Source organism: Pseudomonas putida (assembly GCF_028682395.1).
Taxonomy (GTDB): Bacteria; Pseudomonadota; Gammaproteobacteria; order Pseudomonadales; family Pseudomonadaceae; genus Aquipseudomonas; species Aquipseudomonas putida_AB.
The window spans coordinates 115343-226655 of record NZ_JANHLC010000003.1 but is presented as its reverse complement, the minus strand read 5'-3'; the positions used below and the strand labels follow the sequence as shown (position 1 = coordinate 226655).

General features: G+C 61.8%; 109 protein-coding genes, 1 tRNA gene, 2 pseudogenes and 1 riboswitch (2 of these 113 cut by a window edge). Of the genes and pseudogenes, 48 read left to right on the top strand and 64 right to left on the bottom strand.

Annotated features, from left to right (window positions below; translation table 11 throughout):
- From NPS46_RS09290 to NPS46_RS09245, 11 genes and pseudogenes are all read right to left on the bottom strand, one after another.
- Positions 1 to 362: the 5' portion of an ABC transporter substrate-binding protein gene (locus NPS46_RS09290; protein ID WP_274106430.1), read on the bottom strand. Its footprint begins 394 nt before the window's first position; the window shows 362 of its 756 coding nt (coding positions 1-362); the start codon lies at positions 360 to 362; the stop codon falls past the left edge of the window.
- Positions 363 to 375: 13 nt separating this feature from the next.
- Positions 376 to 1149, bottom strand: coding sequence for an ABC transporter ATP-binding protein (locus NPS46_RS09285; protein ID WP_274106429.1), 774 nt, complete (start codon positions 1147 to 1149; stop codon positions 376 to 378).
- Positions 1150 to 1442: 293 nt separating this feature from the next.
- Positions 1443 to 1844 carry a hypothetical protein gene (locus NPS46_RS09280; RefSeq protein ID WP_274106428.1) on the bottom strand — a complete coding sequence of 134 codons (402 nt, stop codon included), beginning with the start codon at positions 1842 to 1844 and terminating at the stop codon, positions 1443 to 1445.
- Positions 1845 to 1938: 94 nt separating this feature from the next.
- Positions 1939 to 2121 (bottom strand): hypothetical protein, encoded by a 183-nt coding sequence (locus NPS46_RS09275; protein ID WP_274106427.1) that lies wholly within the window; start codon positions 2119 to 2121, stop codon positions 1939 to 1941.
- Positions 2122 to 2375: 254 nt separating this feature from the next.
- The gene (locus NPS46_RS25320) at positions 2376 to 3080 is read right to left on the bottom strand and encodes a methyl-accepting chemotaxis protein (protein ID WP_425312725.1); all 705 of its coding nucleotides are present in this window, start codon (positions 3078 to 3080) and stop codon (positions 2376 to 2378) included.
- Positions 3081 to 3308: 228 nt separating this feature from the next.
- A pseudogene (locus NPS46_RS25315) lies at positions 3309 to 3518 on the bottom strand (methyl-accepting chemotaxis protein); the annotation flags it as partial.
- An 883-nt stretch (positions 3519 to 4401) separates the two neighbouring features.
- Positions 4402 to 4477, bottom strand: a tRNA-Phe gene (locus NPS46_RS09265).
- 102 nt (positions 4478 to 4579) lie between these two features.
- A complete protein-coding gene (locus NPS46_RS09260) occupies positions 4580 to 4852 on the bottom strand; it encodes an oxidative damage protection protein (protein WP_274106425.1) in 273 nt (90 codons plus the stop codon).
- On the bottom strand, positions 4849 to 5916 hold the full coding sequence (gene mutY / locus NPS46_RS09255; protein WP_274106424.1) for an A/G-specific adenine glycosylase: 1068 nt from the start codon (positions 5914 to 5916) through the stop codon (positions 4849 to 4851). Before mutY ends, NPS46_RS09260 begins: the two co-directional genes overlap by 4 nt.
- Positions 5913 to 8135: an AsmA family protein gene (locus NPS46_RS09250; protein ID WP_274106423.1), complete on the bottom strand. Its 2223-nt coding sequence runs from the start codon at positions 8133 to 8135 to the stop codon at positions 5913 to 5915. The genes mutY and NPS46_RS09250 overlap by 4 nt, the downstream gene beginning before the upstream one ends.
- Before the next feature lie 83 nt (positions 8136 to 8218).
- Positions 8219 to 8617: an acetyl-CoA sensor PanZ family protein gene (locus tag NPS46_RS09245; protein WP_274106421.1), complete on the bottom strand. Its 399-nt coding sequence runs from the start codon at positions 8615 to 8617 to the stop codon at positions 8219 to 8221.
- Between the two features lie 252 nt (positions 8618 to 8869).
- Here NPS46_RS09245 and NPS46_RS09240 point away from each other — a divergent pair, with 252 nt between their 5' ends.
- The 7 genes from NPS46_RS09240 (at position 8870) to NPS46_RS09210 (ending at position 14777) form a co-directional block, all read left to right on the top strand.
- Positions 8870 to 10531, top strand: coding sequence for an OFA family MFS transporter (locus tag NPS46_RS09240; RefSeq protein ID WP_274106419.1), 1662 nt, complete (start codon positions 8870 to 8872; stop codon positions 10529 to 10531).
- Positions 10532 to 10776: 245 nt separating this feature from the next.
- Complete coding sequence (gene hisB / locus NPS46_RS09235; RefSeq protein ID WP_274106417.1) at positions 10777 to 11370, top strand: imidazoleglycerol-phosphate dehydratase HisB; 594 nt, start codon at positions 10777 to 10779, stop codon at positions 11368 to 11370.
- A complete protein-coding gene (gene hisH / locus NPS46_RS09230; RefSeq protein WP_274106415.1) occupies positions 11370 to 12008 on the top strand; it encodes an imidazole glycerol phosphate synthase subunit HisH in 639 nt (212 codons plus the stop codon). Before hisB ends, hisH begins: the two co-directional genes overlap by 1 nt.
- Complete coding sequence (locus tag NPS46_RS09225; protein ID WP_274106413.1) at positions 12008 to 12262, top strand: DUF2164 domain-containing protein; 255 nt, start codon at positions 12008 to 12010, stop codon at positions 12260 to 12262. The genes hisH and NPS46_RS09225 overlap by 1 nt, the downstream gene beginning before the upstream one ends.
- A 97-nt stretch (positions 12263 to 12359) precedes the next feature.
- Positions 12360 to 13097, top strand: a complete 738-nt coding sequence (hisA, locus tag NPS46_RS09220; protein ID WP_274106411.1) for a 1-(5-phosphoribosyl)-5-[(5-phosphoribosylamino)methylideneamino]imidazole-4-carboxamide isomerase — start codon at positions 12360 to 12362, stop codon at positions 13095 to 13097.
- Between the two features lie 80 nt (positions 13098 to 13177).
- Positions 13178 to 13948 carry an imidazole glycerol phosphate synthase subunit HisF gene (gene hisF / locus NPS46_RS09215; protein ID WP_274106409.1) on the top strand — a complete coding sequence of 257 codons (771 nt, stop codon included), beginning with the start codon at positions 13178 to 13180 and terminating at the stop codon, positions 13946 to 13948.
- Between the two features lie 73 nt (positions 13949 to 14021).
- Positions 14022 to 14777: a substrate-binding periplasmic protein gene (locus NPS46_RS09210; protein WP_274106407.1), complete on the top strand. Its 756-nt coding sequence runs from the start codon at positions 14022 to 14024 to the stop codon at positions 14775 to 14777.
- A 44-nt stretch (positions 14778 to 14821) separates the two neighbouring features.
- Here NPS46_RS09210 and NPS46_RS09205 read toward each other — a convergent pair whose 3' ends face one another.
- The 4 genes from NPS46_RS09205 to gpmI all read right to left on the bottom strand — a co-directional run bounded on the left by NPS46_RS09205 (position 14822) and on the right by gpmI (position 20019).
- Positions 14822 to 15583: a divergent polysaccharide deacetylase family protein gene (locus NPS46_RS09205; protein WP_274107106.1), complete on the bottom strand. Its 762-nt coding sequence runs from the start codon at positions 15581 to 15583 to the stop codon at positions 14822 to 14824.
- A gap of 133 nt (positions 15584 to 15716) precedes the next feature.
- Positions 15717 to 17024 carry a S41 family peptidase gene (locus NPS46_RS09200; protein ID WP_274106406.1) on the bottom strand — a complete coding sequence of 436 codons (1308 nt, stop codon included), beginning with the start codon at positions 17022 to 17024 and terminating at the stop codon, positions 15717 to 15719.
- Positions 17025 to 17056: 32 nt separating this feature from the next.
- A complete protein-coding gene (locus tag NPS46_RS09195) occupies positions 17057 to 18343 on the bottom strand; it encodes a murein hydrolase activator EnvC family protein (RefSeq protein WP_274106404.1) in 1287 nt (428 codons plus the stop codon).
- Positions 18344 to 18483: 140 nt separating this feature from the next.
- Complete coding sequence (gene gpmI / locus NPS46_RS09190; protein WP_274106402.1) at positions 18484 to 20019, bottom strand: 2,3-bisphosphoglycerate-independent phosphoglycerate mutase; 1536 nt, start codon at positions 20017 to 20019, stop codon at positions 18484 to 18486.
- Between the two features lie 146 nt (positions 20020 to 20165).
- Here gpmI and NPS46_RS09185 point away from each other — a divergent pair, with 146 nt between their 5' ends.
- From NPS46_RS09185 to secB, 3 genes are read left to right on the top strand one after another with little or no spacing between them, the layout of a single operon-like run.
- The gene (locus tag NPS46_RS09185; protein ID WP_274106400.1) at positions 20166 to 20579 is read left to right on the top strand and encodes a rhodanese-like domain-containing protein; all 414 of its coding nucleotides are present in this window, start codon (positions 20166 to 20168) and stop codon (positions 20577 to 20579) included.
- Position 20580: 1 nt separating this feature from the next.
- Entirely contained in the window at positions 20581 to 20835 is a 255-nt protein-coding gene (gene grxC, locus NPS46_RS09180) for a glutaredoxin 3 (RefSeq protein WP_274106398.1), read from the top strand.
- Between the two features lie 42 nt (positions 20836 to 20877).
- Positions 20878 to 21363: a protein-export chaperone SecB gene (gene secB / locus NPS46_RS09175; protein ID WP_274106396.1), complete on the top strand. Its 486-nt coding sequence runs from the start codon at positions 20878 to 20880 to the stop codon at positions 21361 to 21363.
- An 88-nt stretch (positions 21364 to 21451) separates the two neighbouring features.
- On the opposite strand, the gene NPS46_RS09170 is transcribed toward secB, so the two are convergent.
- Positions 21452 to 21907, bottom strand: coding sequence for a tRNA (cytidine(34)-2'-O)-methyltransferase (locus tag NPS46_RS09170; RefSeq protein ID WP_274106394.1), 456 nt, complete (start codon positions 21905 to 21907; stop codon positions 21452 to 21454).
- Here NPS46_RS09170 and NPS46_RS09165 point away from each other — a divergent pair.
- A complete protein-coding gene (locus NPS46_RS09165) occupies positions 21906 to 22346 on the top strand; it encodes a hypothetical protein (RefSeq protein WP_274106392.1) in 441 nt (146 codons plus the stop codon). The genes NPS46_RS09170 and NPS46_RS09165 overlap by 2 nt on opposite strands.
- A gap of 625 nt (positions 22347 to 22971) precedes the next feature.
- Here NPS46_RS09165 and ntrC read toward each other — a convergent pair.
- From ntrC to glnA, 5 genes are all read right to left on the bottom strand, one after another.
- Positions 22972 to 24408: a nitrogen regulation protein NR(I) gene (gene ntrC / locus NPS46_RS09160; RefSeq protein WP_274106389.1), complete on the bottom strand. Its 1437-nt coding sequence runs from the start codon at positions 24406 to 24408 to the stop codon at positions 22972 to 22974.
- Positions 24405 to 25490: a nitrogen regulation protein NR(II) gene (gene glnL, locus NPS46_RS09155; RefSeq protein WP_274106387.1), complete on the bottom strand. Its 1086-nt coding sequence runs from the start codon at positions 25488 to 25490 to the stop codon at positions 24405 to 24407. The genes ntrC and glnL overlap by 4 nt, the downstream gene beginning before the upstream one ends.
- Positions 25491 to 25784: 294 nt before the next feature.
- Positions 25785 to 26417, bottom strand: a complete 633-nt coding sequence (locus NPS46_RS09150) for a DUF4124 domain-containing protein (RefSeq protein WP_425312718.1) — start codon at positions 26415 to 26417, stop codon at positions 25785 to 25787.
- A complete protein-coding gene (locus tag NPS46_RS09145) occupies positions 26414 to 26935 on the bottom strand; it encodes a DUF4124 domain-containing protein (protein ID WP_274106386.1) in 522 nt (173 codons plus the stop codon). Before NPS46_RS09145 ends, NPS46_RS09150 begins: the two co-directional genes overlap by 4 nt.
- A gap of 142 nt (positions 26936 to 27077) precedes the next feature.
- Positions 27078 to 28484 carry a glutamate--ammonia ligase gene (gene glnA, locus NPS46_RS09140; RefSeq protein WP_274106385.1) on the bottom strand — a complete coding sequence of 469 codons (1407 nt, stop codon included), beginning with the start codon at positions 28482 to 28484 and terminating at the stop codon, positions 27078 to 27080.
- Between the two features lie 334 nt (positions 28485 to 28818).
- On the opposite strand from glnA, the gene thiI reads away from it, so the two are divergent.
- Both thiI and typA read left to right on the top strand, forming a co-directional pair.
- Complete coding sequence (thiI, locus tag NPS46_RS09135) at positions 28819 to 30273, top strand: tRNA uracil 4-sulfurtransferase ThiI (protein WP_274106383.1); 1455 nt, start codon at positions 28819 to 28821, stop codon at positions 30271 to 30273.
- Positions 30274 to 30412: 139 nt separating this feature from the next.
- Complete coding sequence (gene typA, locus NPS46_RS09130) at positions 30413 to 32233, top strand: translational GTPase TypA (RefSeq protein ID WP_274106381.1); 1821 nt, start codon at positions 30413 to 30415, stop codon at positions 32231 to 32233.
- A 100-nt stretch (positions 32234 to 32333) separates the two neighbouring features.
- Here the strand turns inward: typA and NPS46_RS09125 are convergent, their stop codons facing one another.
- The 7 genes from NPS46_RS09125 to NPS46_RS09095 all read right to left on the bottom strand — a co-directional run bounded on the left by NPS46_RS09125 (position 32334) and on the right by NPS46_RS09095 (position 38786).
- Positions 32334 to 32663: an AzlD domain-containing protein gene (locus NPS46_RS09125; RefSeq protein ID WP_274106379.1), complete on the bottom strand. Its 330-nt coding sequence runs from the start codon at positions 32661 to 32663 to the stop codon at positions 32334 to 32336.
- On the bottom strand, positions 32660 to 33364 hold the full coding sequence (locus NPS46_RS09120; RefSeq protein ID WP_274106378.1) for an AzlC family ABC transporter permease: 705 nt from the start codon (positions 33362 to 33364) through the stop codon (positions 32660 to 32662). The genes NPS46_RS09125 and NPS46_RS09120 overlap by 4 nt, the downstream gene beginning before the upstream one ends.
- A gap of 25 nt (positions 33365 to 33389) precedes the next feature.
- Complete coding sequence (locus NPS46_RS09115; RefSeq protein ID WP_274106376.1) at positions 33390 to 34250, bottom strand: AraC family transcriptional regulator; 861 nt, start codon at positions 34248 to 34250, stop codon at positions 33390 to 33392.
- On the bottom strand, positions 34243 to 35253 hold the full coding sequence (locus NPS46_RS09110; protein ID WP_274106374.1) for a hydrolase: 1011 nt from the start codon (positions 35251 to 35253) through the stop codon (positions 34243 to 34245). The genes NPS46_RS09115 and NPS46_RS09110 overlap by 8 nt, the downstream gene beginning before the upstream one ends.
- 89 nt (positions 35254 to 35342) lie before the next feature.
- Positions 35343 to 35948 (bottom strand): 16S rRNA (guanine(966)-N(2))-methyltransferase RsmD, encoded by a 606-nt coding sequence (gene rsmD, locus NPS46_RS09105; RefSeq protein WP_274106372.1) that lies wholly within the window; start codon positions 35946 to 35948, stop codon positions 35343 to 35345.
- Positions 35948 to 37438 (bottom strand): M16 family metallopeptidase, encoded by a 1491-nt coding sequence (locus tag NPS46_RS09100; protein WP_274106370.1) that lies wholly within the window; start codon positions 37436 to 37438, stop codon positions 35948 to 35950. The genes rsmD and NPS46_RS09100 overlap by 1 nt, the downstream gene beginning before the upstream one ends.
- Positions 37431 to 38786, bottom strand: coding sequence for a M16 family metallopeptidase (locus NPS46_RS09095; RefSeq protein WP_274106368.1), 1356 nt, complete (start codon positions 38784 to 38786; stop codon positions 37431 to 37433). Before NPS46_RS09095 ends, NPS46_RS09100 begins: the two co-directional genes overlap by 8 nt.
- Before the next feature lie 365 nt (positions 38787 to 39151).
- On the opposite strand from NPS46_RS09095, the gene ftsY reads away from it, so the two are divergent.
- The 4 genes from ftsY to rpoH all read left to right on the top strand — a co-directional run bounded on the left by ftsY (position 39152) and on the right by rpoH (position 43297).
- Entirely contained in the window at positions 39152 to 40642 is a 1491-nt protein-coding gene (gene ftsY / locus NPS46_RS09090) for a signal recognition particle-docking protein FtsY (protein WP_274106366.1), read from the top strand.
- Positions 40639 to 41310: a cell division ATP-binding protein FtsE gene (gene ftsE, locus NPS46_RS09085; protein WP_274106364.1), complete on the top strand. Its 672-nt coding sequence runs from the start codon at positions 40639 to 40641 to the stop codon at positions 41308 to 41310. The genes ftsY and ftsE overlap by 4 nt, the downstream gene beginning before the upstream one ends.
- Entirely contained in the window at positions 41307 to 42329 is a 1023-nt protein-coding gene (gene ftsX, locus NPS46_RS09080; protein ID WP_274106362.1) for a permease-like cell division protein FtsX, read from the top strand. Before ftsE ends, ftsX begins: the two co-directional genes overlap by 4 nt.
- A gap of 113 nt (positions 42330 to 42442) precedes the next feature.
- Positions 42443 to 43297: an RNA polymerase sigma factor RpoH gene (gene rpoH, locus NPS46_RS09075; protein WP_274106360.1), complete on the top strand. Its 855-nt coding sequence runs from the start codon at positions 42443 to 42445 to the stop codon at positions 43295 to 43297.
- A 73-nt stretch (positions 43298 to 43370) separates the two neighbouring features.
- Here the strand turns inward: rpoH and mtgA are convergent.
- Positions 43371 to 44128: pseudogene (gene mtgA / locus NPS46_RS09070) on the bottom strand (monofunctional biosynthetic peptidoglycan transglycosylase).
- A 44-nt stretch (positions 44129 to 44172) separates the two neighbouring features.
- On the opposite strand from mtgA, the gene NPS46_RS09065 reads away from it, so the two are divergent.
- From NPS46_RS09065 to trmB, 4 genes are all read left to right on the top strand, one after another.
- Complete coding sequence (locus tag NPS46_RS09065; RefSeq protein ID WP_274106358.1) at positions 44173 to 44544, top strand: DUF423 domain-containing protein; 372 nt, start codon at positions 44173 to 44175, stop codon at positions 44542 to 44544.
- 90 nt (positions 44545 to 44634) lie between these two features.
- Positions 44635 to 44835 (top strand): sulfur carrier protein ThiS, encoded by a 201-nt coding sequence (gene thiS, locus NPS46_RS09060; protein WP_274106356.1) that lies wholly within the window; start codon positions 44635 to 44637, stop codon positions 44833 to 44835.
- Positions 44836 to 44895: 60 nt separating this feature from the next.
- Positions 44896 to 45690, top strand: coding sequence for a thiazole synthase (locus NPS46_RS09055; RefSeq protein WP_274106354.1), 795 nt, complete (start codon positions 44896 to 44898; stop codon positions 45688 to 45690).
- A 99-nt stretch (positions 45691 to 45789) separates the two neighbouring features.
- Positions 45790 to 46437, top strand: coding sequence for a tRNA (guanosine(46)-N7)-methyltransferase TrmB (gene trmB, locus NPS46_RS09050; protein WP_274107102.1), 648 nt, complete (start codon positions 45790 to 45792; stop codon positions 46435 to 46437).
- Between the two features lie 55 nt (positions 46438 to 46492).
- Here the strand turns inward: trmB and NPS46_RS09045 are convergent, their stop codons facing one another.
- The 10 genes from NPS46_RS09045 to NPS46_RS09000 form a co-directional block, all read right to left on the bottom strand.
- Positions 46493 to 46816 carry a DUF3392 domain-containing protein gene (locus NPS46_RS09045; RefSeq protein WP_274106351.1) on the bottom strand — a complete coding sequence of 108 codons (324 nt, stop codon included), beginning with the start codon at positions 46814 to 46816 and terminating at the stop codon, positions 46493 to 46495.
- Positions 46817 to 46825: 9 nt separating this feature from the next.
- Positions 46826 to 48055 (bottom strand): radical SAM family heme chaperone HemW, encoded by a 1230-nt coding sequence (gene hemW / locus NPS46_RS09040; RefSeq protein WP_274106349.1) that lies wholly within the window; start codon positions 48053 to 48055, stop codon positions 46826 to 46828.
- Entirely contained in the window at positions 48052 to 48648 is a 597-nt protein-coding gene (gene rdgB / locus NPS46_RS09035) for an RdgB/HAM1 family non-canonical purine NTP pyrophosphatase (RefSeq protein ID WP_274106347.1), read from the bottom strand. The genes hemW and rdgB overlap by 4 nt, the downstream gene beginning before the upstream one ends.
- Positions 48645 to 49079: a DUF4426 domain-containing protein gene (locus NPS46_RS09030; RefSeq protein WP_274106345.1), complete on the bottom strand. Its 435-nt coding sequence runs from the start codon at positions 49077 to 49079 to the stop codon at positions 48645 to 48647. The genes rdgB and NPS46_RS09030 overlap by 4 nt, the downstream gene beginning before the upstream one ends.
- 26 nt (positions 49080 to 49105) lie before the next feature.
- Complete coding sequence (gene metW, locus NPS46_RS09025) at positions 49106 to 49726, bottom strand: methionine biosynthesis protein MetW (RefSeq protein ID WP_274106343.1); 621 nt, start codon at positions 49724 to 49726, stop codon at positions 49106 to 49108.
- A 7-nt stretch (positions 49727 to 49733) separates the two neighbouring features.
- Positions 49734 to 50873 carry a homoserine O-succinyltransferase MetX gene (gene metX / locus NPS46_RS09020; protein ID WP_274106341.1) on the bottom strand — a complete coding sequence of 380 codons (1140 nt, stop codon included), beginning with the start codon at positions 50871 to 50873 and terminating at the stop codon, positions 49734 to 49736.
- 71 nt (positions 50874 to 50944) lie between these two features.
- Positions 50945 to 51250, bottom strand: coding sequence for a DUF167 domain-containing protein (locus NPS46_RS09015; RefSeq protein ID WP_274106339.1), 306 nt, complete (start codon positions 51248 to 51250; stop codon positions 50945 to 50947).
- The gene (locus NPS46_RS09010) at positions 51250 to 51837 is read right to left on the bottom strand and encodes a YggT family protein (protein ID WP_274106337.1); all 588 of its coding nucleotides are present in this window, start codon (positions 51835 to 51837) and stop codon (positions 51250 to 51252) included. The genes NPS46_RS09015 and NPS46_RS09010 overlap by 1 nt, the downstream gene beginning before the upstream one ends.
- A 24-nt stretch (positions 51838 to 51861) precedes the next feature.
- Positions 51862 to 52680 carry a pyrroline-5-carboxylate reductase gene (gene proC / locus NPS46_RS09005; RefSeq protein ID WP_274106335.1) on the bottom strand — a complete coding sequence of 273 codons (819 nt, stop codon included), beginning with the start codon at positions 52678 to 52680 and terminating at the stop codon, positions 51862 to 51864.
- Between the two features lie 35 nt (positions 52681 to 52715).
- Positions 52716 to 53402 carry a YggS family pyridoxal phosphate-dependent enzyme gene (locus NPS46_RS09000; protein WP_274106334.1) on the bottom strand — a complete coding sequence of 229 codons (687 nt, stop codon included), beginning with the start codon at positions 53400 to 53402 and terminating at the stop codon, positions 52716 to 52718.
- A 57-nt stretch (positions 53403 to 53459) separates the two neighbouring features.
- Between NPS46_RS09000 and NPS46_RS08995 the strand changes: the two genes are divergently transcribed.
- Together NPS46_RS08995 and NPS46_RS08990 are read left to right on the top strand one after the other, a co-directional pair.
- Positions 53460 to 54494, top strand: a complete 1035-nt coding sequence (locus tag NPS46_RS08995; RefSeq protein WP_274106333.1) for a type IV pilus twitching motility protein PilT — start codon at positions 53460 to 53462, stop codon at positions 54492 to 54494.
- 93 nt (positions 54495 to 54587) lie between these two features.
- The gene (locus NPS46_RS08990; RefSeq protein ID WP_274106331.1) at positions 54588 to 55691 is read left to right on the top strand and encodes a PilT/PilU family type 4a pilus ATPase; all 1104 of its coding nucleotides are present in this window, start codon (positions 54588 to 54590) and stop codon (positions 55689 to 55691) included.
- Here NPS46_RS08990 and NPS46_RS08985 read toward each other — a convergent pair.
- Positions 55688 to 56329: a C40 family peptidase gene (locus tag NPS46_RS08985; RefSeq protein WP_274106329.1), complete on the bottom strand. Its 642-nt coding sequence runs from the start codon at positions 56327 to 56329 to the stop codon at positions 55688 to 55690. The genes NPS46_RS08990 and NPS46_RS08985 overlap by 4 nt on opposite strands.
- 250 nt (positions 56330 to 56579) lie before the next feature.
- Here NPS46_RS08985 and NPS46_RS08980 point away from each other — a divergent pair, with 250 nt between their 5' ends.
- The gene (locus NPS46_RS08980; RefSeq protein ID WP_274106327.1) at positions 56580 to 56999 is read left to right on the top strand and encodes an NINE protein; all 420 of its coding nucleotides are present in this window, start codon (positions 56580 to 56582) and stop codon (positions 56997 to 56999) included.
- 65 nt (positions 57000 to 57064) lie between these two features.
- Here the strand turns inward: NPS46_RS08980 and NPS46_RS08975 are convergent, their stop codons facing one another.
- From NPS46_RS08975 to gshB, 7 genes are all read right to left on the bottom strand, one after another.
- Positions 57065 to 58336: a dihydroorotase gene (locus NPS46_RS08975; protein WP_274106325.1), complete on the bottom strand. Its 1272-nt coding sequence runs from the start codon at positions 58334 to 58336 to the stop codon at positions 57065 to 57067.
- Positions 58333 to 59337: an aspartate carbamoyltransferase catalytic subunit gene (locus NPS46_RS08970; protein WP_274106323.1), complete on the bottom strand. Its 1005-nt coding sequence runs from the start codon at positions 59335 to 59337 to the stop codon at positions 58333 to 58335. The genes NPS46_RS08975 and NPS46_RS08970 overlap by 4 nt, the downstream gene beginning before the upstream one ends.
- A gap of 27 nt (positions 59338 to 59364) precedes the next feature.
- Positions 59365 to 59871 (bottom strand): bifunctional pyr operon transcriptional regulator/uracil phosphoribosyltransferase PyrR, encoded by a 507-nt coding sequence (gene pyrR, locus NPS46_RS08965; RefSeq protein ID WP_274106321.1) that lies wholly within the window; start codon positions 59869 to 59871, stop codon positions 59365 to 59367.
- 79 nt (positions 59872 to 59950) lie between these two features.
- Complete coding sequence (ruvX, locus tag NPS46_RS08960) at positions 59951 to 60391, bottom strand: Holliday junction resolvase RuvX (RefSeq protein ID WP_274106319.1); 441 nt, start codon at positions 60389 to 60391, stop codon at positions 59951 to 59953.
- The gene (locus tag NPS46_RS08955) at positions 60391 to 60960 is read right to left on the bottom strand and encodes a YqgE/AlgH family protein (protein ID WP_274106317.1); all 570 of its coding nucleotides are present in this window, start codon (positions 60958 to 60960) and stop codon (positions 60391 to 60393) included. Before NPS46_RS08955 ends, ruvX begins: the two co-directional genes overlap by 1 nt.
- 119 nt (positions 60961 to 61079) lie before the next feature.
- The gene (locus NPS46_RS08950) at positions 61080 to 61979 is read right to left on the bottom strand and encodes an energy transducer TonB (protein WP_274106315.1); all 900 of its coding nucleotides are present in this window, start codon (positions 61977 to 61979) and stop codon (positions 61080 to 61082) included.
- Positions 61980 to 62057: 78 nt separating this feature from the next.
- Positions 62058 to 63011 carry a glutathione synthase gene (gene gshB / locus NPS46_RS08945; RefSeq protein ID WP_274106313.1) on the bottom strand — a complete coding sequence of 318 codons (954 nt, stop codon included), beginning with the start codon at positions 63009 to 63011 and terminating at the stop codon, positions 62058 to 62060.
- 241 nt (positions 63012 to 63252) lie between these two features.
- Here gshB and pilG point away from each other — a divergent pair, with 241 nt between their 5' ends.
- The 7 genes from pilG (at position 63253) to trhA (ending at position 73842) form a co-directional block, all read left to right on the top strand.
- Positions 63253 to 63660 (top strand): twitching motility response regulator PilG, encoded by a 408-nt coding sequence (gene pilG, locus NPS46_RS08940; protein WP_274106311.1) that lies wholly within the window; start codon positions 63253 to 63255, stop codon positions 63658 to 63660.
- Between the two features lie 43 nt (positions 63661 to 63703).
- Positions 63704 to 64069, top strand: a complete 366-nt coding sequence (pilH, locus tag NPS46_RS08935; RefSeq protein WP_274106309.1) for a twitching motility response regulator PilH — start codon at positions 63704 to 63706, stop codon at positions 64067 to 64069.
- A 12-nt stretch (positions 64070 to 64081) separates the two neighbouring features.
- Entirely contained in the window at positions 64082 to 64621 is a 540-nt protein-coding gene (locus NPS46_RS08930) for a chemotaxis protein CheW (RefSeq protein ID WP_274106307.1), read from the top strand.
- Positions 64622 to 64733: 112 nt separating this feature from the next.
- The gene (locus NPS46_RS08925; RefSeq protein ID WP_274106305.1) at positions 64734 to 66788 is read left to right on the top strand and encodes a methyl-accepting chemotaxis protein; all 2055 of its coding nucleotides are present in this window, start codon (positions 64734 to 64736) and stop codon (positions 66786 to 66788) included.
- 28 nt (positions 66789 to 66816) lie between these two features.
- Positions 66817 to 72732 (top strand): Hpt domain-containing protein, encoded by a 5916-nt coding sequence (locus NPS46_RS08920; protein WP_274106303.1) that lies wholly within the window; start codon positions 66817 to 66819, stop codon positions 72730 to 72732.
- Complete coding sequence (locus NPS46_RS08915; RefSeq protein ID WP_274106301.1) at positions 72725 to 73180, top strand: chemotaxis protein CheW; 456 nt, start codon at positions 72725 to 72727, stop codon at positions 73178 to 73180. Before NPS46_RS08920 ends, NPS46_RS08915 begins: the two co-directional genes overlap by 8 nt.
- A 44-nt stretch (positions 73181 to 73224) precedes the next feature.
- Complete coding sequence (gene trhA / locus NPS46_RS08910; RefSeq protein ID WP_274106299.1) at positions 73225 to 73842, top strand: PAQR family membrane homeostasis protein TrhA; 618 nt, start codon at positions 73225 to 73227, stop codon at positions 73840 to 73842.
- Positions 73843 to 73850: 8 nt separating this feature from the next.
- Here the strand turns inward: trhA and NPS46_RS08905 are convergent, their stop codons facing one another.
- Both NPS46_RS08905 and NPS46_RS08900 read right to left on the bottom strand, forming a co-directional pair.
- The gene (locus tag NPS46_RS08905) at positions 73851 to 74570 is read right to left on the bottom strand and encodes a 16S rRNA (uracil(1498)-N(3))-methyltransferase (RefSeq protein WP_274106297.1); all 720 of its coding nucleotides are present in this window, start codon (positions 74568 to 74570) and stop codon (positions 73851 to 73853) included.
- Between the two features lie 129 nt (positions 74571 to 74699).
- Positions 74700 to 76106, bottom strand: coding sequence for an adenosylmethionine--8-amino-7-oxononanoate transaminase (locus tag NPS46_RS08900; protein ID WP_274106295.1), 1407 nt, complete (start codon positions 76104 to 76106; stop codon positions 74700 to 74702).
- 221 nt (positions 76107 to 76327) lie between these two features.
- Here NPS46_RS08900 and NPS46_RS08895 point away from each other — a divergent pair, with 221 nt between their 5' ends.
- The 3 genes from NPS46_RS08895 to NPS46_RS08885 all read left to right on the top strand — a co-directional run bounded on the left by NPS46_RS08895 (position 76328) and on the right by NPS46_RS08885 (position 79527).
- Positions 76328 to 78091, top strand: coding sequence for a flavin monoamine oxidase family protein (locus NPS46_RS08895; RefSeq protein WP_274106293.1), 1764 nt, complete (start codon positions 76328 to 76330; stop codon positions 78089 to 78091).
- A 273-nt stretch (positions 78092 to 78364) separates the two neighbouring features.
- Entirely contained in the window at positions 78365 to 78916 is a 552-nt protein-coding gene (locus NPS46_RS08890) for a cytochrome b (protein ID WP_274106292.1), read from the top strand.
- A gap of 32 nt (positions 78917 to 78948) precedes the next feature.
- On the top strand, positions 78949 to 79527 hold the full coding sequence (locus NPS46_RS08885) for a YceI family protein (protein ID WP_274106291.1): 579 nt from the start codon (positions 78949 to 78951) through the stop codon (positions 79525 to 79527).
- Positions 79528 to 79618: 91 nt separating this feature from the next.
- Here NPS46_RS08885 and NPS46_RS08880 read toward each other — a convergent pair whose 3' ends face one another.
- The 4 genes from NPS46_RS08880 to ahcY form a co-directional block, all read right to left on the bottom strand.
- Complete coding sequence (locus NPS46_RS08880) at positions 79619 to 81481, bottom strand: DEAD/DEAH box helicase (RefSeq protein ID WP_274106290.1); 1863 nt, start codon at positions 81479 to 81481, stop codon at positions 79619 to 79621.
- Positions 81482 to 81702: 221 nt separating this feature from the next.
- The gene (locus NPS46_RS08875; RefSeq protein WP_274106288.1) at positions 81703 to 82494 is read right to left on the bottom strand and encodes a substrate-binding periplasmic protein; all 792 of its coding nucleotides are present in this window, start codon (positions 82492 to 82494) and stop codon (positions 81703 to 81705) included.
- Between the two features lie 107 nt (positions 82495 to 82601).
- Entirely contained in the window at positions 82602 to 83447 is an 846-nt protein-coding gene (gene metF, locus NPS46_RS08870) for a methylenetetrahydrofolate reductase [NAD(P)H] (protein WP_274106286.1), read from the bottom strand.
- Positions 83448 to 83632: 185 nt separating this feature from the next.
- A complete protein-coding gene (ahcY, locus tag NPS46_RS08865; protein WP_274106284.1) occupies positions 83633 to 85042 on the bottom strand; it encodes an adenosylhomocysteinase in 1410 nt (469 codons plus the stop codon).
- Between the two features lie 21 nt (positions 85043 to 85063).
- A riboswitch (S-adenosyl-L-homocysteine riboswitch) is annotated at positions 85064 to 85170 on the bottom strand.
- A gap of 198 nt (positions 85171 to 85368) precedes the next feature.
- Here ahcY and NPS46_RS08860 point away from each other — a divergent pair.
- From NPS46_RS08860 to NPS46_RS08850, 3 genes are all read left to right on the top strand, one after another.
- Complete coding sequence (locus NPS46_RS08860; RefSeq protein ID WP_274106282.1) at positions 85369 to 85767, top strand: acyl-CoA thioesterase; 399 nt, start codon at positions 85369 to 85371, stop codon at positions 85765 to 85767.
- Between the two features lie 184 nt (positions 85768 to 85951).
- Positions 85952 to 86785 (top strand): DMT family transporter, encoded by an 834-nt coding sequence (locus NPS46_RS08855; RefSeq protein ID WP_274106260.1) that lies wholly within the window; start codon positions 85952 to 85954, stop codon positions 86783 to 86785.
- Between the two features lie 19 nt (positions 86786 to 86804).
- A complete protein-coding gene (locus NPS46_RS08850) occupies positions 86805 to 87191 on the top strand; it encodes an MAPEG family protein (RefSeq protein ID WP_274106258.1) in 387 nt (128 codons plus the stop codon).
- A 60-nt stretch (positions 87192 to 87251) separates the two neighbouring features.
- On the opposite strand, the gene mltA is transcribed toward NPS46_RS08850, so the two are convergent.
- Positions 87252 to 88418 carry a murein transglycosylase A gene (gene mltA / locus NPS46_RS08845; protein ID WP_274106256.1) on the bottom strand — a complete coding sequence of 389 codons (1167 nt, stop codon included), beginning with the start codon at positions 88416 to 88418 and terminating at the stop codon, positions 87252 to 87254.
- Positions 88419 to 88545: 127 nt separating this feature from the next.
- On the opposite strand from mltA, the gene NPS46_RS08840 reads away from it, so the two are divergent.
- Positions 88546 to 88995 (top strand): c-type cytochrome, encoded by a 450-nt coding sequence (locus NPS46_RS08840; protein WP_274106254.1) that lies wholly within the window; start codon positions 88546 to 88548, stop codon positions 88993 to 88995.
- A gap of 35 nt (positions 88996 to 89030) precedes the next feature.
- Here NPS46_RS08840 and NPS46_RS08835 read toward each other — a convergent pair whose 3' ends face one another.
- The 5 genes from NPS46_RS08835 to NPS46_RS08815 all read right to left on the bottom strand — a co-directional run bounded on the left by NPS46_RS08835 (position 89031) and on the right by NPS46_RS08815 (position 94029).
- Positions 89031 to 89426, bottom strand: coding sequence for a DUF1090 domain-containing protein (locus tag NPS46_RS08835; protein ID WP_274106252.1), 396 nt, complete (start codon positions 89424 to 89426; stop codon positions 89031 to 89033).
- 81 nt (positions 89427 to 89507) lie between these two features.
- Positions 89508 to 91184: an NAD-dependent DNA ligase LigB gene (gene ligB / locus NPS46_RS08830; protein WP_274106250.1), complete on the bottom strand. Its 1677-nt coding sequence runs from the start codon at positions 91182 to 91184 to the stop codon at positions 89508 to 89510.
- 88 nt (positions 91185 to 91272) lie between these two features.
- A complete protein-coding gene (locus NPS46_RS08825; RefSeq protein WP_274106248.1) occupies positions 91273 to 91626 on the bottom strand; it encodes a hypothetical protein in 354 nt (117 codons plus the stop codon).
- A gap of 198 nt (positions 91627 to 91824) precedes the next feature.
- Positions 91825 to 93015, bottom strand: a complete 1191-nt coding sequence (gene metK, locus NPS46_RS08820; protein WP_274106246.1) for a methionine adenosyltransferase — start codon at positions 93013 to 93015, stop codon at positions 91825 to 91827.
- A gap of 18 nt (positions 93016 to 93033) precedes the next feature.
- The gene (locus tag NPS46_RS08815; RefSeq protein WP_274106244.1) at positions 93034 to 94029 is read right to left on the bottom strand and encodes an ArsR/SmtB family transcription factor; all 996 of its coding nucleotides are present in this window, start codon (positions 94027 to 94029) and stop codon (positions 93034 to 93036) included.
- Positions 94030 to 94288: 259 nt separating this feature from the next.
- On the opposite strand from NPS46_RS08815, the gene tkt reads away from it, so the two are divergent.
- From tkt to NPS46_RS08770, 9 genes are all read left to right on the top strand, one after another.
- Positions 94289 to 96286, top strand: a complete 1998-nt coding sequence (gene tkt, locus NPS46_RS08810) for a transketolase (protein WP_274106242.1) — start codon at positions 94289 to 94291, stop codon at positions 96284 to 96286.
- A 138-nt stretch (positions 96287 to 96424) separates the two neighbouring features.
- Positions 96425 to 97474: an erythrose-4-phosphate dehydrogenase gene (gene epd / locus NPS46_RS08805; protein WP_274106240.1), complete on the top strand. Its 1050-nt coding sequence runs from the start codon at positions 96425 to 96427 to the stop codon at positions 97472 to 97474.
- A gap of 17 nt (positions 97475 to 97491) precedes the next feature.
- Positions 97492 to 98655: a phosphoglycerate kinase gene (locus NPS46_RS08800; protein WP_274106238.1), complete on the top strand. Its 1164-nt coding sequence runs from the start codon at positions 97492 to 97494 to the stop codon at positions 98653 to 98655.
- A gap of 20 nt (positions 98656 to 98675) precedes the next feature.
- Positions 98676 to 98900 (top strand): hypothetical protein, encoded by a 225-nt coding sequence (locus NPS46_RS08795; protein WP_274106236.1) that lies wholly within the window; start codon positions 98676 to 98678, stop codon positions 98898 to 98900.
- A 60-nt stretch (positions 98901 to 98960) separates the two neighbouring features.
- The gene (locus tag NPS46_RS08790) at positions 98961 to 99296 is read left to right on the top strand and encodes an MliC family protein (protein ID WP_274106234.1); all 336 of its coding nucleotides are present in this window, start codon (positions 98961 to 98963) and stop codon (positions 99294 to 99296) included.
- Between the two features lie 139 nt (positions 99297 to 99435).
- Entirely contained in the window at positions 99436 to 100500 is a 1065-nt protein-coding gene (gene fba / locus NPS46_RS08785) for a class II fructose-bisphosphate aldolase (RefSeq protein WP_274106232.1), read from the top strand.
- 381 nt (positions 100501 to 100881) lie between these two features.
- On the top strand, positions 100882 to 103005 hold the full coding sequence (locus NPS46_RS08780) for a putative bifunctional diguanylate cyclase/phosphodiesterase (protein ID WP_274106230.1): 2124 nt from the start codon (positions 100882 to 100884) through the stop codon (positions 103003 to 103005).
- Positions 103006 to 103050: 45 nt separating this feature from the next.
- Positions 103051 to 103554 carry a M48 family metallopeptidase gene (locus NPS46_RS08775; protein WP_274106229.1) on the top strand — a complete coding sequence of 168 codons (504 nt, stop codon included), beginning with the start codon at positions 103051 to 103053 and terminating at the stop codon, positions 103552 to 103554.
- A 21-nt stretch (positions 103555 to 103575) separates the two neighbouring features.
- Positions 103576 to 103872: a winged helix-turn-helix domain-containing protein gene (locus tag NPS46_RS08770; RefSeq protein ID WP_274106227.1), complete on the top strand. Its 297-nt coding sequence runs from the start codon at positions 103576 to 103578 to the stop codon at positions 103870 to 103872.
- A 6-nt stretch (positions 103873 to 103878) separates the two neighbouring features.
- Here the strand turns inward: NPS46_RS08770 and NPS46_RS08765 are convergent, their stop codons facing one another.
- Positions 103879 to 104331, bottom strand: a complete 453-nt coding sequence (locus NPS46_RS08765) for a GNAT family N-acetyltransferase (RefSeq protein WP_274106225.1) — start codon at positions 104329 to 104331, stop codon at positions 103879 to 103881.
- A 287-nt stretch (positions 104332 to 104618) separates the two neighbouring features.
- On the opposite strand from NPS46_RS08765, the gene NPS46_RS08760 reads away from it, so the two are divergent.
- Complete coding sequence (locus NPS46_RS08760) at positions 104619 to 105356, top strand: substrate-binding periplasmic protein (RefSeq protein WP_274106223.1); 738 nt, start codon at positions 104619 to 104621, stop codon at positions 105354 to 105356.
- A 51-nt stretch (positions 105357 to 105407) separates the two neighbouring features.
- Here NPS46_RS08760 and yccS read toward each other — a convergent pair whose 3' ends face one another.
- The 4 genes from yccS to mdtD form a co-directional block, all read right to left on the bottom strand.
- Complete coding sequence (yccS, locus tag NPS46_RS08755; RefSeq protein ID WP_274106221.1) at positions 105408 to 107603, bottom strand: YccS family putative transporter; 2196 nt, start codon at positions 107601 to 107603, stop codon at positions 105408 to 105410.
- Between the two features lie 115 nt (positions 107604 to 107718).
- Entirely contained in the window at positions 107719 to 108897 is a 1179-nt protein-coding gene (locus tag NPS46_RS08750; protein ID WP_274106219.1) for an NAD(P)/FAD-dependent oxidoreductase, read from the bottom strand.
- Between the two features lie 73 nt (positions 108898 to 108970).
- The gene (dbpA, locus tag NPS46_RS08745; RefSeq protein WP_274107101.1) at positions 108971 to 110308 is read right to left on the bottom strand and encodes an ATP-dependent RNA helicase DbpA; all 1338 of its coding nucleotides are present in this window, start codon (positions 110306 to 110308) and stop codon (positions 108971 to 108973) included.
- 138 nt (positions 110309 to 110446) lie between these two features.
- Positions 110447 to 111313 carry the 3' portion of a multidrug transporter subunit MdtD gene (gene mdtD, locus NPS46_RS08740; RefSeq protein WP_274106217.1) on the bottom strand. Its footprint extends 561 nt past the window's final position, so the window shows 867 of its 1428 coding nt (coding positions 562-1428); its start codon lies off the right edge, out of view; the stop codon is at positions 110447 to 110449.

The window sequence follows — 111313 nt, the reverse complement described above, 5'->3', positions numbered from 1 at the left end:
TCTTTCTTGGCGGCGATGAACTGCAGCTTGTTGGAGTAGTAGGGGTCGGTGAAGTCGACGGCCTGCTTGCGTTCGTCGGTGATCGACATCGAGGAGATCAGGAAGTCGAATTTCTTCGCGTTCAGGGCGGGGATAATGCCGTCCCAGTCGGAGGTGACGATTTCGCACTCGGTCTTCATCTTGGCGCACAGGGCGTTGCCGATATCGACGTCGAAACCAACGACCTGGCCGCTGGCATCCTTGTTGTTGAACGGCGGGTAGGCCGCTTCGATGCCCATTTTCAGCTTCTCGGCAGCCATGGCACCGGCGCTGAAGGCCAGGGTGACGGCAGCGGCCAGGAGAATTCTCTTGTAGTTCTGCATGCGTGTTGCTCCGTTAGCGGTTGCTGGACATGAATTGTTTGCAGCGAGCCGAAAGCGGGTTTTCGAAGACCTGCTCTGGCGTTCCTTGCTCTTCGACCAGGCCTTGGTGAAGGAAGACCACTTCACTGGAAACCTGACGGGCGAAGCCCATTTCATGGGTGACCAGCAGCATGGTACGGCCTTCTTCGGCCAGACCGCGGATCACACTGAGTACTTCCTGAACCATCTCCGGGTCAAGTGCTGATGTGGGTTCATCGAACAGGATGACCTTCGGTTGCATGGCCAGGGTGCGGGCGATGGCCGCGCGTTGTTGCTGACCGCCGGACAGTTGGGCGGGGTAGGCGTGGCGCTTGTCACTGATGCCGACCTTGGCCAGCAGGGCCTCGGCGACCTCGATGGCCTCGGCCTTGCTCTGACCCAGTACGCGGCGCGGTGCCTCGATGATGTTGTCGAGGATGCTCATGTGCGGCCAGAGGTTGAAGTTCTGGAACACAAAGCCGATTTCGCTGCGCAGGCGGTTGATCTGCTTGCCGTCGGCGGCAACCAGTTCGCCGTTCTTCGCGGCCTTGAGCTTGAGTTCTTCACCGGCGACCAAGATCTGGCCCTGGTGCGGGTTTTCCAGCAGGTTGATGCAGCGCAGGAAGGTGGACTTGCCGGAACCCGAGGAGCCGAGGATGGAGATCACATCGCCGTCGCGTGCGGTCAGCGAGACGCCCTTGAGCACCTCGAGCGTGCCGTAGCGTTTGTGCAGGTTGCGGATTTCAAGCGCGGGCGTGGCCTCAGCCATGTGCGGTCCTCATAGGGTTCTGTTGCGCTCCTGCTGTTGGCGCGCCTTCCTGGCGTGGCGCCAAGCTAGCATAGGGTTCGAAGATCAGCCAACCGGGCCGCCGGGCTAATCGCTCCGGTATGCGGCAGGTTGTCGCATCGCTACAGGAGACTGTCGCGCCGTCAACAACCGGACAACGTTTTACGGCAGTGTCCGGGCAGGTGTCGCGTAAAAAAGGGCGCGATGTTGCCAGCTTTGCCCGGGTGTTGGAAGGATAAATCGCTGATTGAGCCAACCGGCTGCCGTTATCGGGCTCAGGATTGTTGCACGGCCTGGGAGGCCGCCACGTAGTCGGCTTGGAACTGCGCCGACTCGATCCAGGCCAGCGCCCCGGCTTCATCGGTTTCGGCGGACCACTGACGGTACTCGATCAGGGCCGACAGGATAAAGTCGGTCGCGAACTCTTCGCCCTCCTGCTCCAGCACCAGTTCGAGCAATGGGTCTTCGAGAAAGGCCGTGCACATGGCCTGTTGGCTGGTTTTTTCGGCGCGGCGCATTTTGTCGAACAGCTCCGAGAGGTCGACTTCGCTGAAGTCCAGGCGGTCATCGTCGGCTGGCAACGTATCGACCGGCTTTGCTGCGCGTTGACTGCGGTTCTGCTTGGCCTTGGTTTTTGCCCGTTGGGCGCGCTTGTGCTGCTTGTTCTGGGACGGCATGGGCTTGGGTGCTTATGGTCGGCAGGAAAGCAGCAATTATCAGCATGGCGGACGGTTTGCCAAGGGCCTATTTTTCAGGGCGACAAAGGGGCGGCTATTTCTTTTTGCTGGCGGCTCGGTTGGCGGCCTTGATCTTGTTCAGAGTGCGCTGCTTTTTGAAGTCGTCCTGGGCATTGGCCATGGCGCCGGCGGCGGATATCCAGTCCGAAGCGGTGCAGCCTGAAGCCAGTGCCAGTACGCAGCCGATGATTGCGGCTTTTGAAAACATCCCGAACATAAGGTCACTCTCCTGCGGACTCGGCTGTGTGGGCTGGCGGGCCGTTGCCGGGCGCCAGCGCTCGGAAATGGCGATTCTCCCCAACAGCGCTTATGGCTTTGTGTGAGGAGGGTCGGGATGTTGTTGAAATTCGTGCAGGTATGTCTCGGGATGTTTCTCTGACAATTAACAACCCGCATCAGGTGGGTTCTTGTTTGTTTCAGGGTGATGCCTGGCCCCGTCGAGCACCGAGGTGCCGGCAGGGCTCACGCCGCCTAGGCGCTCAGACGCGCCGTGACTTCATTCAATTGCCCCGACAGGCCATGCAGGTGGTGACTGGCTGTTTCGGTGCGCTGCACGTTGTTCAGGTTGGTGCTGGCGATGCTGGTGATCTCGGTCAGGTTGCGCGAGATATCTTCGGCGACGCAGGTTTGTTCTTCCGCGGCAGTGGCGATCTGGCGGTTCATATCGCGAATGGCTTCCACTGCCAGGGTGATGCGCTCCAGCATGGCGCCGGCCTGGGTGACTTGCTCGACACTCTGCTCGCTGCGTGACTGGCCGTTCTCGATTGCCTGGACGGCGTCCACGGCACTGCTTTGCACGGTTTGAATGATCTGGTTGATTTCGATGATCGAGGCGGCCGTGCGTTGGGCCAGGCTGCGTACTTCATCGGCTACCACGGCAAAGCCGCGGCCTTGCTCGCCGGCCCGGGCCGCTTCAATGGCAGCGTTCAGTGCCAGCAGGTTGGTTTGCTCGGCGATGTCGCGGATGACCTCCAGCACCTTGCCGATGCGACCGCTGTCGGCTTCCAGGCGGCGGATGACCGTGGCGGTGCTGGTGATTTCACCACGCATCTGGGTGATGGTCTGGATGGTGCCTTGCATAACCTTTTCGCCCTGCTGGGCCGCTTGGTCCGCATCGTCGGCCGCTTTCGCGGCGTCGACCGCATGGCGGGCCACTTCCTGGGCGGTGGCAGACATTTCGGTCATCGCCGTGGCGACCTGGTCGGTGCGGCTGAATTGCTCGTTAGTGCCGCTGGCCATCAGCCTGGCGATGGCATTCAGCTCGCCGCTGGCGCTTTCCAGGTCCTTGGCGCTGCCTTGGAGGCGGGTGAAGGTGTCGGCCAGAAAGTCGCGCAGGGTGTTGGCTGCGACGGCCAGCTTGCCCAGTTCATCTTCGCGGTTGCTGGCGACGCGCTCGGCAAATCTGCCCTGGCTGAGCTGGGCGACGTAGTCGATCAGGGCGCGAATCGGCTCGATCAGGTTGCGGTTGACCAACCATAGGCTCGATAGGCCTATCAGCAGCCCGGAGGCCAGTAGCACGATGATCCCCAACAGTACCGTGCGCTCGGCGCTGGCACGGATCAGCGTCGACTGCTCGGCGCCATCCTTGCGCAACTCGGCCACCAGGGCGCTCATCTGCTCGCTGGTGGCGCGGTCCACGCCCTTGACCGCTTTGTCGCCTGCGCTGGGGTCGGCGCCAGCGGCAATAAAGGCATCGCGGCCTTTTTGATAGGCGGCGCCCAACTGGTGGTGCTCATCACGCAGGCGTTCGATGCGGCGCTTGAGTGGGGCGTCGAGGCCTTGCTGTCCTGCCAGTTCGCCCAGGATGCGCTGCACATCGCGCTGGCGCTCTTCGAACTGCTCCCAGTATTTGTCCCGCTCGGCGGGTTGTTTGCCGCGTACCAGAACGTTTTTCCACTCCTGAACCTGCACCTTGAATTGCAGGTTGGCTTCATCGATCAATTGCGAGGTGTGCAGTGGGCCGGCGATCAGGTTGGCGTAGTTTTGTATGCCGCCTGACAGGAAGTGGAAGCAGGCCAGGGCAATCAATAACACGGCCAGCAGGCTGCCGGTCAGCAGGGCGAGAATTTGCGCTCTTAGAGACTTTTGCAAAGACATCAGGACTTACTCAGGGCTGGGATGAGGTGCGCTCCGTGAAGGGGCGCGAATTGTCCGGGCATCCCTGTCCGTGACCTTGGCCAGCAGGCCGAAGGCGCGCAAATTAACCCAAGGCAGGGCGGCTTGCCAGAGCGCCTTCTCGCTGAATCCGATCGCCGGTCGTGTGTCGATTGAATCGCTGCCTATTTCTGGAGTGCGCAGGCTGATGCCGCTCAATCGGTGGTTCAAAGCGGGTGGAGTGTTTTGCCTTGAGGCAGCGAGCGGATTCCAGGTCGTATCGGATGGCCAGGCGTGGCTGGGTTTGCGGGAAGGGGGTGATAAACCCTAGGCAACAAAAAACCCGCACTAGGCGGGTTTATTGTTTGCTTTCACGTGATTTGCACCACCTGAAAGCTGAAGGTGGTGCCCAGAGACGGAATCGAACCGCCGACACGGGGATTTTCAATCCCCTGCTCTACCGACTGAGCTATCTGGGCAACGGGGCGCATTAAAAGCGTTTTTCGAGGGGTCGTCAAGCACGATCTGAAAAAATATTTAATTATTACCGTCGCTTACGTCCGAAACCGGTTGCCAGCGGGTTACTCCGCAGGCGGTACGTAGCCGTCGGCCTTGGCGTAATCCTCGCCGCTGAAGAACTTGTCCATCTCGCCCTGGATATATTTGCGGTCTTCGGCGTTCATCATGTTCAGGCGTTTTTCATTGATCAGCAGGGTCTGGTGCTTCAACCAGTCGCCCCAGGCTTTCTGCGAGATGTGATCGAAAATCTCCTGGCCCTTGGCACCCGGGTACGGGGGGCGTTCCAGCCCTGGCAGTTCTTCCTGGTACTTGCGGCACATTACGGTACGGGTCATGACGACTCTCCTGTATTCAATACATCGGCGGCGCGCTTGAGCAGCTTTTTCACCGGGGCGGCAAGCCCCAGGCGCGGCGGGGTGGCGAGGTTATACCAGAGCCAGTCGGCCTCGGCCACGTGGTGGGCGCTCGTGTCGACGCGTACCAGCCAGGGCTCGATGGCCAGCTGGAAATGGCTGAATGTGTGGATCAGATTGGGCAAGGCCTGCTGCTGGCCCAGTTCGAGCGAGTGTTGGCTGGCCAGGTGCTCCAGATCGCTCAGTTCATCCAATTCGGGCAGGCTCCAGAGCCCGCCCCAGAGCCCGCTGGAAGGCCGCCGGTAAAGCAGGATGGCGCCTTCGCGATTGGCCAGCAGCGGCATCAGGGTGCGCTTTTGCGGTACGCTCTTGCGTGGTTTGGGAATCGGGTAGCGCGTCTCCAGGCCGAGCATATGGGCTTCGCAGGCGCTCTCAAGTGGGCAGAGCAGGCAACTGGGCTTGCTACGCGTACAGAGCGTGGCGCCCAGGTCCATCATTGCCTGGGTGTAGTGGTTGACCCGGGTGGCCGGGGTAAAGCGCTCGGCGGTGGCCCATAGCTGCTTGGCCACCTTGGGTTCGCCGGGGTAGCCCTCCTGGGCGGTAAAGCGCGCCAGGACCCGTTTGACGTTGCCGTCGAGGATTGGCGCGCGCAGGCCCATGCTGATGCTGGCGATGGCGCCAGCGGTCGACAGGCCGATGCCCGGCAGCTCGGTGAGTTTTTCCACATCCCGGGGAAATTCGCCGGCATAGTCGGCGACCACGATCTTCGCGGTTTTTTGCAAGTTGCGGGCGCGGGTGTAGTAGCCCAGCCCGGTCCACAGGTGCAGCACTTCGTCTTCCGGCGCGGCGGCGAGGGCCTCGACCGTCGGCAGCGAAGCCATGAATCGGTCGAAGTAGTTCAGCACAGTGCTGACTTGGGTCTGCTGCAGCATGATCTCCGAGACCCACACCCGGTAAGGCGTGATGCCCTGTTGCCAAGGCAGGTCATGGCGACCGTGATGGTCGTACCAGTCCAGCACCGCTGCTGAAAATTGCTCGGCTCTCATCGCTTGAACAGCCCCTTGAGTGCGTTTTTCAGTTCCGGGCTGACCTTGTTGCCGAGCTTCTCTTCCAGCTTTTCGCTGAGTTTGTCACCGGCCAGGCGGGCCGCGACCTTGCCCAGGCCATCCTTGTCCAGGCGGCAGGCTTTGGCACCCAGTTCCAGCGGGCCGCGGCAACGCAATGGCCATTCGATCCCGGCGTAGCGCGGGTTGACCTGGCAGGCCGGGTCCGGCATGTCGCTCTTGTCGCCTTCGATAATGATGCCGACGCGGTAGTCCATGCCCAGCACGCGCAGGTCGATATCACCGTTGCCGTTGACGGTCAGGCCGGGAATACGGACTTTCATGTCCGGGTTGCTGGCCACGCCGTTACGGATGTTCAGGCTGCCCTTGAGCTCCTGGAACGGCGTGTCCTTGCCCCGCGGCGCAGTGCTCAAGGCTTTGCGGTTGAGGGTGGCGATACCGGTGCACAGTTGCTGCTCCAGATTGGCGTCCAGCAGTACGCCATCGTAGAGCGCGAAGCTGGCGCTGCCATTGAGGCTGTCGATCAGTGTTTTCTGGCTGTTGCCGGTGCCGCTCAGGTCGCTGGTGAGGGTCAGCGCGCCTTTGACCGGCGGCTTCTGGCCCTGGCTTTGAAGGATGCGCTCGACTGGCACTTTGTTCAGCCGGGTTTGCAGGCTGAGCGTGGGTACGGCGGGGCGCACATCCAGGCTGCCCTTGGTTTCGAAGCTGCCGTTGTAGAGCTCGCCGCGCAGATTTTCCAGCTTCAGCAGGCCGCCCAGGCCATTGGCCTTGAGGGCGGCATTGTGGATCGGCAGCTTGCTCAGGGTCAGTTGGCCAAAGTTCAGGTCGGCATCCACGTCCAAGGCGCGCAGGCGTTCGACGGGCAACAGTTTCTCGGTGCTCCAGGCGCCCTTGGTCGGGGCGTCCGGCAAGGGGGTGGTGCCGGCCGCGCCTGCGGCTTCGGCGCTTTGCACTTCGGCCTGACGCGCCTGCGCGGCGCTGTTGGCATCGGCGGATTTAGGCGGCAGGTAGCGGTCGGCGTCGAAGGTGTCGCCCTTGAGCTGCACGCGCAATGATTGCTTGGCGAAGTCTTCGACCGCGATACGGCCACTAAACGTGCTGTCGTCGAGCTTCAGGTTGATGTTCTCGAACGCCAGGCTGGTGGGGCTGGCCTTGAGACGGCTGACCAGCTCGACCTTGCTCAGGCTGCCCTCGGCCATGGCTGGCAGGGGCTGGCCGATGCTGTCGAGGAATTTGGCCAGGTCGAACTGGGCTACCGACAGGCCGCCGCTGATCTGTGCATCTTTGTCCAGGTCGTTGGCCTTGAGCTCGCCAATCGCGCGCAGTTGGTTGGCGGACAGCTTCAGGCCGTTCCATTCGGCGACGTTCGCCGCGAGATCGACCAACAGTTGGCCCTGGGCGACAAAGGTCAGGCTTTTGCCCTGCAGCGGTTCGCCAGAGGCTTCGCCGGACAGGCGCATATCCTCGAACTGATAGCGCTTGAGCGCGCGGTCGAAGCGCAGGTTGCCGTTGAGCTCGGTGCGCGCGCGCAGCGCGGGCTGACTGGCGCCGAAGAAGGCGGTCAGCTTGACCGGGATAGTGCTGCCTTCATGGACCGCGCCGGTGCTGAGCTGAATACTCTCGGCGCTGAACTGCTGGCCGCTGCGCTCGTCGTTGAACTCGATGCGGGCATTGTTGACGGTCAGGCTGTCGATATCGAGCTTGATCGGCTGGGCTGGCTTGTCGCTGCCGCTTGCAGGTTCGCCCACGCTGCTCTGCTCTGTTGGGGTGGACGCTGGCGCAGGTGCGGCGGCGACGGCCGGCTTGCCGATGTCTTCCCAGTTGCCGTGGCCGTCCTTGTCGCGGTTCAGGCGCAGGTTCAGGCCTTCGACGCGTACATCGCTCATCTGCACTTCACGGCGCAGCAGTGGCAGCACGCGCACCGAGAGGCCGAGCATCTGCAGGTCGGCAAACGGCTGGTCGGGTTTGCTCAGGGTCGCCACGCTGGCTTCATGCAGCTCCAGGCCGAGCCAGGGGAACAGGCTCCAACCGATATCACCGTTGAGGGTCAGCTCGATATGAGCCTTGTCGCGGGCAATCTGGCGGATCTCGTCTTTGTAGTCGTTGGGATCGAACAGGTGGGTCAGGGCGAAGCCCAGGGCCACAATGATCAGCAACAGCCCGAGAATCACCAGACCCAGGATTTTGCCGAATGCTTTCATGGGCGAGTCCTTGCAGTCAGAGGAATGGAAAATTTAGCCCGCGAGTATAGCGCCCTGAATCCGGCGGCAGGCGATGCGGCGTTTCAGTCGTGATTCAGTGGCAGGTCCAATTTGGCGGCTAGCGCCCGGGCCTCAAGGTGTCCAGCGGGCGCCAGCAGGCGTAGTTCGGCCCCTGCCTGTCTGGCCAGGCGATGCGCTTCGCAGAGCAGGCGTTCGGCGACTCCGCGCCGGCGCGTGAGCTTGCGCACGCACAAGTGCGACAGCTGCCAGACACCGGCCTGACGATCCAAGCGTGCGGCGCCGAGCAAGCGGCCGTTGAAACGTCCGGCAACCAATTGGCCGTTGGCCAGGGCGTTGGCGATGAATGTCGAGGCACCGCCTTGGTCGGCGAGCAACCCGTCGGGGGCATCGAGATAGATTTTATGCAGGTCCTGACGGTCTTGCTCGGTGGCCAGGGTCAAGGGTTCAAATACGACGGGCATGGGCTCTCCTTTGTGGGGCGTGGACGGCAACACGCCAGTGTTTCGGCTGGGGAGCCGGTGCAGTTGGCGGATAAAACAGCCGATCAGTCAGGTTCCCCATAGTGGCAAATGCTACCCTTGGGCCGTTCGTCAGTTCTTGTGCGGCGCGTTGTCGCGCTGTGCGACTTCACTCGATAAAACGGCCATGCCTGTGTGCACCAAGGCCGGACGTGAAGCGTGGCTGGTGTTCCACATAAAAATGGGGGAAACACAATGAGCTCTAGCACTACGTCGGGCGGTCACGCCCGTGCGCCTGCGTTCCTGTCCAAGGAACGGATCATCGCCAAGCCTGGCTTCAATCGCTGGTTGGTGCCACCGGCCGCCCTGGCTATCCACTTGTGCATCGGCATGGCTTACGGCTTCTCGGTGTTCTGGCTGCCGCTGTCCAAAGCCTTGGGCGTGAATGCGCCTGTGGCCTGCGCACCGGATATGAGCTTTATCGCTCAGGTCTTTTCGTCCAGTTGCGACTGGCCGATCTCCATGTTGGGCTGGATCTATACGCTGTTCTTTATCTTTCTCGGTTGCTCGGCGGCCATCTGGGGCGGCTGGCTGGAACACGCCGGGCCGCGCAAGGCCGGTGTGGTTTCGGCGCTGTGCTGGTGCGGCGGCCTGCTGATTTCCGCGTTGGGCATCTATACCCACCAGATCTGGCTGATGTGGCTGGGGTCCGGGGTGATTGGCGGTATCGGGCTAGGACTGGGTTATATCTCGCCGGTGTCGACCCTGATCAAATGGTTCCCGGATAAACGCGGGATGGCCACCGGTATGGCGATCATGGGCTTTGGCGGCGGCGCGATGGTCGGTGCGCCCCTGGCGGCGGCATTGATGAACCACTTCGCTTCGCCTGAGGGGGTTGGCGTCTGGCAGAGCTTCCTGGTGATGGCGGCGATCTATTTTATCTTCATGATCGGCGGCGCCCTGGCTTACCGTGTGCCACCGACCGGCTGGAAGCCCGAAGGCTGGACCGCGCCGGCGAAGAAAGCCTCCAATGCGATGATTACCCATCGCCATGTCCATGTGAACGTCGCCTGGAAGACCCCGCAGTTCCGCCTGGTCTGGCTGGTGCTGTGCCTGAACGTTTCCGCCGGTATTGGCATCCTCGGCATGGCTTCGCCACTGCTGCAGGAAGTCTTCGGCGGCAAGCTGTTGGGCAACGAGCTGAGCTTTGGTCAACTGGATGCCGCACAACTCGGCCAGATTGCCGCGATTGCCGCCGGTTTCACCGGTTTGCTGAGTCTGTTCAATATTGGCGGGCGGTTTTTCTGGGCGTCGTTCTCGGACTACTTGGGCCGTAAAAACACCTATTTCGTGTTCTTCGCCCTGGGTTTTGCCCTGTACGCGCTGATCCCGAACATGGGCCATCTGGGCAATGTCTCGCTGTTCGTCGCGGCGTTCTGCATCATCCTCTCGATGTACGGCGGCGGTTTCGCCACGGTGCCGGCTTATCTGGCGGACCTGTTCGGTACGCAGATGGTCGGCGCGATCCACGGCCGGCTGCTGACCGCCTGGGCCGCTGCCGGGGTGCTGGGCCCGGTACTGGTGAACTACCTGCGTGAGTATCAGTTGAGTATCGGGGTCGAGCGGGCCGCGGCCTATGACATCACGCTGTATATCCTCGCCGGCCTGCTGGTGCTGGGCTTTATCTGCAACCTGCTGGTCCGCCCGGTGGACGACAAGTACTTCATGACCGAAGCCGAACTGGCCGCCGAACAGGCGCTGGGGCATGACAAAGGCACCGACAGCAGTACGGTGCTGGAGTGGAAGTCCTCGCCGGCCAGCCTGCCATGGGTGATTGCCGCCTGGCTGGCAGTGGGTGTGCCATTAGCCTGGGGCGTGTGGGTGACACTGCAGAAAACCGCGGTGTTGTTCCACTAAAACCCTCGCTGATTCGCGGGCGGCGTGTCTGTTACGCCGCTTTGCGGGCAGGCCGGGGAGTGATGTGGGGCGTCGGTGCAAGGCCGGTCGGGTGCTCCGTGCCGGCTTGATCGCCAGCCAACTGGCTCCTGCACGGGCGCGCCTGGTTTTTGGCGGGTCGGCGATATTGTCCTTCGTGTTTCTGTTTGTCTCCCGCGTGCCTATAATGGCTGCCTTTTTCGCCCAATGATTTTGCGGAGCTGGTGATGGCCGAACGTAAGGCGTGCGTCGAGCGCGACACTCTGGAAACCCAGATCAAAGCCTCGATCAACCTGGATGGCACTGGTAAGGCCCGATTCGATATCGGTGTTCCCTTTCTTGAGCACATGCTGGATCAAATCGCCCGACACGGGCTGATCGACCTGGATATCGAATGCAAGGGCGACCTGCATATCGACGACCACCACACCGTGGAGGATGTCGGTATCACCCTTGGCCAGGCGTTCAGCAAGGCCATCGGCGACAAGAAAGGCATCCGCCGCTACGGCCATGCCTACGTGCCGCTCGATGAAGCCTTGTCGCGCGTGGTGATCGACTTCTCCGGCCGTCCAGGCCTGGAAATGCACGTGCCCTTTACCCGCGCCACCGTGGGCGGGTTCGATGTCGACCTGTTCCAGGAGTTCTTCCAGGGCTTCGTCAACCACGCCAATGTCAGTCTGCATATCGACAACCTGCGCGGGCACAACACCCACCACCAGATCGAAACCGTGTTCAAGGCCTTCGGCCGCGCATTGCGCATGGCTGTCGAGCTGGATGAGCGCATGGCCGGGCAGATGCCGTCGACCAAGGGCGTGCTCTGATGCAAACAGTCGCGGTTATCGATTACGGCATGGGTAACCTGCACTCGGTGGCCAAGGCCCTCGAGCACGTGGGCGCCGGTAAGGTTCTGATCACCAGCGATGCCAATGTCATTCGCGAAGCCGACCGGGTAGTGTTCCCGGGGGTTGGCGCGATTCGCGATTGCATGGCCGAGATTCGTCGCCTGGGTTTCGACGCGCTGGTGCGCGAAGTCAGCCAGGACCGGCCGTTCCTCGGCATTTGCGTGGGCATGCAGGCGTTGCTCGACCACAGTGAAGAGAACGCCGGTGTGGACTGCATCGGTCTGTTTCCTGGCCAGGTAAAGCTGTTCGCCAAGGATCAGCATGAAGATGGCGAGCATCTGAAAGTCCCGCATATGGGCTGGAATCAAGTGAAGCAGACGGTGGATCACCCGCTGTGGCACGACATCCCGGACCTGGCGCGCTTTTATTTTGTCCACAGCTACTACATTGCTGCCGCAAACCCACGCCAGGTGGTGGGTGGCGGGCATTACGGCGTCGACTTCGCCGCTGCGCTGGCCGATGGCTCGCGTTTCGCGGTGCAGTTCCACCCGGAGAAGAGCCATACCCATGGCCTGCAATTGCTGCAGAACTTCGCCGCCTGGGATGGTCGCTGGTAATGAGCCGGAAGAAACCGCCGATTCTCAGCCTCACTCCCGAGCAGGAGAACGCGGCCACGCTCAAGATCAAGCGGTTCATGGAGGACCGTTTCGAGCTTGAGCTGGGTTCGTTCGAGGCGGCCGAGATCCTCGAGCTGTTTACCCGCGAAGTCGCTCCGCACTATTACAATCGGGCGATCTTCGATGTGCAGACGCACCTCAAGGAGCGTTTCGAAAGCATCGAAAGCGACGTGTGGTCGCTCGAAAAGAATTGAAGGCAGCCACCGGCCTTACGCCCGGGGCGCCGAGAACAGGCACGTATGCTGGCAGCTTGTGGCTTGCAGCTTGCCGCTCTTCTACGAAGGAAACGCTATGCTGATTATCCCCGCTATCGATCTCAAAGACGGTGCCTGCGTGCGTCTGCGCCAGGGCCGCATGGAAGATTCCACGGTGTTTTCCGATGACCCGGTCAGCATGGCTGCCAAGTGGGTCGAGGGCGGTTGCCGTCGCCTGCACCTGGTCGACCTGAACGGCGCCTTCGAAGGCCAGCCGGTCAATGGCGAAGTAGTCACGGCCATTGCCAAGCGCTACCCGACCCTGCCAATCCAGATCGGCGGCGGGATCCGTTCCCTGGAAACCATCGAGCACTACGTCAAGGCTGGCGTCAGCTACGTGATTATCGGCACCAAGGCGGTCAAGGATCCGGCATTCGTGGCCGAGGCCTGCCGCGCGTTCCCGGGCAAGGTCATTGTTGGCCTGGATGCCAAGGACGGTTTTGTTGCCACTGACGGCTGGGCCGAAATCAGCACCGTGCAGGTGATCGACCTGGCCAAGCAGTTCGAAGCCGACGGCGTGTCCGCCATTGTCTACACCGACATTGCGAAGGACGGCATGATGCAGGGCTGCAACGTGTCCTATACCGCGGCCCTGGCTGCGGCGACCCGGATTCCGGTGATTGCCTCCGGCGGTATCCACAACCTGGGTGATATCCAATCGCTGCTGGATGCCAAGGCACCAGGAATTATCGGCGCCATCACCGGCCGTGCGATCTACGAAGGCACCCTGGATGTGGCCGAGGCCCAGGCGTTGTGCGACGGCTACAAGGGCTAGCCGCAGGCCGCAGGTTTCAGGTGGTGCTTGACTGGCCGCTTGAAGCTTGCCGCTAAAAACTACTTTCCGGAGAAAAGCCCATGGCCCTGGCCAAACGCATCATTCCCTGCCTGGACGTGGACAACGGCCGGGTCGTCAAAGGCGTCAAGTTCGAGAATATCCGCGATGCCGGCGACCCGGTGGAGATCGCCCGCCGCTATGACGAGCAGGGCGCCGACGAGATTACCTTTCTCGACATCACCGCCAGCGTCGATGGCCGCGACACCACCCTGCATACCGTCGAGCGCATGGCCAGCCAGGTGTTTATCCCGCTGACCGTCGGCGGCGGTGTACGCACCGTGCAGGACATTCGCAACCTGCTCAACGCCGGTGCCGACAAGGTCTCGATCAATACCGCTGCGGTCTTCAACCCCGAGTTCGTGGGCGAGGCGGCGCAGCATTTCGGTTCGCAGTGCATCGTTGTTGCCATTGATGCCAAGAAGGTTTCCCTGCCAGGCGAAACCCCGCGCTGGGAGATCTTCACCCACGGTGGTCGCAAGCCGACCGGCCTGGATGCCGTTGAGTGGGCGAAGAAGATGGAAGGCCTGGGCGCCGGTGAAATCCTGCTGACCAGCATGGACCAGGACGGTATGAAGAACGGGTTCGACCTGGGCGTGACTCGGGCCATCAGCGATGCGCTGGGTATTCCGGTTATCGCGTCCGGCGGTGTCGGCAACTTGCAGCATCTGGCCGACGGGATTCTCGAAGGTCATGCCAGCGCAGTATTGGCCGCCAGTATCTTTCACTTCGGCGAATACACCGTGCCGGAAGCCAAGGCCTATATGGCCCAGCGCGGCATAGTCATTCGCTAGGCCCTACAGGCCACTGGACAGTATGGCGGGCTCGGGTCACTCTGGGGCTCGCCATGGATTTCGGTAGGTCAGTATGTTCAAACGCCTTCTGCTTGTTTTTGCCAGTGCTTCTCTACTGCTCGTGGGGGGCGCCCAGGGGGCTGAGATTCGCAAGGATTCGTTGGTCCTGCTGACCGAAAACTTCCCGCCCTACAACATGGCGAAGAACGGCAAAAACTTCGCCCAAGGTGAGAATATCGAAGGCATTGCCGTCGATATCGTGCGTGAAACCTTCCAGCGTGCCGGCATGCCCTACAGCCTGACCCTGCGTTTTCCCTGGGAACGTGTCTATAAACTCGCCCTGGAAAATCCCGGCTATGGGGCCTTTGTCATGGCCCGGCTGCCAGAGCGCGAGCATCTGTTCAAATGGGTTGGGCCGATTGGGCCGGATGACTGGGTGATGTTGGCCAAGGCCGATAGCAACATTGTCCTGACATCGCTGGAAGAGGCCCGCCAGTACAAGATTGGCGCCTACAAGGGTGATGCAATTGCCCTGACCCTGGCCAAGCAGGGGCTGGCGCCGTTGGTGGTGCTGCGTGACCAGGACAATGCGCAGAAACTGCTGACCGGACAGATCGACCTGTGGGCCACGGGCGATCCGGCCGGACGCTATCTGGCGCGCCAGATCGGGGTGACCGGGCTCAAGACGGTATTGCGCTTCAATAGCGCCGAGTTGTACCTGGCGCTGAACCGGCAGGTGTCGGATGAAACCGTGGCGCGGCTGCAAGCGGCGCTGGACCAATTGCGCCAGGAAGGCCGGGTTGACGAGATCCTTGCGCGCTATCTTTAGCGGCAAGCCTGACGCTTGTGGCTTGCCACTGCGCTCTGCGAGCGTTACCGATACTGGCCCGCAGGGCCATGAGCCGCCATGGCCCGGTTGCTACGTAACGCAATCATCAGTTTGATATCGATCCAGTCGATGCCCTGGGCTTTGAGCCTGGGCAATTCGCGCTCCAGTACCGCGAGGGTCTGGGGGTAGGGGTGGCCGATCACCACTGCCGAACCCTGTTTGTGGGCCAGGCGGATCGCCGTTTGCAATTGCCCGGCAATCGCCGTTTCGGTGCGTTCGTCATCGAGAAACACATCCCGCGAAACACTGGCCAGGCCAATGTGCTGCGCTTGCGCGGCCGCGACGGTCTTGGCGCTGGTGCGGCTATCGACAAAGAACTTGTGCCGGCGTTGCAGTTCGCCCATCAGCCAGGCCATGGCGCCGGGCTCGGCGGTCATACGGCTGCCCATATGGTTGTTGATGCCACTGGTATAGGGCACGGCCTTGAATGCGGCGTCCAGGCGTTTGCCGAGTTCTTCCTGGGACAGCTCGGGATGCCAGGCAAAAGGCCCGGTGGCCGGGTCCATGGGCATATGCAGGATCACGACTTTGCCTGCTCGATGGGCCTCGCGGGCGACTTCAGCGGCGTGGGGTGTGTCAGGCATGATTGCGGCAGTGACCGGGCCGGGCAAGGCGAGCACCCGGCGGTCGCGTGGCAGGTTCTGCCCCAGGTCATCGATGATCAGGGTCAGGTAGGCCTTGCGCGGTGCGGGGGCTTCGCTGGCGTGTGTGGCGGGCAGGCTCAGCAGGCAGAGAGCGCCGAGCAGGATGGAGCGGCAGAGTCGATGAAGGAATAACGGCATGCGGATGGGGTCGGGCTCCACGTTTTGGGGACAGGATGGCGATCCTTGGCCTCGGTAAACAGCTCGCTCCTACCCTGGGGCAGGAGCGAGCGAGGCATCAGTTGCCGCGGGTGACACTCAGCCCTTTGAGCAGGCTCAGGGCCTGGCTCAGCTGGAAGTCGTCGTCCTGTGGCCGGGCCTTGCCCTTGACCGTCTTGACGCTCGGCTTGTCGGCGCCACCGTTGCCGTTGCCCAAGTGACCCTGCAGGTCGGCTTCCTTGAAGGTTTCATCATCCTGGGCGTTGGTGATCCTGGCCTGGCGTACCTCGATGTCCGGCACGATGCCCTGGGCCTGGATCGAACGGCCGTTGGGTGTGAAGTACAGGGCGGTGGTGATCTTCAGCGCCTGGTCATTGCTCAGTGGCAACACGGTCTGTACCGAGCCCTTGCCGAAGCTGGTGGTGCCCATCAGGACTGCGCGCTTCTGGTCCTGCAGGGCGCCGGCGACGATTTCCGAAGCCGAAGCGCTGCCGCCGTTGATCAGCACGACCATCGGCACCGCTTCGCTCAGATCCTTGCCAGTGGCCGAGAAGCGCAGCTCGGAGTTGGCGATCCGGCCCTTGGTGTAGACGATCAGACCCTTGGTGATGAAATGGTCGACCACTTCCACGGCGGCCTGGAGTACGCCGCCAGGGTTGTTGCGCAGGTCGAGGACGATGCCGTTGAGCTTCTTGCCGTTTTCCTTGCGCAGTGCGGCGAGGGCCTTGGCCACTTCTTCGCCGGTCTTGACCTGGAACTGGGTGATGCGGATATAGCCATAGCCGTTTTCCAGCAGTTGGCTCTTCACGCTCTTGACCTGGATGATCGCGCGGCTGAGGGTCACGTCGAAAGGCGTGCCGCCGTTGCGGACCAGGGTCAGGGTGATTTTCTGGCCGACTTTGCCGCGCATCTTGTCGACGGCCTCGGTCATGGTCTGGCCGCGCGTTGGCTGGCCGTTGATCTTGACGATCAGGTCGCCGGCCTCGATGCCCGCCTTGGAGGCCGGGGTGTCGTCGATGGGCGAGACCACCTTGATAAAGCCGTCTTCGATACCGACTTCGATGCCCAGGCCGCCGAACTCGCCGCTGGTGCTTTCCTGCAATTCGGCGAAATCTTCCGGGCCCAGGTAGGCGGAGTGGGGGTCGAGGTTGCTGAGCATGCCCTTGATGGCATTCTCCAGCAGGGTCTTGTCATCCACAGGCTCGACATAGGCGGCCTTGATGCGGTCCATCACTTCGGCAAAGGTGCGCAGTTCGTCCAGCGGTAGCGGCGCCTTGGCCGCGGCGGTGGCGGCGGACTGGGCAGTCTCGGCGGCATGGACCAGTGGCGCGCCGAGGGCCAGGGCGATGGTCAGGGCCAGCGAGGTAAGGCGGGACAAATGCAGCATGTCGAACGAACTCCTAAATAAGGTTACGGCGCCTATCCTTGCGCGCGACACCATTGTGCCGGATCACTTGGACGACCCTGCTGACGTATAGCGAAGTACAGCGCTGCGGTGTCCTGTCCGCCACTATTGCCGACAGTGGAGATCGACTCCCCTGCCTTCACGACATCACCGGCGGCCTTGAGCAGCGTCTGATTATGGCCGTAAAGGCTGAGATAACCATTGCCGTGGTCGAGAATGACCAGCAGGCCGGCACCTCGCAACCAGTCGGCGAACACCACGCGCCCACCGTGGACGGCGTGGACCTGACTGCCGGCGGTGGCGCCGATCATCACGCCATCCCATTTGGTCCGGGTGTCATCGCCACGGGTTTCACCAAAGCGCGCAAGCAATCGACCATCAACCGGCCATGGAAGTTTGCCGCGCGCTGAGACAAAAGGGCCGCCGAAGGATTCTCCTGCGCTGGAAACCAGTGGGCCGGGGGCTGTACGTGGCGGTTTACGCGGGCTGTCGCTGGCCAGTGATTGTGCTTCGCGCTGGCGCTTTTTTTCGGCTTCCTGCTGGGCGATCAGCGCTTTTTGACGCGCTTCTTCTGCTTCGCGGGCCTGGCGAGCGAGGGTTTCCTCGATGGTCTTGAGGACTTTGGCCAGATCGGCCTGGTCCTGCTCGCGCGCCTGCAGCTTCTGGTCGCGGGCCTTGACGTCGTCGTTGAGCTTGGCCAGGGCCAGTTGGCGCTCCTTGCGGACTTTGGCCAGTTCTTCGCGCTGGCTGTCGAGGCTGCTCTGCTGCACCAGCAACTGGGCCTGCTGCAGGTTGATGTCCTGTTCGACATTAGCCAGTTGGCGCAGGGTCTCATTGAAGTTTTTCAACTGCTCCAGGCGGGCCTGGCTCAGGTAGTCGTAATAGGTCAGGGTGCGGGCGAATTTTTCCGGGTTTTGCTGGTTGAGCAGCAGCTTGAGGTACTCCTGACGACCGCTCTGGTAGGCCGCGCGGGCCTGGATGGCGATCAGTCGCTGCTGTTCAGTGCGCGCGCTCTGGAGTTTTTTTTTCTCGCTATCGAGTCGCTGCAGCTCGCCTTCACTCTTTTTCAGTTCTTTTTGCAGGGCGTCGACCTGCTTTTCCAGCTTGCCCATCTCGGTTTCAGTGCCGCGCAGGTCTTTTTGCACCCCTGATTTTTCTTCCTGGAGCTTGCCGAGGAGTTTTTTCAGCTCGGCGATATCCTGACGCGTAGCGTCCAACTGTTGTTGGGTTTGTGCACGCTCGTCGGCAAACGCCGGCTGGAGCAGGCAAATCAGGGCTAGAGCAATAAGGGCGCGAAGCATGGGGCGGGCGACACCTGGGAATGGGACGGCCTAGTATGCCCGCCACGGCCAGCAAAAAAAACGCCCAGAAGCGGCTGCTTTCGGGCGTTTGCGATAAATATGCCGGCCAACTCGATCAAGTTGGCCGGATTGGCCGGTTTTTAACGCTCGACGAGGATCGAGGTGCCGGTCATTTCAGCAGGCTTTTCCAACCCGAGCAGTTTGAGCATGGTCGGCGCGACATCGGCCAGAACCCCGCCTTCGCGTACGTCCAGGGCGCGTTTGCCGACATAGATGAACGGTACGGGCTCACAGGTATGGGCGGTGTGTGCCTGGCCGGTGCACGCGTCTTCCATCTGTTCGACATTACCGTGGTCGGCGGTGATCAGGGCTTCGCCACCGACCTTGTCCAGCGCTTCGATGATCCGTCCGACGCACTGGTCCAGGCATTCCACGGCCTTGACCGCTGCGTCGAACACGCCGCTATGGCCGACCATGTCGCCGTTGGCGTAGTTGACGACAATCACGTCGTAACGCTGGTGTTCGATGGCGTCGACAATCCGATCGGTGACTTCGGGGGCGCTCATTTCCGGCTGCAGGTCGTAGGTGGCGACCTTGGGTGATGGAATCAGGATGCGCTCTTCACCCGGGAACGGTTCTTCGCGACCTCCGGAGAAGAAGAAGGTGACGTGGGCATATTTCTCGGTTTCGGCAATGCGCAGCTGGGTTTTGCCGTTTTTTGCCAGGTAGTCGCCCAGCACGTTTTCCAGGCTGCCGGGGGCGAAGGCTGCCGGTGCTGGGATGCTGGCCGCGTATTGGGTCAGCATCACGAAGCCGGCCAGTTTCGGCTGGCGGGCACGAGGGAAGTCGCTGAAACCTTCTTCGACGAAGACGCGAGTCAGCTCGCGGGCGCGGTCGGCACGGAAGTTCATGAAGACCACGGCGTCGCCGTCTTCGACCTTGACCGGCTCGCCAATGGTGGTGGCCTTGACGAACTCATCGCTTTCGCCACGGGCGTAGGCCTCTTCGAGGCCTTGCTGGGCGGTAGCGGCATTGAACTGGCCATGGCCGTCGACGATCAGGTCGTAGGCCTGGGCGACGCGGTCCCAGCGATTGTCACGGTCCATGGCGAAGTAGCGACCGATCAGGCTGGCGATCCGGCCCTTGCCGAGTGCGGCGAAGGCGGTGTCCAGCAATTCGATGGAGGACTGGGCGCTCTTGGGCGGCGTGTCACGGCCATCGAGAAAGGCGTGCAGGTAGATCTTTTCGGCGCCGCGCTTGAAGGCCAGTTCGGCCATCGCGATCAGATGGTCCTGGTGGCTGTGCACGCCGCCGTCGGAGAGCAAACCGAGGATATGCACGGCTTTGCCTGCGCTGACAGCTTTGTCCACGGCGGTGCAGAGGGTCGGATTCTCGAAGAAATCGCCGTCGCGGATGGATTTGGTCACCCGCGTGAAGTCCTGGTACACCACGCGGCCAGCGCCGAGGTTCATATGGCCGACTTCCGAGTTGCCCATCTGCCCGTCCGGCAGGCCGACGTCCATCCCGGAGCCGGAGATCAGGCCGTTGGGCTGGGTGGCGCAAAGGCGGTCGAGCACCGGGGTCCTGGCGGAGTAGACGGCGTTGTACTCGTGGCTCTCACTGTGACCGAAGCCATCCAGGATGATCAGGATCAGGGGTTTGGGCGTGGTCGTCATGAATCCCACTCGCGGCTGGATTGAAAGAAGAAGTAAAAGAGCGGCAGTTTAAAGGCAAGTTCCGCTGGCGTCACCGCCGGGCGGGGTTTGGCCGACCAGAGCGGCTGTGTATACTGGCCGACATTTTAACGCCCTGGAACCTCCTGATGGTTGCTCACCTGATTGCCTTTGCCACTAGTCACTACCTGCTCGTCGGCGGTTTCGTCGTTCTTCTGGTGCTGCTGATCATTCACGAAATGAGCCGCGGGGGCCGCAGCCTCAGCACTCGTGAACTCACGGCGCTGGTCAACAGCGAGCAAGGCCTGGTGATCGATATCCGCCCTGCCAAGGATTACGCGGCCGGTCACATCGTCGGGGCGCTGAATATCCCTCAAGACAAATTGATGGCGCGCATTGGCGAGCTGGAAAAACACAAGGCCAAGACCCTGATTCTGGTCGACGCCATGGGCCAGCACGCCGGCACCCATGCGCGTGAGCTGCTCAAGGCTGGCTTCACTGCCGCCAAACTCGGGGGTGGCATTTCCAGCTGGCGTGCCGATAACTTGCCGCTGGTGAAGTGAAATGAGCAACGTCGTCGTCTACTCCAGTGATTACTGCCCCTACTGCTCACGCGCCAAGGCGCTGCTGCAGAGCAAGGGCGTGACCTTCGACGAGATCAAGGTCGATGGCAAGCCGCAGGTGCGCACCGAAATGGCCCAAAAGGCCGGGCGCACGTCGGTGCCGCAGATCTGGATCGGCAGCACCCATGTGGGCGGTTGCGACGACCTGTTCGCCCTGGAACGCGCAGGGAAACTGGACGCACTGCTGCACGCCTGAATCTGAAACCCTAAGAAGACTGAAGATCAACAAGGATCTGCGATGACTGACCAACAGAACACCGCTGCTGCTAGCGAAGAAGACACCGGTCCACAATTTTCCCTGCAGCGCATCTACGTCCGTGACCTGTCGTTCGAAGCCCCGAAAAGCCCGGCGATCTTTCGCCAGCAGTGGGAGCCGAGCGTAGGTCTGGACCTCAACACTCGTCAGAAGCCTCTGGAAGAAGACTTCCACGAAGTCGTGCTGACCCTGTCGGTCACCGTGAAGAACGGTGACGAAGTTGCCTTTATCGCTGAAGTCCAGCAGGCCGGGATCTTCCTGATCAAGAACCTGGATGCGGGCTCGATGAGCCACACCCTGGGCGCGTTCTGCCCGAACATCCTGTTCCCGTACGCTCGCGAAGCGCTGGACAGCCTGGTGACCCGTGGTTCGTTCCCGGCCCTGATGCTGGCTCCGGTGAACTTCGATGCGCTGTACGCGCAAGAGTTGCAGCGCATGCAGCAGGAAGGCGCACCGACCGTTCAGTAAACGTCGGTTGTCCCTATCGCGGGCAAGCCCGCTTCTACAGGCTTTTCAAGAGCCTTGTAGGAGTGGGCTTGCCCGCGATGCATTTGGGTCAGGCGAAACCCAGTTGCCGCCAGCCTTCGTAGACCGCCACCGCGACGGTGTTGGACAGGTTCAGGCTGCGGCAGCCTTCGCGCATGGGCAGGCGCAGGCGCTGTTCGGCGGGCAGGGCATCGAGCACCTCGGCCGGCAGGCCGCGGCTTTCCGGGCCGAACAGAAACGCGTCGCCTTCGGCGAAGCGAGCATCGTGGAACAGCCGCGAGCCCTTGGTGGTAAAGGCGAACAGCCTTGGCTGGCCGAGGCTTTCCAGGCAACTGGGCAGGTCGGCATGGCGCTGCAAGGTGGCGTACTCGTGATAGTCGAGGCCGGCGCGGCGCAGGCGCTTGTCGTCCATCTCGAAGCCGATCGGCTCGATCAAATGCAGGTGGCTGCCGCTGTTGGCGCAGAGCCTGATAATGTTGCCGGTATTCGGCGGAATTTCTGGTTGAAAAAGGATGACGTGAAACATGCACGGCTCCGAACTTGAAGATGGGGGCCATTCTACCCCTGAAGAGGACCCGCGGCCGAAGCTCTTCCCGCGGGTCATGCTCTCCCTGGCGATTGTGGGGGTGATGGTCGGCTTGATGATCGGTCGTCTTACCACCGCCGACCCGGTGCGGTTGCAGCAGGTTGAGGCGGCGAATGATGAAGTGGTGCTGTGGTTCAGTGCCGAGCCCAAGCTGCACGGCGAGCATATCGACGGCACGCTGGCGCTGCTGTTCGACGCCGAAGGCAAGGCGCAGAAGGGCCGGTTCAAGGTTGCGGGGCGTGATGCCAACTGGCGGTTGCGGTTGAGCGATGGCGGCTTGTTGCTGACGCTGGTGGCGGCCCGTCCGCTGCGCGGTGACTGGGCCGGCACCGAACAGGATGGGCGCTGGAAGTTGACGATCAGGGTGGGCGAGCAATAAAAGCGGGAGGTCCCGGCCTGCCTGTACCGGGCTCCCGAAGAGGTTGTGGGCTCGGCGCCATAAGCGCCAGGTCCGGTGTAAAGAGGGAACCCTGGCCTGCCTGTACCAGGGCTCCCGAAACGGGTGGGGCGCGTCGCGATGTGCGGTATGAGCCCGTTAGTAAAGAGGGAATTCCCGGCCTGCCTGTACCGGGGTTCCCGAAACGCTGGGCTCGTCGCCAATGAGGCGTGAGCCCGGGTGTAAAGAAGGGGATTCCTGGCCTGCCTGTACCAAGGTCCCCAAAACTGGTTCGTATCAGGGGTATTGCAGGGGGCGTGCCAGTTTTTTCAAAACCTGTGAAATGCCCCGCCAATCGCGCTGAAAGCCCCGAAATCCGGGCTTTTTCATGTCTGCAGGGTTTTTCAGCTGGACGTCCGGTGTGTCTGGGCCGGTTGCCGCGTGTGCGCGATGACGGTTCATCGCGCCTTGGAGTGGTGCAGGGGAAGGGGCTCCCCGCGTTCTTGTAGGAGCGCCATTGCAGTCTCCTCAGGCACGCTAAAGCTCGCGAGCAAGCGCGCGGCTACAGATGCAGTGGTGGATAGGGCGTTCAGGCGTCCCCCGCAGATTGCCTGCGGGGGTATGGGGTTTAGCTTTCTTCGCTGTCGTCGTCGTCCCCGCCATCGACCTTCATGCCCAGTTCCTTGATCTTGCGCGTCAAGGTATTGCGCCCCCAGCCCAGCAGCACGGCGGCATCGCGTCGGCGGCCAGCGGTGTGCTTGAGTGCGGTCTCGATCATGATCCGTTCGAAACTCGGTACCGCGCTGTCCAGCAGGTTCGACTGGCCACGGGCCAATGCCTGGTCGGCCCACTGGCGCAGCGCCTGCTCCCAGTTGGTCACCGGGGCCGAATCCTGCGGCAGGTTCAGCAGCTCGGGTGGCAGGTCGCCAATATGCACTTCGCGCCCCGACGCCATGACCGTGATCCAGCGGCAGGTGTTTTCCAGCTGGCGCACGTTGCCCGGCCAGGGCAGGTTTTTAAGGTATTCCTCGGTTTCCGCCTTCAACAGCTTGGGTTCGACCGCCAGCTCCTGGGCCGCACGGCTCAGGAAGTGCTTGGCCAGGGTCGGAATATCCTCGCGTCGGTCGGACAGGCGCGGGATATGGATGCGGATCACATTCAGGCGGTGGAACAGGTCTTCGCGAAACTTCCCGGCATGCACCAGGGTTTCCAGGTTCTGGTGGGTCGCGGCGATGATTCGCACATCAACCTTGACCGGCGTATGGCCGCCGACTCGATAAAATTCGCCATCGGCCAGCACCCGTAGTAGGCGGGTCTGGGTGTCGGCTGGCATATCGCCGATTTCATCGAGAAACAGGGTGCCGCCATCGGCCTGCTCAAAACGTCCGCGGCGCAGGTTGGCCGCGCCGGTAAAGGCGCCTTTTTCATGGCCGAACAGCTCGGACTCCATCAGGTCCTTGGGAATGGCCGCCATATTCAGTGCAATAAAGGGCGACGCGGCCCGTGGGCTGTGGCGATGCAGCGCGTGGGCGACCAGTTCCTTGCCGGTGCCCGACTCGCCATTGATCAGCACGGTGATATTGGAGTGGCTCAGGCGCCCGATGGCGCGAAACACTTCCTGCATCGCCGGTGCTTCACCGATGATTTCCGGGGTGCGGGTCAGCGTGGGCGCCACGGCCATGCCTTGCTGTTCCTGGGCGTGCTGGTTGGCCCGCTTGACCAGTGAAACCGCTTCATCGACGTCGAACGGTTTGGGCAGGTACTCGAAGGCGCCGCCCTGATACGAGGCAACGGCGCTGTCCAGGTCGGAATGGGCGGTCATGATGATCACCGGCAGGCGCGGATGCAGCTCGCGTATCCGGGCCAGCAATTCCAGGCCGCTGGCGCCGGGCATGCGGATGTCGGAGATGATCACGTCGGGCTGCTGGCGAGCCAGGCGGCTCATCACGCCATCGGCGCTGTCGAAGCTCTGGGTGGTCATGCCTTCCTGTTGCAGGGCTTTTTCCAGGACCCAGCGGATAGAACGGTCGTCATCGACGATCCACACGGTTTCACTACGGCTCATGTCGATGGGGCTCCTTGTTCCAGTGGCAGGAAGATCGAGAAGGTGGTGTGGCCGGGGTGGCTGTCACATTCGATCAAGCCCTGGTGCTGGCTGATGATGTTCTGGGTAATGGCCAGGCCCAGTCCGGTGCCGTCCGGACGGCCACTGACCATCGGATAGAAAATGGTTTCCTGCAGTTCCGCGGGGATCCCCGGGCCGTTGTCGATAATCTCGACCTTGGTCACCAGGCGGTGGCGGATATGGCCAATGGTGAACTGGCGCAAGGCACGGGTGCGCAGGGTGATGCGGCCCAGGCGCAGCTCGTTCTGGCTGCTGATGGCCTGCATGGCGTTGCGCACGATATTGAGCACGGCCTGGATCATCTGCTCGCGGTCGATCAACACGTCGGGAATGCTGGGGTCGTAATCGCGCACCAGGGTGATGCAGCCCTGGCTCTCGGCCTCGACCAGGCTACAGACCCGTTCCAGCACTTCATGGACGTTGGTCATGGCCAGTGAAGGCAGCTTGTTCGAGCCGAGCATGCGGTCGACCAGGTTACGCAGGCGGTCGGCTTCCTCGATGATGACGTTGGTGTAGTCCTTGAGGCTCTCCTCGGGAAGCTCGCGAGCCAACAACTGCGCGGCGCCACGGATGCCGCCGAGCGGGTTCTTGATCTCGTGGGCCAGGCCGCGCACCAGCATCTTGGTGGTTTCCTGCTTGGAGAGCTGGGCCTCTTCCTTGGTGATGCGCAGCAACCGGTCGCGGGGATGGACCTCCAGCAGCAGCAGGGTCGAGCCCTGGCTGAGAATCGGTGTTACCGCGTAGTCGACGGTCAGCGTCTGCCCGGTCAGGGCGGTCAGCATGGCTTCACGCTTGGTGAACGGGTGTGCCTGCTCGACGGCCTGGCGCAGGGAGCTGAGGGCCTCGGTCGATTCGGTGAAGAGTTCGCTGATAAATTGCCCGTGGCTGCGCTGGCCGCTGATGGCCAGGAGCATTTCCGCCGCCGGGTTCATGTACTCAAGGCGCAAGTCGGCATTGAGCAGGATGGTGGCGGTGGTCAGGTTGTCGAGTAGCAAGCGGTGCAGCGCATCGTTGATGGTCATGCAGGACCTCTTTTGGAGCAGGGCAGGCAGAGTCCGGTCTCTGCCCGCGTGCGCGAATGACGCGCCAGTGCCAGGAAAATGCAAGAACCAAACCAAGGCTCCGAAAAGAAGCGTAATTGCGTTTAAACAGGCGTTTCAAGGCCTATTAGCTGGCGTTTTGCCAGGCCTGGGGCGGTATTTCGACCCAAAATGGGCTGGTGTTGGCGTGCGCGGGCAGTCGTCGCACCAATATAGAGCGCTTTGGCAGAAATGCTTGGAAAGCCGGCTTTTTTGCGGGCGCGAGCGCACCCGCGCCTACAGGAAGGGGAGGAAGCTGCTTTTTTCTTCTTTGGGCTTGTCCGCTAGCGGGCATTCCGGACGCACGCCGTAATCGGTCTTGGCGCAGGGATGAGCCTGACGCTTTTGCGCCAGGGAGATGCGCAACATCTGGAATGCCTGGCTGGGGGTGCGCTCGACGATGCGTCCGGCGCTGTCGAGGATTTCCACGGCCAGTTGATGGCGGCCGCGGTCAATGCTGGCCAGGGCGAAGACCGGGCTGATGCCCGGTTCACCAGTGGGCTTGCCATCGAGCAGCAGGCGGTAACTGTGTCCGGGTTGCAGGCCCGGCTCGCTGGTGACGCTGACAATCAACTCGCCAGGACTGCTGCGCACTTCGGCGTCGGGCTCTGGCACCAGGATGCGCAGCAGTTGGTAAGGCACGCTGGGCGGCGGCTTGGCGCTGGCCGGCGGTGTCTGGGGCTTGAGCACCTTGACCGCGCCGGGGTTGGCCGCCATGCGGTTGCTCGGCGCCAGTGGCACGCGTTTGGCGTTGGCATGGGGCTGGTCGGTGAAGACCCGATTGCCCTGGCTGTCGATATAGGTATAGACCTCGGCAGTGGCGAGGGCCGGTGCCAGCAGGCAGAGCAGGGTCGCGAGCAGGCGGATCAAGGCTTGTGCACCCGTTGCACGGTGAACGTTACCGTCGGGCTTTGCTGGACCACCCGTTCGCCATCCAGGACCTGTACCGACAGGCTGTGTTCGCCCCGGTCGATATTGACCAGTTGCAGGCGTGGCACATTGCTGAGTTGGCCATAGGCATTGCCATCCAGGACCAGGCGCAGGCGATGGCCATTTTGCAGGCGCGGTTCGATACGCACGCCGACGGTGAAGGTGCCGTTGTTGGCGCGCAATGCGGCGGCATCGGTGGGTACATCGGTCAGCTCCAAGGCGCTGTAGGGCGCGGCGCTGGTGGCCTGGTTGCTCGGTTCCTGGCCTGGTGGCAGCGCGATAGGTTGCTGGCGCACGATGCTGTTGAGAGGTGGTAGCTCGACGGTCTGGCTGGCTTTGCCGTCCGGTGGCTGATTGCTGTAGGCAGTATTGCCGTTGGCGTCGGTGTACTTGTAGATCTGCGCGGCCACGGGCAGGGCGCAAATCAGGAGCAACAGGGGCAGTAGACGTCGGCGCATGGGCTGGGACCGGTCAGGAGTGCGATGGGCCACAGCATAGGTCAGGCCCGGGCGATCTCCAAAGCCGATAAACAGGCACCCATAAAAAAGGCCTCCCGGAGGAGGCCTTTCTGGTCACGCCGCTTGCGCAGGCGCTACTGGATTAGCAGCTGTAGTACAGCTCGTATTCCAGTGGGTGTACGAAGGTGCGGACCTTGATTTCTTCTTCGCTCTTGAGCTCGATGTAAGCGTCGATGAAATCGTCGCTGAAAACGCCGCCTTTGGTCAGGAACGCACGGCCCTTGTCCAGCTCTTCCAGGGCTTCTTTCAGGCTGCCACAAACTTGTGGGATCTCTTTCGCCTCTTCAGGCGGCAGGTCGTACAGGTTTTTGTCAGCAGCGTCGCCTGGGTGGATCTTGTTCTGGATGCCGTCCAGGCCAGCCATCAGCAGTGCAGCGAAGCCCAGGTACGGGTTGGCTGCTGGATCCGGGAAGCGAGCTTCGATACGACGCGCGCGTGGGCTGGAAACGTAAGGGATACGGATCGACGCGGAACGGTTACGTGCCGAATAGGCCAGCATGACCGGTGCTTCGAAACCTGGAACCAGACGCTTGTAGGAGTTGGTCGACGGGTTGGTGAAACCGTTCAGTGCCTTACCGTGCTTGATGATACCGCCGATGAAGTACAGGGCGGTGTCGGACAGGCCGGCATAGCCTTCGCCAGCGAAGGTGTTCTTGCCTTCTTTAGCGATCGACAGGTGGACGTGCATGCCCGAACCGTTGTCGCCGTACAGAGGCTTAGGCATGAAGGTTGCGGTACGGCCGTAGGCGTCGGCAACGTTGTGTACGCAGTACTTCAGGGTCTGAACTTCGTCAGCCTTGGCTACCAGAGTGTTGAACTTCACGCCGATTTCGTTCTGACCGGCAGTCGCCACTTCGTGGTGATGAACTTCGATGACCAGGCCCATTTCTTCCATGGCGTTGCACATGGAGGTACGGATTTCGTGGTCGTGGTCGAACGGTGGAACCGGGAAGTAGCCGCCTTTGATACCTGGACGGTGGCCGCGGTTGCCGCCTTCGACGTCCTGGTCGGACATCCACGAGCCCTGTTCGGAGAAGATCTTGAACATGGAGCCGGAGATATCGGATTTGAATTTCACTTCGTCGAAGATGAAGAATTCTGGTTCCGGGCCTACGAATACGGTGTCACCGATACCGGTGGACTTCAGGTATTCCTCGGCGCGCTTGGCGATGGCGCGTGGGTCGCGGTCGTAGCCCTGCATGGTCGAGGGCTCGATCACGTCGCAGACCAGGATCAGGGTCGGCTCTTCGGTGAACGGGTCGAGTACGGCAGTGCTGTCGTCCGGCATCAGGATCATGTCGGACGCTTCGATGCCTTTCCAGCCGGCGATGGAGGAACCGTCGAACATTTTACCTTCTTCGAAGAAGGCGTCATCCAGCGCGTCACGAGCCGGCATGGTCACGTGGTGCTGAGTGCCTTTGGTGTCTGTGAAGCGCAGATCAATCCATTTGACGTCATGATCTTTGATGAGTTGAACCGACTTCGACATAGTGTCCTCCGGGGTGGCTTAGGGCTGGGGGTAGTGGTCAGCCCTTGATATGTGGGTGATGCCGGCGCGAATACTCTGCCAAGGCAACCTGCCTCACAAGAGAGCAAATTGCATGCCAGTGCCCCGAGATGGGTTTTATGCCCCGAATTCACGCAATTGGCCTGATAAATGTCATTTTTCTTCCGTGCTGCGCCCTTGAATGGGGCGTTCAAAGCGGATGGCGACCCGTTTTGGTGCAGAGAAAAGCAGTTGCACGATAATTGGTTAAACCTTGAACAATTTCCGCTATAATCCGCGCCCCCCTTTTTCGGCTGGCCTCTCGCGCGCTGTTTTCATGAAACTAATCGTCAAAGTCTTCCCCGAGATCACCATCAAGAGCCGCCCGGTCCGGATGCGTTTCATCCGCCAGTTGGCCAAAAATATCCGTGCCGTGCTCCGCGATCTGGACCCGGCTGTGGTGGTCAATGGTGTGTGGGACAATCTCGAGCTGGAAACCGCGCTGACCGACCCCAAGGCCCTGAAGGAGCTGGGTGAACGCCTGTGCTGCATGCCTGGTATCGCGCACTTTCTGCAGGTCGACGAGTACCCGCTGGGTGACTTCGACGACATCACTGCCAAGTGCCGTCAGCATGTGGGCGACGCCCTGGCCGGGAAGATTTTTTCGGTGCGCTGCAAGCGTGGCGGCAAGCACCCGTTCAGCTCTATGGATGTCGAGAAATACGTCGGCAGCCAGCTGCGTCGGCAGTGCGGTGCGGCCGGAATTTCGCTGAAAGAGCCGGAAATCGAAGTCCGGATCGAAATTCGCGACCAACGGTTGTTTGTCATCCACAACCAGCACAATGGCCTGGGTGGTTTCCCCCTCGGCTCCATCGATCAGACCCTGGTGCTGATGTCCGGCGGTTTCGATTCGACGGTAGCGGCCTACCAGATGATGCGCCGTGGCCTGATGAGCCATTTCTGCTTCTTTAATTTGGGCGGGCGGGCCCATGAGCTGGGCGTGATGGAAGTCGCGCACTATATATGGAAGAAGTACGGCAGCTCCCAGCGGGTGCTGTTTGTCAGCGTACCGTTTGAGGAAGTGCTCGGCGAAATTCTCGGCAAAGTCGATAACAGTCATATGGGCGTGGTATTGAAGCGTATGATGTTGCGCGCCGCGTCCAAGATTGCCGACCGTCTGGAAATCGACGCGCTGGTCACCGGCGAGGCGATTTCCCAAGTGTCCAGCCAGACGCTGCCCAACCTGTCGGTGATCGACTGCGTGACCGACAAGCTGGTGATGCGCCCGCTGATCGCCAGCCACAAGCAGGACATCATCGATCTGGCAAACGAGATCGGTACCGCCGACTTTGCCAAGCACATGCCCGAGTATTGTGGGGTGATTTCGGTCAACCCCAAGACCCACGCCAAGCGCCCGCGTGTGGAGCATGAAGAGAAAGAATTCGACATGGCCGTTCTTGAGCGTGCGCTCGAGCGAGCCAAACTGGTGCCGATCGATCGTGTGATCGACGAGTTGGGCCAGGACTTGCACGTAGAAGAGGTCAGCGAAGCCCTGGCCGGTCAGATCGTCCTCGACATCCGTCACCCGGATGCCCAGGAAGACCAGCCGCTGGAGTTGCCTGGCATCGAAGTAAAAGCGCTGCCGTTCTTTGCTTTGAACAGCCGCTTCAAGGAACTGGATGCGGCCCGTCAGTACCTGCTGTATTGCGACAAAGGCGTGATGAGTCGCCTGCATGCCCACCATTTGCTCAGTGAGGGACATGCCAATGTGCGCGTTTATCGACCGAGCTAAAAGCCCGGGGCTGTTTGCCTGTGGCCTGCGTCACCGGCCCCCCGACGCCAGCGTCAAGCTGTAACGGCAAAGCCTGACTCTACTGTTAAACGCTGTCACGAGCTGTCAGCACACCGAATCCTCTGATCGAGATACACACGTGATCGAAAATCTACGCAACATCGCCATCATTGCCCACGTTGACCATGGTAAGACCACCCTGGTAGACAAACTCCTGCGTCAATCCGGCACCCTGGAGCGCAACGAGCTCAACGACGAGCGCGTGATGGACTCCAACGACCAGGAAAAAGAGCGCGGTATTACCATCCTGGCGAAAAACACCGCCATCAACTGGAACGGCTACCACATCAACATCGTGGACACCCCGGGCCACGCCGACTTCGGTGGCGAAGTTGAACGCGTAATGACCATGGTTGACTCCGTGCTGCTGCTGGTCGACGCCCAAGACGGCCCGATGCCGCAAACCCGTTTCGTGACCAAGAAGGCTTTCGAAGCCGGCCTGCGTCCAATCGTGGTCATCAACAAGGTCGACCGTCCGGGCGCACGTCCGGACTGGGTTCTGGACCAGATCTTCGATCTGTTCGACAACCTGGGTGCCACCGAAGAGCAGCTGGACTTCCAAGTCGTTTACGCTTCCGCGCTGAACGGTATTGCCGGTCTGGATCACACCGAAATGGCTGAAGACATGACCCCGCTGTACCAGGCGATTGTCGACCACGTTCCGGCGCCGACCGTTGACCGTGATGGCCCGTTCCAGATGCAGATCTCCGCTCTGGACTACAACAGCTTCCTGGGTGTTATCGGCGTTGGCCGTATCGCTCGCGGTCGCGTCAAGCCAAACACCCCGGTGGTTGCCATCGACGTGAACGGCAAGAAGCGCAACGGTCGTATCCTGAAACTGATGGGTCACCACGGTCTGCACCGCGTTGACGTTGAAGAAGCTGCCGCCGGCGACATCGTCTGCATCAGCGGTATGGACGAGCTGTTCATCTCCGACACCCTGTGCGATCCGCTGAACGTTGAAGCGATGAAGCCGCTGACCGTCGACGAGCCAACCGTTTCCATGACCTTCCAGGTCAACGACTCGCCATTCTGCGGTAAAGAAGGCAAGTTCGTGACTTCCCGTAACATCAAGGAACGTCTGGACAAAGAGCTTCTGTACAACGTTGCACTGCGCGTTGAAGAAGGCGACTCGGCTGACAAGTTCAAGGTTTCCGGTCGTGGTGAGCTGCACCTCTCGGTACTGATCGAAACCATGCGTCGCGAAGGCTTCGAAATGGCTGTAGGTCGTCCGGAAGTGATCATCCGTCTGGTTGACGGCGTGAAGCACGAACCGTTCGAGAACGTCACCATCGACCTGCCGGAAGAATCCCAGGGCAAGGTGATGGAAGAGATGGGCCTGCGTAAGGGCGACCTGACCAACATGGTGCCGGATGGCAAAGGCCGTGTTCGTCTGGAATACAACATCCCTGCTCGTGGTCTGATCGGTTTCCGTAACCAGTTCCTGACCCTGACCAACGGTGCTGGCATCCTGACCTCGATCTTCGACCGTTACGACGTGATGAAGTCCGGCGACATGTCCGGCCGTCAGAACGGTGTTCTGGTATCGGTTGAGACCGGCAAGGCTCTGACCTACTCCCTGGAAACCCTGCAGGCGCGCGGCAAGCTGTTCGTCGAGCACGGCCAGGAAATCTACAACGGTCAGATCGTCGGCCTGAACAGCCGCGACAACGACCTGGGCGTTAACCCTACCAAGGGCAAGAAGCTCGACAACATGCGTGCTTCGGGTAAAGACGAAACCATCGCCCTGGTTCCACCTGTTCGCTTCACCTTGGAGCAGGCCCTGGAATTCATCCAGGACGACGAGCTGTGTGAAGTGACGCCTAAGTCCATCCGTCTTCGCAAGAAGATCCTGGACGAAAGCGAGCGTACCCGCGCTGCCAAGAAAGCCAAGAACTGAGTCTTTAGTTCCGGCTGAATAAAAACGCCCCCGGCCTTGCGGTCGGGGGCGTTTTTTTATGCCTCGGGTTTGTGGGAGCGCTCTGTGTCGGCGCGGCCATTCAGATTGGCAATTGCCCGAGTATCCAGCGCAGCATGAAGAACACCAGCAGGCTGCCGCCGATGGTCGCCAGCAGGTGGCGGGTCAGCGCGGCGATCAGGATGGCTGCGAGCCCGGCCAGCAAATAGGCGTTGTCCAGCGCTAGCGCCCAGTGTTGGCCGTCGGGCAGCAGCAGGCCGGGCACGACAATGGCCGTCAGCACGGCGGTCGGCACATAGTGCAGGCCTTGGCGCACCATGGGCGGGAAGCGCAGATCGGGCCAGGCAAACAGGCTGTAGCGCAACACAAAGGTAATGCCTGCCATCCCCAGGATCAGCCACCAGGCGTTCATGGCTGTTGCTCCCGGCCTGCCAGCCATTCCAATAGTACGCCGATGGCGATGCCGGTGAACGCCGCAGCCATCAGCCCCAGTTTGTAGGGCCAGGCATGGCTGAGCAGGGCCACAGCGCCTGCGGTGAGTGCCGCGGCGATTTGTGGCTGGCTGCGCAACAGCGGCACGACAATGCCGATAAAGGTCGCGAGCATGGCGAACTCCAGGCCCCAGTGGGCCATGTCGGGCACCACTTGGGCGAACAGCACCCCGATGATTGAGCTGCCGACCCAGCAGGCATACAACGCGCTGGCCACGCCCAGCCAGTACCAATGGGCTTGTGGCTTATCGCCATGTGTCAGGTAGAAGCGCTGGGCCACGGCAAAGGTTTCGTCGGTCAGCCAGAACGCCAGCAGGATGCGCCAGCGCTGCGGCAATTGGCTGACGTGGGGTTGCAGGGTGGCGCTGTAGAGCACATGGCGCAGATTGACGATCAGGGTCGTCAATAGAATCACTGCGACACTGGTGCCTGTGCCGAGCAGGCTAAGGGCGATCAGTTGTGCGGAGCCGGCATAGACCAGCAGCGACATCCCACTTGCCTGCCACAGATCCAGTCCGGCGGCGCCGGCCAGTGTGCCAAAGATCAGGGCGAACGGCAGGATGCCCACCGCCATTGCCAGGCTGTCGCGAATACCTTGGGTAAAGAGTTGCTTGCGGGCCATGGGGCGTCTCCTTATGGCCCGCAGCTTAGGAAGTTAGATCCGCCGCTGTCTTGGACGATCTTGCGCTGGCGGCCCGATAGGCGCCGGGTCCTACGCCATAGACCTGCTTGAACTGGCGATTGAGATGGCTCTGGTCGGCAAATCCCAGATGGGTGGCCACATCCAGGGGCAGGCAGCCACTGCGCAGCAGGGCGCGGGCCTGGGCGATGCGTTGCTGGAGCAGCCAGGTATGGGGTGGCATGCCGGTCGCGCGGCGAAACACCCGGGCGAAATGGAACGGCGAGAGGTTGACCGCCGCGGCCAGTTCTTCGAGGCTGGGTGGCGCGCTCAAGCGTGCGCGCAGCAGCTCCTTGGCCAGCCCGACGGCGCGATGCTCCTGCCCAGGGGCATTGGGGGCGGGCACCGCAGCATGACGTTGCAGCAGGGTCAGCATGACTTCACGCCAGGCGGTCTGTTGCTGCAGTGGTGCAGCAGGGCCTTCAAGCAATTGGTGCAACTGGCGCAGGCCGCTGACCAGGTCCGGGTCATGGCACAGGGTGGCGCCAAATGTCGGCAGGTGCTGGGTGGGCAGCTCCAACTCGGCGAGCAGCCCGAAGATCAGTTCGTTGTCCGGATAGAAGGCGCGGTAATGCCAGCCGGCATCATGGCCCTTGTAGCCGGTGTGGACTTCGTCGGGATTGATCAGGACTACGGTCCCGGCACCGGCCAGGTGCTCGGCGCCCCGATAGCGATAGCCCTGGGCGCCGGCGACGATCATGCCGATGACATAGCCGTCGTGGACATGGGGGACAAAGCGTTGCTCGATATAGCGAGCGGCCAGCAACTCGACGCCCGCCAGAGGTGGTGTTTGCCAGAAGCGAATGTGCTCGCCCTGTTCCTCAGTCATGGCGCGCACCGGCCAGCCAGGCGGGAATCCGTCGCTCAAGATAGTAGCCGGGCTGGCGCAGGGTGCCGTCGACAAATCCGACATGCCCACCCCGGGCCTGTAACTCGAACTGGGTGCTGGGCGATAGCTCAGCGGCCTGGGGCAAGCTGTGGCTGAAGACAAAAGGATCGTCGGCGGCCTGGATAATCAGCGTGGGTGTGCGAATGGCGCCCAGAAAATAGCGGCTGGAGGCGCGACGGTAGTAATCCTCGGCATCCCGATAGCCGTGCAAGGGCGCGGTCACGCGGCCGTCGAAGTCCCAGAAGGTGCGCATATTGTCCAACGGGCCCAGGGCGCTGAGGGTCGCCAGGCCATCGGCGCGGCCGTCATGTTGGAACTGGCGCTGCTTGTCCTTGATGTAGGCCAGCATCTCGCGCATGAAGTGCGCCTGATAGACCTTGGAGAAGCCTTGGCCAATACGGTCTGCGCACTGGTCCAGGCGAAATGGCACCGAGACCGCCACGGCGCCCTGTAAGGTGCTATTGCTGCCGGTTTCGCCCAGGTGCTTGAGCAGCACATTGCCGCCCAGGGAATAGCCAACGGCGAACAGCGGTGCCAGGGGGCGTTGGGTCCGTAGGTGCTCGATCACGGCGGCCAGGTCTTCGCTGGCGCCGGAGTGATAGCTGCGCGGTAGCAGGTTCGGCTCGCCAGAGCAGCCGCGCCAGTTCAGCGCTACGCTGGCCCAGCCTTGTGCGGCCAGTGCTTGTTGCAGGCCGATCACGTAGGGCGAGTGGGATGAGCCGGTCAGGCCGTGCAGCACCAGGACCAGTGGCTGCTCGGCGTCGTGGGGGCCATGCCAGTCGAGATCGAGAAAGTCGCCGTCAGCCAGCCACAAGCGTTCGCGCTGCCGGGGCAGGTCACTGCGTTTGCGCCACAGCGGGCCCCACAGCGTCTGCAAATGCGGGTTGCCAAGGCCTAGGGCCGGGGTGAACAGAGTAGGGGATGGGGCAGGCGAAGTGGGCACGGTGGGTCTCGTTGTCGCAGGTCATTCTCTGACATACGTTGCCACAACGAGACCATGGGGTGCGCTGCTTTTTTTAAACGCCTGAGGGCTTAGCCGTTGGTCGGCGCGCTGCGTTGCCACAGGGCGTAGTAGACCTGGCCGGCCTTTTTCTCCCGATGCAGGCGCCAGTTGCCTGGCAGGCCGAGGGTCGAGGGTGGGGTTTCGCTTTCGGTATAGACCCAGGCGTCGTCAGCTAGCCACTGGCGCTCTTCCAGCAGCGCACAGGTGGCGGGCAGCAGGTTCTGGTTGAACGGCGGATCGAGGAACACCAGGTCGAAGGCCGTTGCTGGCTGCGCTTCGAGATAGCGCAGGGCGTCGGTTTGCTGGACCTGGCCGACGCTGCAGCGCAGCGTGCCAAGGTGCTCGCGCAGGCTGGAAATAGCCATGCCATTACTGTCCAGGGCCAGGCCCGCGCTGGCGCCGCGCGACAGGGCTTCGAGAAATAGCGCGCCGCTACCGGCAAACGGGTCCAGGACCCGTGCCCCGGCCACATACGGTGCCAGCCAGTTGAACAGGGTTTCGCGTACGCGATCCGGGGTCGGACGCAGGCCCGGCCCGTCAGGGAAGTTCAAGCGTCGGCTGCGCCATTCGCCGCCGATGATGCGCAACTGGCCGATGCCGTGATGCGCCTTGTTTTTTGCCGATGGACTGGCCATTAGTGCTCCGGAACGCCGAGGGGTTGCTCGGCAGGTGTGTCGGTGGGCGGTGGCAGGGGTTTCTGGGGCACGGTCGGACCGGCGGTCACCACGACCATTTTGTCGGCGCTCAGGTGCTTGTTCAGGGCGGCCTTGACCTGCTCGATATCCAGCGCCTGGGACTGGCGCATAAAGTCTTCCAGGTAGCTCAGCGGCAGATTGTAGAAGCCCATGGCCCCCAGTTGACCGACGATATCGGCATTGCTCGCGGTCGACAGCGGGAAGCTGCCGGCCAGTTCGCGCTTGGCGTCGTCGAGTTCTTTCTGGGTCGGACCGGTCTTGAGGTAGTCGGCAAACACCTGCTCGACCAGCTTGAGGGTGCCTTCGCTCATTTCCGCACGGGTCTGCAGATTGATCGTGAACGGGCCACGGGCCTGCATCGGGCTGAAGCCCGAGTAGACGCCGTAGGTCAGGCCGCGTTTCTCGCGCACTTCGCTCATCAGGCGAGTGCCGAAGCCGCCGCCGCCGAGGATCTGGTTGCCCAGGGACAAGGCGGCGTAATCCGGGTCGGTACGATCGATGCCCAGCTGCGCGAGCAGGAGGGTGGTCTGCTTGGACGGGAACTCGATATGGCTGACGCTGGCCTTGGGTTCCTGTGGCTGGCCAATCTTGGCCAGGGCCGGGCCCTTGGGCAGTGCTGCGGAGACCTGGGCGGCGATGGCTTCGGCCTGGCTACGGTCCAGGTCGCCGACCAAGGCAATCACGGCGTTGCCGGCGGCATAGGCGCGGTTATGGAAGTCGCGCAGTTGCGCCGCGCTGATCGCCGGGATGCTTTGCGCCGTGCCGTCGCTGGCATGGGCGTAGGGGTGGTCGCCATACAGGCGCTTGAACAGTTCGAGGCCGGCGAGTTTGCCGGGGTTTTGTTTCTGGTACTCGAAGCCGGCCAGCAACTGGTTCTTGATACGTGCCAGTGAATCGGCAGGGAAGGTCGGCTTGCCGACGACTTCGGCGAACAGCTTGAGGGCTGGTTCGCGTTTGTCGGGCGTGCTCAGGCTGCGCAGCGACGTCACAGCCATATCGCGGTAGGCGCCGTTGCCGAAATCCGCGCCCAGGCCTTCGAAGCCTTCGGCGATGGCGCCGACATCCTTGCCGGCCACGCCTTCGTTAAGCATGGCGTTGGTCAGCAGGGCCAGGCCGGGCGCGTCCTGGTCCTGGCTGCTGCCCGCGGCGAAGGTCAGGCGCAGGTCGAACATCGGCAGTTCGTGGGCTTCGACAAACAGCACCTTGGCGCCTTCGGCGGTGTTCCAGGTCTGTACATTCAGCTCGCGGCGGCTTGGGGCCTTGCCGTCGAGCTCAGCCAGTGATTGCAGCTTGTTGGCGGACTTGGCCTGATCGAGGGTCTGGCCGGCGTTGGACGATTGCGAACCGGCGATATAGAAGCCGATGGCTGCGGCCAGGGCGACGACCGCCAGGCCAAGCAGGGCGACGGGTGGACGTTTACGCTCACTCATGAGCTGTCTCCTCGGGCAAGACATGGGCGACGCTGAGACGCTCGCGGGTGAAATAGGTACGGGCCGCCTGCTGGATATCCGCTGGGGTGACCTTCGCCAGCTCGGCCAGCTCGTTGTCCATCAGCTTCCAGGACAGGCCAACGGTTTCCAGCTGGCCAATGGTGGTGGCTTGGCTCGTGATCGAGTCGCGCTGGAAGACCAGGCCGGCAATGACCTGGGCGCGGACCCGCTCCAGCTCTTCTGCGGTCGGCGGGGTGGTTTTCAGTTGGTCGAGCAGGCGCCAGAGCCCGGCTTCGGTCTGGGCCATGGTGACTTTTTTCTGGCTGTTGGGGGTCGCGGTCAGCATGAACAGGCTGTCGCCGCGGGCGAAGGCGTCATAGCCTGAGGAACCGCCGGAGATCAGCTCTTCGCCGCGCTCCAGTTGAGTCGGCATGCGGGCGCTGTAGCCGCCGTCCAGCAGTGCCGAGATCAGGCGCAGGGCGTTGACCATGCGCGGGTCTTCGGCGGTCGCGATGCCCGGGACGTTGAAGCCGAACATCAGGCTGGGCAGTTGGGTGCGCACATGCAGGGTCAGCAGGCGTTCTCCGGGCTCGGCCAGTTCGCGGGGGATCTTGGCCGGTGGTACGACGCGCTTGGGAATGGCGCCGAAATAGCGTTGGGCCAGGGTTTTGACTTCTTCCGGGGTCACATCGCCCACCACCACCAGGGTAGCGTTGTTGGGGGTGTACCAGGCTTCATACCAGTGGCGCAGTTCTTCGACGTTCATCCGCTCCAGGTCGGCCATCCAGCCGATGGTCGGCGTGTGATAACCGCTGGCCGGGTAGGCCATCGCCTTGAAGCGTTCATAGGCCTTGCCCATGGGCTTGTCTTCGGTGCGCAGGCGCCGTTCTTCCTTGATCACTTCGATTTCGCGGCTGAACTCGTCCGGCGGCAGGCGCAGGCTGGCCATGCGGTCGGCTTCCAGCTCCAGGGCCACGGGCAGGCGGTCGCGGGCCAGCACCTGGTAATAGGCGGTGTAGTCATCGCTGGTAAAGGCGTTTTCCTCGGCGCCCAGGTCGCGCAGGATCAGCGAGGCCTCGCCCGGGCCGACCTTGGCGCTGCCCTTGAACATCATGTGTTCGAGGGCGTGGGACAGGCCGGTCTGGCCTGGGGTTTCGTAGCTGGAGCCCACCTTGTACCAGACCTGCGACACCACCACGGGCGCGCGATGGTCTTCGCGCACAATGACCTTGAGGCCATTGTCGAGGGTGAATTCATGGGTCGGTTGAGGGTCGGCAGCCAGGGCTGCGAGGGGCAGACAGAGCGTGCTGAGCAACAGGCCAGCGGCACGGCGGGCTAGAGCATTCATACGTATTCAAACCTGTAGGGCTGCCCGCGTGGTCTTAGCGTCGGCGGGCGAGGAGGTGCTAGGATACTGATCCGTTTTACTGGCGGCCACGTCTATCAAGCAGGCGGGTATTGACCCTGTTTGATCCGAGTCTGGAGTAGGTGGCTGATTACCGCTGTTTATCCCGGTAAACTCTGCACTTTCGCCGACGTTGCCCGACCAGTCCCTGGGTAAAGCGTTTTTTTGAAAGTTTTTGAAAGTGCCTTGGCACTCCGTACAGCATGTTGCGCATGAACGAGCTGCAGGAAATGCAGTCAGTTGTGCACCGAAAATTATTTGCCGACGTGCCCTCTGGGCGCGTTGCCACCTTGAGATAGCCGTCCTCCATGTTTGGTTCCAACGACGACAAGAAAACCCCAGCCGCGGCTGGCGAGAAGAAAGGCCTGTTCGGATGGCTGCGCAAGAAGCCGCAGGAAACCGTCGCCGAGCCTGCCCGGCCCCCGCTCGATGCCGAGCCTGCAGTGCTGGCCGAAGCCGCGGTGACGCTGCCTGAACCCCCGTTGCAAAGCCCGGTGGCAGAATCGACGCCCAAGGTGGACGAGCCGGTAGCTGCCCAGCCCTGGCTGACCCTGCCGGTCGCCGAAGAGCCGGTGGCCCTGGTCGAGGACGATACGGCACCGCATATCACGCCAGCGATCCCGGCTATCGAGCCGGTCGTCGAGGTCGCCGCCCCGGTTGCCGAACCGGTGCTTGCGCTTGAAGCGGCGAGTGTCGAGCCTGACGCTCCGGCGCCGGAACCGGTTGTCGGAGCCGTGCTGGAACCGGTTATTGTGCCGACGCCAGCGCCTGTAGCTGCTCAAGCGCCGGCTCCAACCCCTGCTCCAGTAGCCAGCGCTGTCGTGGCGATGCCGAGCCCGGAGCCCGTCGTCAGCAGCGAGGCTGCCAAAAGTGGCTTTTTCGCCCGCCTGAAACAAGGGTTGTCGAAAACCAGCGCCAGTATTGGCGAAGGCATGGCCAGCCTGTTCCTGGGCAAGAAAGCCATCGATGATGACCTGCTCGAAGAAATTGAAACCCGGCTGCTGACCGCCGACGTCGGGGTCGAAGCCACGAGTGTGATCATCCAGAGCCTGACCCAGAAGGTCGCGCGCAAGCAACTGACCGACAGCGATGCCCTGTACACCTCCCTGCAGGCGGAGCTGGCGACCCTGCTCAAGCCGGTCGAACAACCGCTGAAGATCGTGTCCCAGAACAAGCCGTTCGTCATCCTGGTGGTCGGCGTCAATGGCGCTGGCAAGACCACCACCATCGGCAAATTGGCGAAAAAGCTCCAGCTCGAAGGCAAGAAAGTCATGCTCGCCGCAGGCGATACCTTCCGTGCGGCGGCGGTCGAGCAGTTGCAGGTCTGGGGCGAGCGCAACCAGATCCCGGTAATCGCCCAGCACACCGGTGCCGATTCGGCTTCGGTGATCTTCGATGCCGTGCAGGCCGCCAAGGCCCGTGGCATCGATGTGCTGATCGCCGATACCGCCGGTCGCCTGCACACCAAAGACAACCTGATGGAAGAACTGAAAAAGGTGCGCCGGGTCATCGGCAAGCTCGACGCGGACGCGCCCCATGAAGTGCTGCTGGTCCTCGATGCTGGCACCGGGCAGAACGCGATCAACCAGGCCAAGCAATTCAACCAGACTGTTCAACTGACCGGCCTGGCATTGACTAAGCTCGACGGCACGGCCAAGGGCGGGGTGATTTTCGCCCTGGCCAAGCAGTTCGGCTTGCCGATCCGTTATATCGGTGTCGGCGAAGGCATCGACGATCTGCGTACCTTTGAGGCCGAACCCTTCGTTCAGGCCCTATTCGCCGAGCGGGAGCGTTCATGATTCGATTTGAACAGGTCGGTAAGCGCTATGCGAACGGCCATGTCGGCTTGCATGAACTGAGCTTTCGGGTTCGGCGTGGCGAGTTCCTGTTCGTGACCGGGCACTCCGGCGCCGGCAAAAGCACCCTGCTGCGCTTGCTTTTGGCCATGGAGCGCCCGACCAGCGGCAAGCTCTTGCTGGCCGGCCAGGACCTGGGCCAGATCGGCAATGCGCAGATTCCGTATCTGCGCCGCCAGATCGGCGTGGTGTTCCAGAATCACCAATTGCTGTTCGACCGCACCGTGTTCAACAACGTTGCCCTGCCGCTCCAGATCCTCGGGTTGTCCAAGGCCGAGATCGCCAAGCGCGTTGATTCGGCCTTGGAACGCGTTGCCCTGTCGGACAAGACCGATCTTTACCCTGGCGACCTGTCCACCGGCCAACAGCAGCGCGTCGGGATTGCCCGCGCCATTGTTCACCGCCCGGCGCTGTTGCTGGCGGACGAACCCACCGGCAACCTCGATCCGCGCCTGGCGGCCGAGATCATGGGGGTGTTCGAGGACATCAATCGGCTGGGCACCAGCGTGCTGATTGCCAGCCACGACCTGGCGCTGATTGCGCGAATGCGCCATCGCATGCTCACGCTGCAGCGTGGCCGTCTGATCGGCGATGGGGAGGCGGGGGAATGAGTGCGACACGCAGTCCAAAAGTATCCGAGCGCGTGGCACCCAAGGCCGCCGAGCCGGTGCCGCCGAAGAAAAAACACGACGAGGACGATGGGCCGGATTTCCGTACGCTGTTCCATGCCTGGGTCGAAAGCCACCGCTCCAGCCTGCTCGACAGCCTGCGTCGGCTGGGCAAACACCCGATCGGCAGCTTCTTTACCTGCCTGGTCATGGCCGTGGCGCTGAGCCTGCCCATGGGCCTGTCGCTGTTGCTCAGCAATGTCGAACGTTTGGGCGGCTCGTGGCAGCGTGCCGCGCAGATTTCCCTGTATCTGGACCTGCAAGCCAGCGCCACCGAAGGCGAGAAGCTCAGCGAACAGATCAAGGGGATGGCGGGTGTCGCCGATGCTGAATTTATCAGCAAGGAGCAGGCGCTCGACGAGTTCCAGCAGCAGTCCGGACTGGGCGAGGCGCTCAAGGAGCTGCCGCAGAACCCGCTGCCCGGCGTGGTGCTGGTGACGCCCAATGAAATCGACAAGGCCGGCCTGGAGGCATTGCGCCAGCGCCTGGCGGAATTGCCCAAGGTCGAACAGGCCCAATTGGACCTGGTCTGGGTCGAGCGGCTGGCCGCGATTCTCAAGCTGGGCGACCGCTTTGTCTTCGGCTTGGCGGTCCTGCTGATCTCCGCATTACTTTTGGTGATAGGCAATACCATTCGTCTTCATATTGAAAACCGCCGCACCGAGATAGAAGTGATTAAACTCGTCGGCGGCACGGACAGCTATGTACGTCGTCCTTTTCTGTATATGGGCGCGTTGTATGGCTTCGGTGCGGGGATTCTGTCCTGGGGCGTATTGGCGTTCGGCCTGAACTGGCTGAATGACGCGGTGATCAGCCTCGCAGGGCTCTACGGCAGCAATTTCGCCCTGGCGGGCGTGCCGGTTGCCGATGGTCTGTCGCTCTTGCTTGGAGCGGTGTTGTTGGGGTATATCGGTGCGTGGATTGCGGTTGCACGTCACCTACGTGAACTGGCTCCAAAATAGTGTCTTTTTGCTTGTATTGACTTAATGGTGCTTTAGGGAACTTGTTTCGCGGTTCCCGGTCAATTTTCGCAGTGCATCACTGCACGAGTTATGTGAGTCGGAGGTTTTTTCGTATGACCACTTCTTTGCAACCTGCTTACGCTCTAGTCCCAGGCGCAAACCTGGAGGCTTACGTACACACCGTGAACAGCATTCCTCTGCTGACACCGGAGCAGGAGCGTGAACTGGCCGAGAGTCTCTACTATGAGCAGGATCTTGAGGCGGCTCGGCAGATGGTGCTCGCCCACCTGCGGTTTGTCGTACATATCGCGCGTAGCTATTCCGGATATGGTCTGGCCCAGGCCGACCTGATCCAGGAAGGTAACGTAGGCCTGATGAAGGCGGTCAAACGTTTCAACCCGGAAATGGGTGTGCGCCTGGTGTCTTTCGCCGTGCACTGGATCAAGGCCGAGATTCACGAGTTCATCCTGCGCAACTGGCGCATCGTCAAAGTGGCGACCACCAAGGCCCAGCGCAAACTGTTCTTCAACCTGCGCGGCCAGAAGAAGCGCCTCGCCTGGCTGAACAATGAAGAAGTGCATCGCGTTGCCGAAAGCCTGGGCGTCGAGCCACGTGAAGTGCGCGAGATGGAGAGCCGTCTGACCGGTCAGGACATGGCCTTCGACCCAGCCGCCGAAGCTGACGACGACAGCGCGTTCCAGTCGCCCGCCAACTACCTGGAAGACCATCGCTACGACCCGGCGCGGCAACTGGAAGATGCTGACTGGAGCGACAACTCCAATAGCAACCTGCACGAAGCCCTGGAAGTGCTCGATGAGCGTAGCCGTGACATTCTCTACCAGCGTTGGCTGGCCGAAGAGAAAGCGACGCTGCATGACCTGGCGCAGAAGTACAACGTCTCCGCCGAGCGTATTCGCCAGCTGGAGAAAAATGCGATGAACAAGCTCAAACTGTCCATCGCGGCCTGAAGGCCACGCGCAATGCAAAACGCCCCGATCTGATCGGGGCGTTTTTGTTTCTGCGTCATGGCGTTGAGCAGGATTACAGCGTCCAGGGCGCCTTGCGCGAATTGTTCAGGCCGACCAGGTAATTGCTGCCGCCCAGTTGGCTCATTTGTTGACGTATCCAGCTGGCGCGGCGCAGTACATAGCTGCTGGGTTTGCCCGCGCTCCACTTGCGTGGATTGGGCAGCACGGCGGCCAGCAGGCTGGCCTGCTGGCGCGACAGATTGGCGGCACTGACACCGAAGTGATGGCGGGCTGCCGCCTGTGCGCCAAAGACCCCGGCGTCCCATTCGACGCTGTTGAGGTACACCTCGAGAATCCGCTGCTTGGGCCACAGCACTTCGATCAGTCCGGTAAACCAGGCTTCCAGGCCTTTGCGCAACCAACTGCGGCCGGACCAGAGAAACAGATTCTTCGCCACCTGCTGGCTGAGGGTGCTCGCGCCGCGAATCGAACCGCCACGCTCGTTATGGGCCAGGGCGGCCTGGATCGCTGCCAGGTCGAAGCCCCAGTGTTCAGGGAAACGCTGGTCTTCGCCGGCAATTACCGCCACCTTGAGGTCATCCGCGATCTCTTCCCAGGGGCGCCAGTCACGCTGCAGGTCGATGGGGGTGCCGTCGACCCAGGACTCGATCTTGCGCTCGACCATCAGGGCCGTGCCTGGCGGTGGGACCCAGCGCAAAATCAGCACCAGCACGGCGCTGCCGAGGGCGAACCAGAGCAGGGCTTGGGTAAAGCGGCGCAAAAGTGAACGCAACATAGAGATGGCTTGGCCGGAACGATGGAGCGGGCCATTATACAGGCCCCGTGCGAAGGCATGACCCTGACTGGAGCAAGTGATGCTGCGTAGTTTCCTGATGCTGGCGGCGTTTTTTGGTTTCACCGGCGTGGCCCTTGGTGCCTTTGCCGCCCATGGCCTCAAGGCCCGCCTGAGTGCCGAGTACCTGGCGATCTTCCATACCGGCGTGACCTATCAACTGGTGCACACCCTGGCCCTGTTTGGCGTGGCCCTGCTGGCGGCCCATCTGCCCGGGCGGTTGGTTACCTGGGCCGGCGTGGCATTCGCCATCGGGATCGTGCTGTTCTCCGGCAGCCTTTATGTGCTGACCCTGACCGGCATCGGCAAGCTGGGGATCATCACTCCCCTGGGCGGCGTAGCGTTTCTGCTGGGCTGGTTGTGCCTGGGGCTTGCAGCCTGGCGCCTGAGCTGACCGCGAGGTCCGTTTCAAGACGAATGGCTTGGGTCGGCCTGACTGATCGGGCTAGAATGCTGGCCCCTAAAAATGATGGCAGCCCGGCGCATGCGCATTCAATTGAACGGCGAATCCTTTGAACTGCCCGATGGCGAAACCGTCGCGGCCCTGCTGACGCGCCTCGACCTCACCGGCCGGCGGGTCGCGGTCGAGCTGAACCTGGATATCGTCTCGCGCAGCCAGCATGCCGAGACCGCCCTGCGTGAAGGCGATCAGGTTGAAGTGGTTCACGCGATCGGCGGTGGCTGATCGGCGTTTCACGCTTCCTGATCCACTCTGCAAGCCCTCAACCCTGAAGAGGATTTCCGAATGAGCAATGTTCGCAGCGACAAGCCCTTCACGCTGGCCGGCCGTACTTACCAGTCGCGCCTGCTGGTCGGTACCGGCAAGTACCGCGATCTGGAAGAGACCCGCCTGGCCATCGAAGCCTCGGGCGCCGAGATCGTCACCGTGGCAGTACGCCGGACCAATATCGGCCAGAACCCGGGTGAGCCGAACCTGCTCGATGTGCTCCCGCCGGATCGCTACACCATCCTGCCGAACACCGCCGGTTGCTATGACGCGGTAGAAGCCGTGCGCACCTGCCGCCTGGCCCGTGAGTTGCTCGACGGCCATAACCTGGTCAAGCTGGAAGTCCTGGCCGACCAGAAAACCCTGTTCCCCAATGTGATCGAGACCCTCAAGGCCGCCGAAGTGCTGGTCAAGGACGGATTCGACGTGATGGTGTACACCAGCGACGACCCGATCATCGCCCGGCAACTGGCGGAAATGGGCTGCATTGCCGTGATGCCCCTGGCTGGCCTGATCGGTACCGGCCTGGGTATCTGCAATCCGTATAACCTGCAGATCATCCTCGAGGAGGCCAAGGTGCCGGTCCTGGTCGATGCCGGTGTGGGCACGGCGTCCGATGCCACCATCGCCATGGAACTGGGGTGCGAGGCGGTGCTGATGAACTCGGCCATTGCCCACGCGCAGCAGCCGATCATGATGGCCGAAGCCATGAAGCACGCGATTGTCGCCGGCCGCCTGGCGTATCTCGCCGGCCGGATGCCGAAAAAACTCTATGCCAGCGCCTCTTCGCCGCTGGATGGCCTGATCAAGTAAGAGCCTTTGATGACTGACTCACCTGTTTCCAACCCCAACGACCTGTCGGCTTCCGAAGACGGTGATGAGCGTCAGCACCGGCGCATCAAGAGTTTCGTGATGCGTGCCGGGCGCATGACCGAAGGCCAGCAAAAAGGCCTGGAACAAGGCGCGCCGCTGTATGTGATGCCCCTGGCCGACGCGCCGGTGGACTTCGACCAGGTGTTCGGGCGCAGTGCGCCGCGCACCCTGGAAATCGGTTTCGGCATGGGCCATTCGCTGCTGGAAATGGCCGCGGCATCGCCGGAGCAGGACTTTATCGGCGTTGAGGTACATCGCCCGGGTGTTGGCGCCTTGCTCAATGGTGTGTTGACCCAGGGCCTGAGCAACCTGCGCGTCTACGATTGCGATGCCATCGAGGTGCTGAACCGCTGCGTGGCCGATAACAGCCTTGACCGCCTGCTGCTGTTCTTCCCGGACCCTTGGCACAAGAGCCGCCATCACAAGCGTCGGATCGTCCAGGCATCCTTTGCCGAGTTGGTCCGCAGCAAGCTCAAGGTCGGTGGTGTGCTACATATGGCCACCGACTGGGAGCCCTATGCCGAGTACATGCTGGAAGTGATGAATGTGGCGCCGGGTTATCGCAACCTGGCCGAAGATGGCCGCTGCGTGCCACGGCCGGCCGAACGGCCGATCACCAAGTTCGAGCGCCGTGGCGAGCGGCTGGGGCATGGCGTCTGGGACTTGAAGTTCGAGAAGCTGGCTTGAGTTGAGGGGTAGTGAGCGGCTCGCTCTTGGAGGGCGAGCTTGCTCACAATCAGCCTCAGCGCCGATCCGCCACCACCCCGATCAATACCAGTACCACCAACAGCACCGGCGCCAGGCTATAGTTGTTGAACTGGCTCAGGCCACGTACCACCCAGGGTGTGGCATAGATCAACGCCACTCCACTGCCGATCATGCATAGCAGGGCCATCAGCGGGACGCGCAACGCGCCGGCGATACTGCCCAGGCGCTGCTCGACCCAGCCCTTGATATCCGCACCAAACACCACCAGCAGACAGCCCACTAGCGCCAACGATATTTCCGAGAGGTTGCTTCGGCTCCAGCGAGATACCGTGGCGAGCAGGTCGAGTAATAGATCCATCGAGGGTCCTTAGGTCAGAAAACTCTGCAGCAGGTCATTGAGAAACAGCTGGCCTCGGGGCGTGGCCGCCAGGCGTGAGGGTTCGACCTGCAACATGCCGCTTTGTTCGGCTTCGGCCCGAGCCTTGCTCAGGCTGTCCAGGGGCAAGCCCGTGCGCTGGGCGAACAGGGCCGCATCGACGCCTTCGGTCAGGCGCAGGGCGTTCATCAGGAACTCGAAGGGCAGTTCGTCGTCGGCCAGGGCTTTCTCGCCGGCCTGGAAGGCTTTGGCTGGATTCAGGTAGTCCTTGGGCAGACGGGTTTTCCAGGTCCGCACAATCCGGCCGTCCGGGTGGCTCAGCTTGCCGTGGGCGCCGGCGCCGATGCCGATAAAGTCGCCAAAGCTCCAGTAATTGAGGTTATGTCGTGCCGCACGTCCTGGCTGGGCGTAGGCGGATACTTCGTATTGGGCGTAACCGTGTTCGGCCAACAGGGCCTGGCCGGCTTCCTGGATATCCCACAGCGTGTCATCTTCCGGCAGCACGGGCGGCTGGTTCCAAAACACGGTGTTGGGTTCCAGGGTCAGTTGGTACCAGGACAAGTGGGTCGGTTTGAGCGCAATGGCCTGCTTCAGATCGCCCAGGGCATCCTCCAGGGACTGATCGGGCAAACCGTGCATCAGGTCCAGGTTGAAGTTGTCGAACCCGGCCTGGCGCGCCATGTCCGCGGCCCGCACCGCTTCGCCACCGGTATGGATGCGGCCCAGGGCCTTGAGCTTGTCTTCCTGGAAGCTCTGGATACCGATGGACAGGCGATTGATCCCGAGGCGGCGATAGGCACTGAATTTTTCTTGTTCGAACGTACCCGGATTAGCTTCCAGGGTGATTTCGATATCGCTGGCAAAGGGAATGCGCTGTGCCACGCCTTCGAGCAGTCGACCCAGGGCAGTCGCACTGAACAGGCTGGGAGTGCCACCGCCGAAGAAGATCGAACTCAGCTCACGGTCATAAACAGCCGGCAGATCCTGGTCGAGGTCGGCCAGCAGCGCGTCGACGTATTCCTCTTCCGGCAGCACCGGGCTGGCCGTATGGGAGTTGAAGTCGCAGTACGGGCATTTGCGCACGCACCAGGGGATATGGATATACAGCGCCAGTGGTGGCAACTGTGGCAGACCGCCGCGCAGGACCCGGGTGTTGGGGTTGGCGGAGCTGAACCCGGTCGCGTCGGCAAACAGCGGCTGGGCAGGTGCTTCCCGGGTCATTGCAGGCCCAGGCGCTGACGCAGCAGGACCATGGCTCGGGCGCGGTGGCTGAGCTGGTTCTTCTCGACCGGGCTCAGCTCGGCACTGGAGCAGTTGCGCTCCGGGACCCAGAACAGCGGGTCGTAGCCAAAACCGTGCGCGCCGCTGGCCGCGGTCAGGATACGGCCGTGCCACAGGCCTTCGCAGAGGATCGGCAAGGGATCGTCGGCATGGCGCACCAGCGCCAGGACGCAGACAAACTGCGCGCCGCGCTCTGCCTCGGGGACATCCTTGAGCGCCTCGAGCAGCTTGGCGTTATTCGCCGCATCGCCCTGGCCATCGGCATAGCGTGCCGAGTAGATGCCCGGTGCACCGCCGAGGTAGTCCACGGCCAGGCCCGAATCGTCGGCCAGGGCCGGCAAACCGGAAATCCGCGCCGCGTTGCGAGCCTTGAGAATGGCATTCTCGACAAACGACAGGCCGGTCTCTTCCGGCTCGACGCTGCTGAACTCGCCAATCGAGCGCAGGTTCACCGCAGCGCCGAGCATGGCCTGGAGTTCTTTGAGTTTGCCGGCGTTATGGCTGGCCAGTACGAGTTGCGTGAGGTTCATCATTCGCCCGGGAATAGCTCTTGGTTAAAGCTGAAGGTATGCGTATCGCCGCCTGTTTGAACGTTGACGGTGAACGTGAAGGTTTCCTGCGCGTCGATCGGGAACTGGGCGATGTAATACACCGCGCCCTGATCGGTAATCTGTTTGAAGCTCAGGGTCTGGCTGCGGCCGGTGAGGTCCTTGACCGCCCCGCTGACGCCGGCGGTGCTCGGTTGCCCGGCCTTGAGCACGGCAATATTGAGCACGCCCTGATTCTTGCTGCGCACCAGCCCTGTCGCAGCGGCGACATCCGGTTGCAGGAAGCTGGAGGTAAAGGCGCTGTAATGCACGGTAGTGTCACCGAAGACTTCCTTGCGGTCGGGCCTGGCGGCATCGGCAGCGAATACCGGGATGCTCAGGCACAGCGAAAGCATAAATGCAGCAATGCGACCCATGATTGTTCTCCTCGAGTAGAGCGGGTTCAGACAGCGACCTGATGATCCTGCAGGCCAGGGCTGCTGACGCGGTAAATACCGATTTCACCTAATAGATTAGGCCATAGCTTACTGGCCCACCCATGCCGATGTTGTTGATCGACGGCAAGCCGATCGATGACTTTGGCCTCGCGTTCGCGACACAGGGCTTCAAAGTCTTCGAAGGTGCAGAAGTGGATGTTCGGCGTGTTGTACCAGGTGTACGGCAGAAACTCGGACACCGGCATGCGGCCCTTGCTGGCCAGGTACCAACGGCAGCGCCAGTGGCCGAAATTGGGGAAGGTGATGATGCACTGGCGGCCGACACGCAGCATTTCGTCGAGAATTCGGTCCGGGTAGTGCACGGCCTGCAGGGCCTGGGTCATGACCACTACATCGAAGCTGTTGCTGGCGAAGTTGCCCAGGCCCTTGTCCAGGTCCTGCTCGATGACATTGATGCCCTTGGCGACGCACTCGGCGATATTGTCCGCATCGTTTTCCAGGCCATAGCCGGTGACCTGCTTGTGCTCGCGCAGCCAGGTCAACAGTTCGCCGTCGCCGCAACCCAGGTCAAGCACGCGGCTGCCGGCGGGGATCCATTCTTGGATGATTTCCAGATCGGCTCTCATGGCGTTCTCACACAGTTATCCGGTTCATGTAATTGCCGAATGCCTGCAGATAACGCGGGATCGGAATCAGGAAGGCGTCGTGGCCCTGGGGAGCGTCGATTTCCAGGTAGCAGACGTCTTTTCTGGCGGCCATCAGGGCGTCCACCAGTTCCCGGGAGCGAGCCGGGGAGAAGCGCCAGTCGGTGGTAAAGGACATGACGCAGAATTTCGCGGTGGCCCCGGCAAACGTTTTCGCCAGGTCGTCGTCGCAGGCGGCGGCCGGGTCAAAGTAGTCCAGGGCCTTGGTCATCAGCAGGTAGGTGTTGGCGTCGAAACGTCCGGAAAACTCCTCGCCCTGATATCGCAGGTAGCTTTCGACCTGGAACTCGACGCTGTGGAAGTCGTAGTTGAGTTTTTCGCTCTTGAGGCCCCGGCCGAATTTCTCGCCCATGGAGTCATCGGACAGGTAGGTGATATGCCCGACCATCCGCGCCAGCATCAGCCCGCGCTTGGGAATTACGCCGTGCTCCTGGAAGGAGCCGCCATGGAACTCGGGATCGGTGAGGATCGCCTGGCGTGCGACTTCGTTGAAGGCGATGTTCTGTGCCGACAATTTGGGCGCCGAGGCAATGGCCAGGCAGTGCCGCACGCGGTCCGGGTAGGTGATGGTCCACTGCAGGGCCTGCATGCCCCCGAGGCTGCCGCCGATGACGGCAGCCCACTGGCGGATACCCAGCAGGTCCGCCAGGCGGGCCTGGCTGTGGACCCAGTCCTCGACGGTCAATACCGGGAAGTCGGCGCCAAAAGGTTTGCCCGATTCGGGGTTGATGCTGCTCGGGCCGGTTGAGCCGTTGCAGCCGCCCAGGTTGTTGAGGCTGACAACGAAGAAACGGTTGGTGTCGATTGGCTTGCCGGGGCCGATGCAACTGTCCCACCAGCCGGGTTTGCGGTCGTCGGCGCTGTGGTAGCCGGCGGCATGGTGATGGCCGGAAAGCGCATGGCAGATCAGCACGGCGTTGCTGGCCGTGGCGTTCAGTTCGCCATAGGTCTCGTAGATCAGTTCGTAGGACGGCAGTGAACGGCCGCAGGCCAGAGCCAGGGGTTCGCTGAAGTAGGCCATTTGCGGCACAACCAGCCCAACACAATCGTGGGGAAAGACAGTGGACATCGACCCTGCTCTCGCTTAAATGAGGCGTAAGTCTAATGAGCGCTGCCCCCAGCGGCAAGCAAAGGCCGGAACTAGAGCGAACGGCCTTGGGCTGGGGTCAGGCCGGGCAGATCCGGCAGCTTTTTGGGCTGGCTCAGGCGCACCCGTTTCTGCCGGCTCAACTCCCCGCTCAGCAGGCTGACCTGGCTCTTGGAGATGCCGAATGCCTTGGCCAGGAAGGCCAGGAGATGGGCATTGGCCTTGCCCTCGACCGGTGGGGCGGTCAGGCGGATTTTCAGGCGGTCGCCATGCAGCCCGGCGAAATCATCGCTACGGGCTGCAGGTTGCAGATGGCATTCGAGAATCAAATCGTCGCCATCCCAGCGAAACCAGCTCATCAGATCAGGCCAAGCAGGCCTTGCGGCATCAGCGCATAGTACGCAAGGCGCGGCACCAGCCAGCTTTGCAGCAGCTGGATCACGATAAACGCGAAGATCGGCGAGATATCGAGCCCACCCAGGTTCGGCACCAAGCGGCGGAACGGCGCCAGTACCGGCTCGGTAATCTGGGCAACCAGTTCGGCGCCTGGGTTATGACTGCCCGGGGCGACCCAGGAGAGGATCACGCTGATGATCATTGCGTAGAACAGAATGTTCAGGAACAGCGAAAAGATCGCGATCAATGCCCATGGCACCAACAGCAGCAGGTCAACCTGGAAGCCTTTGAGTGCCAGGATCACGGCAATCAACAGCATCTGCACGATCAACGCCAGGACCAGCGAGGACATGTCCAGCCCGAACATGCTCGGCACGACCCGGCGCAGCGGTTGGAGCAGCGGTTGCGTAGCTTTGACGATGAACTGGCACAGCGGATTGTAGAAGTTCGCCCGGACCAGTTGCAGGATAAAGCGCAACAGCACGATCAACAGGTACAGGCTACCCAGGGTTTTAATTACGAAAATGGCAGCGTCATTGAGTCCGAGCATTATTGATTCCTTTGTAAGAGCTGATTAGCGACCCAGTTGTTCGGCCATCTCGGCCGAGCGCTGGGCGGCGGCTGCGAGGGCTTTTTCCACCAGGGCTTCGAAGCCACCGGCCTGGAAACTCTTGATTGCCGCTTCCGTCGTCCCGGCAGGTGACGTCACGCGGCGGCGCAGTTCGGCGGCGTCGACATCGCTGGCTACTGCCATATGTGCGGCCCCCAGAGCCGTTTGCAAGGTTAGTTGAGCCGCTGTTTCCCGGGGCAGACCCAATTTTTCACCGGCGGCGGTCATGGCCTCGATCAGCAGGAAGAAGTACGCCGGGCCGCTGCCAGACACGGCGGTCACGGCATCCAGTTGCTGCTCCTGCTCCAGCCACAGGGCGATGCCCACGGCCGATAGCAGGGTTTCGGCCTGCTGGCGCTGCTCGGTACTGACGCTGGCCGTGGCATACAGGCCGCTGACGCCCTGACGCAGCAGGGAGGGGGTGTTGGGCATGCAGCGCACGATAGGCTGGGCGCCGAGCCAGTTGTTCATGCTGGCGCAGGTAATGCCGGCCGCGATGGACACCACCAGTTGCTCGGGCTTGAGGTGCGGGCGCAGGGCCTCGCACACGGCCTTCATGGCCTGGGGCTTGACCGCCAGGACTACCACGTCGACGCCCTGGATGGCGTCGGCATTATCGGCAAAGACTTCGATACCGTGCTCGGCGTGAACGCGCTCGCGCGTTTCAACGCCCGGGTCGCTGGCGCGGATCTGTGCGCGGTCCAGGCCTTTGGCCCGCAGGCCGCCGATCAGACTGGCAGCCATGTTGCCGGCGCCGATAAAAGCAATTCGAGTCGTGCTCATCAAAGGATCCTTGGTATTCATTGAAGGGGCCGGCCTCAGGCCTGGCCATAATCGCGGGCGCCGAACAGTGCGGTGCCGATCCGCACCCAGGTCGCGCCTTGGGCAATGGCGGACTCAAGATCATGGCTCATGCCCATGGAAAGGGTGTCCAGGTCCAGGTTCAGCTGTTCTTGAAGCTGACGCACGGCGGCGAACGCGGCGTCCTGGGCGGCGCGCTCGTCGGTGGGCTCCGGGATGGCCATCAAGCCGCGCAAGCGCAGACGTGGCAACTGGGCGATGGCTGTGGCCAGGGCTGGCAGGTCGGCCGGGGCGCAGCCGGACTTGCTGGCTTCGCCACTGACATTGACCTGAATGCAGATATTGAGCGGTGGCAGCTCGGCCGGGCGCTGTTCTGACAGGCGTTGGGCGATTTTCAGGCGATCGACCGAATGTACCCAGTCGAAATGCTCGGCAATGGCGCGTGTCTTGTTCGATTGGATGGGGCCGATAAAGTGCCAGGTCAGGGGCAGGTCGACCAGTTCGAGCTGTTTGCCGAGGGCTTCCTGCAGATAGTTTTCGCCAAAATCGCGAATTCCGGCAGCATAGGCTTCGCGCAATGCAGCGGCGGGTTTGGTCTTGCTCACGGCCAGCAGTTGGATACTGGATTCGTCGCGCCCTGCGGCGTTGGCAGCGGCGGCAATGCGGGCTGCAACTGAGGCAATGTTGTCTGCTATCGTGGACATTCAAATTTCGCCAGCAGGTCAAAAGTCTGCGGCATTCTACCTGTATTGGGGAGCCTCATGGATATCACCGAGCTGTTGGCCTTCAGTGCCAAACAGGGCGCATCGGACTTGCACCTCTCCGCGGGCATGCCGCCGATGATCCGGGTCGATGGCGATGTGCGCCGGATCAACCTGCCGGCGCTGGATCACAAGCAGGTCCACGACCTGATCTACGACATCATGAACGATAAGCAGCGCAAGGATTACGAGGAGTTTCTGGAGACCGATTTCTCCTTCGAAGTCCCCGGGGTTGCGCGTTTTCGGGTCAATGCCTTCAACCAGAATCGCGGCGCCGGCGCGGTGTTTCGCACCATTCCCTCGAAGGTCCTGACCATGGGTGACCTGGGCATGGGCGAGGTATTTCGGCGCATCACCGATGTGCCTCGAGGCTTGGTCCTGGTCACGGGCCCGACCGGTTCGGGTAAGTCGACCACCCTGGCGGCGATGATCGATCATCTGAACAACAATCGGCACCACCATATCCTCACCATTGAGGATCCCATCGAGTTCGTGCACGAGTCCAAGAAGTGCCTGATCAACCAGCGTGAAGTGCACCGCGATACGCAAAGCTTCGATATGGCCCTGCGCTCGGCCTTGCGCGAAGACCCGGACGTGATCCTGGTCGGCGAGATGCGCGACCTGGAAACCATTCGCCTGGCCCTGACTGCTGCCGAAACCGGCCATCTGGTCTTCGGTACCTTGCACACCACTTCGGCGGCCAAGACCATCGACCGGGTCATCGATGTGTTCCCGGGTGAAGAAAAGTCCATGGTCCGCTCGATGCTGTCCGAGTCGTTGCAGGCGGTGATCTCCCAGACCCTGCTGAAAAAGGTCGGCGGCGGGCGGATTGCCGCCCACGAAATCATGCTTGGCACCCCGGCGATCCGTAACTTGATCCGTGAGGACAAGGTGGCGCAGATGTACTCCTCAATTCAGACCGGCGGTACGGTGGGGATGCAGACCCTGGATATGTGCCTCAAGGAGTTGCTGACCCGGGGCCTGATTACCCGCGACAGTGCCCGGGAAAAGGCCAAGAACCCGGACAACTTCTGATACGAGTACGCTGCGGGCTTCTACGCTGTCACACACGGTAGGGGGCGTTCTTCTGGCAGGCGCTCCGTCCACCCACTGTGCGTGGAGAGAAGCATGGAGTTCGAAAAGTTGCTGCGTCTGATGGTCGAGAAGGGCGGCTCCGACCTGTTTATCACCCCCGGGGTGCCACCTTCGATGAAGGTCAATGGGCAGATCATGCCGGTTACACGGACTGCGCTGACGCCTGAACAGGCCCACGATGCCGTCTATGGTTTGATGAGCGAACGCCAGCGCCTGGATTTTTCCCATCTTCATGAATGCAACTTTGCTATTCAGCCGCGGGATATCGGGCGCTTTCGCGTGAGTGCGTTCTATCAGCGTGGCCAGGTCGGCATGGTGTTGCGGCGTATCGAAAGCCGGATCCCGAGCCTGGATGAACTGCATTTGCCCGATATCCTCGAGCAATTGGCCTTGCTCAAGCGCGGCCTGGTGATGTTTGTGGGGGCAACCGGTACTGGCAAGTCGACGAGCCTGGCGGCGATGGTCGATCACCGCAACCAATACGGCAGCGGCCATGTGGTCACCATCGAGGATCCCATCGAGTTTATCCACGACCATCACAACTGTATCGTCACCCAGCGTGAGGTGGGCCTGGATACCGATTCGTTCGAAGTGGCCCTCAAGAATACCCTGCGCCAGGCGCCGGACCTGATCATGATCGGTGAGGTTCGTACTCGCGAGACTATGGGCCATGCCCTGGCATTTGCCGAGACCGGGCACCTGTGCCTGGGCACCCTGCATGCACCCAATGCCGACCAGGCGCTGGAGCGGATCATCAACTTCTTCTCGGTCGACCGGCATCCGCAGGTCTGGATGGAGCTATCCCTCAACCTGCGGGCCATTGTCGCCCAGCAACTGATTCCCTCCCGTGACGGCCAGGGGCGCCGGGCAGCGGTCGAGGTGCTGCTGAATACGCCGCTGGTGGCCGACTTGATTCGCAAGGGGGAAGTGCATGAACTCAAGGCATTGATGAAGCGCTCGACCGAGCAGGGGATGCAGACCATGGATCAGGCGCTGCATGCGCTCTATCGGGAAGGGGAAATCAGCTATCAGGATGCGCTGGCGCATGCCGATTCCGCCAACGACCTGCGCTTGATGATCAAGCTGGAGGCGGCCGGGGCGGAAGGCGGGGAGGATTTGAGCCTGGGCTCGCGTTAGCGTTGAACAACGCGCAGGGAGTTCGACTCTTTGGGCAGGACGCGCTTGGCAACCACGTAATGGCTCTGCCAGTAGGGCTTCTTCAGCGTGTCGATGGTGACGGCCTTGCCACGGCGCGGGGCGTGGATAAAGCGGTCATTGCCCAAGTAGATCGCGACGTGATTGACCTTACGACTCTTGATGTTGAAAAAGATCAGGTCGCCGGGCTTGAGGTCCTTGCGGTCCACCTTCTGTCCATGGCCGCTGGCCATGGCGCTGGAATTGCGGGGCAGGTCGACAGTGGCGACATCGTTGAAGGCGTAGCGGACCAGTCCGCTGCAATCGAACCCTTTACTTGGGCTGCTGCCGCCCCAACGATAAGGAGTACCGAGCACATTGACCGCACGGCTCAATACATCGCTGCTCTGCTTGGCAGGCATCTGAGCCAGTGTGGACTTAGCGGTGCTGCTGGTGGTGCCGTGATGAGGACGTTTGGCGCTTGGCTTGCTGCTGGCCGTTGCGGTGGTCGTGGCCGGATGGGCCTTGTTCGCGGTGTAGCCGCTGAAGCTGGAAGGAAGATGTTGCTCACGATTGGTGGCGTGGGCGGCCAGTGGCATTAATAGGCAAATGGTTAGCCATGTCTTGAAAATTGGACGCATTAGGCAGGGCTCTTATTGGTCAGCGCGCAACTTTATAACAGCTTTTTCCCGAGTTCCGTGGCCGTTGGTCGACTCGGTTTGTAGGGCAAACGGCGTAAAGTCGCGTCAATCTGCCGCACCCAAAAGGCGTAGGCCAGGCGTTATAAGGGTTGGAGAGGAGGCCGTAGTTTTTGCGCGGCGCAGTGACCGGCGAGAAAAAAGTCACACGAAATCGCAGAATTTTTTTCTATCGAGACCAGAGAGGTTATTTATGAACACCTATCGGCAGGAAATGGCGACACGCGATACCCATAGCAAGGTGATCGGCTATTTGCTGTGGATTTTTGGTTTTACCGGCGCGCACCGCTTCTACTATGGCCGCCCATTAACCGGGACCTTGTGGTTTTTTACGTTTGGCTTGCTGGGTATTGGCTGGTTGATCGACCTGTTTCTGATCCCGTCGATGGATCGCGAGGCCGGCCTGCGCTTCAATGCCGGTTCCATTGACTACACCGTGGCCTGGTTGCTGCTGACCTTTCTCGGGGTCTTTGGCGTACACCGTATGTACCAGGGCAAATGGCTGAGCGGGATTCTCTACCTGTTGACCGGTGGGGTGTTCCTGCTGGGCGTGCTGTATGACTTCTGGACCTTGAACGACCAGGTGTCCCTGGAAAACGCCAAGCGCGGCTGACCGCTCAAAGGCTACGGGGCTAGCAGCGCCTTACGCGCAACTGCTGCCGCCGTAGCCGGAGGGGCTCAGGCCGTATGGCTGATCCGCCCATCCACCAGCGTATAGCGCACGGTAGCCGGCAGCGTATGCCCGAGGAATGGGCAGTTCTCGCCTTTGGACAGCCATTGCTCGCCCGCCACCGTCGAGGTGCCTGGATCGAACAGCACCAGGTCCGCAGGGGCGCCCACTGCCAGCTTGCCAGCGGGTAACTGCAGGGCGTCGGCAGGGCCTGTGCTCAGGCGCGCCAACAGCGTTGGCAGATCCAGCAGACCGTCTTCCACCAGGGTCAGGGCCAGTGGTAGCAGCAATTCGACGCTGCTGATCCCGGGTTCCGTGGCCCCGAACGGCGCCAGTTTGGCGTCGCGTTCGTGGGGTTGGTGATGGCTGGAGATCGCCTGGATCACCCCCGACTTGACCGCCGCCCGCAAGCCCTCGCGGTCGGCGCGGGTGCGCAGCGGTGGTTGCACGTGGTAGAGGCTGGAGAAGTCGATCAGCGCCTCGTCGGTCAGGATCAGTTGGTACAACGCGACATCGGCGGTCACCGGTAGACCGCGCGCCTGGGCCTGGGCGATCAATGCTGCACCACGGGCGCTGGTCAATTGGCTGAAGTGCGCGCGCACGCCGCTTTGTTCCACCAGCAGCAGGTCACGGGCCAGGGCCACGGTCTCGGCGGTTTCCGGAATGCCGGGCAGGCCGAGGAAACTGGCGGTCGGACCTTCGTGCGCCAGGCCGCCTTCGGCCAGATCGCGGTCCTGGGAGTGGAAGATCACGGTCAGGCCGAAAGTCGCGGCGTATTCCAGGGCGCGGCACAGGGTACGGGTGTTGCGAAAGCTCTCCAGGCCATTGCCGAAGGCCACGCAACCGGCATCGCGCAGGGCGATCAGTTCGGCCAGTTGTTCGCCTTCGAGGCCTTTGCTCAGGGCGCCAATGGGGAACACTTTGCAGTTGCCGGCTTCGCGCGCGCGGTCGAGGATCAGTTCCGCGACGGCCGAGGTGTCCAGCACCGGTTTGGTCCGGGGTGGGCAGCACAGGCTGGTAACCCCGCCAGCGGCAGCGGCACGGGTTTCACTGGCGATTGTGCCTTTACGGCTGTAGCCCGGTTCACGCAGGGCGACGCTCAGGTCGACCAGGCCGGGAGCGGCGATCAGGCCCTGGGCGTCGATGGTCTGAGTGGCGGTATAGCCGGCCGGCGCCGCGCCGAGGGCCACGATCTTGCCGGCTTCCAGGTGCAGATCGGTGACGTGATCCAGGCCACTGCTTGGATCGATGACGCGGGCGCCGAGGATGCTGATCTTCACTGGGCGTTCTCCTGCTCGAACTGGCGCTGGGCGGTTTGCCCGCTCATGGCCATGGACAACACGGCCATGCGCACGGCGATACCGTAGGTGACTTGATTGAGAATGACCGAGTGCGGGCCGTCGGCCACCGCCGATTCGATCTCCACGCCCCGGTTGATCGGCCCCGGGTGCATCACGATCGCATCGGGCTTGGCGCCGGCCAGGCGCGCGGTGGTCAGGCCGAACAGGCGGTAGAACTCGCCTTCGCTCGGCAACAGGCCACCCTGCATGCGCTCACGCTGCAAGCGCAGCATGATCACCACATCGACGTCCTTCAGGCCTTCGGCCATATCGGTGTAGACCTTGACGCCGTACTGCTCGATACCGATGGGCAGCAGGGTTTTCGGGGCAATCACGCGGATATCCGGGCAACCGAGGGTCTTGAGCGCGAGCATGTTCGAACGGGCGACCCGCGAATGCAGGATATCGCCGACGATCGCCACCGATAGATTCTCGAAGCCACCTTTGTGCCGACGGATGGTGAGCATGTCGAGCATGCCCTGGGTCGGGTGGGCGTGGCGGCCGTCGCCGCCATTGATAATGGCCACCTGCGGGCAGACATGCTCGGCGATAAAGTGCGCCGCACCGGAGTCGCCGTGGCGGACGACGAACATGTCGGCGGCCATGGCCTCAAGGTTGCGCAGGGTGTCGAGCAGGGTTTCACCCTTACTGGCCGAGGAGGTGGACACATTGAGGGTGATCACGTCCGCCGACAGGCGCTGGGCGGCCAGTTCGAAGGTGGTGCGGGTGCGCGTGGAGTTCTCGAAAAACACGTTGCACACGGTCTTGCCGCGCAGCAGCGGGACTTTCTTCACCGCACGTGCGCCGACTTCGAGGAAGGAGTCGGCGGTATCGAGGATTTCGGTCAACAACTCGCGGGGCAAGCCGTCGAGCGAGAGGAAGTGGCGCAGCTGGCCCTGATCATTGAGCTGCAGCGGGCGCTTGGCGTCTAGAGGCGTCATCGCAATGGACTCTTTTAAAGGGCGGTATTAGAGGGCGAGGTCTTGCAATTCAAGTTGCAGCGGCGTCGGCCCGGACAATTTTACCCGCTCGGTAGCGGCCAGCGACAGCGTTGCACCGACCACATTGGGCCGGATGGGCAGTTCGCCGGCATTGAGGTCGAGCAGGCACACGAGGGTCACGCTGGCTGGGCGGCCATAGTCGAAAAGCTCATTGAGGGCCGCGCGGATGGTGCGGCCGCTCATCAGTACATCATCGATCAGGACCAGGTGTTGGCCTTCGATTTCGAAGGGCAGTTCGGAAGGGCGCACTTGTGGGTGCAGGCCGTTCTGGCTGAAATCGTCGCGGTAGAAGGACACGTCCAGAGTGCCCAGCGGCGAATCGCTGCCCAAGGCTTCGAGCAGGGCCTGGGCAACCCAGACACCACCGGTGCGGATCCCGATAAAGCGCGGTTCGCTGATGCCACGCTGGCTCAGGTGGGCGTTCAGATCGATGGCCATCTGGCGGATCAGTTCGGCGGGATTGGGCAGGCTCATGGTTGCTCCTTCAAGGGCCCTTGCGCGGCATGGCGCGTTGCTCGGGCGCAAACGGTAAACGCGGTGCAGGCAACGCGGTTCAGGAAAGGGATGGTGCCGGGTTTTCTTCGATCCAGCTTTGCAGCACCAACTTGGCGGCAATGGCGTCGACCGGGTTGTCGCGGTAGCTGCCGCGCTGACCACCTCGGGCCTGGCGCTCGCCCTTGGCTTCGAACGTGGTCAGACGCTCGTCCTGGGTGAAGAACGGCAGGTTGTAGCGGCCATTCAGGCGGCGGGCGAATTTCTCCGCCCGGGCGCACATATCGCTGGGTGTGCCGTCCATGTTCAGGGGCAGGCCGACAACTACGGCGTCCGGCTTCCACTCCTTGATCAGGGCTTCGACCTGGTTCCAGTCGGGAATGCCATTCTGGGCCTTGAGGGTGCACAGCTCGCGGGCCTGGCCGGTAATCATCTGGCCGACCGCGACGCCGATCTGTTTGGTGCCGTAGTCAAAACCCAGCAGCAGGCGAATCTCGGCCATCAGGCGTGCCCCGCCTGGCTGGTCAGCAGGTTGAGGTTGATCCCCAGATGGGCGGCGGCAGCGGCGAGTCGCTGATCGCTGGGCGTATCGAACAGGATCTGGGCCGAGAACGGGCAGGTCAGCCAGGCGTTGTCGGCCAACTCGGCCTCCAGTTGCCCGGCTTCCCAGCCGGCGTAGCCCAATGTGATCAGGCTCTTGGCCGGGCCGAGGCCGTCAGCGATGGCGAAGAGCACATCCTGGGAGGTCGACAGGGCCAGGCCGTCGAGTTCAACGGTGGCCTGGTAGGTAGGCCCGAGCGGATGCAGGACAAAGCCGCGATCGGTCTGTACCGGGCCGCCGGCGTAGATCGGCAGGTGCTGGCAGCGAGCTGGTGGCTCGATATCCGGGCGCAGTTGCTCAAGGATATCGGCCAGGTTCAGCTCCTGCGGGCGGTTGATTACCAGCCCCATGGCGCCATTGGCCGTGTGCTCGACGATATAGGTCAAGGTCTGCGCAAAGTTCGGGTCGGCCATATGGGGCATGGCGATCAGGAAGTGATGCTTCAGGTAACTCGGGGAGAGGTTTTTCATGAGCCCTAGTGTGGCGCTGGGCGAGGGGCCTGACAAGCTGGAGACCGACTTTAAACGCGCCAATCCTCACCGGTAATGATCCGCAGTCGGAGGTCCGCTGGCTTTGGCAGGAGAGGCGGTCAGTTGCTGGAGAGCCGGTCACCACGGGCAAAGCGCCAGGTGCGGATGATCTCCAGGCGGTCGATATCCGCCAGGTCGCCGGTAAAGGGCGCAAAGGGGGCGGCCAGGCGCACGATTCGCTGTGCCGCCTGGTCCAGCAATGGCTGGCCGGATGACTCCAGGACCAGCACTTCGTATAAGGAGCCATCATGGTTGATCGACACCAGCAGGCGCAGGTTGCCGTAGATCTGCTGGCGGCGGGCCTCATCCGGGTAATTCAGGTTGCCGATCCGCTCGACCTTCTTGCGCCATTCGTCCTTGTACCAGGCGCCCTTGTCACGCATGGTCGAGGCCGCGCTCAGGCGATGTATACGTGGGCGCTTGGCATAGAGTTGCTGCTCCTTGGCCAGTTCGGCTTCGAGGCTGGCGATATCGCTGGAAAGCTGGGCGCTGTCGAACGTGGGAATCGGCGCTTTGGGCGCGGGTTCGGTCTTGACCTCTTCACGCTTGGTAACGGTTTTCTTGGGTTTTGGCGCCACGGTGGCAACGGCAGCCTTGGGCGCGGCTTCCTTTACCTGGGGTTTGGCGGCGGGCGGCGGGCTGGTTTTCTTGACCTGATTGTCCTGGAACGGAGCGATCTCGGTGGTTTTGGGGATGGCTTTCTTGTCCAGGGTGCCGCTGCCCTGCTGGTTGTCCTGGGCGATGAAGTCGGCCTTTTTGGGCGGCGTCTCGCTCTTGAAGGTGGCCAGGGTAATTTCCAGCGTCCTGCTGATTTGCTTGGGTTCAACAAAGGTAAAGCCCAGGCCGAGGATCAGTGCCAGGTGGATCAACGCGGCCAGAAACAGGGTGAAACCAAGGCGATCGGCCGGGCGCACACCGGTGCGGGTCAGTTCGGGTGGCAGATCGGCGGGGAGTGTCATGACGGGAGAACCAACATCGCGCGTTTCACAGGCGCAGCATGATAGCGCAATGTTGGTCTTTGCTTGGCTTGTTCTACATCAACGGGCCTGGAGTTTGGTTTCGATGGCGTCCATCAACAGGGCACCGATCTGGGTACCAAAGGCGTTGTCGATTTCGCGGATGCAGGTCGGGCTGGTGACGTTGATTTCGGTCAGGTGTTCACCGATCACATCCAGGCCGACGAACAGCAGGCCCTTCTCACGCAGGGTTGGACCCACCTGGGCGGCAATCCAGCGGTCGCGATCGGTCAGCGGGCGCGCTTCGCCTCGTCCGCCGGCCGCCAGGTTGCCACGGGTTTCGCCAACGGCCGGGATACGCGCCAGGCAATACGGCACGGGTTCGCCGTCGATCATCAGGATGCGCTTGTCGCCATCCTTGATGGCGGGCAGGTAGGCCTGCGCCATGATCTGCTGGCTGCCCAGGGCGGTCAGGGTCTCGAGGATCACCGACAGGTTCGGATCGCCCACTCGGTGGCGGAAAATCGAGGTGCCGCCCATGCCGTCCAGCGGCTTGAGGATCACGTCGCCATGGCGCGCGGCGAACTCACGCAGCACGTCGGCGCGGCGGCTGACCACCGTCGGCGGGGTGCATTGGGGGAATTGCGTGGCGAACAGCTTTTCATTGCAGTCGCGCAAGCTCTGGGGCTTGTTGACCACCAGCACACCGGCGCGCTCGGCCTGTTCGAGCAGATACGTGGAGTAGACGAACTCCATGTCGAACGGTGGATCCTTGCGCATCAGGATCACGTCCAGGTCGCTCAGGGCGCTGTCGGTTTCCGCTTCCAGTTCGAACCAGTGCTGCGGGTCGGCGAAAACCTTCAGGGGGCGCATCCGGGCCCGGGCGACGCCCTGGTCCTGGTAAAGATCCTGCTGTTCCATGTAGAACAGCGTCCAGCCGCGCTCCTGGGCGGCGAGCAACATGGCCAGCGAGCTGTCTTTCTTGTAGGAAATGCTCGCGATGGGATCCATGACAATTCCGAGACGAACGCTCATGGGCGATATCCTCTGTCTTCAGCGGTGCTGAATTGGCGTGAAAAAGTGGCGTCAGAGTGGCGCTCCGGTTGTTCTCGGTCAAGGAAAAACCGACTGCCCCGGTTGGTTGATGGATTGGCATGGGGGGACTGTGCTAAAAAGGCTCGCAGGTCGCTGCTAAGCCTTTAGCATCAAGGGCTTCGCGTCTGAACCAACCGATACCTGGAACACCACGAGTCGCTGCGGCGATGGTAGAGCAGATATGGAACAGCAATCCAGCGCCTTGAAGGTGATGGTGATCGACGACTCCAAGACCATTCGCCGTACGGCCGAGATGCTGCTCAGGAATGTCGGCTGCGAGGTCATCACCGCCATTGACGGTTTCGATGCCCTGGCCAAGATCGCCGACCACCATCCGCGGATCATCTTCGTCGACATCATGATGCCGCGCCTCGATGGCTATCAGACCTGTGCCCTGATCAAGAACAACAGCGCATTCAAGGCCACGCCGGTGATCATGCTGTCCTCCAAGGACGGTCTGTTCGACAAGGCCAAGGGGCGGATCGTCGGCTCTGATCAATTTTTGACCAAGCCTTTCAGCAAGGAAGAGCTGCTGAGCGCGATCAAGGCCTATGTCCCGGACTTCGCGGCAGTGGAACAAGCACATTGACCGACGCCCAGGTGGGCGCGGGCCTTTTCGTATGGGGAACACCATGGCACGAGTTCTGATCGTCGATGATTCGCCGACTGAAATGTACAAGCTAACCAGCATGCTGGAAAAGCACGGGCACCAGGTCCTCAAGGCCGAAAACGGTGCCGATGGCGTGGCCCTGGCCCGCCAGGAAAAGCCGGACGCGGTCCTGATGGATATCGTCATGCCGGGCCTCAATGGCTTTCAGGCCACCCGGCAACTGACCAAGGATGCAGAAACCAGCCATATCCCAGTCATCATCATCACCACCAAGGACCAGGAAACCGATAAGGTCTGGGGCACGCGTCAGGGCGCCAGAGACTACCTGACCAAACCCGTGGATGAAGAGACCCTGATCAAGACCCTAAGTGCGGTATTGGCGGGCTGACGGACGATGCACATGGCCCAGTCGCAAACAGCGTTCGAAATGCTGCTCGAAATCGACCAGCGCTGTCGGCTGCTGGCTGCCGACCTGCCCTCCCAGGAAACCCGGCTGCAAACCTGGAGCGGTATTGGTTTTCGCATCGGCGAACATTGCTTTGTGGCGCCCATGGGCGAGATTGCCGAGGTCCTGCACGAGCCTCGGCAAACGGTGTTGCCGGGTGTCAAAAGCTGGGTGCGCGGAGTCGCCAACCTGCGCGGGCGGCTATTGCCGGTGATGGACCTGTGTGCCTTCTTTGGCCATGAGCTGTCGGCCCCGCGCAAACAGCGCCGGGTGTTGGTCATCGAGCATCGGGAGTTGTTCGCCGGCTTGCTGGTGGACGAGGTGCTGGGCATGCAGCACTTCTCCCAGGACAGCCTTCAACTGGGCGCCCAGGGGCTGGCCGAGATGCAGATCGGTGCATTCGTCAAAGGCCGTTTCGAGCGTGAGCAGGTCTGGTGGGTCTTCAGCCCGTTTGCGCTGGCCGAAGCAGCGGAATTTCTGAATGTGGCGGCTTGAGCTGTCGTTGTTACGCACGATCAAGACTTGGCAGGGGCGGGCTTGCCCGCAATGACGTACTCATAGGCGGTATAGACGACGTGGGCGGTACAGGCGGGGGCCTGATCAAAAGATGAAAGCAAAAACCGGCAAGCCACTGGAGGCCTCACGCAGTCGATCGCAGATCATTGCGCTGTTTATCGCCTTGATCGTGTTCATCATGTTGCTGTTCGCTAACTTCGCCTACCTCAGTACCCAGTCCAACTACGACAAGCAGTACATCAGTCATGCCGGCGAGCTGCGCGTGCTGTCCCAGCGGATTGCCAAGAACGCCACCGAAGCGGCGGCCGGCAAGGCGGCGGCCTTCAAGTTGCTCAGCGACGCGCGTAATGACTTTGCCCAGCGTTGGGGCTACCTGAAGAAAGGCGACCCGGCCACCGGCCTGCCTGCCGCCCCGGCTGCTGTGCGCACAGAAATGCATGCGGTCCAGCAGGACTGGGAAAACCTGCTGAAGAACACTGACGCGATCCTGGCCAGCGAACAGACAGTCCTGTCCCTGCATCAGGTGGCGGCAACCCTGGCCGAAACCGTGCCGCAGTTGCAGGTGGAATACGAAAAGGTCGTCGAGATCCTGCTCCAGCGCGGCGCCCCCGCCGCCCAGGTGGCCATGGCCCAGCGCCAGTCGTTGCTGGCCGAGCGCATTCTCGGCGCGGTGAACACCGTGCTGGCCGGCGATGAGAACGCGGTGCAGGCGGCCGATGTCTTTGGCCGTGATGCCAACCGCTTTGGCCAGGTCCTCAACGGCATGCTCGAAGGCAGTCGCCTGCTGAAAATTGCCCAGGTCGAGGACCGTGACGCACGAGCGCGGTTGATGGAGATCTCCGAGCTGTTCGAGTTTGTCTCCGGCTCGGTGGATGAGATTCTCGAAACTTCTCCGGAGCTGTTCCAGGTCCGCGAGTCGGCCAGCAGCATCTTCAGTGTGTCCCAGACCTTGCTCGATGAGGCGTCGAAGCTGGCCAACGGTTTCGAGAACCTGGCCAGCGGGCGCTCGCTCGATACCATCGGTGGTTATGTCCTGGGGCTGCTGGCCCTGGCGTCGATCATTCTGATCGGCTTGGTGATGGTGCGCGAAACCCATCGCCAACTGCAGGAAACGGCGGAAAAGAACGAGCGCAATCAGAACGCGATCATGCGGTTGCTGGATGAAATCGCCGATCTTGCCGATGGTGACCTGACCGTATCCGCCTCGGTGACCGAGGATTTCACTGGAACCATCGCCGACTCCATCAATTACTCCGTCGACCAGTTGCGTGATCTGGTCGCGACCATCAACCTCACCGCCGGCCAGGTCGCCGGGGCGGTGCAGGATACCCAGGCAACCGCCATGCAACTGGCTGAAGCTTCGGAACACCAGGCGCAGCAGATCAGCGAGGCCTCCTCGGCCATCAGCGATATGGCCCAGTCCATCGACCAGGTGTCGGCCAATGCCGCCGAGTCTTCGGCAGTGGCCGAGCGCTCGGTGGAAATTGCCAACAAGGGCAATGAAGTGGTGCACAACACCATTCATGGCATGGACAATATTCGCGAGCAGATCCAGGATACGGCCAAGCGGATCAAGCGGCTGGGCGAGTCTTCTCAGGAAATTGGCGATATTGTCAGCCTGATCGATGACATTGCTGATCAGACCAATATTCTCGCACTCAATGCGGCGATCCAGGCATCGATGGCCGGTGATGCCGGGCGCGGGTTTGCGGTGGTGGCCGATGAAGTGCAACGCCTGGCCGAGCGCTCCTCGGCGGCGACCCGGCAGATCGAGACCCTGGTCCGGGCGATCCAGGCCGACACCAACGAAGCCGTGACCTCCATGGAGCAAACCACCTCCGAGGTCGTGCGCGGCGCACGTCTGGCCCAGGATGCGGGCGTGGCCCTGGAGGAGATCGAAGGCGTGTCGAAAAACCTCGCCGAACTGATCCAGAGCATTTCCAATGCGGCCCAGCAGCAAACGCGCTCGGCGGCGCAAATTTCCCTGACCATGAACGTGATCCAGCAGATCACCAGCCAGACCTCGTCCGGTTCGACCGCCACCGCCGACAGCATCGGCAATCTGGCGAAGATGGCCAGCCAACTGCGTCGCTCGGTGTCCGGTTTCACGCTGCCCCAGGCCAGGGAACCGCGAGATGGGCGGTGAGTGCCGATGAGCCCTGGAGTGCGCCGCTATGGTTGATCGCCGAGACTATGTCGCGCTGGAGTGGGTCAAGGGCGAAATCGTCGAGACGCTGAAACAGGCTCGCCAGGCGCTCGACGAGTTCGATGGTTCGCCGGCTACGGGGGCGTCGATCACGGCGTGCCTGGCGTGTATCCACCAGGTTCACGGCAGCCTGCAGATGGTCGAGTTCTATGGCGCGGCCCTGCTCGCCGAGGAAATGGAGCAGTTGGCCCTGGCCCTTCAGCAGGGGCGAGTTACCCAGCTCGGCGAAGCGATCCGACTGCTGCAACAGGCTTTTGGTCAGTTGCCGCTCTATCTCGACCGTATCCACAGTGCCCGGCGTGACCTGCCGCTGGTGGTGCTGCCGCTGCTCAATGACCTGCGTAGCGCCCGTGGCGAAAGCCTGCTCTCGGAAACCAGTCTGTTCAGCCCGAATCTGCTGGCCCTGGCCCCGCTGGATGCCGCGACCCTGGCCACCCGCACGCCTGCCCAGTTGCCCACCCTGCTGCGCAAATGGCGGCAGATGCTCCAGGCCGCGTTGGTCGGCCTGCTGCGCGAGCAGGACGGGCAGACCAATCTCGGTTACATGGCCAAGGTGTTCAGCCGTCTGGAGGCGCTCTGCGAAGGCGCACCCCTGGGGCAGCTGTGGCAAGTCGCTTCGGCGCTGGTCGAGGGCATGCTCGCTGGCACCATCGGCAATAGCCCAGCGCTGCGCAGCCTGCTCAAGGAAGCCGACAAAGAACTCAAGCGCCTGCTGGATCAGGGCATGGCGGCGGTCAACCAGCCGGCGCCCGAAGAACTGCTCAAAAGCCTGTTGTTCTATATCGCCAAGGCCGAGCGGCCGACGGCCAAGATGCTGGTTCTCAAGGAGCGTTACGGATTGGATGAAGCCTTGCCCGACAGTGCCCTGGTCGATGAGGAGCGCGCGCACCTGGCGGGCCCTGACCGCGATGCGATGCGTTCGGTGATCGGCGCAGTGTGTGAGGAGCTGGTGCGAGTCAAGGAGCGCCTCGATCTGTTCGTGCGCAGCGACCGGCAGCGGATCGGCGACCTGGACAGCCTGTTGGCGCCCTTGCGGCAGATTGCCGATACCCTGGCGGTGCTGGGTTTCGGGCAGCCGCGCAAGGTGATCATCGACCAGTTGGCAGTGATCCAGGGGTTGGCCCAGGGGCTGCGCGAACCCAATGATGCGGTGCTGATGGATGTTGCCGGAGCCTTGCTGTATGTCGAGGCGACCCTGGCCGGGATGGTGGGTAATGTCGAGCCGTCGATCCGTGAAGACAGTCGCCTGCCAACCACCGACCTGACCCAGATTCATCAGTTGGTGATCAAGGAAGCGCGGGTCGGCCTGCAGGACGCCAAGGAGGCGATCATCGCCTATGTCGATGCGGACTGGGACCGTGAACAGTTGGAGCCGCTGCCAGGGATTTTGACCCAGGTACGCGGTGCCCTGGCGATGATTCCCCTGGCGCGCCCGGCAGCCCTGCTGGCGGCCTGCAACAGCTATGTGCGCGAGCGCCTGCTGGGCGATGGCGCCCCGCCGAGCTGGGAGGCGCTCGACAGCCTGGCGGATGCCCTGAGCAGTATCGAGTATTACCTGGAGCGTATGGGGCAGGATCACCAGGCCCCGGGCGAAGGCGTGCTGGATGTCGCGGAGCAGAGTCTGGTGTTCCTCGGATATGCCCCGGCTGTGCAAGCGCAAGCGCTCGCCACGGACGTGCCGTTGCTCGATGAAATGCTGAGCCCCAGCGAAGCGCAAGCGATGTTCGACCTTCAAGCCCTGGACCAGGCTGCGGTGGTGCAGTCGCTGGCGCAGGTACTGGCCAACCCGGTTTCGGAACTCAATCCCCCGGCGCGGCAGGTGCCCGATAGCCTGTTGCCGCCGCCGCAGGATGAAACGCCGATTGACGATGAACTGCGCGAAGTCTTCCTCGAGGAAACCGCTGAAGTGCTCACGGTATTGCGCGAGCAACTGCCGATCTGGGTCGCGGCGCCAGGCGATGCAGACGCGCTGGCTGAGCTGCGCCGGGCGTTCCATACCCTCAAGGGCAGCGGGCGGATGGTTCGTGCGTTGATCGTCGGCGAACTGGCCTGGGCCCTGGAAAACCTGCTTAACCGAGTGCTCGAGCACAGCGTTGAACCCGGGCCTCAGGTTCGCGCATTGCTTGAAGAAGCCCTGGGGCTGCTGCCCGACCTGATTGCCGAGTTCGCTGACAATGCCCAGCGCCAACGGGCCGATGTCGACCATCTGGCCGCCCGGGCGCACGCCCTGGCCAGGGCTGGCGCCTTGTCGCCGGCGGTGCCGGTGGTCGCGGAAATGGACCCGCAGTTGCTGGAGATTTTCCGCAACGAAGCGCAGAGCCATCTGGATAGCCTCAATCGCTTTCTCGAGCAGGCGGCCGAGCACCTGCCGTTGCAGGCCAGCGATGAGCTGTTGCGGGCGCTGCACACACTCAAGGGAAGTGCCTCGATGGCCGGGGTACTGCCCATCGCCGCCCTGGCGGCGCCGCTCGATCATCTGGTGCGTGAATTCAAGGCACACCTATTGCCTCTGGACCTGGATGAAGTCGAACTGTTGCTGGAGGCCGAGGCGTTGTTGCGGCGCGCCCTGCGCACGCTTTCCAGCGAACCGCTGACCAGTATCGAGGGCGCCCCGGCGCTGATCGCCCGGACTCAAAACCTGCTGGCCGCGCGTATCGACGCGTTGCTGCGCGCGCCCGACAATGCCCAGCGTACGAAGCGCGATCCGCAACTGATCGCGGATTTCCTGGCGCAGGGCATGGATATTCTGCTCGATGCCGAAAGCCTGCTGCTGCGCTGGCAGCAGCATCCCGGCGAGCGCCAGGAACTCAGCGCGCTGCTGGACGAGCTGAGTAGCCTGGGGCAGAGCGCGCATCTGGCCGATCTGTATTCGGTGGATGAGTTATGTGAAGCCCTGCTCGATCTTTACGGGGCTGTCGAGGAAAGCAGCCTGGCGGTCAGCGAGCGTTTTTTCGTCGAGGTGCAGAGCGCTCACGAAGCGCTGATCAATATGCTCGACCAACTGGCCGCCGGCCAGGAGATCAGTCCCCAGCCCGAGCGGGTCAAGGCCTTGCGCCAACTGCTCGATGGCGCGCTTGATCCGTCGGCGCTGGGCCTGGTCACGCGTGAAGGCGCGCAGGTCCTCAGTGTCACCGAGCTGGGTGCGGCGACCAAGGCGCTGGATGCCTCGGCCCCGGCGGAAGTCGACGAGGAGATCGTCGAGATCTTCCTCGAAGAGGCGGTGGACATTCTCGATAGCGCCGCCCAGGCCTTGCAGCGTTGGCTGGATGAGCCGGACAACCCAGCGCCCCTGACATCCCTGCAACGGGATTTGCACACCCTCAAGGGGGGCGCGCGGATGGCTGGAATCGGTGCTGTCGGCGACCTCGCCCATGAGTTGGAAAGTCTCTATGGCGGCCTGCTCGAACGGCGCTTCAGGCACGGCACCGAGTTGGCGGCCGTACTGCAAGCCAGCCATGATCGACTGACCGAGTTGCTGGAGCAGTTGCAGCAGCGCCAGACCCTGGCCGACACCACCTCACTGGTCGCGCGAATCCGGGCCCTGCGTGAAAATCATCTGCCGGCACCTGCCGTCAAGGCGGTGGACGAGGTGGTCAGCGCCGATCCTGAACTGTTGGATATCTTCCTCGAAGAAGGGGTCGATATTCTCGAAAGCTCCGGCGCGGCCTTGCAGCGCTGGCAGGCCGAGCCGCGCAATCGCCAGGAGGTGGAAAACCTGCTGCGCGACTTGCACACCCTCAAGGGCGGTGCGCGGATGGTCGAGATTGCCCCGATCGGCGACCTGGCCCATGAGCTGGAGTTTCTCTACGAAGGTGTGTCGGCCGGGCATCTGCAGCCTGGGCCGCAGCTCTTCGAATTATCCCAGGACAGCCATGATCGCCTGAGCCAGATGCTCGACGCGGTGCGGGCTGGGCAGCCAATTGCGGCGGCCAGCGATCTGATCGCCAATATTCGCCAGTTGATCCAGGCGCCCGGCCAGGAAGCAGCGTCACCGTTGCTCCCGGCCGAGGCCCCGACCCGCGTCGAGGCGCCGGCGATGGACGCCGAGCGTGTGGCGGCGGACATGGTCAAGGTGCCCGCCGAGCTGCTGGAGGACCTGGTCAACCTGGCTGGTGAGACGTCGATCTTGCGTGGGCGTATCGAGCAGCAAGCCAATGATGCCCAGGTCGCCCTTGGCGAGATGGAAACCACCATCGAGCGTATGCGTGATCAACTGCGGCGCCTGGATATCGAGACCCAAGGGCGGATTCTCAGCCGCCAGCAGGTGGAAGCCGAACGCCAGGACTATGAGGAATTCGATCCGCTGGAAATGGACCGCCATTCTCAGTTGCAACAGCTGTCCCGGGCGTTGTTCGAGTCCGCCTCCGACCTGCTCGACCTGAAGGAAACCCTGGGCCGGCGCAATCAGGATGCCAGCCATTTGCTGCTCCAGCAGGCACGGGTCAATACCGACTTGCAGGAAGGCCTGATGCGTACGCGCATGGTGCCGTTCGAGCGCATCCTGCCGCGGCTCAAGCGCATCGTCCGACAGGTCGCGGGCGAGCTGGGCAAGGACGTCGAGTTCGAGGTCATCAACGCCGAGAGTGAACTGGACCGCAATATCCTCGAACGTATGGTTGCGCCGCTTGAACATATGCTGCGCAACGCCGTTGACCATGGCCTGGAAACCGGCGAGGCGCGTCGCGCCGTCGGCAAGCCGGAGCAGGGACGGATCAGTCTGGAGTTGGAGCACGAGGGCGGCGATATCGTCTTCGACCTGCGCGACGACGGCGCCGGTATCTCCCTGGAGGCGGTGCGGCGCAAGGCGATCCAGCGCGGTCTACTCGATCCCGAGGCGCAGCCGGGAGATCGGGAGGTCCTGCAGTTCATTCTCCAGCCGGGGTTCTCCACCGCCGAGAAGGTCACCCAGATTTCCGGGCGTGGCGTGGGCATGGACGTGGTCCATGAAGAAGTGCGCCAGTTGGGTGGCAGCATGAGCATCGACTCGGTGGTCGGCCAGGGCGTGCATTTCCGGATCCGCCTGCCGTTCAGTGTGTCGGTGAACCGGGCGCTGATGGTGCAGTGCGCCGAGGAGCAATACGCGATACCGCTCAATACCGTCGACGGCATCGTGCGCGTGCTCCCCGGCGAGCTGGACAGCTACTACCAGCAGGATCCGCCGCGCTACTGCTATGGCGGGCAGACCTACGATCTGCGCTACCTCGGCGAGCTGTTGCATACGGTCGGCCGGCCGAAGCTGCTCGGCCAGAGCCAGCCCCTGCCGGTGTTGCTGTTGCACAGCGACGAACAGCGGGTGGCGGTGCAGGTCGACAGCCTGGTGGGCACCCGGGAAATTGTGGTCAAGAGCCTGGGCCCACAGTTTGCCGCAGTACAGGGCTTGAGTGGTGCAACCTTGCTGGGTGATGGTCGGGTGGTGCTGATTCTCGATCTGTTGGCCCATGTTCGCCTGATCCGACCACAGGCCTTCACGGTCAACGAGGCCTCGCCTGGCGCCGAGAGCCAGTCGGTGCGGGCACCGCTGGTGCTGGTGGTGGACGACTCGGTCACCGTGCGCAAGGTCACCAGCCGCCTGCTCGAACGCCATGGCATGAATGTGCTGACGGCCAAGGATGGCGTCGATGCCCTTGCGGTGTTGCAGGAGCATATGCCCGACCTGATGCTGCTGGATATCGAGATGCCGCGCATGGACGGTTTCGAGGTGGCGATCCAGGTCCGTAACGACCCGCGCCTCAAGCATCTGCCGATCATCATGATCACCTCCCGCACAGGGCAGAAACACCGCGATCGGGCCATGGCCATTGGCGTCAACGACTATCTCGGCAAGCCCTATCAGGAGTCAGTGTTGCTGGAAAGCATCGCGCTCTGGAGCAAACCCCATGTTTGATCATCGTCTTGTCAGCCTGACCGGGCTGCTGCTGCCGCTGGCCGATCGGCACCTGTTGCTGCCCAATGTCGCGGTGGCGGAGCTGATTGACTATCAGCGCGGCGAGCCCAGCAGCGATGCGCCGCCGTGGTATCTGCGCCAGGTCCGCTGGCGTGATCGCCAGTTGCCGCTGATCAGCTTCGAGGCGGCCTGCGGTGGGCAGACAGTGATCGGTGAACGTGCACGGATCGTTGTGCTCAATGCCCTGGGCGGTCGTGCGGAGTTGAAGTTTATCGCGCTGCTGGTTCAGGGTATTCCGCGCTCCTGCAAGCTCGACAGCCAGTTGAGTTTTGTCGATGTGCCCTTATGTCGGCTAGAACGGGCAGCGGTGCAGGTCGCGGATCAGGTCGCCAAGGTCCCGGACCTGTTGGCGCTGGAGCAGCTACTGGTGGAATCCGGACTGCTTTAGGCGCGGTATAGGGTGGTTTGCCCTGGTTTTTCGAGGTAGTTGCGATGTATCACGGGGAAAGATTCAACGCCTGGACCCACTTGGTCGGCGCAGTGCTTGCCTGTATCGGCGCGGTCTGGCTGCTGGTGATGGCGAGCCTGGACGGTAGCCCGTGGAAGATTGTCAGCGTGGCGATCTACGGGCTGACGCTGTTGCTGCTGTACAGCATTTCGACCGTTTACCACAGCGTGCGTGGGCGCTCGAAAGTGATCATGCAAAAGCTTGATCACCTGTCGATCTACCTGCTGATTGCCGGCAGCTATACGCCGTTCTGCCTGGTGACCCTGCGAGGTGCCTGGGGCTGGTGGTTGTTTGGCATTGTCTGGGGGCTGGCGCTGATCGGCATGCTGCAGGAAATCAAACCGCGCTCGGAGGCGCGGATCCTGTCGATCGTGATTTATGCGGTGATGGGCTGGATCGTGCTGGTGGCGGTCAAGCCTCTGATCGCCGCCCTGGGCATGACCGGCTTTATCTGGCTGGCCACGGGCGGCGCGTTCTACACCATCGGGATTATCTTTTTCGCCCTGGATCATCGACTGCGTCATGCCCACGGGATTTGGCATCTGTTCGTCATTGTCGGCAGCGTGCTGCACTTCGTCGCGATTTCGGCCTATGTGATCTAGGTGAGACGCTAGAAGTCGCCCCACAATTGCTGGGCCACCGCGAGGGCGACGACGGGCGCGGTTTCGGTGCGTAGCACGCGCGGACCGAGGCGCGCCGAATGGTAGCCGGCCTGTCTGGCCTGCTCGACTTCGTGGTCCGTCAGGCCGCCTTCGGGGCCGATCAGAAAGGCCAGGCGAGCAGGGTGGGCGTGGCTGGCCAGGGGGGCGGCGACCGGGTGCAACACCAGTTTCAACTCGGCTTCGGTCTGCTTGAGCCATTCGCTCAGCAGTTGCGGTGGATGGATCACCGGCAGGCTGGAGCGACCGCATTGCTCGCAGGCGCTGATTGCAATCTGGCGCCAGTGGGCGAGGCGTTTGTCCGCGCGTTCATCCTTGAGGCGCACTTCGCAACGCTCGCTGACGATGGGCGTGATTTCATTGGCGCCCAGTTCGGTTGCCTTCTGGATCGCCCAGTCCATCCGCTCGCCCCGGGACAGACCCTGGCCAAGATGGACGTGCAGGCTTGAGTCGGCTTGCCCGGCAAAGGTTTCGTCGAGTTCGATGCGCACGCGTTTCTTGCCGACTTCCAGCACCTTGCCGAGAAATTCCTGACCGGAGCCATCAAAAACCTGTAGGGCATCGCCCTCGGCCATGCGCAGGACGCGGCCGATGTAATGCGCTTGGGCTTCCGGCAGCTCGTGCTGGCCAAGGCTCAGGGGTGTATCGATAAAGAAGCGGGACAGTCGCATGGGGGTGTCTCTGAAAAAATGGCCGGTCGTAATGAGGCTGAATATCGATCTGTATCTGTAGGAGCCCGCTTGCGGGTAGCCAAAGGCTCGCGAGCATGCTCGCTCCTACAGGGAGAGGTCCTGGAAACCCTAGCCGGGATCGCGGAAGTCCGGATGGAAATTCGCGGGTACGGCCACGCTGATCGAGTCGCGCGTGGCGATATCAATCCCCTCGCTGGCGACCTCGGCGAGAAAGTCGATCTGCTCCGGGGTAATCACATACGGTGGCAGGAAATACACCACGCTACCCAGCGGCCGCAGCAGCGCGCCGCGTTCCAGAGCGTGCTGGAAAACCTTCAGTCCGCGGCGCTCCTGCCAGGGATAGGCGGTCTTGCTGGCCTTGTCCTGGACCATTTCAATGGCCAAGACCATGCCGGTCTGGCGGACTTCCGCAACGTGGGGGTGATCCACCAGATGGGCCGTGGAGCTGGCCATGCGCTGAGCCAGTGCCTGGTTGTTTTCAATGACCCGGTCCTGCTCGAAGATATCCAGCGTCGCCAGGGCTGCGGCGCAGGCCAGGGGATTGCCGGTGTAGCTGTGCGAGTGCAGGAACGCGCGCAGTGTGGGGTAATCATCGTAGAACGCGCTGTAGACATCCTCGGTGGTCACGCAGGCGGCCAATGGCAGATAGCCGCCGGTCAGTGCCTTCGATAGGCAGAGGAAGTCCGGGCGGATGCCGGCCTGCTCGCAGGCGAACATCGTGCCGGTGCGGCCAAAACCCACGGCAATTTCATCGTGGATCAGGTGGACGCCATAGCGGTCGCAGGCTTCGCGCAGCAACTTGAGGTAGACCGGGTGGTACATGCGCATGCCGCCGGCACCCTGGATCAGTGGCTCGACAATCACCGCAGCGACCGTGGCATGGTGCTCGGCTAGGGTCTGTTCCATCGCCGCGAACATCATGCGCGAGTGTTCTTCCCAGCTCATGCCGTCGGGGCGCAGGTAGCAGTCCGGGCTCGGTACCTTGATGGTGTCGAGCAGCAGCGCCTTGTAGGTCTCGGTAAACAAGGGCACATCGCCAACCGACATCGCGGCCATGGTTTCGCCGTGATAGCTGTTGGTCAGGGTGACAAAGCGCTTCTTGTTTGGCTGGCCACGGTTGAGCCAGTAGTGAAAGCTCATTTTCAGCGCGACTTCGATGCAAGACGATCCGTTATCGGCGTAGAAGCATCGAGTCAGCCCCTCGGGGGTGAGCTTGACCAGGCGTTCGGACAGCTCGATGACCGGTTGATGGCTGAAGCCGGCAAGGATCACGTGCTCGAGCTGGTCGACCTGATCCTTGATGCGCTGGTTGATCCGCGGGTTGGCGTGGCCAAAGACATTGACCCACCAGGAACTGACGGCATCGAGATAGCGTTTGCCCTCGAAGTCCTCCAGCCAGACGCCTTCGCCGCGCTTGATCGGGATCAGGGGCAGTTGCTCGTGGTCTTTCATCTGGGTGCAGGGGTGCCACAGCACCGCGAGATCGCGTTGCATCCACTGGTCATTCAGGCCCATTTCGCTCTCCTGGTGGCCGTTCGCGCCGGGCGCGGGCAAACAATCGCGCAAGCCTATGCAATGCCCTCGTCTGCCACAACCCATTGTGTGATTTAGGCTACATTCAATTGGCCGATGGGCGCCGCTGGCAGGGCTCTGTGGGCTGGCGTATCCTTCGCGATTCTTTGAGTATTCGGGCTCTAAAATCCGAAACTTCCTCGCTTCAATTCGGAGTTCGCTGAATGTCTGCTGGTTGGCTGCGCGCCTGTGCGCTGATGGTGATGGGGCTGTTCAGCGTTGCGGCGCTGGGGCAGGACAAACAACCGACGGCAATCGTCATCGGGGGCGGGCTTTCCGGACTGACGGCAGCCTATGAGCTGCAGACCAAAGGCTGGCAGGTCACCCTGCTGGAGGCCAAGCCAAGCCTGGGCGGCCGTTCGGGGCTGGCGACCAGTGAGTGGATCGGCAATGGCAAGACCCAACCGGTGCTCAATCACTATATCAACACGTTCAAGCTGGGCGTCTCGCCGGCGCCCGAGTTTGTTCGCAGCCCGGGTTACCTGATCGATGGCGAGTATTTCAGTGCCGCCGACCTGGCGACCAAACAACCGGCTACGGCCGAAGCGCTCAAGCGTTATGAGAAGACCCTGGACGATCTGGCGGCGTCTATCGATGACCCGCTGAATCCGGCGGCGACCAGCACGCTGTTCGCACTGGACCAGATCAACGTCTCCAACTGGCTGGACAAGCTGCAATTGCCGCCCACTGCACGCCAGTTGATCAGTCAGCAGATTCGTACCCGGTACGACGAGCCTTCGCGTCTGTCACTGCTCTACTTCGCACAGCAGAGTCGGGTGTATCGCAATATCTCGGACCGCGACCAGCGCGCTGCGCGCCTGCTGGGCGGTAGCCCGGTATTGGCCCAGGCGTTCGTCAAGCAACTGAAAGTCATCAAGACCGGCTCGCCGGTGTCGGCGATTATCCAGGACAAAGACAGCGTGACCGTCAAGGTCGGCGCCGTGGGTTATCAGGCCAACTACGTCGTACTGGCTGTGCCGCTGCGGGCGCTGAACAAGATCCAGTTCACCCCCGCACTTGATGCCCAGCACCTGGCGGCCATCAAGAACACTAACTACGGCTGGCGCGACCAGTTGATGCTGAAGTTCAAGACCCCGGTCTGGGAAAGCCGGGCGCGAATGTCGGGCGAGATCTACAGCAATACCGGCCTGGGCATGATGTGGATCGAGCCGGCGCTCAAGGGGGGCGCCAATGTGGTGGTCAACCTGTCGGGTGACAATGCGCGCCTGTTGCAAAGCTTTGGCGACAAGCAGATGGTTGATCAGGTGCTGATTCGCATGCACGCCTTTTATCCACAGGCGCGTGGTGCCTTTACCGGCTACGAGATCCGCCGCTACAGCACTGACCCTTCGACCGGCGGGGCTTACCTGGCATTCGGTCCAGGACAGATCAGCAAGTTCTGGCGTTTGTGGGAGCGTCCGGTGCAGCGCGTGGCCTTTGCTGGCGAGCATACCGACGCCCTGTATCCGGGGACCCTGGAAGGCGCACTGCGCACTGGGCAGCGTGCAGCCAGCCAGGTCCAGGATCTGGCGGCGGGCAAGTCCTTCGATCCCGCCAAGGCTGTGCCGGTAGCCGCTGGCGCGGCGGCCGCAGCAGGCGCGGCGAAAGCGGATAAGCCCGGGTTCTTCTCGCGTTTGTTCGGTGGTTCGGACAAGGCCGTCGCGCCTGCTCCAGCCCCTGCGGCTCCTGCTCCAGCCCCGGTGGCCCCGGTCGTAGCGCCGGTTGCTCCTGTGGCGCCAGTGGCGGCGCCGGTGAAGGCCGAGCCGGTCAAGAAAGCGCCGGTCAAGCCAGCGGCTGCGGTGAAGAAGCCGGTCGCCAAGACCAAGGCCGAGGCTGCGAAAAAGGTTCCGGCCAAGCCCGCTCCGGCGAAGAAAGCACCGGTCAAGAAGGCCGAGCCGGCCAAAGCGCCCGCTGCCAAGGCGCAGTAACTCCCTCCAGGGCGCGGCTTTGTGCCGCGCCCGCTAGGGTCCTCCCCGGGGCACATGCCCCCGTTCTGGGAGTACCATCCTCAGTCGATGGCCGCTCGTGGGCTGATCTCGAAGCCGTGTGCAGCGCGTTGCACAATACGCCTGTTAATATTTTCTTAACCCGTTCGTTTCAGACTATTGATCGTATTTCTCGATATTTCAAAGCGAATTTTTTCGCTTTTATTCGATAGGTAACGAGATAGTCTGGCTCCAGTTCTCACAGGATGTTTTTTCATGCAGCTTCGAAACTCTTCTTCTCGCTATGGCCTGGTCAGCATTGTCCTGCACTGGGGTGTCGCGTTGGCGGTGTTTGGTTTGTTCGCGCTGGGTTTGTGGATGGTTGGGCTCGACTACTACAGCGCCTGGCGCAAGGATGCTCCCGACCTGCACAAGAGCATTGGCCTGACGTTGTTTGCCGTCATGCTATTGCGCCTGCTCTGGCGCTTTATCAGCCCGCCACCGCCGGCCCCGGCCAATCATGGGCAACTGACCCGCCTGGGCGCGAAGTTCGGTCACGCCTTCCTGTATATCGGTCTGTTTGTCCTGATGTTTTCCGGTTACCTGATCTCCACTGCTGATGGGGCGGGGATCCCAGTATTCAATCTGTTTGAAGTGCCGGCGCTGATCTCCGGTCTTCCCGACCAGGCGGATATTGCAGGCGAAGTACATTTTTATCTGGCCTGGGCATTGGTGATCTTTGCCGGTGTGCATGGCCTGGCAGCGTTGAAACACCACTTTATCGACCGTGATGCGACTTTGCTCCGTATGCTGGGTCGCAAAGCCTGATGCTCTCCCTCAACTCAAAAGGAATAGAACACATGTTGAAAAAGACTCTCGCCGCTCTGGCTATCGGTACCGCTCTGTTGTCGGCCGGTCAGGCGATGGCCGCGGACTACAAGATCGACAAGGAAGGCCAGCACGCTTTCGTCGAGTGGAAGATCAGCCACCTGGGCTACAGCTTCATCTACGGCACATTCAAGGATTGGGACGGTGCTTTCAGCTTTGATGCCAAGAAGCCTGAAGACAGCAAGATCAACGTTGAGCTGAACACCGCCAGCTTGTTCTCCAACCACGCCGAACGTGACAAGCACATTGCCAGCGCCGACTTCCTGGATGTGAAGAAGTATCCAAAAGCGACCTTCGTTTCCACCGCGGTCAAATCCACCGGCGAGAAAACCGCTGATGTGACCGGCGACCTGACGCTGCACGGCGTGACCAAGCCAGTCGTGTTCAAGGCGACCTTCAATGGCGAAGGCAAGGATCCATGGGGTGGCCAGCGCGCCGGCTTCAATGGCACCACCACGCTGCAACTGAACGATTTCGGCATCAAGGGCCCAGGTCCATCCTCCCAGACCCTGGACCTGAATGTTTCGTTTGAAGGTGTGCAAGTGAAGTAATGCCACGGCTGCGAGTATTCGCAGCCTGTTGCAGACAAACAAAAACGCCCCCGTTCGTGAGAACGGGGGCGTTTTTTATGGCGTCTGAAACTTAGCGATTGCGGGTCAGCAACGCCGGTTTCTCGCCACGCGGACGGCTTGGCAGTTGATCAAGCTGTTCCGGTGTCGGGAAACGATCGGTTTTCGACTCCTTGTGCATGATCTTCGGCTGATTGTCCCGTGGACCTTTTACCGCCGGTTCCTGACGTGCAGGCTGCTCATCACGGTTTGGGCGACGGTTACGCGAGTCTTCGCGGCGCGCCTGGCCATCACGTGGTGCGCCGTTGCGCTGGCCGGTACGCTTGGCTGGCGGGGTGCCAGTGCTGGCGCCATTGGCATTGCGCGGGCCGCCTTGACGTCCCTGGGGCTGAGCGCCACCGCTACGGGCTGGCGTCGCAGCGCCTTGACCTTGGCCACCTGGACGGCGGCCGCGGCCTTGGGTTTTGACCTGCTGCGGCACGTAGTCGACGCGGTTACCGAAGTTATCGATATCGTCGTCGAGGAACTCCTCGGGGTCACGATCAACTGCGCGTGGCGCGGGCTGACGTTGTTCGCGGGCCGGGGTGCCTTCGCGCGGTTTCTGCTCGCGGGCCGGGCGGTCGCCGCGAGCGGCTGCCGGTTTTTCCTTGCCCTTGTCTTTGCCCTTGTCCTTGCGCCCGCTACCGCCGCCACCGCCGTTTGGACCGTCGCCACGTGGACCGCGCGGGTTGCGAGGGTTACGGACATCGGGACGCTCGCGTACTTCAGGCTTTTCAGCTTCTACAGCGCTGGCATCGAAGCCCATCAGGTCGCCATCGGCGATTTTCTGCTTGGTCATGCGCTCGATGCTTTTCAGCAGTTTCTCTTCGTCCGGGGCAACCAGCGAGATCGCCTCGCCGGAGCGGCCCGCACGGCCGGTACGACCGATCCGGTGCACGTAGTCTTCGTCGACATTCGGCAGTTCGAAGTTGACCACGTGAGGGAGTTGGTCGATATCCAGGCCGCGAGCGGCGATATCGGTGGCGACCAGAATGCGGACATCACCGGCCTTGAAGTCGGCCAGGGCTTTGGTCCGGGCGTTCTGGCTCTTGTTGCCGTGGATGGCAACGGCGCTCAGGCCATGCTTGTCCAGGTACTCGGCCAGGCGGTTGGCGCCGTGCTTGGTTCGGGTAAAGACCAGGACCTGCTCCCACGCGCCGGCAGTGATCAGGTGCGCCAGCAGGGCACGCTTGTGGCTGGCAGGCAGGCGGAAGACGCGTTGTTCGATGCGCTCGACCGTGGTGTTCGGTGGCGTGACTTCAATGCGCTCGGGGTTGTGCAGCAGCTTGCCGGCCAGGTCGGTGATGTCCTTGGAGAACGTCGCCGAGAACAGCAGGTTCTGCCGTTTGGCGGGCAGGCGTGCGAGGACTTTCTTCACGTCATGGACAAAGCCCATGTCGAGCATGCGGTCCGCTTCGTCCAGCACGAGGATTTCCACGTGGGACAAATCGACGCTGCCTTGGCCAGCCAGGTCCAGCAGGCGACCCGGGCAGGCAACGAGCACGTCGACGCCGCGGGCCATGGCCTGGACCTGTGGATTCATGCCGACACCGCCGAAAATGCAGGCGCTGACAAATTTCAGGTCACGGGCATAGAGCTTGAAGCTCTCGTGAACCTGGGCGGCCAGTTCGCGGGTCGGGGTCAGGACCAGTACGCGGGGCTGGCGCGGGCCGTGACGCTGGGATTTGTCCGGGTGACCGTTGGGGAACAACCGCTCCAGAATCGGGAGGGCGAAGCCGCCGGTTTTACCAGTACCTGTCTGTGCCGCCACCATCAGGTCGCGACCTTGCAACACGGCGGGAATGGCCCGCTGTTGCACCGGAGTAGGCTGGGTATAGCCGGCGGCCTCGATGGCGCCGACTAAAGCCTCGGAGAGACCGAGGGAAGCAAAGGACATGAGTAATCCTGTTCTAGTTAGGGCGTTGCCCAATGGGATGTCTTGCCTGGCGCGAATCGCGTTTAAGGGGACGCAATCCCGTCCGGTCCTGCTGGCCTCGAAGGTTCATTCAAACCGCTCGCGCGGGCCGTGGGCGGCGCTGTCAGCGTGATTGGATGCCTTGTACAAGGTCGAGCGTCCGGGCGTGAGCCTGGCGGGAAGGCCGCAGTATAACAGAGCAATCAGCGCGCGCTGCTTTCCTGCTGCTCAACGGCGGTGTCGTGCTGGATACTTGTGGCCGCGCCCGTGTAGCGGGCGAGCAATCGCTCATAGGCCGGCTCGCTCTTGAAACGCTTGAGTTCGGCATTGAAACGTTGCAGCAGCAGGTCCATGCCGACGTTGCGGCGCAGCGCCAGGTACTGACCCTGGCGACTGATGACAAGGGCGTGCTGCTCGATCTGCCCGCGCAGGTGCAGTTGATCGAGCATGTATTGGCCCACTCGTCGATCGGTTATCAACAAGTCGATTCGCCCGCGCTGCAGCTTGCCAAAATTGGCCTCTTGCGTCGGCGCATCCTCGCGCAGGAACTGGGTCGAGCCGTTGAAGGCCGCGCTATAGATGTACCCGGGGGTGGTGCCGACACTCAGGCCGCGCAGGTCCTCAAGGCTGTGGACGGGGTGGGGATTGGCCTTGGCATAGAAGAGTACGAATTCGGCATCGGACAGTGCTTCATGGGGGTAGAACAGGGTGGAGGCGCGTTCCTGTGTACGAAAAATATCCAGAATACCGTCGGCGTGGCCCTGCTCCAGCATGGCCAGGCAGCGTTTCCAGGGGAGGAACTGCCACTCGATTTCAACGCCCAGCCGCTGGAATACTGCGGTCGTGGTTTCGTAGTCGAGGCCCTTGTTCTGACCGTTTTCCTGGTAGGCATAAGGTGCCCAGGGATCGGTGACGATGCGCAGCTTCTCGGCCCGAACCGCAAAGCTCAGGCAGAGGCAAATAAACGCGGTTAAAAGTCGGGCGGTAAGAGGCATTGCTGGAGGTTACGCTGGCAGGTATTGAAATAGCTAGCGGCTCTGGAATCAGTGCTGCAGGTGCTGCGTGCCGGCCAGGGGGCCTGTGCCGGCAGGCAACGTGAGGGTCAGCGTGGCAGCTTCAGATTGTTCCAGATCGCCAGGCTTGGCTCTGCCTGGTTCAAGGTGTAGAAGTGCAGCCCAGGTGCGCCGCCTTGTAGCAAGCTGTCGCACATTTCACTGATGACTTGCTCACCAAACGCCTGGATGCTCTGGCTATCGTCGCCATAGGCTTCCAGTTGTTTACGGATCCAGCGCGGGATTTCGGCGCCACACGCGTCAGAGAAGCGAGCGAGCTTGGTGTAGTTGGTGATTGGCATGATGCCCGGCACGATAGGGATTTCGACGCCCAGCGCGCGAACACGCTCGACGAAGTAAAAGTAGCTATCGGCGTTGAAGAAATACTGGGTGATCGCGCTGTCGGCGCCGGCCTTGGCTTTGTTGACGAAGTGGCGAAGATCGTCTTCGAAGTTATGCGCCTGGGGGTGCATTTCCGGGTAGGCGGCCACTTCGATGTGAAAGTGATCGCCGGTCTCTTCACGGATGAAGCTCACCAGGTCATTGGCGTAGCGCAGTTCGCCACTGGCCATGCCCATCCCGGACGGCAGGTCGCCACGCAGCGCGACGATACGGGTAATGCCTGCCTCAATGTATTGCTGCAGCAGGCCGCGCAGATCGGCTTTGCTGTCACCAACGCAGGACAGGTGCGGAGCAGCAGGGATTTTTACTTCGCTTTCCAGCTGCAGCACGGTATTGATCGTGCGGTCGCGGGTCGAGCCACCGGCACCGTAGGTGCAGGAGAAAAAATCGGGGTTGTAGCTGGCCAACTGGCGGGCAGTAGCGAGCAGTTTCTCATGACCGGCATCGGTCTTGGTTGGGAAGAACTCGAAACTGTAACGACGTTCTTGGGACATGGGGGAGTCTCCAGCGGCAAGCTCAGGGCTTCAAGCGGCAAGAGGAGCGCAGGTACACTCGCTCTTGCGTTTGGAGCCTGTAGCCTGAAGCTGCTTAAACGATTAGGACAAGTAACTGAAGTCGTCAGGCAAACCAGGGTTTTTGGCCCTTGCCTGACGCTTGCAGCCAGTCGCTTGCAGCTTACTTAGTAGCGATAAGCGTGCGGCTTGAACGGGCCTTCGACGGTAACGCCAATGTAGTCAGCCTGTTGTTTGGTCAACTGAGTGACCACGCCGCCGAAACCGCGAACCATTTCCAGGGCCACTTCTTCGTCGAGCTTCTTGGGCAGCACTTCAACAGTCAGGCGCTCGGCTTTCTGGGCAGGCGACAGATCGGCGAATTTCTGCTCGAACAGGAAGATCTGTGCCAGTACCTGGTTGGCGAATGAGCCATCCATGATGCGGCTTGGGTGACCGGTGGCGTTGCCCAGGTTTACCAGGCGGCCTTCGGCCAGCAGGATCAGGTAGTCGTCATTCTGTGCATCGAAAGCGCCTGGGCCGGTGCGGTGGATCTTGTGCACTTGTGGCTTCACTTCTTCCCATGCCCAGTTTTTGCGCATGAAAGCGGTGTCGATTTCATTGTCGAAGTGACCGATGTTGCACACCACGGCGCGCTTTTTCAGGGCGGCGAGCATGTTGGCATCGCACACATTGACGTTACCGGTGGTGGTCACGATCAGGTCGATCTTGCCCAGCAAGGCTTTGTCGATGCTGTCGGCGGTACCGGTGTTGATCCCGTCGATGAACGGCGAAACCAGTTCGAAACCGTCCATGCAGGCTTGCATGGCGCAGATCGGGTCGACTTCGGAAACCTTGACGATCATGCCTTCCTGGCGCAGCGATTGAGCTGAACCCTTGCCCACGTCACCGTAGCCGATCACCAGCGCTTGCTTACCGGACAGCAGGTGGTCGGTACCACGCTTGATCGCATCGTTCAGGCTGTGACGGCAGCCGTACTTGTTGTCGTTCTTGCTCTTGGTAACCGAGTCGTTGACGTTGACGGCCGGGATTTTCAGCTCGCCCTTGGCCAGCATTTCCAGCAGGCGGTGTACGCCCGTGGTGGTTTCTTCGGTAACGCCGTGGATCTTGTCCAGCATCGCCGGGTATTTCTTGTGGATGATCTCGGTCAGGTCGCCGCCGTCGTCGAGGATCATGTTGGCATCCCAAGGCTGGCCATCCTTGAGGATGGTTTGCTCGATGCACCACTCGTACTCTTCTTCGGTCTCGCCTTTCCAGGCGAACACCGGAATACCGGCGGCGGCAATGGCGGCGGCGGCCTGGTCCTGGGTGGAGAAAATGTTGCAGGACGACCAGCGCACTTCGGCACCCAGGGCAACCAGGGTTTCGATTAGCACGGCGGTTTGAATGGTCATGTGGATGCAGCCGATGATTTTCGCGCCCTTGAGCGGCTGCTCACCAGCGTACTTGCGACGCAGACCCATCAGGGCCGGCATTTCCGACTCGGCGATGATGGTTTCGCGACGGCCCCAGGCGGCCAGGGACATATCGGCGACTTTAAAGTCGTTAAAATCTGCGGGCGTGTTTACAGCGCTCATGAAGAGCCTCCATTCGTAGTGTGCGAATGGGCGCCGTTGTGCGTTTAGTGTCTGCCGGGCAAAGCCGGTGCAAACAACGCCCCATCCGAGCCTGACAGGTCTAGCCTGCTGCAGCGCCCCTCGGACAGGTGGCGGGAAAACGGTATCCAGAAAAGATGACCGTTTTGGAACGGTGGCGATTATAGCCGGGCTGGCGGGAGTTCCCAAGGCTTTCTATCGTGCGATGAGCGAACACTAATAGCGACCATAGTAGAAGCTCAATAGAGCTAAAGGAGTAGGTCTGCCATGATGACCGGCATTAATCGGCAAGACGGTCAGGAGTCAGCATGAATTTCCACACCCGCAAGTGGGTAAAACCCGAAGACCTCAACCCCAATGGCACGTTGTTCGGCGGCAGCCTGTTGCGCTGGATCGACGAAGAGGCGGCGATCTATGCGATTGTCCAGTTGGGCAACCAGCGCGTGGTGACCAAGTACATTTCCGAGATCAATTTTGTCAGCGCCTCGCGCCAGGGCGATATTATCGAGTTGGGCATCACGGCAACCGAGTTCGGCCGCACCTCGATCACGCTGACATGCGAAGTGCGCAACAAGATCACCCGCAAAAGCATTCTCACCGTCGAGAAGATGGTGTTCGTCAACCTGGGTGAGGACGGCTTGCCGGCGGCTCATGGCCGCACTGAAATCAGGTATGTGAAAGATCAGTTCAAGGACGACGAGGCCTGATTCCCCTCATGCCCCTGTAGCCGCGAGCGTGCTCGCGAGGTGGCGCAGCCGCCCGCTGCGCCATTGCAGGCTGGATCTGCCACCGCCTGCCCCAGGCACTGGGCACGGCGAGTGTCATCGAATTGGCATGATGGATCGGCACAATGGCCGATTTGACTGACGCGATGCAGGCAAGGAGTGGGCAGTGCTGGCGACGGCTCTGGTTCTGGTTGCAGCTTTGCTGCATGCCATCTGGAACACCCTGATCAAATTCAGCGGCGAACGCTTGCTGGTCGTCGCCTGCATGGACAGCGTCGCGCTGGTGTTCGTCGTGGCAATGCTCGGGTTCGTGGCATTGCCGCCTGCCGAGATATGGCCCTGGATCATGGCCTCGGCGTTTTTCGAGCTGCTCTATCGCTACTTGCTGATCAAGGCCTACCGGGTCGGTGATCTGGGGCTGGTCTATCCCCTGATGCGCGGGCTATCGCCATTGGTGGTCCTGGCGCTGACGCTGATCTTCGCCGGCGAAGTGCTCAGCCCCCAACAGATTGTTGGCATTGCCCTGATTCCCTGTGGGATGTTGTGCCTGCTCTGGCACGGCGGCGGGGGCGAACGGCTACCCTGGTCGATGCTGCCGGTAGTGGCGTTGATCGGGCTGTGTATCGGTTGCTACACCTATATCGACGGCCAGGCTTTGCGTCGCTGGCCCCACCCTCTGGATTTTCTGGTGTGGATCACGCTGATCAGTGCCTGGCCGTTTCCATTACTGGCCATCAGCCGCAAGCGTGCGGTATTTATGCAGTTCTGGCGCGAGCAGTGGCGATTGGGGTTTAGCGTCGGCTTCTGTGTTCTGTTCAGTTATGCGCTAGTGTTGTGGGCCATGCAGCTGGGCTCGATTGCCGAGGCGGCAGCATTGCGTGAGGTCAGCGTTATCCTGGTGGTCTTACTGGGTATGCGCTACCTGAAAGAACCTTTCGGCGGGCCCAGGCTCTTAGCCTGCGGGCTTGTGTTGATTGGCATGCTCATCATGAAATTCTAATTCCAATAAGGACTCCATCATGACGGTTGCTTTCTGGTGTGTGCTGATTGCTCTGTTTCTGCCCTATCTGTGTATTGGTATCGCCAAGTTCAGCGGCGGAAAGTTCGGCCTGCGGCAGAACCACGACCCGCGGGCGTTTCTCGCCACGCTGGACGGTTTCGCCAAGCGTGCACACAGCGCACAGCTCAATAGTTTTGAAGTGACACCCGCTTTCGCGGCGGCAGTGATCATTGCCCATATCGCCGGCAATGCCGAGCTGGTAACGATCAATGTGCTGGCCGTGCTGTTTATCACCAGCCGCCTGCTCTACATCATCTGTTATCTGGCGGACTGGGCGGTCCTGCGTTCGCTGGTCTGGTTTGTCGGTATGGCGCTGATTGTGAGTCTCTTTGTCGTCTCTGCCTGAAGCCGGCCAGGTGCACCTGACCGGGCTGGAATAGTCCCGGTCGGGTTTCATTGGTCCTGGTCAGCTACCGGTCGCCGGGGCATCCGGCAGGGCCAGGCCCTTGGGCCAGAGTAGCCAGATATTGCCCTTTTGCTTCATGTCGCCGGCCAGTGCGCCGGCAGCCTCACCCGTGCCCCAGAACAAATCTGCACGGACTTCTCCGGCAATGGCGCCGCCCGTATCTTGTGCGGCTACCGGGCGTACCAGGCTGCTGCCATCGGGACGGCTGGTGGCCAGCCAGACCAGACTGCCCAGAGGAACCACCTTGCGATCGACGGCCACGCTATAGCCAGCGCTCAGGGGCACATTCAGTGAGCCGCGCGGGCCCTCATTGCTGTCCGGGTTGCGGGTGAAGAACACATAGCTGGGGTTGCTGGCCAGCAGTTCCGGGATACGTGCCGGATGCGCCTTGGCCCAGGCGCTGATACTGCCCATGGTCACTGCGTCTTTCGTCAGTTCGCCCTGTTCCACCAGCCAGCGGCCGATAGGTCGGTAGGGATGGCCGTTCTGGTCGGCGTAGGCGATGCGCAGTTGCTGACCACTGTCCAAGCGAATTCTGCCTGAGCCCTGAATCTGTAGAAACTGCAGGTCCATCGGGTCGGTCAGCCAGGCCAGAACGGGGGCCGGTACCCCCTGGCTATTGATCTGCGCAGCCGTGTCGTAAGGTTTCAGGGTGCGGCCGTCAAGGCGGCCGCGCAGGCGTTTGCCCTTGAGCTCGGGGTAAATGCTGTCGAGGGCAACCACGATCATGTCCTCAGGAATCCCGTACACCGGCACTGACGCCTTGTCGGTGCGGGTCAGGCTGCCGGGATAGACTGGTTCGTAGTAGCCGGTGATCAGGCCGTCGGGGCTGCCGGAGGCGGAGCGCAGGCCGTAGACATCCAGGTTGGCCTGGAGAAAGCCGCGAATGGCCGAAGGGGTGAGCTCGACGGTGGCGGCCTTGCTGCAGGTCGCCGACCAGTTTGCATCGCTCTTCAGTCGGGTACAGGCGCTGCGCCAGGCGGTGAAACCTGCTTGCAGGTCTTCATCGGAAACGCTGGGCAGCGCCTGCCAGTCGGCCTTGAGATAAGTGGTGTGGGGGGCTTCCTGCGGTTTTCCGGTATCGCCACCGTTGCAGCCGGCGAGTAGCGCCATTGCGGGGAGGGCCCAGGCCAGGGCCAGTCGCCAGGGTTTACGGGGGTGATTCATGCACGCCATTCCTGTGTTCGGGGATTGCGCGGTCGTTAAGGGCGCTATCCATATATTCAATAGGGCTATTGGTCTTTGCGGGTGAGGCGAGGATACTGGCCGCCGATTTCCGTGACCTGAAGCCACCATGACTCTTAAAAGCTTTTCTGTTGTATTGCTGGCCTGCCTGACCCTATCCGCCTGCGGTGGGGTCGACCCGAACTCGCCGCTGGGACAGCGCAAGGCGATTTTCAAGCAGATGCTCAACACCGGTGAAGACCTGGGGGGCATGCTGCGGGGGCGGATTCCATTCGACGGTGCGCGCTTTGCTGAAGGCGCGGTCAAGCTTGATGCCTTGTCCCACGAGCCGTGGAAGCACTTCCCTCAGGTCAAGGAAGAAGACCATACCAGCGCGACCTCTGATGTCTGGCAGAAGCAGGCCCTGTTTCAATCGATGGCCCGGGATCTGGAAGCGGCCACCGGTGAATTGGTGATCGCCAGCCAGATCCAGCCCTACAAGGTCAGCAATCTGGGGCCGGCGGTGCAGAAGGTCGAAGATGCCTGTCAGGCTTGCCACAAGCAATTTCGCAACCACTAGGCCGGCGCGCCAGTTGCGGTTGGCGCGCGGGTTCCTTATTTGTCCAGCGCGTCGAGGGCTTCCTGCAGCTCCTTGCGTGATTCGGCGAGCTTGTCTTTGCGTTTGTTGATTTTCTCGGCGTCGCCTTTTTTCATGGCTTTTTCCAGATCGGCCTGGCGGCGGCTGACTTCATGGCGAGCATCGAGCACTTTGTTTTCGCGTTCCTTCTTGAGGCCGGCATCGGTGCAATGAGCCGTCACTTCAGCCAGGGCCCTTTCCAGGCCGGCTTGCTGTCCAGCGTTGCCGTGGGCCTTGGCTTGTTCAATCTGGGCGCTGATTTCTGCGCGCTTGGCAGCGCAGCCGGTCAATGTCGGTTGTTCTTCAGCGGCAAGGAGCGGGGCCGCGAACAGGCTGCAAACGCTGAACAGGATGAATGGTGAGAGAAATTTCATAAAAGCTCCAGTGAAAGGTCGCTATGTAATCGCGTTGTGGTTTCGGCCTGTCGAGGGCCAAAATCGAGCGGTACCGTGGCATTAAAAGCCATCAATCCCGGCATTACCTAATTGTTCACTCAAGGCGACGACCTGCGGGTGGCGGAAGAATGCACTCAGTCGAGCGGCGCGTTCCGGGCCTATTCCCGCTTCGGTCTGCCATTGTTCGCAACTGCGCGGGGCCAGTAGCTTCCAGGTCGCGGTGGACGAAACATCGACCCCGGCGGGAAGGCCCAGGGCCTTGATCCAGTCGGAGAATGGTCGCTGCCGAGCCAGTTGCAAGCTTTCCAGCAATCGAGCACTGCGCTTTGGTCCAAACCCAGCAATGTTAGCAAGCTCTGCGCTGTCGAGGGTCAACCAATCGAGCAGAGTATTGATTTGACCTGTTTCCACCAGGCGCTTCCAGGTGCCGGGGCCGATATGCGGCAGGGCCAGGCCTTGTTTGCTGCTCAGTCCATTGAGGCGTGCAAGAAACTGGCTCTCGCAGCCAGGGGTGGGCTGCCAGCAGCTTAGCGGATGGTAGTCAGCCGGGTTAGGCGCCTTGACTTCCACCCGCTCGCTGCTGCGCCAAACCACACTGTCCAAGCGTGGGATGGTCATGCCGGCCAGGCGGATTGCGATCTGGTCGCCGGGGCGGATATCCAGCGTCTGCCAGCGGGCGAGGGAGCCTAGGCTGATACGAGTGATACGTCGGTCGTCCAGGCGTACGGGAAGCAGTTCGAGTACCGGAGTGATTCGACCGCTGCGGCCGATGGTGAAGTGGACTTTGCGCACCTCGGCCAGTGCTTGGGTATGCGGATATTTCCAGGCCGCGCTCCAGTGGGCACGCCCAACTTGCCAGCGCTCGGCCGCTGGCTGTCGGCTGTGGTGCAGGACCACCCCGTCGCTGGCGAATGGCAGTGGCTGGCGAAACCATTTCTCGCGCCACGTTTTGGCTTGTTGGTAGTTGGTAACGGGCTGGCTGTAGCGGATGCTGTCGCTGAAACCCAGGGCGGCCAGCTTTTCCAAACGCTGGGGGAGTTCGGCGGGGCCTTGCGGCCAGCTCCAGACGAACAGGCCGATCCCGCCGGCCTGCTCGGGGTCTAGCCGATGTCGGGCCAGCAGGCCGGCGACCTTGCTGCGCGCATTGAGCCCTCCGGCACTGGCTTGTACATGATCAGGCAGGCGCCAATAGAGTTCGCCCTGTACCAGCAGGTCCAGCGGTTGCGGCAGTTGCGCAGGAATGGCCTTGATCAGGCGAGCATTGTTCGTCCAGTTCTGACCCTGCATGCCGTCCCCCCGGCTGATGGCCTGGTGCAGCATGCCCTGGCGATAGATCAGCGTGACGGCTACGCCATCGACCTTGGGTTGTATCCAGACATCCTGGCGATGTTTGAGCCAGTCTTGTACGGCAACGTCGTCGAGCTTCGCCAGGCCGGTATGGGCGACCGGGTGGGCGAGTGTCCCGCGGGCGCTGCGCAGTGCGCTGTTGCGCGGAGAAATGCCAGGGTTGAGACAGCGCTGCCAGTGTTCGAGGCGCGCCATGCTCTGGTCATAGAGTTCGTCCGCCACCAGCGAGATACCCAGACGGTGGTAGCTGTCGTCCCAGAGGGCGATTCGCTGCGCCAGGCGGTTTATCTCGTCGGTTGTTGCGGCGCTCTGGGTGGGGCACTGCCCGGCCATTGCTGGTAGGCATAAGCCCAGTAACAGCACTGCATAAATAGTCGACATGATGAGCATCCTTGCTAGGCTGGAGCTTTGAAGACTAGATCAGCACCGCCACAAAAAAGCCCCGCTGAGGCGGGGCTTTCTTTCGGCGTGTTACGACTTAGTTCAGCAGGCCACCGAGGGCTTTCATGCCTTTCTCTTCGAGCTTGGCCTGTTTACCTTCAGCGGCTTCAGCTCCCTGGGTCGATTCGGCGGCTTTCTCGCCCACTTTCTTGCAGCCTTTTTCAGCTTGGTCCTGCGCAGCTTTCAGAGCTTTGACCTTAAGGTCTTCGCCGTTGGCCTTGGCTGCGTCGATTTTGCCCTGCAGTTCCTGGACCTGCTTGTCGCAGTCACCGGCAACGCCGCTCAATTTCGACGTCAGGCCGCCGGTCAGTGCACCCAGGTCAGCGGCTTGGGCCGACAGGGAGAACAAGGCGAACAGTACGGCGGTAGGGGCGAGAGTGGAAAAACGCATGACAAACCTCAATGTTCGATTGCGGGCACGCAAAGGGCTTCCGAGCGGGCGCCGCGCAATATCCAGATGGGAGAGGGGGCTCGGGAGGGCGCGAATTCTAGGCGGCGGCCGATGATGGCGCAAGGCCTGCTCTAGAGCAGCGGGCAGAAAAAAGCCCCCCATGACTAACCATGGAGGGCTCGGATGTCGCGGGGGGGCTTACAGGCCGGCGGCGGCGCGCAGGGCGTCCACGCGGTCGGTACGCTCCCAGGTGAACGTGGTGAAGGTGTCGTCACCCACGGTCTTGACCTGTGGTGTGCGGCCAAAGTGACCGTAGGCGGCGGTTTCCTGATACATCGGGTGCAGCAGGTCGAGCATGGTGGTGATTGCGTACGGACGCAGGTCGAAGATTTCACGCACCAGCTTGATGATCTTGTCGTCGGACAGTTTGCCGGTACCGAAGGTATTCAACGAGATCGAGGTCGGCTGAGCGACGCCGATAGCGTAGGAAACCTGAATTTCGCAGCGCTCGGCCAGGCCGGCAGCAACGATGTTCTTGGCGACATAACGACCGGCATAGGCTGCGGAACGGTCAACCTTGGATGGGTCTTTGCCGGAGAACGCGCCGCCGCCGTGGCGGGCCATACCGCCGTAGGTGTCGACGATGATCTTGCGGCCGGTCAGGCCGCAGTCGCCCACCGGGCCACCGATGATGAAGTTGCCGGTCGGGTTGATGTGGAACTGGGTGTCCTTGGTCAGCAGCTCGGCAGGCAGCACGTGCTTGACGATCAGCTCCATCACGCCTTCGCGCAGGTCTTTGTAGGAGACTTCTGGGTTGTGCTGGGTCGACAGTACAACTGCGTCGATCCCGACGACCTTGCCATTTTCATAGCGGCAAGTGACCTGGGACTTGGCGTCCGGGCGCAGCCACGGCAGCAGGCCGGACTTGCGGGCTTCGGCCTGGCGCTCTACCAAACGGTGGGAGAAGCAGATCGGTGCAGGCATCAGCACGTCGGTTTCGTTGCTGGCGTAGCCGAACATCAGGCCCTGGTCGCCAGCGCCCTGGTCTTCTGGCTTGCTGCGGTCAACGCCCTGGGCAATGTCTACCGATTGCTTGCCAATGATGTTCATGACTGCGCAGGTCGCGCCGTCGAAGCCAACGTCGGAACTGTTGTAGCCGATGTCGATGATGACGTTAAGAACGATATCTTCCAGATCGACCCAGGCCGAAGTGGTCACTTCACCCGCAATGATCGCAACACCGGTCTTGACCATGGTTTCGCACGCGACACGGGCGTACTTGTCTTCGGTGATGATGGCGTCCAGCACCGCATCGGAAATCTGGTCGGCGATCTTGTCCGGGTGCCCTTCGGACACGGACTCGGAGGTGAAAACGGAATATTCGCTCATTTCGATGGTTTTCCTGAGTTACCGATGGTGGGTGGTGTCAGACGGTCGCTGAAAATGGCGAACCTGAATCTGAAAACCATTGCGTAAGCCTATGTAAAGGCTGTCCTCGGGTACGAGCCCCGCAGCTATGGCCCAACGGGCCAGGTCGTCCTGTTCAAACCCCAGCCAGAGATCGCCGCAGGCCTCCCTGGCCCAGCTCTGGTTGTGGCTACATAACTCTGTTATCAGCACGCTGCCGCCGGGCTTTAGCCGGTTGGCCATTTGCTGGATGGCATCGGCTGGTGCGGCGAAATGATGCAGGACCATATTCACCACGACGCAGTCGACCTCCAAGCTGTGTTCATGCAGCGCATCGGCCAGGCGCAGGCTGACATTGGCCAGGGCTTCGCGTTCGCAGACCTGACGGGCCAGCTCAAGCATGGCCGGGCTGTTGTCGAACGCCCAGACCTGTTTGAAACGCTGTGCCAGGTCAGGCAGAAAGCTGCCATCGCCAGGGCCTATTTCAAGGGCGCTGGCGTCGACATTGAAGTTCAATTTGTCGAGCAGTGCCAATACGCTATCGCGGTACTGCGGCAAGCCGGCGATCAAATCTTGTTGCGCCCGAAATTTTTCAGCCGTACGTGAGAAGAAGTCTTGGCTGGCACTGGAGCGCTGCCGGTGTACTTGTGCGATACGTGCCTGGACGTCGAGCGGCAGCCCCAGCCCATCGGCTTCATCCAGTAGGGCAGCATGCAGCCTGCCGCCTCGTTGTTCGGTATGGGGCAGGGCGCGACGATAGAAAATCGCATTGCCTTCACGGCGCGTCGCCAGCAGTTCGGCCTGGGCCAGTACCTTAAGATGATGGCTCATGCCCGACTGGCCCATGGCGAAGATTTGCGCCAGTTCCAGCACGCCAAACGAATCGTTGGCCAGTGCGCGCAGTACATTCAGGCGCAGCGGATCACCGCCGGCCTTGCACAGGGCCGCCAGCTCGTCGGCGTCATGATGACGAATGGAGGGCGCACGTTGATTCATAGGGCCAGCAGTCTAATGGCGCCTTTAGGGGGTCGCAAGGGCAATATCAAAAAGTTTTGATATTGCGGGATGGGTGGTGTCCCACGCTAGATCCGGCATGTGCTGATGCGGTTGATTGAGAATTACTCTGCAGATCATGGGCAAATCCACAGGAAAAAAACCACCGAGCGACTATCTGTCATTGCCCCAAGGCAGTCCCTGAGGGAAAATGCTCGCCTTTTTTGCGTTTCATTCTATTTAAAGCCCCAGGAGATCAGCGATGCCCAGCCGTCGTGAGCGTGCCAACGCCATTCGTGCCCTCAGCATGGATGCCGTGCAAAAAGCCAACAGCGGCCACCCCGGTGCCCCCATGGGTATGGCGGATATTGCCGAGGTGCTGTGGCGTGACTACCTGAAGCACAACCCGAGCAATCCGTCCTTCGCCGACCGTGACCGTTTCATCCTGTCCAACGGCCATGGCTCGATGCTGATCTATTCGTTGCTGCATCTGACCGGCTACGACCTGTCGATCGATGATCTGAAAAGCTTCCGCCAACTGCACAGCCGTACCCCGGGTCACCCGGAATTCGGTTACACCCCGGGCGTGGAAACCACCACTGGTCCGTTGGGCCAGGGCCTGGCCAATGCCGTGGGCTTCGCCCTGGCGGAAAAGGTCCTGGGCGCGCAGTTCAACCGTCCGGGGCACAATGTTGTCGATCACCACACTTATGTGTTCCTCGGTGACGGCTGCATGATGGAAGGCATTTCCCATGAAGTCAGCTCACTGGCCGGTACGCTGGGTCTGGGCAAGCTGATTGCCTTCTACGATGACAACGGCATTTCCATCGATGGTGAAGTGGAAGGCTGGTTCACCGATGACACGCCCAAGCGTTTCGAAGCCTACAACTGGCAGGTGATTCGCAATGTCGACGGCCATGATCCGGAAGAGATCAAGACGGCCATCGAAACCGCGCGCAAGAGCGAGCAGCCGACCCTGATCTGCTGCAAGACGACTATCGGTTTCGGTTCGCCCAACAAACAGGGCAAGGAAGACTGCCACGGCGCGCCACTGGGTGCCGAGGAAATCGCCCTGACCCGCGCCGCGCTGAACTGGAACCACGGTCCGTTCGAAATCCCGGCGGATATCTACGCCGAGTGGGACGCCAAGGAGGCCGGTCGCGCCGCCGAAGCCGAGTGGGACCAACGTTTCGCGGCCTACTCCGCTGAATTCCCCGAGCTGGCCAATGAGCTGGTCCGTCGTCTGAGCGGTGATCTGCCGGCTGACTTCTCCGAGAAAGCCGCTGCCTATATCGCTGAAGTCGCGGCCAAGGGCGAAACCATCGCCAGCCGTAAAGCCAGCCAGAACACCCTGAACGCTTTCGGCCCGCTGCTGCCGGAACTGTTGGGCGGTTCTGCCGACCTGGCCGGTTCCAACCTGACTCTGTGGAAAGGTTGCAAAGGCGTCAGCGCTGAAGATGCCAGCGGCAACTATATGTACTACGGCGTTCGCGAGTTCGGCATGAGCGCGATCATGAACGGCGTTGCCCTGCACGGCGGCCTGGTGCCATACGGTGCGACCTTCCTGATGTTCATGGAATACGCGCGCAACGCCGTGCGCATGTCCGCACTGATGAAGCAGCGCGTGCTGTATGTCTTCACCCACGACTCCATCGGTCTGGGCGAAGACGGCCCGACCCACCAGCCGATCGAGCAACTGGCCAGCCTGCGCTGCACGCCGAACCTCGATACCTGGCGTCCGGCCGATGCCGTGGAGTCGGCGGTGTCCTGGAAGTTCGCCCTGGAGCGCAAGGACGGCCCTTCGGCGCTGATCTTCTCGCGTCAGAACCTGCCGCACCAAACCCGTGATGCCGGCCAGGTGGCCGATATCGCCCGTGGCGGCTATGTCCTCAAGGATTGCGCCGGTGAGCCGGAACTGATCCTGATCGCCACCGGTTCGGAAGTGGGCCTGGCCGTTCAAGCCTTCGACAAGCTCACCGAGCAGGGCCGCAAGGTTCGTGTGGTGTCGATGCCATGCACCAGCGTGTTCGATGCCCAGGACGCCGGCTACAAGCAATCGGTCCTGCCGTTGCAAGTCAGCGCTCGTATCGCCATCGAAGCTGCGCATGCGGACTACTGGTACAAGTACGTGGGCCTGGAAGGCCGCGTGATCGGCATGACCACTTACGGTGAGTCGGCGCCGGCGCCAGCGTTGTTCGAAGAATTCGGTTTCACCCTGGACAATATCCTGGGTCAGGCCGAAGAGCTGCTGGAAGACTAAGCACGCACCGCGTGCGTCCCTTTCGCGAGCGAGCTCGCTTCTACAGGATTGAATGAGATCCTTGTAGGGGCGAGCTTGTTCGCGATGGGGGTCATCCCAGGCCATTTAGATGCTGCTGTTTTGCCCAGCGAGAATCCTATGCCTCAATCGCGTCCCTACAAAGTTGCACTCAACGGCTATGGCCGCATTGGTCGTTGCGTCTTGCGTGCGCTGTTCGAGCGAGGGGACAAGGCGGGCTTCGAGATTGTCGCACTCAACGATCTGGCCGACCTGGCCAGCCTTGAATACCTGACACGCTTTGACTCCACCCACGGTCGCTTTCCCGGCGATGTGCGGGTCGACGGCGATTGTCTGCATATCAATGGGCATTGCGTGAAGGTACTGCGCAGTGCCACCCCGGAAGGCATCGACTGGGCTGCCCTCGATGTCGATCTGGTGCTGGAATGTTCCGGTGCCTATAACACCCGCGAGGACGGCGAGCGCTTTTTGGCGGCCGGCGCGCCACGGGTGCTGTTTTCCCAGCCGATGGCCAGCGAGGCGGATGTCGACGCGACCGTCGTCTATGGCGTCAACCAGGATTGCCTGAGCGGTGAGGAGTTGCTGGTGTCCAATGCGTCCTGCACGACCAATTGCGGTGTGCCGCTGTTGCGTCTGCTGGATCGGACCATCGGCCTGGAGTACGTCTCGATCACCACCATCCACTCGGCGATGAATGATCAGCCGGTGATCGATGCCTATCACCATGAAGACTTGCGCCGCACCCGTTCGGCCTTCCAGTCGGTCATTCCGGTTTCCACCGGGCTGGCCCGAGGCATCGAGCGACTGCTGCCGGAACTTGCCGGCCGAATCCAGGCCAAAGCCGTACGCGTGCCGACGGTGAATGTCTCCTGCCTGGATATCACCCTGCAGACCTCCACCGACACCAATGCCGAAGAAGTCAACCGGATCCTGCGCGAGGCGGCCACCAGCGGCCCGCTCAAGGGGCTGCTGGCCTACACCGAGTTGCCCCACGCCAGTTGTGATTTCAACCACGACCCTCATTCGGCCATTGTCGATGCCAGCCAGACCCGTGTTTCCGGCCCCCGGCTGGTGAACCTGCTGGCCTGGTTCGACAACGAATGGGGGTTTGCCAACCGAATGCTGGATGTTGCAGAACACTATCTGCACACCATTCATCACAAACCGTAAACCAGAGATTGCGACCCATGACCGTGTTGAAGATGACCGACCTCGATTTGCAAGGTAAGCGCGTACTGATCCGCGAAGACCTCAACGTCCCGGTCAAGGACGGTGTTGTCACCAGCGACGCCCGCATCCTTGCTTCGCTGCCGACCATCAAGCTGGCCCTGGAAAAAGGCGCGGCGGTAATGGTCTGCTCGCACCTGGGCCGTCCGACCGAAGGCGAGTTCTCGGCCGAGAACAGCCTTAAGCCGGTGGCTGACTACCTGAGCAAGGCCCTGGGCCGTGCTGTGCCACTGGTGGCCGATTATCTGGACGGTGTCGAGATCAAGGCTGGCGACGTGGTGCTGTTCGAGAACGTGCGCTTCAACAAGGGCGAGAAAAAGAATGCCGATGAGCTGGCCCATCAATACGCCGCCCTGTGCGATGTGTTTGTGATGGACGCTTTTGGCACTGCGCACCGTGCCGAGGGCTCGACCCACGGCGTGGCGAAATTCGCCAAGGTCGCGGCCGCCGGCCCGCTGCTGGCTGCTGAACTGGATGCGCTGGGCAAGGCCCTGGGCGCGCCGGCCAAGCCGATGGCGGCCATCGTGGCCGGCTCCAAGGTGTCGACCAAACTCGACGTGCTCAATAGCCTGAGCCAGATCTGCGATCAACTGATCGTCGGCGGCGGCATTGCCAACACCTTCCTGGCAGCCGCCGGGCATAAGGTAGGCAAGTCGCTGTACGAGCCTGATCTGCTCGATACCGCGCGCGCCATTGCGGCGAAAGTCAGCGTGCCGTTGCCGGTCGATGTGGTCGTGGCCAAGGAGTTTGCTGAAAGCGCGGTCGCGACCATCAAGTTGATCGCCGACGTTGCCGACGACGACATGATCCTGGATATCGGTCCGCAGACGGCGGCGCACTTCGCCGAGTTACTCAAGTCCTCGAAGACCATTCTGTGGAACGGTCCGGTCGGCGTGTTTGAATTCGATCAATTTGGCGAGGGCACCAAGACCCTGGCCAAGGCGATTGCCGATAGCTCGGCGTTCTCCATCGCTGGCGGTGGCGACACCCTGGCGGCCATCGATAAATATGGTGTTGGCGCCCAGATCTCCTACATTTCCACCGGCGGTGGCGCTTTCCTCGAATTCGTCGAAGGCAAGGTCCTGCCTGCGGTGCAAGTGCTGGAAAGCCGCGCCAACGCCTGAATCGGCAAGGGAGTCTGCACATGTTCAAGCCATTGCCGTTGTTGATCCTTGCTGGCCTGCTGGTCGGTTGCGCGGGCTCACCATCGGCGCCTTCGGACGCGCCAGCGGCCGAGGCGTCGGGGCATGGTTGCGCCCAGGCCGACTGGCAGGCGGAAACAGCGCCGGTGATCAACAAACGTTCGGGCCCCGAGGGGCTGGACAAATACGAGTCGCCGGCGAAAACCCAGGAACATGGCTGCCCCTGATGGGTCAGACTCAATAGCTCGCAGTGCTTGCGGCCGGGTGCCGCAAGCCGAGGAAGATAGATGAAAGGCTTGATTGCCCTGGCGTCACTCACCCTGCTGGGTGGTTGCGCGATGCTGCAGGCGCCCGCGCCCGTGGCGGATAACTGGACGCGCTGGGTCTGCGACAGCCAGGCCGAAGTGCTCTGGCGCTACGCCGATACGACGCAGCAGGCAGTGGATGTACGCCTGGGTGGCGGTGATCAGGTCTATCGCCTGAAAGCCGAGCCCGGTGCGTCCGGTGCGCTGTACAGCGACAACGTGCTGGCGTTTCACACCAAAGGTGAGGAGGGCCTGCTGTACTGGGTGGCCACTGACGATTTGATCGGCCGGGGCTGTAAAGCGCCCGCCAAGCCGTAGGCGCGAGCACGCTCACACCTGCGGGGTTTAACCCATGCCGGAGCGGGGGATTGCCCCCGATCCGCAAAAACTTGAATAGCAGCCGCCGCTCCGGCAGGCTTGCACGATTAACGACCCTCTACCGGGAGAAACACACACAATGGCACTTATCAGCATGCGCCAGATGCTGGACCACGCAGCCGAATACGGCTACGGCGTTCCAGCTTTCAACGTCAACAACCTTGAGCAGATGCGCGCCATCATGGAAGCCGCTGACAAGACTGACTCCCCGGTGATCGTCCAGGCCAGCGCCGGTGCGCGTAAATACGCCGGCGCCCCGTTTCTGCGTCACCTGATCCTCGCCGCGATCGAAGAATTCCCCCATATCCCGGTGTGCATGCACCAGGACCACGGCACTAGCCCGGATGTCTGCCAGCGCTCGATCCAACTGGGCTTCAGCTCGGTGATGATGGACGGATCGCTGGGTGAAGACGGCAAGACCCCGACCGACTACGAGTACAACGTTCGTGTGACCCAGCAGACCGTCGCCATGGCTCATGCCTGTGGCGTGTCGGTTGAAGGTGAGCTGGGCTGCCTGGGTTCCCTGGAAACCGGCATGGCCGGTGAAGAAGACGGTATCGGCGCCGAGGGCATCCTCGACCACAGCCAGATGCTGACCGACCCGGAAGAAGCGGCCGACTTCGTCAAGAAGACCCAGGTCGATGCCCTGGCCATCGCCATCGGTACCAGTCACGGCGCCTACAAGTTCACCAAGCCGCCTACCGGCGACGTGCTGGCGATCGATCGGATCAAAGAGATCCACAAGCGCATCCCCAACACCCACCTGGTCATGCACGGTTCTTCCTCGGTGCCGCAGGAATGGCTCGCGATCATCAACCAGTATGGCGGTGACATCAAGGAAACCTACGGCGTGCCGGTAGAAGAAATTGTCGAAGGCATCAAGTACGGCGTACGCAAGGTCAATATTGACACCGACTTGCGCCTGGCCTCGACCGGCGCCATGCGCCGTCTGATGGCGACCAATCCGAGCGAGTTCGACCCGCGCAAATTCTTCGGTGCCACTGTGACCGCCATGCGTGATGTCTGCATCGCTCGTTATGAAGCCTTCGGTACCGCCGGCAACGCCTCGAAAATCAAGCCGATCTCCCTCGAAGCGATGTTCCAGCGCTACCTCAAGGGTGAGCTGAACGCCAAGGTCAACTAAGCCCTTGCACCCGACAAGAAACCCGCCGAAAGGCGGGTTTCTTGTTTCAGCCCAAGGGTTGCCTGGCGACCCGGATCTGGCCGCCTGGAGTTGCCCCGGATTGCACAGCGCTTGTGGTCGTCGGCCACGCAGCAAGGCAAGGCCGAGGCTTCAATTCAGTTGGACAGTCGCTGGGAATTGCCGATTGATTGGCGCCAAGCAAATGCCGAAAAGGTGCGGTTTTACGCCTGTTCGCGACCGTTAGTCGGTTTGGCCCGGCTTTACCTGCATGATGGCGTTTCGATTACTACTCTGGCATTAATCCAGATGTGGAGTAAGGCTATTTGCCCCTACCCGTGATCACTGGAGTGTCAGCGCAGATCTTCACAAAAGAGAAGCAGCATGGAATGCATGCAATCGAAGCCGGGTGAAGGCAGCTCCGTTCTGTTGGTGGTCGATGACTACCCGGAAAATCTCCTCAGCATGCGTGCCTTGCTGGAACGTCAGGACTGGCAGGTCATGACCGCCGCCTCGGGTATCGAGGCGCTGGGGTTGCTGCTCGAGCATGAGGTCGACCTGGTGCTGCTGGATGTGCAGATGCCCGGTATGGACGGGTTTGAAGTGGCGCGCTTGATGCAAGGTAGCCAGCGTACGCGTCTGACGCCGATCATCTTTCTGACCGCCAATGAACAGTCCCAGGATTCGGTGCTCAAGGGCTATGCCAGTGGCGCCGTGGATTACTTGTTCAAACCCTTCGATCCACAGATTCTCAAGCCCAAGGTCCAGGCCCTGCTCGAACAGCAGCGCAACCGGCGTGACCTGCAGCGCCTGAGCCAGGAGTTGGAAGCGGCTCGGGCCTTCAATGCCTCGGTCCTGGAAAATGCTGCCGAAGGCATCATGGTGGTCAACGAAGATGGTCGCATCCGCTTTGCCAATCCGGCGATTTCACGGTTGCTCAATGCCACGGTCGAAGAGCTGCAGGGTGCCGAATTCCTGAGCTATCTGCAGAGCCCCCATGTGCCGAACTGGTTTGGTTCGGATATCTACAGCTGTTATCGCAAAGGCGAGATCTGCCGCATGCACGATGCCGTCCTGCGCACTTCGCCAGGCCAGCCGCTGTCGGTGGCGTTGTCCTGCGCGCCCTTGCCGCTGGAGCAGAAAGCGATGGTGGTCACCGTGCTGGATATGTCGGTGGTGCGCCATCTCTATCAGCAGCTTGAGTACCAGGCGGTGACCGATCCGTTGACCGGCCTGCTCAACCGCCGCGGCTTCTACCAGGCGGCTGAAAGCTCTCTATTGCGGGTCGAGCGTCCGGGTAAGTCGCTGGTGCTGCTGTACCTGGATCTCGATGGCTTCAAGCGGGTCAACGACTCCCTTGGGCATGATGCCGGCGACCGAGTGCTGCGCTGGGTCGCCGAGCAGCTCAAGGGCGGCCTGCGCCCCTATGACACGCTGGCGCGCATGGGCGGTGACGAGTTCACGGCACTGATCGAAGTGGTGTTTGCCGAGCAGGCCGCCAAGGTCGCGGAGAAACTGATTGAGCGAATCTCGGTCCATCAGCAGATCGACGGACTGGAGGTCGTACTGGGGGCGAGTATCGGCATTGCGATCTATCCCGATTGCGGTTCCAACCTGGACGGCCTGCTGCGTGCGGCGGATATCGCCATGTACGAAGCTAAGCGCGCCGGCCGTCAGCAGTATCGCTACTACGACCAGGAAATGAATGGGCGTGCCCGCTCGCGCCTGATGCTTGAGGAAAGCGTGCGCGAGGCTATTGAAAGCAAGGACTTCACCCTGGTCTACCAGCCCCAGGTGGCGCTAGGCGATGGCCGTTTGCGCGGCTTCGAAGCCTTACTGCGCTGGCAGCACCCGAGTGTCGGCGATGTGCCGCCGGGGTTGTTCCTGCCTTTGCTCGAAGAGGCCCGCTTGATCAGCCGGCTCGGCAGCTGGATTTATCAGCAGGCCACAACCCAGCGTCAGAGTTGGAATTCGGTGTTTGCCGAGGACCTGATCCTGGCCGTCAGCTTGAGCAGCACCCAGTTCAGCATGCCCAACCTGCCGGCCGAGCTGGCGCAGGTGATCGAACGCAGTGAGCTCAAGCCCTGGCAACTGGAGGTCGAGGTGACCGAGGCCGCCTTGATGCAGAACCTAGAAGAGGCCGCCAAGCAACTGCGCCAGCTGCGAGCCTTGGGCATACGCATCGCCCTCGATGATTTCGGTACGGGCAATTGCTCGTTGACCCAACTGCGTGATCTGGAAATCGACACTCTCAAGCTCGACCGTCATCTGGTTGCTCGTCTGCTTGACTCACCGCGCGATGCGGCGCTGGCCGGCAGTATTATCCAACTGGCCAGCCAGTTCGGGCTGCAGGTGATTGCCGAGGGTGTCGAAACGCGTGAACAGTACCAATGGCTCCAGGCTGCCGGTTGCCAGTTCATCCAGGGGTTTCTGGTCGCCCGGCCGTTGACCGAAAAGGTCGCCAGCGGCTTTGCGCCGACCTTCGACTGGAGCGCGCTGGGCAGCTGAATTGGCTACACTGGCGGCCTTCAAGTCTGTCGATGCCGCTTGCCCATGACGCCACTCAAATACCTCCAGGCCTACCCTGCCGCGTTGCAGGACCAAGTGCGCCAACTGATCGAGCGCGATCAACTGGGCGACTACCTGCACAAGCGCTACCCCGATCGTCACGGGATCCAGAGCGACAAGGCCTTGTACAGCTACACCCTGGGGCTTAAGCAGGAACACCTGCGCAATGCGCCGGCCATCGACAAGGTGCTGTTCGACAACCGCCTCGACCTGACTCATCGCGCCCTTGGCCTGCACACGGCGATCTCGCGGGTGCAGGGCGGCAAGCTCAAGGCCAAGAAGGAAATCCGCATCGCGTCGCTGTTCAAGGACGCGGCGCCGCAGTTTCTGAAGATGATCGTGGTCCACGAGCTGGCGCATCTCAAGGAGTCGGATCACAACAAGGCGTTCTACCAGCTGTGTGAGTACATGCAGCCGGGTTATCACCAACTGGAGTTCGATCTGCGGGTCTACCTGACCTACCGCGACCTGCCGGGCAGGACCGGTTAACTCCGCGACAAGGAATCGGCGATGGAAGTCAGCAAGACCAAGAGCAGTTTCTACCGGCGCCTGTATGTGGCCTGGCTGATCGACAGCCAGACCGCCAGCAGTGTTCCGGCCCTGACCGAGTTGACCGGTATGCCCCGGCGCACGGCACAGGACACTATCGCGGCCCTGGCCGACCTGGATATCGTCTGTGAGTTCGAGCAGCAAGACGGCGCACGCAATCACGCCGGGCATTACCGTATTCGCGACTGGGGGGCGATCGACAAGCGCTGGATTGGCGAGCACCTGACGCAGTTGCGCCAGGTGCTGGGCTATCCCTGAGGCGGATCAGTTCTTGCGCATGCCGATATGGGCGATGTTGTCTTCCAGATATTCCTCGCCCACGGCGGCAAAGCCATAGCCGGCGTAGTACGCCTGCAGGTGGGCCTGGGCAGAGAGATAGATCGACTGCTCGGGCCAGTGTTTCTCGGCCTGCTTGAGGGCCTGCGCCATCAACTCGTGCCCCAGCCCCTGGCCGCGAACCGCCGCCGCCGTCGCCACTCGGCCGATCACCACATCGCCGCCCTGGGAATCAGGGTCCAGCAGGCGGGCATAGGCCACCAGTTCCTCGTCCTGCCAGGCCATCAGATGGCAGGTGTCGCCTTGTAGATCCTGGCCGTCGACCTCCTGATAGGAGCAGCGTTGTTCGACCACAAAGACCGCTGTACGCAATTGCAAAATGGCGTAGAGCTGCTCCTTGCCCAAGTCGCTGTGATGTTTGCAGACCCATTGGATGGACATGGCGAATTCCCTTAAATAAAAAAGTCCGGGGTGATACTAAGCTGCCTGCCCGCGAGCGCCAAATAACCGGACGAAGTTTGCGTCTTTTGGCTGTTTCAAATTCAGATAAGGCTATTTGCCATTATTGGTTTTGCTCGCATCGGTCATCTTTGTGTAATCTGCGTCGGTGCGTTTTTCCAGCGCCAGGATGAGCTAGGGTTAGTGCTTAGGTAATGGCTTTATGCCTAGCCTTGAGTTTCGACGCTTTGCCATTAATGCCGGGCGTCCGCCCGCTAAGGATCTTGAGCATGTCGCGATTGCATCGAGCTTTTGCTTTGCTGGGATTGATGGTGTTCGCAGGCAGTGCCATGGCGGAGCGTTTGCGCCTGGTGGCGGATGCTTGGCCACCTTTTACCGACGCCACCCTGGTCAATGGCGGTTTAGCCACTGATCTTGTCAGTACTGCCCTGGCACGTGCCGGCTACAGCAGCGAATTCGAGCAGGTGCCTTGGGCCAGAGCCCTGCTGGGCATTGGCGAGGGGCGTTACGACGTGTTGGTCAATGCCTGGTACAACCAGGAACGCACGAAGCTGGGGCAGTTTTCTGCGGAGTACCTGCTCAACCGAGTGCTCTTTCTCAAGCGCAAAGACTCGCCCATCGAATACAACAATCTGCAGCAACTGCACCAGTACCCGGTGGCGGTGGTGCGCGGTTATGCCTATTCCAGCGAGTTCGACAACGACGTCGATTTGCAGAAGATCCCGGTACACAGCTTTGCCATGGCGGTGCGCATGCTGGCGGCGGGACGGGTCAAGCTGACCGTCGAGGACGAGTACGTGGCGCGCTATTACCTGGCGCGCGAGTCGAAAAAGGTCCGGGAACAGGTCGAATTCCTGCCCAAGGCGCTGAGCGAGAACAGTCTGCATATCCTGGTCAGCCTGAAAAACCCCGAGCACCAGCAGATCGTCGCCGGTTTTGATCGCGCTATCGCCGCGATGAAAGCCGATGGCAGCTACGCGCGCCTGCTCCAGCAGCACGGTTTGTAAACCCCTTCCAATCCTGCGCAGCCTCGCGGCAGCGGTTGGCGCCAGCTGTGTCTACGAAACGGTGGGCCCTTGCTCGCCATCGCGGATCAGGTGCGCGGCCAGGGTCCGTAATGGCCCCAACTGGCGACAGATCTGGGCGAGTTGGGTCTGGACCAGCCGCTGGCTTTCTTCGATCTCGTCGGGCATTTGCTCCAGCTCGCTGGCCAGGGCCTCTTCGACATCGCTGTGGATGGCCACCGGCTGCTTGTTCGCCAGGCCCTGGGCGATTTCGTCGATGCTTGTGGCCAGGGTGGCAGCCACTCCGTCGATCAGGTGCTCGCGTACCGCTTCCGGCAACTGGGTATCGCGGTGGGCGCCCAGGCCCGACAGGTAACTGAGCAGGGTGTGGGAGAGCACCAGAAAGCGAAAGCCCACGTCCGCCTCCTTACGAAAGTGCCCCGGCTCCATCAGCATATTAGCCAGGGTGGTCGACAGCGCCGCGTCGGCATTGTGAGCGTTGCGGCGGGCCAGGCGGTAGGCCAGGTCGTCGCTCTTGCCCTGGGCGTATTGCTGCATGATCTGGCGCAGATAGAGGCTGTTGCAGCTCAGGGTATTGGCCAGCACTTTGTTCAGGCGCCGACCCTGCCAGTCCGGCAGGAACAGGAACACCGCCAGCCCCGCGATCAGGCTGCCCAGCAGCGTATCGAACAGTCGTGGCAGCAGTAGCCCGTAACCATCACCGACCTGGTTGAAGCAGAACAACACCATCAACGTGATTGCCGCTGTGGCCAGGGTGTAGCGGCTGGTACGGTTGATAAAGAACACCACCCCGGCCGCAATGGCGAACAGCGATTGCACCAGCGGGCTGGGGAAAAGATCGAACAGCACCCAGGCGACGACCAGGCCGATGGCCGTGCCGATAATCCGCTGGCCGAGTTTGCGTCGGGTCGCACCGTAGTTCGGCTGGCAGACAAACAGCGTGGTGAGGATGATCCAGTAGCCCTGGGATGGATGCACCAGGTGCACCATGCCATAGCCGATGCTCAGCGCCAGTGGCAGACGCAGGGCGTGGCGAAACAGCAGCGAGGTGGGCGTCAGTTGGGTGCGCAAACGGCTCCAGACATCCTTGAGATTGCGCGGCGAGCGGTCCAGCAGGCTGCTGTCGCTGGCGTCGGCCAGGCTGTCCGGATTGCTGGCATCGCTGAGCAGACGGTCAAGGGTGGCGAGGTTGGCAGCCAGGGCCCGCAACGAGCGCAACAAACTGCGCCAGGCCGGGTTGCTCTGGATGCGCAGGTGCTCCAGGGAGGCATTCAGATCGCCCAGGGCCTCGGCGAAACTGGCGTCGTAGACGAATGGCTGACGCAACTGGATCGATTCGGCGAGGGCCTGGCAGGCCTTGCCTTGCTGGCGCAGCAGGCGCTGACAGCGAAACAGCACGTCGCTATGAAAGAACGCCTCGGCCAGGGCGTTGTAGGGATAATGGGAAGAACTGGCGCGTTCGTGGATGTCCTGGGCGAGGAAATACAGCTTCAGGTAGCGGCTGACCTTGGAGCCCGGCCGGCCATTGCCGACCCGGTGCAGGATGATTTCCTTGGCCGCATTCAGCGCCGCGACCACTCGACCGTTCTGCTGGGCCAGTTCCAGGCGCCGGGCCTCCACATCCATCTGCCGAATCGGTTCGAACAGCGATGACTTCAGCTTGAGGTAATAGCCCAGCTCGCGAAACAGCCGCGCCAGGCTCTGCTGTACCGGTTGGTTGGAAAACAGGACCTGCCAGAGGACCGAAAGCAGCCCATACCAGGCGGCACCGGCCACCAGCAGCACGGGTTCGTGCCAGAAGTCGGTGACAGCCCCGCCGCGCTGGTCGACTCCGATCATGGTGTAGACCGACAGAATCAGCGTTGCCGAGGCAATGGCTCCATAGCGTTCGCCCAGGGCGCCGAGCATGGTCAGGGCGAAACTGGCCAGGGCCAGGGCGATGGCGAAGATCCAGGGGTAGGGGAAAAGCAGTTCGACAGAGAAAGCCGCGACGGAAAAACACACCAGGGTCACGGCCAGGGCATTGAGGCGGCCTTGCCAGCTGTCATCGGTCTCGGCGAGGGCGCTGGCGATAATCCCGAGGAACAACGGAATCAGCAGGCCCATCTCGTCCTGATACCAGCACAGCGCCATGGTGCCGGTCAGGGCGATAAAGACCCGCACGCTGTAGCTGAATTTATCCAGGGCCCAGAGGCGGCGAAGCGACTGATTGAACGAAGTGGAAGCCATAGGGACTGCAAGTGGCAAGGAGGAAGTGACAAGCTACAAGCTTCCAGCGACTGGCTGCAAGTGAAGAGCAGGCCGACGGCTCTTGCTGTTTGTCACGCAAAGTTTGCCGCTGGTGCTAAACGAATTGGGCGGCCGCGTAGCCGGATGCCCAGGCCCATTGAAAGTTGAAGCCGCCCAGGTGGCCGCTGACATCCAGCACTTCACCGATAAAGTACAAGCCCGGGCTTTTCAGCGATTCCATAGTCTTGGACGAGACTTCGCGCGTATCGACGCCACCCAGGGTCACTTCGGCCGTGCGGTAGCCTTCGGTGCCGGCCGGTACCACGTGCCACGCGCTCAACCGGCTGGCGACTTCGGCCAGTTCGGCGGGGGTGTACTGCTTCATCGGCTTGGATACAAACCAGTGCTCGCTGATCAGGTTGGCCATTTTCTTGGTGAACAACTCGCCCAGCAGGGTTTTCAGCTCGCTGTTCGGGCGCTCGGCCTGTTGGCCTTGCAGCCATTGGAGCGCGTCGTGGTCAGGCAGCAGATTGATCTCGACGCTGTCGCCCGGCTCCCAGAACGAGGAAATCTGCAGGATTGCCGGGCCACTCAGGCCGCGGTGGGTGAACAGGATATTTTCGCGAAAGCTCTGGCTGTTGCAGCTCACCAGGCAGTCCACCGACGTACCGGACAGCTCGCTGCACAGTGCCTTGAGCTGGTCGGTAATGGTGAACGGCACCAGGCCGGCCCGGGTCGGCAGGAGCATATGGCCGAACTGCTTGGCAATCTGATAGCCGAAGCCAGTGGCCCCCAGAGTCGGGATCGACAGGCCCCCCGTGGCGACAACCAGGGACTGGCAGTCCAGTTGCCCGAGCGTGGTCTGCAGCCGGTAGCCGCTGTCGAGCTTGTCGATCTGCTGCACCGAGGTGTCCAGGTGAAGGCTGACGCCGGCTTGTTCGCACTCGTTGAGCAGCATTTCGAGGATGTCGCTGGATTTGTTATCGCAAAACAGCTGCCCGAGCTTTTTCTCGTGATAGGGCACGCCATGCTTGGCAACCATCGCGATGAAATCCCACTGGGTATAGCGGGCCAGGGCGGACTTGCAGAAGTGCGGGTTCTGGGACAGGAAGTTGCCCGGCTCCGTGTACATATTGGTGAAGTTGCAGCGCCCGCCGCCGGACATCAGGATCTTTTTGCCAGCCTTGTTGGCGTGGTCGATCAGCATCACCTTGCGCCCGCGTGCGGCGGCACTGAAGGCGCACATCAAGCCTGCGGCGCCAGCGCCGATAATCACAACTTCAGTAGCGGGCACAACGATGTCCTCGGGAAAATAATGTCGGCAGAACCTGATCTCGTGGCGCTTGTCGCCAAGCGCCGGGGCGTAGTTACAGGATGCGTACGCGTAGCGAACGACCCTTGATCTTGCCGTCGTTCAGGCGTTGCAGGGCTTGCTTGGCAATCGCGCGATCCACCGCCACATAGGCCTGGAAATCGAAGATGGCGATCTTGCCGACCTGGGCGCCGGGGATGCCCGCATCGCCGGTCAAGGCGCCGAGGATGTCGCCCGGACGGACCTTGTCCTTGCGCCCGGCACCGATGCACAGGGTGCTCATGGCCGGCAGCAGGGGGCCACCGCCTTTGGAAACGAGGCTGTCGAGCTGTTCCCAGTTCAACGGCGACTTCTGCAGTTGCTCGATGGCTTGGGCGCGATGGGCCTCGGACGGTGCGACCAGGCTGACGGCCAGGCCTTTTTCACCGGCACGGCCGGTACGCCCGACGCGGTGGATATGGATTTCCGAATCGCGGGCCAGTTCCACGTTGATCACCATGTCCAGCGCATCGATATCCAGGCCGCGAGCGGCGACGTCGGTCGCGACCAGTACCGAGGTGCTGCGGTTGGCAAACATCGCCAGTACCTGGTCGCGATCGCGCTGCTCCAGGTCGCCGTGCAGGCCGACGGCAGACATGCCCTTGGCGGTCAGGTGGTCGACGGTTTCCTGGACCTGCTGCTTGGTAAAGCAGAAAGCCACGCACGATTGCGGGCGGAAGTGGTTGAGCACCTTGACCACGGCATCCATGCGCTCATCCGGGGAAATTTCGTAGAAACGCTGCTCGATCTCGCTGTCGGCGTGCATCGCCTCGGATTTGACCTGTTGCGGGTTGCGCATGAACTTGGAGGCCAGCTGCTTGATGCCCACCGGGTAAGTGGCGGAAAACAGCAGGGTCTGCCGGCGCTCGGGGGTCTGGGCGATGATTTCTTCGATCGGGTCGTAGAAGCCCATGTCGAGCATGCGGTCGGCTTCGTCGAGGATCAGGGTGTTGAGGCCGTGCAGGACCAGCGAACCCTTGCGCAGGTGCTGCTGGATGCGTCCCGGGGTGCCGACGATGATGTGCGCGCCGTGCTCCAGGGAGGCGATCTGTGGGCCGAAGGAGACGCCGCCGCACAGGGTCAGGACCTTGATATTGTCTTCGGCGCGGGCCAGGCGGCGGATTTCCTTGGCGACCTGGTCGGCCAGCTCGCGCGTTGGGCAGATCACCAGCGCCTGGCAACCGAAGAAGCGCGGATTGATCGGGTTCAGCAGGCCGATGCCAAAGGCGGCGGTCTTGCCGCTGCCGGTCTTGGCCTGGGCGATCAGGTCCATGCCCTTGAGGATCACCGGCAAGCTTTGCGCCTGGATCGGCGTCATCTGGGTGTACCCGAGGGAGTCGAGGTTGGCCAGCATGGCGTCAGACAGCGGCAAAGTATTAAAAGCGGTGGCGATGGTGGTCACGGGACTGGCCTGCAAAACAAAATGTCGCGCAGTGTACCAGTCCCGCTCCGTTTACCTGTAATTACTGGACGAGAAGCCTTCGTCGATCAATCAGTGCTCGATATGTTCCTGGGGGATGCTGGCCCGGCGGCCGTCCTTGGGCGAGAGTTGCAGAAAGATCGCCGCGGCCAGCATTGCCATGATGCCAACGGTCAGGAACGTCAGCTGGAAGGCGCCGAGTACCGTCTCGACCCCGTCGTTGCCGACTTCGGCGGTAAAGCCGCCGAGCAGCGCGCCGGCACAGGCCACGCCCAGGCTCAGGGACAGCTGTGCGACCACCGAGAGCAGGCTATTGCCGCTGCTGGCGCTGGCGTCGTCGAGGTCAATCAGGGTCACGGTGTTCATCGCCGTGAACTGCAAGGAGTTGATCGCCCCGAGTACCGCGAGCATCGCCAGCAACAGCGGGTACGGCGTGTTTTGGTCGACCAGCCCCATACTGGCCAGCATGATCCCCAGCAGCAGGGTGTTGCCGGTCAGCACGGTGCGATAGCCCAGGCGCTCGATCAGTGGCCGTGCCACCGACTTGGCCAGCATGGCCGCACCTGCCAGGGGCAGCATGCTCATGCCGGCCTGTGACGGTGAGTAGCCCAGGGCGATCTGCAACAGCAGCGGCACCAGGAACGGCAGGGCGCCGCTGCCCAGGCGGGCGAACAGATTGCCGAGGATGCCGACGGCAAAAGTCCGGGTCTTGAACAGCGTCGGCGAGAACAGGGGGTTGTCGATATGCCCGGCTCGCAGCCAGTAGGCGGCCAGGCAGGCCATGCCGCCAAACAGCAACAGCATCACCCGCAGATGGGGCAGATGCAGTTCGCCCAGGCCTTCCATGGCGATGGTGATCAGCACCATCGCTGCGCCGAACAGGATAAAGCCCAGGCCATCGAAGCGGGTGCGCTCGCTGCCGCGCAGATCGGGGATAAA

Coding starts and splice junctions, on each gene's coding strand:
- NPS46_RS08835 (WP_274106252.1), bottom strand. CDS start 89,426: ATGAAATTTCTCTCACCATTCATCCTGTTCAGCGTTTGCAGCCTGTTC.
- NPS46_RS08760 (WP_274106223.1), top strand. CDS start 104,619: ATGTCGCGATTGCATCGAGCTTTTGCTTTGCTGGGATTGATGGTGTTC.
- NPS46_RS08890 (WP_274106292.1), top strand. CDS start 78,365: ATGCAGCTTCGAAACTCTTCTTCTCGCTATGGCCTGGTCAGCATTGTC.
- glnL (WP_274106387.1), bottom strand. CDS start 25,490: ATGACCATCAACGATGCGCTGCACCGCTTGCTACTCGACAACCTGACC.
- NPS46_RS08800 (WP_274106238.1), top strand. CDS start 97,492: ATGACCGTGTTGAAGATGACCGACCTCGATTTGCAAGGTAAGCGCGTA.
- NPS46_RS08770 (WP_274106227.1), top strand. CDS start 103,576: ATGGAAGTCAGCAAGACCAAGAGCAGTTTCTACCGGCGCCTGTATGTG.
- NPS46_RS08765 (WP_274106225.1), bottom strand. CDS start 104,331: ATGTCCATCCAATGGGTCTGCAAACATCACAGCGACTTGGGCAAGGAG.
- rdgB (WP_274106347.1), bottom strand. CDS start 48,648: ATGATGAACCTCACGCAACTCGTACTGGCCAGCCATAACGCCGGCAAA.
- ftsE (WP_274106364.1), top strand. CDS start 40,639: ATGATTCGATTTGAACAGGTCGGTAAGCGCTATGCGAACGGCCATGTC.
- yccS (WP_274106221.1), bottom strand. CDS start 107,603: ATGGCTTCCACTTCGTTCAATCAGTCGCTTCGCCGCCTCTGGGCCCTG.
- NPS46_RS09225 (WP_274106413.1), top strand. CDS start 12,008: ATGAGCCGGAAGAAACCGCCGATTCTCAGCCTCACTCCCGAGCAGGAG.
- epd (WP_274106240.1), top strand. CDS start 96,425: ATGCCTCAATCGCGTCCCTACAAAGTTGCACTCAACGGCTATGGCCGC.
- NPS46_RS09045 (WP_274106351.1), bottom strand. CDS start 46,816: ATGGATCTATTACTCGACCTGCTCGCCACGGTATCTCGCTGGAGCCGA.
- fba (WP_274106232.1), top strand. CDS start 99,436: ATGGCACTTATCAGCATGCGCCAGATGCTGGACCACGCAGCCGAATAC.
- metF (WP_274106286.1), bottom strand. CDS start 83,447: ATGTCCCAAGAACGTCGTTACAGTTTCGAGTTCTTCCCAACCAAGACC.
- gshB (WP_274106313.1), bottom strand. CDS start 63,011: ATGAGCGTTCGTCTCGGAATTGTCATGGATCCCATCGCGAGCATTTCC.
- NPS46_RS08985 (WP_274106329.1), bottom strand. CDS start 56,329: ATGCGTCCAATTTTCAAGACATGGCTAACCATTTGCCTATTAATGCCA.
- NPS46_RS08850 (WP_274106258.1), top strand. CDS start 86,805: ATGACGGTTGCTTTCTGGTGTGTGCTGATTGCTCTGTTTCTGCCCTAT.
- NPS46_RS09100 (WP_274106370.1), bottom strand. CDS start 37,438: ATGAGTGAGCGTAAACGTCCACCCGTCGCCCTGCTTGGCCTGGCGGTC.
- hisB (WP_274106417.1), top strand. CDS start 10,777: ATGGCCGAACGTAAGGCGTGCGTCGAGCGCGACACTCTGGAAACCCAG.
- NPS46_RS08840 (WP_274106254.1), top strand. CDS start 88,546: ATGACTCTTAAAAGCTTTTCTGTTGTATTGCTGGCCTGCCTGACCCTA.
- mltA (WP_274106256.1), bottom strand. CDS start 88,418: ATGAATCACCCCCGTAAACCCTGGCGACTGGCCCTGGCCTGGGCCCTC.
- mutY (WP_274106424.1), bottom strand. CDS start 5,916: ATGAGAGCCGAGCAATTTTCAGCAGCGGTGCTGGACTGGTACGACCAT.
- NPS46_RS09245 (WP_274106421.1), bottom strand. CDS start 8,617: ATGCCCGTCGTATTTGAACCCTTGACCCTGGCCACCGAGCAAGACCGT.
- NPS46_RS08875 (WP_274106288.1), bottom strand. CDS start 82,494: ATGCCTCTTACCGCCCGACTTTTAACCGCGTTTATTTGCCTCTGCCTG.
- NPS46_RS09095 (WP_274106368.1), bottom strand. CDS start 38,786: ATGAATGCTCTAGCCCGCCGTGCCGCTGGCCTGTTGCTCAGCACGCTC.
- tkt (WP_274106242.1), top strand. CDS start 94,289: ATGCCCAGCCGTCGTGAGCGTGCCAACGCCATTCGTGCCCTCAGCATG.
- NPS46_RS08885 (WP_274106291.1), top strand. CDS start 78,949: ATGTTGAAAAAGACTCTCGCCGCTCTGGCTATCGGTACCGCTCTGTTG.
- NPS46_RS25320 (WP_425312725.1), bottom strand. CDS start 3,080: ATGTCTGCCACCGCCCAGGAAGTGGCCCGCCATGCGGTCGACGCCGCG.
- NPS46_RS09120 (WP_274106378.1), bottom strand. CDS start 33,364: ATGGCCCGCAAGCAACTCTTTACCCAAGGTATTCGCGACAGCCTGGCA.
- pyrR (WP_274106321.1), bottom strand. CDS start 59,871: ATGAGCCTGCCCAATCCCGCCGAACTGATCCGCCAGATGGCCATCGAT.
- NPS46_RS08955 (WP_274106317.1), bottom strand. CDS start 60,960: ATGAAAAACCTCTCCCCGAGTTACCTGAAGCATCACTTCCTGATCGCC.
- NPS46_RS09010 (WP_274106337.1), bottom strand. CDS start 51,837: ATGCTCGGACTCAATGACGCTGCCATTTTCGTAATTAAAACCCTGGGT.
- NPS46_RS09185 (WP_274106400.1), top strand. CDS start 20,166: ATGGTTGCTCACCTGATTGCCTTTGCCACTAGTCACTACCTGCTCGTC.
- hemW (WP_274106349.1), bottom strand. CDS start 48,055: ATGACCCGGGAAGCACCTGCCCAGCCGCTGTTTGCCGACGCGACCGGG.
- ftsX (WP_274106362.1), top strand. CDS start 41,307: ATGAGTGCGACACGCAGTCCAAAAGTATCCGAGCGCGTGGCACCCAAG.
- NPS46_RS08900 (WP_274106295.1), bottom strand. CDS start 76,106: ATGGGCCTGAATGACCAGTGGATGCAACGCGATCTCGCGGTGCTGTGG.
- NPS46_RS09210 (WP_274106407.1), top strand. CDS start 14,022: ATGTTCAAACGCCTTCTGCTTGTTTTTGCCAGTGCTTCTCTACTGCTC.
- secB (WP_274106396.1), top strand. CDS start 20,878: ATGACTGACCAACAGAACACCGCTGCTGCTAGCGAAGAAGACACCGGT.
- NPS46_RS09260 (WP_274106425.1), bottom strand. CDS start 4,852: ATGACCCGTACCGTAATGTGCCGCAAGTACCAGGAAGAACTGCCAGGG.
- NPS46_RS08775 (WP_274106229.1), top strand. CDS start 103,051: ATGACGCCACTCAAATACCTCCAGGCCTACCCTGCCGCGTTGCAGGAC.
- metW (WP_274106343.1), bottom strand. CDS start 49,726: ATGAGAGCCGATCTGGAAATCATCCAAGAATGGATCCCCGCCGGCAGC.
- NPS46_RS09200 (WP_274106406.1), bottom strand. CDS start 17,024: ATGCTGCATTTGTCCCGCCTTACCTCGCTGGCCCTGACCATCGCCCTG.
- NPS46_RS09165 (WP_274106392.1), top strand. CDS start 21,906: ATGCACGGCTCCGAACTTGAAGATGGGGGCCATTCTACCCCTGAAGAG.
- pilG (WP_274106311.1), top strand. CDS start 63,253: ATGGAACAGCAATCCAGCGCCTTGAAGGTGATGGTGATCGACGACTCC.
- NPS46_RS09240 (WP_274106419.1), top strand. CDS start 8,870: ATGAGCTCTAGCACTACGTCGGGCGGTCACGCCCGTGCGCCTGCGTTC.
- NPS46_RS08930 (WP_274106307.1), top strand. CDS start 64,082: ATGGCCCAGTCGCAAACAGCGTTCGAAATGCTGCTCGAAATCGACCAG.
- NPS46_RS09275 (WP_274106427.1), bottom strand. CDS start 2,121: ATGTTCGGGATGTTTTCAAAAGCCGCAATCATCGGCTGCGTACTGGCA.
- dbpA (WP_274107101.1), bottom strand. CDS start 110,308: ATGCTGGCCAACCTCGACTCCCTCGGGTACACCCAGATGACGCCGATC.
- rpoH (WP_274106360.1), top strand. CDS start 42,443: ATGACCACTTCTTTGCAACCTGCTTACGCTCTAGTCCCAGGCGCAAAC.
- NPS46_RS08780 (WP_274106230.1), top strand. CDS start 100,882: ATGGAATGCATGCAATCGAAGCCGGGTGAAGGCAGCTCCGTTCTGTTG.
- NPS46_RS09065 (WP_274106358.1), top strand. CDS start 44,173: ATGCTGCGTAGTTTCCTGATGCTGGCGGCGTTTTTTGGTTTCACCGGC.
- NPS46_RS08815 (WP_274106244.1), bottom strand. CDS start 94,029: ATGAATCAACGTGCGCCCTCCATTCGTCATCATGACGCCGACGAGCTG.
- NPS46_RS09125 (WP_274106379.1), bottom strand. CDS start 32,663: ATGAACGCCTGGTGGCTGATCCTGGGGATGGCAGGCATTACCTTTGTG.
- NPS46_RS09015 (WP_274106339.1), bottom strand. CDS start 51,250: ATGAGCTGGTTTCGCTGGGATGGCGACGATTTGATTCTCGAATGCCAT.
- proC (WP_274106335.1), bottom strand. CDS start 52,680: ATGAGCACGACTCGAATTGCTTTTATCGGCGCCGGCAACATGGCTGCC.
- NPS46_RS09145 (WP_274106386.1), bottom strand. CDS start 26,935: ATGCGCCGACGTCTACTGCCCCTGTTGCTCCTGATTTGCGCCCTGCCC.
- NPS46_RS08920 (WP_274106303.1), top strand. CDS start 66,817: ATGGTTGATCGCCGAGACTATGTCGCGCTGGAGTGGGTCAAGGGCGAA.
- glnA (WP_274106385.1), bottom strand. CDS start 28,484: ATGTCGAAGTCGGTTCAACTCATCAAAGATCATGACGTCAAATGGATT.
- NPS46_RS09170 (WP_274106394.1), bottom strand. CDS start 21,907: ATGTTTCACGTCATCCTTTTTCAACCAGAAATTCCGCCGAATACCGGC.
- NPS46_RS08860 (WP_274106282.1), top strand. CDS start 85,369: ATGAATTTCCACACCCGCAAGTGGGTAAAACCCGAAGACCTCAACCCC.
- ruvX (WP_274106319.1), bottom strand. CDS start 60,391: ATGGCCGAGATTCGCCTGCTGCTGGGTTTTGACTACGGCACCAAACAG.
- metX (WP_274106341.1), bottom strand. CDS start 50,873: ATGTCCACTGTCTTTCCCCACGATTGTGTTGGGCTGGTTGTGCCGCAA.
- NPS46_RS08925 (WP_274106305.1), top strand. CDS start 64,734: ATGAAAGCAAAAACCGGCAAGCCACTGGAGGCCTCACGCAGTCGATCG.
- NPS46_RS09055 (WP_274106354.1), top strand. CDS start 44,896: ATGAGCAATGTTCGCAGCGACAAGCCCTTCACGCTGGCCGGCCGTACT.
- hisH (WP_274106415.1), top strand. CDS start 11,370: ATGCAAACAGTCGCGGTTATCGATTACGGCATGGGTAACCTGCACTCG.
- hisA (WP_274106411.1), top strand. CDS start 12,360: ATGCTGATTATCCCCGCTATCGATCTCAAAGACGGTGCCTGCGTGCGT.
- gpmI (WP_274106402.1), bottom strand. CDS start 20,019: ATGACGACCACGCCCAAACCCCTGATCCTGATCATCCTGGATGGCTTC.
- NPS46_RS09195 (WP_274106404.1), bottom strand. CDS start 18,343: ATGCTTCGCGCCCTTATTGCTCTAGCCCTGATTTGCCTGCTCCAGCCG.
- pilH (WP_274106309.1), top strand. CDS start 63,704: ATGGCACGAGTTCTGATCGTCGATGATTCGCCGACTGAAATGTACAAG.
- trmB (WP_274107102.1), top strand. CDS start 45,790: ATGCGTGCCGGGCGCATGACCGAAGGCCAGCAAAAAGGCCTGGAACAA.
- metK (WP_274106246.1), bottom strand. CDS start 93,015: ATGAGCGAATATTCCGTTTTCACCTCCGAGTCCGTGTCCGAAGGGCAC.
- NPS46_RS09280 (WP_274106428.1), bottom strand. CDS start 1,844: ATGCCGTCCCAGAACAAGCAGCACAAGCGCGCCCAACGGGCAAAAACC.
- grxC (WP_274106398.1), top strand. CDS start 20,581: ATGAGCAACGTCGTCGTCTACTCCAGTGATTACTGCCCCTACTGCTCA.
- NPS46_RS08790 (WP_274106234.1), top strand. CDS start 98,961: ATGAAAGGCTTGATTGCCCTGGCGTCACTCACCCTGCTGGGTGGTTGC.
- NPS46_RS09250 (WP_274106423.1), bottom strand. CDS start 8,135: ATGAAAGCATTCGGCAAAATCCTGGGTCTGGTGATTCTCGGGCTGTTG.
- hisF (WP_274106409.1), top strand. CDS start 13,178: ATGGCCCTGGCCAAACGCATCATTCCCTGCCTGGACGTGGACAACGGC.
- NPS46_RS08915 (WP_274106301.1), top strand. CDS start 72,725: ATGTTTGATCATCGTCTTGTCAGCCTGACCGGGCTGCTGCTGCCGCTG.
- ligB (WP_274106250.1), bottom strand. CDS start 91,184: ATGCTCATCATGTCGACTATTTATGCAGTGCTGTTACTGGGCTTATGC.
- NPS46_RS08795 (WP_274106236.1), top strand. CDS start 98,676: ATGTTCAAGCCATTGCCGTTGTTGATCCTTGCTGGCCTGCTGGTCGGT.
- ntrC (WP_274106389.1), bottom strand. CDS start 24,408: ATGAGCCGTAGTGAAACCGTGTGGATCGTCGATGACGACCGTTCTATC.
- NPS46_RS08980 (WP_274106327.1), top strand. CDS start 56,580: ATGAACACCTATCGGCAGGAAATGGCGACACGCGATACCCATAGCAAG.
- NPS46_RS08950 (WP_274106315.1), bottom strand. CDS start 61,979: ATGACACTCCCCGCCGATCTGCCACCCGAACTGACCCGCACCGGTGTG.
- NPS46_RS08995 (WP_274106333.1), top strand. CDS start 53,460: ATGGATATCACCGAGCTGTTGGCCTTCAGTGCCAAACAGGGCGCATCG.
- thiS (WP_274106356.1), top strand. CDS start 44,635: ATGCGCATTCAATTGAACGGCGAATCCTTTGAACTGCCCGATGGCGAA.
- rsmD (WP_274106372.1), bottom strand. CDS start 35,948: ATGGCCAGTCCATCGGCAAAAAACAAGGCGCATCACGGCATCGGCCAG.
- NPS46_RS08990 (WP_274106331.1), top strand. CDS start 54,588: ATGGAGTTCGAAAAGTTGCTGCGTCTGATGGTCGAGAAGGGCGGCTCC.
- NPS46_RS08880 (WP_274106290.1), bottom strand. CDS start 81,481: ATGTCCTTTGCTTCCCTCGGTCTCTCCGAGGCTTTAGTCGGCGCCATC.
- trhA (WP_274106299.1), top strand. CDS start 73,225: ATGTATCACGGGGAAAGATTCAACGCCTGGACCCACTTGGTCGGCGCA.
- NPS46_RS08970 (WP_274106323.1), bottom strand. CDS start 59,337: ATGACGCCTCTAGACGCCAAGCGCCCGCTGCAGCTCAATGATCAGGGC.
- ftsY (WP_274106366.1), top strand. CDS start 39,152: ATGTTTGGTTCCAACGACGACAAGAAAACCCCAGCCGCGGCTGGCGAG.
- NPS46_RS08905 (WP_274106297.1), bottom strand. CDS start 74,570: ATGCGACTGTCCCGCTTCTTTATCGATACACCCCTGAGCCTTGGCCAG.
- NPS46_RS09000 (WP_274106334.1), bottom strand. CDS start 53,402: ATGTCCACGATAGCAGACAACATTGCCTCAGTTGCAGCCCGCATTGCC.
- NPS46_RS08825 (WP_274106248.1), bottom strand. CDS start 91,626: ATGCGTTTTTCCACTCTCGCCCCTACCGCCGTACTGTTCGCCTTGTTC.
- NPS46_RS08895 (WP_274106293.1), top strand. CDS start 76,328: ATGTCTGCTGGTTGGCTGCGCGCCTGTGCGCTGATGGTGATGGGGCTG.
- thiI (WP_274106383.1), top strand. CDS start 28,819: ATGAAACTAATCGTCAAAGTCTTCCCCGAGATCACCATCAAGAGCCGC.
- NPS46_RS09115 (WP_274106376.1), bottom strand. CDS start 34,250: ATGACTGAGGAACAGGGCGAGCACATTCGCTTCTGGCAAACACCACCT.
- ahcY (WP_274106284.1), bottom strand. CDS start 85,042: ATGAGCGCTGTAAACACGCCCGCAGATTTTAACGACTTTAAAGTCGCC.
- NPS46_RS09030 (WP_274106345.1), bottom strand. CDS start 49,079: ATGGGTCGCATTGCTGCATTTATGCTTTCGCTGTGCCTGAGCATCCCG.
- NPS46_RS09285 (WP_274106429.1), bottom strand. CDS start 1,149: ATGGCTGAGGCCACGCCCGCGCTTGAAATCCGCAACCTGCACAAACGC.